This window comes from Paenibacillus lignilyticus (assembly GCF_017942085.1).
In the GTDB taxonomy this organism is placed as follows: Bacteria; Bacillota; Bacilli; order Paenibacillales; family Paenibacillaceae; genus Paenibacillus_Z; species Paenibacillus_Z lignilyticus.
In genome coordinates this window covers 229669-345011 of record NZ_JAGKSP010000006.1, presented here as the reverse complement: position 1 = coordinate 345011, position 115343 = coordinate 229669, and the positions used below count along the sequence as shown (strand labels likewise).

The window sequence follows — 115343 nt, the reverse complement described above, 5'->3', positions numbered from 1 at the left end:
ACAAACATTATTCATTTCTTCCGCTTCATTACCGGCAATGCTGCTATGTTGTTCGGTATAAAATTGCATGATGGAAATCAACAGACGGGCATACAGAGCATGCGCTATGAGCTCCCTTGATCTACAAGGTAAAATATTCCAACTTATCCGTATTCAGACCTTGGCGCAGAACAAAAAAAGAGGCTGTACTATTGAATAGTACAGCCTGTTATATTCCATTAAACCCTTTACCTATAAGGATCAAATATTGATTACTAGTACAATGATTCCAAGAATCAATAAAAGGATGGGCATCATCATTTTGTTTGCTGCATCCTTCACTTTAAGATGCGTAACTATGGCTCCTACCATCGTTACAACGATTAAGATACCACCCCAAGCTGCCAGTTCATCAAACCAAAGCCCGCAAATAAGTATTGCCGCTATGACAATTTCAACCAGACCCGTAAATACCCTAAAACCTGCCGGGTATCCATAGCGCTTAAATTCTTCCGCCATTTGCGATCCGAACTTCATAAATCCAAACAGCAGAAATCCTAAACCTAATACAATTTGAAGAATGATTGAAAACAATTTTACTCTCTCCCTCTACTCTATTTTACCCTAATATTATTTATTTTATTGTTAGGATTAATATTATCCTATCATTAGGATTTATTTTCGTCAAGGAGAATTCGAGTAACGAGCAGACGAGACAGCGAGACAACAAAAAAACCACGATGAATTGTCATCGCGGTTTAACAGATAAGGCTGTATTTTAGGGTGAAAAAAATCCGGGGCCCCATTGCTGGGGCCCCTTTCATGGGAGAGGAGAAACCGGACGAAGAGCTTATGGGGAAACGTAAGTCTTCTCCGCGGTTGTCTACGGCATCTCGCGACGCCGATATCTTAAGAATGCCCAGTTCAGGCGGATATATACATCGTTAAATCAATTTCTTCCTGTACAGCACGGATAATAAACGGTAAAAGTCATAGCTGCCGCCATTTGGCGTATCGATTAATTTAGCTTTCACCGCAGCAGTAACAGCATCTTTTGCCCATTCAGGCACGGCATCCATCTCGTTGCTGGCATCGATTTTAAGCGCCCATAATTGCAGCTCTTTTAATGCATTCGTCTGATCCAGCAGCGCGATTTTGAGTTGATCATTGTCCGACTTTAGTTTCAAGGTCAGTTTCTGCAGCTCATCGAATGCTTTCTTCTCCTCTGCAGTCATCGGTTCATCCTCCCTGTTCTTGTTGTCATATTGCGTTAAGTTGCTCCCTTTGATAATAGCCGTCAATTTATCCGCATAAGCGGGATCTGTCGCATAACCGCAGGCAAGCAGCATTCGAACCTGCTCAAACGGCGTTTTAGCCAATCGCACCCGATCGTAACGGCTGCGTGCGAACAACAAGTCCTGGTCTTTATAGAAATCATAAATGCTATCATATGCACGAAATGTCGCCGTCTCCGTAACTCGTCTACCGTCAATGACTTCCCATGTTCGTTTATCCACCACTGCGCCTTTCCAATATCCGTTGGGCACGCCGGCCCCGACTTTATAACCCGCAAGGTTATTCCAGTACGGAATATTGCCGCCTGTTTCGAGCCAGCTCTGGGCTAACCGTACGGATGGGAAAACAGGTGAGCCTTCCGCGTAAATCCGTTTTACAACCGGGAGCAGCAGTTCAAAAAAGGATTGTTTGTCCATCTAAACCCGACACCTCCCTACCGATTCGAACTCGCAACCTATTACTATTTATATGAGATTCGCATCTGCTTGGCTACCGTCAATCGTCCCAGACCCATGCGATAACCATGACGAACGCCCAGTAAGCGGCCTGCATACGATGTAGGCAACAACCGCTGGAAAGGGTGATGGTTGGTGGAATTGCAGTTAGTTCCATTACACTGGGTGTATCTTGCCTTTATCGTATTTATTCTAGGTGTGCTGATCAAAAGACGGGATACGACGCTCGTTTGTGTGGTCGGCATCTTTGCGCTTGGCCTAATCGCAACGGAAAGCTTAAGCGCTTCGGTGAGCGGCGTTTTTAACAGCTTTATCTATGCAACAAAAGAGCTGCTCGGCACGATCTTCATCATCTCGATCATCGTTGCGATGAGTCGCATCTTGATTATTACCGGCATCAATGAAGTCATGGTCCAACCGCTTACACGTTTCTTACGCACCCCGGCTCTCGCTTTCTGGGGAATCGGATTAATAATGATGGTGACCTCGTGGTTCTTCTGGCCTTCACCGGGCGTTGCCTTAATCGGAGCCGTATTGCTGCCCGTTGCCGTCCGCGTCGGACTTCCGGCGCTAGGTGCAGCGATGGCGATGAACCTATTCGGTCATGGCATTGCATTATCCGGCGATTATATCATTCAAGGCGCGCCGAAGCTGACCGCCGATGCGGCCGGATTATCCGTTACGAGTGTCATGCAGGCCAGCGTACCGCTTGTCATTGTGATGGGAGTTGTGACCACCCTTACAGCCTTCTGGCTGATGCGCCGAGATATGCGCACAGGCAAATGGAAAGACGGACTTATTGCCGCTGGTACGAATCCCGTCAATGCGATAGCTGAAGATCGTGTCAGCTTGCCGATGAAGTGGAAGAAGACGCTTGCGATCCTGATTCCACTGTTGTTTATCGTCGATGTCATCGCGATGTTCGTGCTTAATCTCCAAGGAGGCGATGCGACGGCATTAATCGGGGGCACGGCCGTGTTTATTCTCATCCTCGTCACGATGCTGGCACATCGCAACAAGGGATTGGAGCAGACGACAGCGTACCTCATCGAGGGCTTTCAGTTTGGCTTCAAAGTCTTTGGTCCCGTTATTCCGATTGCGGCATTCTTCTACTTGGGAGATTCGGCGTTTACAACCCTGTTCGGCGGCGGGCTGCCAGAAGGATCACATGGCATTGTGAATGACTTGGGGGTGGCACTGGCCAATCATGTGCCGCTTAATCAAGCCATCGGGGCGGTTACGCTGTCCGTCACCGGCGCCATTACCGGCCTCGATGGCTCCGGTTTCTCTGGGATATCGCTTGCCGGTTCGATTGCTCAGCTCTTCGCATCCGCAATCGGCTCCGGCGCGGCAACGCTCACAGCACTAGGGCAAGTAGCGGCCATCTGGGTAGGCGGAGGCACCTTGATCCCGTGGGCACTTATTCCCGCAGCGGCTATTTGCGGCGTAGATCCGTTCGAGCTTGCCCGCCGCAACTTGAAACCGGTCTTATTCGGCCTCGCAGTGACGACGATCGTCGCGATGTTCATCGTGTAAGCGTATCGTAATGTGAATGGTGTAAGCGAATAACATCGTGGTGATTTGAAGTGAATTGTAAAGCATCGCAGTGATGTTTGCTGTGTAAGCAAAAAGGCATAACCGGCTTTTGGTGAGCTGGTTATGCCTTTTTCATATGGGATAATTTCACTATATTCATAATCAAAAATATATTTATATTGACTTTATTGTATAAATTGTGATATAATAAAATATTTATTTACAAACGTATTTTCTTTCGATATGATACTCCTTACCAAACCTATTGGAGGGATATACGTGCTTATCGATAAAGGAATTGCAATGCTTGAGATCACCGCTATCGTTATGGGAAGACAGGATACCTTACACCCCACTTTCCTATGGAACGAGTCCAAGGCAGTCTTGATCGACACCTGCTACCCCGGTCAACTGCCGCTCATTGAACAAGCATTGAAGGAGCACGGATTCTCCCTTCAGCAGCTGACCGATATCATCATTACGCATCAAGATATCGATCACATCGGAAGTCTTCCATCCCTCATTCAAACTTCCCCATCTACACTCGGCGTATGGGCATCACGCATGGAACAGCCTTATATTCAAGGAGAGAGGATGCTGATCAAGATCTCTCAAGACGCCATTGACCAAGCTGTTCGCTCGCTCCCGCCTGAGGTGCCTGAAGAGAAACGTCAAGCATTTCGGCATGCCCTTGAGCATCCGCCTAAAGCGAATGTCACGCAGTTAATCGGCTATGAGGATGGTGACAGGCTGCCTTCATTCGACGATTTAATTATCCTTGACACTCCCGGTCATACCCCTGGTCACATTAGTCTGTATCATCAGCCAAGCCGCACTTTCATTGCCGGGGATGCTCTCATCCTTCATGAAGGCGTGCTGCGGATTGCTGATTCACGTTTAAACGTCGACAACGAAGCGGCGCTGCGTTCCTTGGTGCAATTATCGGCGTATCCAATTGACCAAATCATCTCCTATCACGGAGGCCAGTTCCGTGGCGATGTCCAAGCCCAGCTTCAAGCGTTGATTGGTTAAATATTTTATAGCAGCGAAACGCACAGGACTTATTTGCTCCAATTTAGCCCCAAATAAATGCTAACAAATCGTACAGGGCTTATTTGCCCCAATTTTACCCCAAATAAATGCTAACGAATCGTAGGAGCCCTAATGGATGGTTTTTAAGTGAATGGGAGTCGTTTTTCCCAAAATAAGACCTGTACGATTCGTTAGATTTCTGAAGCCCCTAAAATAGGCGGAATACGGCCTGCACGATTCGTTAGAATCGTGGAACCCGGCGTTATCGCGGGGAAACGGCTCCTAACAGCCGATAAGCCATCAAATTGTGGCTCTAGCTGGCACATTCCGCTTACAGCGTGCTGTGACGCTTGCCGTGAGCGCAGCACTATAAAAAAACGGGAGCCGGATACATGACCATCATGTACCCGATTCCCGTTGACAGGCTTCACACACGCCATAGACTTCAAATCGGTGATTCATAATTTTGAATGAACCCGGCAAATCGATCGATTGATCCATCGGACAATATTCAAACGTGAGCGTTTTCTCGCAATTGATGCAAATTAAGTGATGATGATGATGGGACAGGCAGCTCACACGGAACTTTAAGCCCCCATCCATAAAATAAAACTGCTCCAGCGCTCCCATTTCGCTCAGCAGGCGCAAATTTCGATAAACCGTATCGAAGCTCACGCTTGGATAAGCGCGCGACATATGATCGTATACGTCTTTCGGAGACAAATATCCCTCAGTCTTGGCGAAGATCTCAGCCAGCTCTCGGCGCTGCTCGGTAATGCGCCAGCCGCTCTGCGACATGATCTCAATCATTTGCTTGACCGTATCTTGCGATTTATGAGCATCCGAATGGGAATGAGTATGGGAATGAAGTTCTGACATCGATAAACGTCCTTCCAATATTCCGAAGGTTCACGCTGCCTGCAGCTGCTATTTCGGAAGTGATACCCTTAGTTTAGCATATTTCGCTCGAAATTCATCCCGTTTGCGCAATTTCCCCCATTCGGTAGAGTAACTCCATTCGCAAAAGAGCAGCCCAGGGGCTGCTCTTTGCTGCCAATCGTCAAGTTTCATACTGTACAATCTGCGATACGCTGATATCGCGCATCGGCGCGCCTTGCATCCAGGCCGCGTACCAGTCCGCCGTATGCTGGGCTGTTTGCTGCGCATCCCACCGGGGCCGCCACCCTAGGCGGGAAGCGGCCTTCGTCGTGTCGAGCAGCATCGGCGCCGCATCCGACTGCTGCCGCTGGCCCGCCGCCCCGCCGGAAGGCGCCGGCGCAGGCTGCTTGCCGCCGAGGCGAGCGCGCAGCGCTTCGGCCAGCCAGGCCGAGGTCCGCGCTTCGCATGTGCGCGGACCCAGGTTCCACGCCTCGGCGAAGTCTCCGCCGCCGCCGGGCGGGAACAGCCGCTGCGCGAGCGCGAGGCTGCCCGCGAGCGCCTCAAGCACGTGCAGCCATGGCCGGAAGCCACTCGGCCGCGGCTGCACGTCCGGCTGCGCTGCGCGCTCCCCGGCGGCGGCGCGCACGCAGTCCGGCACGAGGCGGCCGCTGGCGAAGTCGCCGCCGCCGATGAGATGGCCCGCGCGGACGGTCGCAACCGCGGGCCCGTCGGCACTTCCGGCGAAATATGCGCGCCGGAACGAGGACACGACCAGCTCCGCGCATGCTTTGCTCGCGGAGCCGGGCTCCGCTCCGCCGAGGCCATCGGCTTCGCGGTAGCCGAGCACCCAATCGCGCGGCGCGTAACAATCCGCCGCAGTCATGGCCACTACGGCGCGGATCGGGTGATCCTCGTGTACGATCCGCACCGCATCCAGCAGCGCAGCCATCCCGGCGACATTAACATCGAAGATTTCAACCGTGCTGCGCTTGCCTTGATGCTCCGACTGCCCCGCCAGATGAAACACCACCTCCGGCTTTGCATCCCTCAGCGCGGCCGTAAGCTTCTCGGAATCCCGTATATCGCCTCGCGTCCACGGTATGATGTGCTCAAGTCCGCACAGGCGGTACATCGATGGCGTAGTCGGCAATTCATCGCTGTATCCTGTAACAACCGCACCTAAACGGTGCAGCCATAAACAAAGCCACGTTCCCACAAACCCCGTATGCCCCGTCACAAACACCTGTTTACCTTGCCAAAACGAATAATCCGGCATCGCTGTCCTGTCATCCTCTCCGCTTTCCTAGGGTGAAGCCTACTCCCACAGCTATGACAACAGCTTATGCAACTTCTCCCCATTTCGTTTGCGGATAAGCATGCCCATCGAGCAAGCTCCCGCTTTCGCCTCCATCGCCCCACCAACAACAAAAAAAACCGCAGGTCCTTAAGACCCGCGGCCACCGCGAAATTTCTGAGTATGTGCTTTGGCTTCATCGGTGTTGGTCACCCGATTGCGGCTCCATTCGATAAGAATGCGGTCGATATAGCGAAAATGCAGCTTTCCCGCGAAGACGGCTTCCTTCAAAGCGAAGCGGATCAGCTCGTCCGGATAACGATCTTGGTCCACCCATGCGCTGATCGTCTCGCATTCCATCGGGGACAGCGGGCGGCCGAACTCTTGCTCGAATACAGAAAATAAATCCGATTGCTTCGGCCACTCGCCTGCGATGTCGGTACCGCCATGCGAACTGCCGATGCCAACTGCCGCAGCGCCGGAACCCGCTCCGCCAACAACATAACCGCCTGACGCTCCAAAACCCGATCCCGAAGCCCTCCCGGCTCCGGAGCCTGCTCCCGAACTAACGCCAACTCCAACGCCCGCAGTACCTCGCTGCAGCTCCCGTTCGTTTTCGAACGACAAGCGCGCCTCCTCGGCCAGCCATTCCGCGCTGCGGATGATGAAGCCGTTCCAATTGTAGCGTTCGAATTGCATGCCGCTCACCGGATCGATTTCCTCATCGATGGCGAGCAGCTCTTCCTTCATCAAGCGGCTAAGCAGCTGATGCGCTGCATTGGGCAATATACCAAGCCGCTCAGCCAGCTGCTCCGGCGTCGGGAAATCGATGCCCTCGACTTGGCGGTACGTCATCAGCTGCAGCATAAGCAGCATCTCCGTGTCCGTCAGCCCGACGCCGCGATAAGCCCGGAGCAGACCGGCCGGCACCACGACGCCGCCGCCGTTCATGGCGGCGGCCATTCCGCGTGCGTAGGCCTTCCACATTTCGGTTTTCACCGTTCGTCCTCCCTTCCCTTGCGCTTACGGATACAGACGGTACAGCAAACGAGGGAACGGAATCGTTTCACGCACATGCTCCAAGCCGCAGATCCATGCCACTGTACGCTCCAGCCCCAGTCCGAAACCGGAATGCGGCACTGTGCCGTATTTACGCAGGTCTAGGTACCATTGGTACGCTTCCGTTGACAATTCATGCTCCGCGAAACGCTCTGCAAGCAGCTCCGGATCGTCGATCCGCTGCGAGCCGCCGATAATTTCACCGTAACCTTCAGGCGCAATCATATCCGCGCAAAGGACAACCTCAGGACGGTTCGGATCCGGCTTCATATAGAACGCTTTGAACGACGCCGGATAATGCGTGATGAACACCGGACGATCGTATTTCTCCGCAATCGCCGTTTCATGAGGCGCCCCGAAATCTTCGCCCCACTGAATTTCATGCTTGTTCTCCTGCAAGAAATCAATCGCCTGATCGTACGTAATACGCGGGAACGGCGCTACGATGTTCTCCAGCTTGCTGATATCGCGGCCAATCGTCTCAAGCTCCTTGCGGCAATTCTTCACGACATTTTGCACCACGAAGGATACGAACTGCTCCTGCACGCGCAAGTTTTCCTCATGATCCACGAATGCCATCTCCGGCTCGATCATCCAGAACTCGATCAAGTGGCGGCGAGTCTTCGACTTCTCCGCACGGAATGTCGGTCCGAAGGAATACACCTTGCCAAGCGCCATCGCTGCAGCTTCCATGTACAGCTGACCGCTTTGCGTCAAGTAAGCATCCTCGTCAAAATATTTCGTTTGGAACAGATTCGTCGTGCCTTCGCAAGAAGAAGGCGTCAGAATCGGCGGATCCACGAGCGTGAAGTTACGATCGTCAAAGAACTGCTGAATCGAGCGGATAATCTCGGCACGAATAACGAGAATCGCACGCTGCTTCGGCGAACGCAGCCAGAGGTGACGACGATCCATCAAGAAGTCGACCCCATGCTCCTTCGGCGTAATCGGGTAGTCTTGCGCGATTTGGATAATTTCGATATCTTCAACGGTCAGCTCGAAGCCGGACTGGCTGCGCGGCTCCTCACGCACGATACCTTTCACATATAGGGAGCTCTCCTGCGTCAATTCTTTCGCGGAGTTCCAGATCGTTTCTTCGATTTCACTCTTTACGACAACGCCTTGCACATAACCTGTTCCGTCGCGAAGCTGTAGAAATTGGATTTTACCGCTGGAGCGTTTACCGTTTAGCCAGCAGCCAATCCATACTGATTGTCCGGCAAAATCCTTCAATTGTCCGATCGTTGTTAACCTTTTCATCGTTCATTTCCGTCCTTTCCGTCTATACGGAGATCAATAGTCAATAAAACCTCTATTCTTTCACGAGCTCATACGTATCTCGTGCAATCAACAGCTCTTCATTCGTCGGAACGACAAGCACACTGACGCGCGAGCCGTCTTTCGAAATGTAACGCACTTCCTTCGATCGCTCTTCGTTACGTTCTGCGTCGAGCTCGATACCGAGGAAAGTCAGCTGCTCGCAGACCGCTTTGCGGACGGCAACGGAATTCTCGCCTACACCGGCCGTAAATACGACGGCATCCAAGCCATTCATGCCAGCCGCATAAGCACCGATATACTTGCGAAGACGGTACGTATACATATCGAAAGCGAGCTTCGCATGTTTATCGCCGTCATCCATCGCGGTCACGATTTCGCGCATATCGCTGCTGATACCGCTAATCGCCATAAGTCCGCTATGCTTATTGAGCATAGAGTTGACTTCGTTCAGCGTCAGCTCTTCTTTGTTCATCGTAAACGGCACGATCGCCGGATCCAAATCCCCGCTCCGCGTTCCCATCATAAGCCCTTCCAGCGGCGTTAAGCCCATACTGGTGTCAAAGGACTCCCCGTTCAGAATAGCCGTGCAGCTCGCGCCGTTGCCGATATGGCAGGTCACGATCTTCAGCTCTTTCAGCGGCTTGCCAAGCTTCTGGGCGGCAAGCTTACTCACATAGTTATGCGAGGTGCCGTGGAAGCCGTAACGTCTGATTTTGTGGCGGCGGTACAGCACCATCGGGATGGGATACAGAAACGTCTCCATCGGCATCGATTGATGGAATGCCGTATCGAATACGACCGCTTGCGGCACATCCGGCAGGTTCAGCTCGACTGCCGTAATTCCCATCATCGCAGGCGGGTTGTGAAGCGGCGCCAAGTCGAACAGACGTCTGATTTCTTTCTTTACCTCAACTGTAACGAGGGTGGATTGCTTGAAGCTTTCGCCTCCGTGAACGACCCGGTGACCGACGGCTTTGATTTCATCGATCGACTTCAATACGCCGTGTTCACGGTGCGTCAGCATATTAATCATTTTGCGGACAGCTTCGTTGTGATCGAGAATTTCACTAACCCGATTCACCTCAATACCGCCTGTCGGCTCATGGGTCAGAATGGAATCATCCATGCCGATTCGCTCCACGCGGCCTTGGGCAAGAACCGATTCATCCTCCATGTTGTACAGCTGATATTTCAACGAAGAGCTGCCTGCATTCATAACGAGAACGATCATACTCGGCCTCCATCTTTATCGTAGCTGAAGAAGCCGGCTCCGCTCTTAACGCCGAGCTGCCCGCCTCGTACCATTTTCTTAAGAATGAAGGAAGGCCGGTATTTGAGCTCCCCATATTCTCGGAACATCCGCTCAAGTGCTGCAAGCACCGCATCCAGACCGAATCGGTCCGCCATTTCGAATGGCCCGTGCTGGAACGAATAGCCGATCCGCATGGCGCTGTCGATATCGTCTGCCGAGGCGACGCCTTCTTCAAGCACGTGAAGCGCCTCATTTATGAACAGGCAAATGAGCCGCGTGGTGACAAAGCCGGGCGATTCGAACACCATGACGCCCTTCTTATGTATCGTTTCCTCAACAAAATGTTTGGTTAGCTCGAAGGTTTCATCTGAGGTTCTAAGACCGCGCACGATCTCTACCAAATCCGTCTTGCTGACCGGATAGACGAAATGCATGCCGATTACGCGCTCCGGATGATGGGTCACACTTGCAAGCTCCGTTAAGCTTAGTGTTGACGTATTGCTCGCCAGAATAACCTGCGGCTCGCAAATTTGATCCAGCTGTCTGAAGATGTCCAGCTTGCTGTCCAAATCCTCCGTAATCGTTTCAATAACAAGCTCGCATTCGGCCAAATCCGAGAGCTGCGCCATGGGATGAATCCGGTTCATAACCAGCTTCTTCTCCGCTGAAGTAAGCGCCCATCGCTCCATCTGCTTGTCTAAGCTTTGTTCAATCATGCAGATCGCATGACTGAGCCGTGTTTGGTCCCGTTCTACCATGTAGACCTCAAGACCGTTAAAGGCCAGCATTTCACAAATGCCCTGCCCCATCGTACCGGCGCCAACGACGCCTGCTTTACGTACCGCTGTCAACTTTCACACCTCCATAGTTCTGTGTCTATTATACATTTTTTTAAACCAAGAAGAAACGACTCTCGGCGTCCGTTTGAGGTGCGGAACAGTCAAATAAGAAGGCGGAATGGCTCCGCCTTCTTCGTCATAATAACCGTTATTGCGCTGCGAGCAGCTGTTCTTCCGGAACCGCATTTCCAAGTAAGGAACGGAAGCGGTCACCGCTTAACGTTTCTTCAGTAGTCAGTACGCTAAGTGCGGACGTAAACACTTCACGATTACTCTCGAGCATGCGCTTCACGCGTTCCATAAGCTCATTCAAGATACGGCCGTTCACATCGGCCCACTTGTCAGGCGTCATCATCGAGCTGTCGATAATGCCAAGGTCGGTAAGACCTGATTCCACCATCGAACGAACGATGCTCATCGCTTGATCGAAATCACCTCTGGATCCGGTACTGCGTCCGCCATAGAACATCTCTTCCGCTGCAGCTCCGCCAAGCGCGATCATAATCTGACCTTCCAAGAAAGGTTTGGTATACAAGTACTTATCCTGCTGCGGATTGTGACGCACATAACCAAGCGCCTGTCCCCTAGGCAGCAGTGCTACCTGGGATACACTGCCCGGACGAATAAGCTCTGCCGCAATCGCATGGCCCAATTCGTGCAAAGCCACCCGTTCACGTTCTTCGTGCGTCGCTTCGCGATCCGTGCGCTCACCCATCATCACTTTATCAATGGCCATGGACAGATGACGTTGGTTAATCACTTCGCCTTCTTCTCGCATCGCATAGATGGCAGCTTCGTTCATGACGCTCTCCAGCTGCGCGCCGGAGAACCCAAAGGACTCCTCCGCAATTTTATCGAGGTTTACTTCCTCGCTATGAAGCGGTTTATTCTGCGCGTGAATATTGAGAATATGCGCGCGGCCTTTCTTATCCGGCAAATCAACCGCGATATGACGGTCGAATCGGCCCGGACGCAGCAGTGCGCTATCGAGCATTTCCTTGCGGTTCGTCGCGCCGATCAGCAGAATTCGCGGCGTATCCGACGTATGAATGCCGTCAAGCTCCGTTAACAGCTGGTTCAACGTTTGATCATATTCGCGCTGCTGTCCGCCGTCACGTTTTCCACCGATAACATCAATCTCATCAATGAAAATTACCGCACTTTCCTTGTTCTGTTTAGCCGCTTTCTGGCGCGCTTCCTTGAACAACTCACGAATGCGGCTTGCGCCGACACCGACGTACATTTCAACGAATTCAGAACCGGATGCGGCCACGTAGACCGAATCCGTATAATGGGCTGCCGCTTTCGCCAGAAGCGTTTTTCCTGTTCCCGGAGGACCTGTCAGCAAGATGCCCTTGAGCGGTCGAATACCGAACTTCGAAATTTGATCCACGTGAATCAGAAAATCAAGCGCTTCGACAAGCTCTTGTTTCGCCCGGTCCTGTCCGCCGATTTGATCGAACGAGAGCGGCTTTGGCGGTCTGGCTTTCCCTCTGCTTCCGCCGCCTACCGTTGCCAGATTACCGCGCGTCTTCGCCATGAACAGTAAACCGCCGACAATCACGGCAAGCAATACGAGCGGAATCGTGTTCACGCCAACGAAAAACTGCAGAAATAAGATAAAGATCGGCACGAAGCCGATCGCCATTTCTTTCCCATACTTAAACATTCGGCCACGCTCCCAACGTATTTGGCGTACGAGGCAGTACGATATGCTTCTCGGATTTGCTGTCTTTCAATGTGATATAAACATTCACATCGTCCATCTCAGATTGCGCGGTAACGCCCGCGAACTTGTTCTGGACTTGCTTCAAGGTTGCCGGAATATCCGCATAATTGCGATGCTCCATGGCTTGCGCGATATCAAAGAGCATCGAGGACCAAACCCCATCGAGCTCCTTCGACGTGTTGTCATGACGGAAATCAAGCTTCAGGTCACGTTTGCCGATCACGTCGTCGCCTTTCGTTGCAATCGTATCATAAACGTCCCGCAGACTTGCATCACGGTCCAGCTTTAAATCTATCGTAACGGAGCTGCGATCTATAATTGGCTTTCCTTCTATAACGCCCGGAGTTTCAGCAACGATTCGTTCAAGCGGTTCAATCGTCGCCACATTACGGTGTATATACCAGCCGCCAACTAACAATCCGGCGGAAATAACAGCCGTTAGAATGGCTGGAAGCAAACGTATTTTCATAGCAAAAAAGCCCCCTTCATCGAACAATTTGCGCTGCACTTTCGTCTATCACTTGCTGCTATACGAAAGTATATCACAACCTGCTGATGCAGAGAGCGTGTAATAAAAGGGAACTATGGTCGAACTTTCTGACGGTTTATCGGCTTTGTTACCTGGCAGGCAGTTTATACGTAATCAGGAAGACGCCATCGCGGAAGCGATAAAACTCGTAATAATGATTCGTAACACCGGCTTGATCACGGGAATAGAAGATTTCCCATACCGGCTGACCGCCGAACAAGCCGAGCTTCAAATGAGAGATGTTGGCGTCCGGCTTGCCAAGCAGAAACCGTTCCTTAATATCGGCTTTAGCAAGGCCTTCGTCCGCTCGCAGCGTAATGGATTCATTTTGCTTCAACCATACATATGTAGTGTCGCCGTTATGGTCCTTCCCTTTCACGATCCAGACCGGTTCATCCCATACATAATGATAAGAGCTGTCTACGCTGCTGAGACTTCCTCGATCCTTCGCTTCCGCTTCCGCAGCTTGTTCTTCACGCCAAACAGGTGATTGCACAGACCGATAATACCAATTCAGCGCAACCAAGATAAGAATAATCAAGGCGGCGCTAAGTGTTATCCATCGGCCTGCTGACATGACCGGCGGTCTTTTGCGTCGATTGGCGCGCATTAGCTCGAGAGCAGCCTTTCGAAGCAGCGCTGCGCCTCAGCGCGAATTTGCGCTTCGTCCAGGAAGACGCACTCGCCTTGCTTCACCACTTGAACACCATCAACCCATACGTGAATTACGTCACGGCCGGAACCGGAATATACCAGATGGGAGACAATTTCAGTTTGAGGATAAAAATGCGGCTGTTCGATATTCAGGGCGATGAAGTCAGCCTTCATGCCCGGTTTAAGTGCGCCAAGGCGCTCTTCTTGCCAGATTGCGCGCGCACCGTATACGGTACCGAGCTTCAGTGCTTCCCAAGCCGGAACTGCAGTTGGGTCGCCGGAGATTCCTTTGTGAATAAGTGCAGCCAAACGAATTTCATCAAACAGGTCCAAATTGTTATTGCTTGCCGCGCTGTCCGTACCCAGAGATACGGTTACGCCGGCTTTGAGCATATCCGGTACTCGGGCGATACCGCTCGCAAGTTTCAAGTTGCTTGCAGGGTTGTGCGAAACACTTACGCCACGCTCGGCAAGAAGGGCAATCTCTTCATCGTTTAGATGAACCGCATGCGCGACCAAAGCCGGGCGGGAGAAGAAACCAAGCTTGTCCAGGTGCTCAACCGGGCGGCAGCCGTAATCATTGACGTTGAACTGCACTTCCGCAGCCGTTTCCGACATATGCGTATGTAGCGGCAGATCCAGTTCATTCGCAGCCTCAACGATACGTGCGATATAATCGGGCGGGCATGTGTACGGAGCATGCGGCGAAAGCATCGTACGAATGCGGCCGTTTGCTCGTCCATTCCACTCTTGCGCGAATAGCTTCGCTTCGTCCAGCTTCGCCGTTTGCACATCCGGCGGGCAAAGTCCGATGACACCGCGCGTGAGCAGTCCACGCATACCGGATTGCTCTACAACCTCGGCTACGATATGCATCCTATCATACATGTCGACGAACGTTGTCGTTCCGGATTTCAGCATCTCGGCAACGGCAAGGGCCGTTCCCCAGCGGGCATCCTCATCCGTGTATTTGCCTTCCATTGGCCACATCTTCTGCTCGAGCCATACTTGCAGCGCTTCGTCATCGGAATACCCGCGAAGCAAGGACATCGCAGCATGTCCGTGTGTATTAATCAAACCAGGCATGAACACAAGCCCTTGACCGTCTATACGTTCGGCCCCTGCAGGTGCCGGATCCGGAGCCAGCTCATCCAGATATAGAATCGTGTCGCCTTCTACGACCATATGGCCTTTCACTACGGGACGCTCCTCGTCCATTGTGACAAACGTTCCGTTTTCAATCCACAACCGTTTCATTCTCGTCGACCCCTTCTTCATCCAAGTAATACGCTAAGCTCAGCAGCTCAGTGGTGAAATTCGCATAATGGATCCGTACATGCTCTTGAACTCTGAGAATGGTCGGCGCAAAATTCAAGATGCCATCGACACCGGCCTCCACGAATTTATCCGCCACATTTTGCGCTTCAATTGCAGGTACTGTAATGATCCCTATGCGGATGTTGCACGCAGCGACCGTTTCCTTCAGCTTATCCATCGGCAATACCGTCAACCCGTTAATGGAGGCGCCAACCATAGAAGGATGAACATCGAAGACAGCCGTAATTTTCATATTATCCTTCAAATACGTATTATAGTTGCACAGCGCTCGGCCTAAGTTACCGGCACCGACCAGCCCTACATTCAGCGGCTGGTCCAGTTTTAGAATCTGACGGATTTTCTCGATGAGATAAGTTACGTCGTAGCCGATCCCTTTTCGGCCGAAATCGCCGAAGTATGCGAGATCCTTTCTGATTTGTGCCGGATTCAAATCCAGCTTGTTGCCAAGATCTTGTGATGAAACCGTCTGGACATCCCGCATGTTCAGATCGTTCAAGACCTGCAGGTAAACCGGAAGTCTGCGAACGACCGCCTCGGATATTTTCATCGGCTTCATTTCTCCACCTCTTCTTCACTTGGACTTGGAACTGGTGCAAGCCATTCGCGTATCCGCGGAACAATCTGCTCTAAATGCATATGCTCGATCTTCGGCCCCGGCAAGGAATATAGAAAATATTTGCCGTAATACGTATCGATCACTCTTGTATCGTAGATAAGAACGATGCCGCGGTCCTTGCCGGTCCGCACAAGACGGCCAAAGCCTTGCTTAAAGCGGATTACCGCTTGCGGGATGGAAAGCTTCATAAACGGATTCTGCTTCTGCTCCTGCAGCAATTCAGACTTCGCTTCCACGAGCGGATGGTTAGGCGGCTGGAAAGGAAGTCTTACGATGGCCAGACAAGTCAGCGCATCGCCGGGAATGTCTACGCCTTCCCAGAAGCTGCTTGTTCCCAGGAGAACAGAAGCTTGCTGCTGTTGGAATCTCCGTGTAAGTTTGCTGCGATTGCTGCTGTCAATACCCTGTCCCAGAACGTGAATGCCGCTCATCGCCAGCGCTTCCTTGAGCGGATCATATACCTGCTTCAGCATCCGATAGGACGTAAACAGAACGAGCATACGGCCGTTTGTCTCGATCGCCGCCTCTGTCAGTGACTTCACCAGCATGTCATTGAACTGAGGATCTCCGGCAGCTCCTTTCAGTACAGGAAAGTTTCGCGGAATAATGACCAGCGCTTGTTCTCTGTAATTGAACGGTGACGGCAGTTGAACCGTCTTCAGTCGACCCTGCTCCTCATCTTGCGTCAGACCTAACTGCTCACATGCATATTGAAATGATTTCTGAACGGATAAGGTCGCAGATGTGAGAATGACGCTTTTCTTAATATCGAAGAAATAAGTCCGCAGCTGGCTGCTCACATCGGCAGGTACAGCATATAGCTGAATCGATTTCGCTCTGGAATTGCTGTTGGCTTCCAGCCAATATACCGTATCTGTCTTATCTGCTTTCATGAACTGGCGCAGATCATCTCGAGCCCGGGACAGATCCTTGATTGTACCGCTTAAGTCTGTCACAAGAGCGGCGATGCCGGGATCATCGATCTCTTCTTTGATCGCTGCAAAAACCTTATCGAGAGGACGGATGATTTGGCTTAAGTACCCGTTAATCGCTTCCTCTATGAGCTGTGCATCCGACCAATAATCCGGCAGCTTGCCGCTGCGGAGTCTTAGCACGAATTGCCCGGTTTCGCCGTTTGAGGCATCCCCTGAGCTCTTCGTTCCGGAAGCCCCGTTCCCCATCAGCGTGTATAACATTTCAAACAAGCGATCCCATTCATCGCGCAAGTCGCCGAATACCGGTACAACCTCATCGATTTCCTCGCGCCATTTCTGGGTTTTCTCGACATCCTCGTTCGCAAGTCTGCTCTTAAGTGCTATCAATTGACCGTTGCGCGCATCTTTGCAGAGTCTTAGGACAGGATGCTGAACGGAATAGTATGAAACTTGTGTTCCCAGGTGTTTACCTGCAACTTCTTCCAGATGATGCGCCTCATCGAGGATGAGATGCTCGTAACCCGGAAGCAATCGATGATCTGCTCGTATATCCGTGAAGAGCATGGAATGGTTCGTGATGACGACATCCGCAATGTTCGCTTCTTGCTTCGCCCGGTGATAGTAGCACCGTTTGAACCACGGACAGGCGCGATTGAGGCAGGAATCGGTGTCACTGGCGACCGTTCCCCAGAAATCCGCACCGCGATTGCCGAAATTGAGCTCTTCCTGATCCCCATGATTCGATTCACTCAGCCATACAACCATTTGCGAAGCCGTTATTCTGTCTTCCGCCGGTGAAGCGAAATCGCGCATATTTACTTTGCCTTCGAACTTGCGTAAACATAAATAATTGCCGCGTCCTTTAAAGACGGCGGCTCGGAATGGATAAGGCATGACTGCCTGCAGCAGCGGCAGATCGCGCGCCCGCAGTTGCTCCTGCAGGTTAATCGTATGCGTGCTGACGACTATCTTCTTGTTGTGCTGGACACCATAGTACAGAGCTGGGATAAGGTAACCCAGCGACTTTCCTGTGCCTGTACCCGCTTCTATGAGCAAATGACGCTCCTCTTCCAGCGCATCGATCACTTCTTGGAACATCATATTTTGCGGTTCGCGTTCTTCATAACCCGAAACCAGGGCAGCAATTTCGTTCTTGATATGCGACAGAAATTGCGGGAACGTCCAGTCTGTCACGGACGCTCCGGCTTCCTCGTCCAGGTTCTCCCTCGGATGCTGCTCTTCTGACCAATCGCCTGCCTTCATGGCAAATTGCCGGAAGTAATGATAAGCATCAGGATCGATCGACGTTTGCGTTTCTTTCAGAAATGCCATTTGGGAGACGAACCAGCCCAAGTCATCCAGATCATCGCCAAGCAAATTAGCCAGTCGCTGCAGCGTTAACAGAGGTAAACCCTTTAGCTTGTTGTGGCAATTGACGAACAGCTCCGCCGTTGCCATCGCATCGCTGTCCGCGCGGTGATGCTGATCATGCTCGATTCCGAACAATTCCGTCACCGCGCCCAGCTGATAAGTGGTTAAAGTAGGATAAAGGATTCGCAATAAATCAATCGTATCCAGCCGTCTTCCGTCGAAAGGCAAATAACCGCAGCGATCAAGCGCCGAGTTGAGGAAGCCTGCATCAAAGCCGACATTGTGCGCAACGAGAACAGCGTCGCTGAGCAGCGGTATGAGCTCCAGCAGCACTTCATCAAGATCCGGCGCATCCGCGACCATCGACTCTTCTATGCCGGTTAGCTGCGTTATAAACGGCGGAATCGCAATCGTCGGTTTGACGAACGTACTGTAAGAATGAACAACGCTTAATTGTTCATCCAGCAGCACAAGACCCACTTGTATCATTTCATCGCCGGCACTATGACCGGTCGTTTCCAAATCCAGTACGGCATAATTCATCCGGTAAGTATCCTCTCACAAAAACTAAAGCTGGCCACTCCCGAACAACAGGGATAGCTGGCCTGCATGCTGCTCGCATGACTTCATATTCGACAATGGATCGGTAAAATTCGGATCCGCTTCATGGGCCTTCTCGAAATAGACGGCCGCCTGTTCTAAATTCATGCGGACAGCTTGTATGCAGCCCAGTGCGTTTAGGCCAAGCGCCTTCCACTTCGGATGCTCGGTAACTTCTACGAGCAGCTGGAAGTGACGCTGAGCTTCATGCCATTCCTGCAAATGCATGCATGTCATACCTAGGAACAGCCGAGCACGATTATCATCCGGCGATCTTCTGACCGCATCTTGGAAATGCTTGAACGCATCTTTAAACATAAATAATTTAAAATAGCCTTGACCTTTGGACATCGCCTGCTGCATTTCAATCACGGCATCATCATCTAACGGATCTGTCTTCTCGATGGAGTCAGCCGCGCTGTGATTCCCTTTACTCCCTGCAGCAGGCTTCTGCTGCAGGGCAGGCGGTATAGGAGCTGCTGAGATGATCTTAGGGTAACCGGGTGCAGATGCAGGTGCTGGTGCTGCTGGCTTAAGCGGTGCTTGGCCGGCAGAGCTGCCTTTTGAATGTGCCAGCTGCAGATCTCGGAAATCCGCCATCTTCTCTTCAAATTGAAGCCATTCCTCAATAAACGTATCGCTGAACTGTTTAAGGGAAGACAACTGATCATCAAGCTGCTTGCGTTGTGCGCCGTTTGCGTGCGGATAATGGATAATAATTTCTTCGAGCATTTCCTGCATGGTAGCAAATACATGTTTGAACATATCGTACGCACCCACCTTCACGCCAGGATAGAAGTGAATTTGTTATGCTCATTCTTTGCCCCGGCACTGCTTTTCATACTCTGTCCCAGACGTTTCACAGCGCTGGCATCAAGTACAGCTTACGACGGTTTACAAAATAGTGGCATGCAATTCCTGCTCAAGCATCTGAACAGGCTTGTTTCCGGCATCGAGGATGACAACCTTTGGCTTGTACGTACGAGCTTCCTCGTCGGTCATCATGCCGTAACCGATAATAATGACATTATCCCCAGGCTGTACCAGCCGTGCCGCTGCGCCGTTCAAACAGATCACGCCGGAGCCACGCGGCCCTGTAATGACGTACGTTTCCAGACGGGCACCGTTATTATTATTCACGATTTGCACTTTCTCATTAGGCCAAAGATCGGCAAGGTCCATCAAGTCTTCATCAATGGTGATGCTGCCCACATAATTGAGGTTCGCTTCCGTGACGGTCGCCCGGTGAAGTTTGGATTTCATCATTGTTCTGAACATTTGTGTCACCTCCGCCGAGTTGAAATAAACGATTGTCAATCAAACGCGTGCTGCCGAATTTGACCGCAAGCGCAATAATAATGGTTTGAGATAACGCGGATATTTCGGTATTGGCATCAATTGGCGATAAGTTCGGGTAAGTAAGAAGTTCTGCATAATCAATCTCTGCCAGCGGAACGGAACGAATGGAATCCGCGATTAATTTAGACAGTTTCAAACGCGTCATTCCAGGCTGCTTGAGCCAGCTCTCAGCCGCTCGAAGCGTTTCAGACAATATAACGGCCTGCTTACGCTGATCGGCGCTTAGATACACATTACGCGAGCTCATGGCGAGGCCATCTGCTTCGCGTACCGTTTCGCAGCGTACAATCCGAACCGGCATATTGAGATCATGTACCATCTGCTCAATAACTGCAACCTGCTGGGCATCCTTCATGCCGAAATAAGCGCGGTCCGGTTGAACCAGATTTAACAGCTTGCTGACAACTGTGCCGACACCATCAAAATGTCCCGGTCGCGAGGCACCGCACAAACGTTCCGTCACTTCGCTGACCAGCACTTTGGTCAGCGGTTTGGTCGGATACATTTCTTGAACGGTTGGCGCAAACAGCAAATCGATCCCATTCGCAAGCGCAAGAGCGGAATCCCGCTCCAAGTCCCTTGGGTAGCGATCGAAATCTTCGTTAGGTCCAAATTGAAGCGGGTTAACGAATATAGTTAGAACGGTATAATTGCAATCTTCACGCGCCCGCTTCATCAGACTTGCATGACCTTCGTGCAGAAATCCCATCGTAGGAACAATTCCGATAACTCCATCCGGCTTGTTCTTTCGCTGCTGAGCCAGATGAGCTTTAAGTTCTTGAATTGTGGTACAGACGATCATGCCGTTCCCCCTCCTTTGACGACATCTGCGACAGGCTTATCCGCCTGCTTGGATGACGCTGCCGGGGCTGTTTCTCCTTTATCGGAGGCGGAGGCTGCGTTTGAGCCTGAACCTGAGCCATAGAGCTGCCTCAGCATTTCCTGCTCCATCGGGAACGCATGCGCTTCCTGCGGGAATTCTCGGGACTTCACTTCGGAGACGTAGGCTCCGATGGCGTTACGGATGGTTGTTCCGAGGTCCGCATAGGTTTTGACGAAGCGCTTTTCCCGGTATGGCGATGCATATTGCAAAATATCATGATACACAAGCACTTGACCATCACAGCCGCGTCCTGCACCGATGCCAATGGTTGGAATCGAAAGCGCCGATGAGATCGCTTCGGCCAGCGGCTCTGTTACAAGCTCAAGCACGATACAGAATGCTCCGGCCGCTTCCAGCGCCTTGGCATCTTCGATCAGCTGCTGCGCTTCGCGTTCAAGTTTGCCTTGTACGCGATATCCGCCAAGCTGATGAACGGACTGCGGTGTAAGCCCGATATGTCCCATAACGGGAATGCCTGCTCTGACGCATGCGGCAACCTCATCCGCGATATCTGCGCCGCCCTCCAGCTTAACCGCATGCGCGTACCCTTCTTGCAGCAACCGGCCCGCATTGCGGAGCGTCGTTTCTTTGCCAAGCCGATACGTCATGAATGGCAAATCGGCGACGATAAATGTATTTGTTGCACCACGAGCTACTGCTCTGGAATGATAAACCATGTCGTCTAACGTTACAGGAATTGTCGTGTCGTAACCAAGCACAACGTTACCGAGTGAATCACCGACAAGAATAACATCAATTCCGGCTTCTTCGGCAAGTTTAGCCGAAGGATAATCATAGGCGGTCAGCATGGAAATTGGCTCGCCGCTTTGCTTCATTTTCTTAAGCTTCGTAATAGTCAACGGTTGTTTCATGGCTCCGTCCTCCTTCAGGGATTGGCCCGACTCCCTCTCGTGGATCTGTAATGCTTAGTATAAGCTTTCACGATCGCGGGTCGTCCTATGTGATCAACACAAAAAAACCTTCTAGCACCCGCTACAAAGGTCCAATCCAAAAAGGAACGTCCTGTTTCAAGGCGAAACGACTGTCGCCGGCCTATTGGCGGAGAAGCGCGTTTCAATAAGAGCTTCCTTCTGTCTCGGTCCCTAACGGCTCAGAGCAGAATGCGCACTGTCTAACGATTCAACCCAATCTTATACGCAAACTGAAGCTCCACTATCCGGTGCAGTTCGCACAAGACGATACCACCCATTAATGGAGCATGCTAGTAAGGCGAGTATATCAAAAAAACGATGCCGCGTCTATGAACCCTTCGCCTATCCTTGGGGCACTTGTTCGCTCGAAAAAATCGGTACAATCGTCCCATCGCTCTTCCGTACAAGCAGAGCACCTTGCTCATTAAGTCCGACCGGCGTTGCCATGGTTTCCCCGCTCGAGAGAATCAGTCTTGTCGGTTTATTCAGCGTAACCGACAGCGCCTCCCATAACATTCGGATCGGGCCGAAGCCATCCTTCTGATAGATCGTGTAAAGCTGCTCGAACTGTTCGAAGAAACCTGCGATAATATCAGCTCGATCTAGCGGCCTTCCAAGCTCGATCTGAAGCGAAGTTGCGATATCCAGCAGCTCCTGCGGGAAGTCGTCGGCCGTTAGGTTAACGCTGATTCCTATGCCGGCAATGACGTAACGCAGCCGTTCTTCCTCAGCGGTGGACTCCAGCAGAATGCCGCTGATTTTCTTGCCGCCGATCAGCAGGTCGTTTGGCCATTTGATGCCGATATCGAGCGGCGCGGCGATAGCTCGAAGCGCTCGGCAGAGTGCCACGGCTGTCAGCAGCGTCAACTGCGGAGCAAAATGCAAAGGCATGCCCGGTCTCAAAATAAAGCTCATATAAATGCCTCTACCCGAAGGCGACACCCATTTGCGTCCCAGCCGTCCTCGACCGCTCGTTTGCTGCTCTGCAATCACAAGGGTGCCTTCTTCCGCACCTTCTTCAGCCAGCCGCTGCGCAATGTTTTGCGTGGAATCAACGGAATCGAACATGCGGATCTTCTGTATGATCGAAGTTCCTTTGCTCTGCAGCTTCATCGTGAGTTCCTGCGGAGTGAGCTTAGAAGGACGGCCGATTAAACGATAGCCTAAACGCCTTGAAGCTTCGATCTGGTAGCCTGCCGCTTCCAGCTTCTTAATATGCTTCCAAACCGCAGTTCGGCTGATTTGGAGCTCTTGACTTAGCAGTTCGCCTGACAGATATCCGGTCGATTGCTGCTCTAACAGCTCTAGTATACGATTCATGTTAACTCCTCTTGGACTTCCGATCTTGGGTTATGGAGCATTGCCGCCTCTGCTGCCCGGAGCAATGATTGTTTGTCATTCGGAATTTCTCCTGCAGCCGCCGCATGCAGCAGCTCATTTAACAGACCGCCGAGCCACGGTCCCGATGGTTGCTTCGAGATAGCAAGAAGATCCGTTCCTTTGACAGCCAGCTCACGGATCGAAGAAGCCGGTACGGCCTCCAGCCACGCGTAAAGCTTCTCCAATATAGCATTGGACATCCCTGCCTCTGCCGAAACAAGCTCAGGAATGGCTGTCCCTATTCGCAGCCACTGCTGCGCTGCTTGTTTCCCGTATTGCAAAAGAAGACGAATCCACTTCCGACGTCCGGTCTCGTCCAGTTGAAAACCAACCTGCAGCGCGGTATGAAGGCCGATTACAGCCTTCAATTGCTTGCTGCGAGCTGTGGCATAACGGAGCCTTGCGAACAGCTCATCGGCTTGTCCTTGGTCGAGCCGAAGCGCCATGCAAAGCGCAGCCCAGCGATCCTCATCGGATTCCAGTCGTGTCATTGTTTGCACCAAGGCGTTTCTGCTATTGCCGGCAGCTTGCAATGACGCCTCTTCATGCGCCAGCTTATACTGTTCCGCCGACTCTACCATGAGCTGCGGCAGCGGTTCTTTCGTATGCTTCAGCAGACCGCTGACCGCAAGATATGCGGCTGCGCGTGCAGGATCACTGCCGCCGATCATTTTGTCGAACTCAAGACCAATTCGCTCCATCGCGATATGTGCCAGCAGATGTTTGTGCCGCATAATCGCGCGCCATGTCTGCACTGCGATCCGCAGATCGAATGAAGCAGCAAAACGCACCGCGCGCACAATCCGAAGCGCATCCTCCTGCAGCCTCGCATCCGGATCTCCGACGCAGCGAAGCACGCCTTCGCGAAGATCCCGCTGTCCGCCGAATGGATCATAGATCGACCCGTCACTGCGCATCGCCATGCTGTTTATGGTGAAATCACGGCGAAGCAGATCCTCGTCCAAGCTCTTCACGAATTGCACCTGAGCAGGCCGCCTAAACTTCTCATAGGCCGATTCCGTGCGGAACGTGGTTACCTCGTAGGTTATACGCTCGTGAACAACCGTTATTGTTCCATGCTGCAGGCCGGTAGGAATCGTATGCGGGAATGCAGCAATCACCTGCTCCGGAGATGCTGCAGTGGCAATATCGACATCCTTGAGCGTCCGTCCCATAATCGTGTCGCGGACGCAGCCGCCTACAAACACGGATTCATGCCCTAAGCTTTCAAGTGTATGAAGCAAAGGGAGCGCCCTTGTCAGCGCATCACTCCACGACATCGGCACTCCCCCTCCTAAGGATTATTTTTCATCGTTTATCGTGTTTCATTAATCGCAAACCGGCACCGGAATTTCAGCTTCTATCCCGAGTACTTTGTAGTAAATACGCTCGTATTCAGCCGTAATCAAATCATTACAGAACTGACGGCGCGCCCGGTGAAGGCAAGCTTCACGGACTTTACGGTACAGCTCAGGATTGCGAAGCAATTGAATCGCATTGGCAGCCATGCTGTCTGTATCGCCAATCGGCGATAAATAGCCTGTTTCGCCATGCGTGACAAGCTCGGGAATACCTCCTGCAATCGAACCGATCGTCGGAACGCCGCAGGCCATGGCTTCCAGCGCAACAAGTCCGAAGCTTTCTTTCTCAGAAGGCAGCAGCATGACGTCCGCGATGGAGATTACCTGCGCCACATCATCTTGTTTGCCGAGGAAATGAACCCGATCCTGCAAGCCAAGCTGGCGGATTTTCATCTGTACCTTCGGCAAATCCGGTCCTTCGCCAACGAGCAGCAATCGGCTTGGCACTTCCTGTGATACTTTCGCGAAGATATCCACGACATCGCTTAGCCGCTTAACCGGTCTGAAGTTGGAGATATGCATAAGTATTTTCTCGTCTTTACTCGCAAAGTCGCTTCGCAGCGAGCTGCATTCCCGCGGGTAATAGACGCGTTTATCGACAAAGTTATAAGTAAGCTCAATGGGTTTCGTAATATCGAGCAGCTCGCGCGTTTCACAAATAAGATCATTCGATACCGCCGTCACCGCATCGCTCTTGTTTATGCCCATCCGGATCAAATCCTTGAGCGACTCATCCTGCGCAAGCACCGTAATATCCGTTCCATGCAAAGTCGTAACGGTCTTCAACTGATCTCCGACCATCTGCTTCGCCAGGAACGCACAGACGGCATGAGGAACCGCGTAATGGACATGAAGAACATCCAGCTGCTGATTTTTGACGACCTGCGCCATTTTACTGGCTAACGATAAATCATAAGGCGGATAACGGAATACGTAATAATCGTTTACTTCCACTTCATGATAGAAAATGTTTTTCTGGAATTGTCCAAGACGGAAAGGAACACTATGAGTAATAAAATGAATTTCATGCCCCTTCTCTGCAAGAAGCTTTCCAAGCTCCGTTGCAACAACGCCGGAGCCGCCTAGTGTCGGATAACAAGTAATCCCGATTTTCAAGCGTTTGGCCATGTCTTCCACCTCCTGTTGTACAACGCTAATGCCAAGGTTTTCGCCAACCTTCGAGCGGATGATCTCGTTTTCTAAATTATATGCCTGAATAAGTCGATTTCAGTATTTGTAACCACTCGCTAAAATAAAGTTACCGTATGCGGGCGCTTTATTGCAAATCCTTCCGCATAAGCCCAGCCTCTCGTCTGCCCGAGCAACATGTCCCGCGCTTCAACACGCTGAATATAGCGATCGGTAAGCGGCGTCTGTACGCGATCTTCTCCTTGCTCCGGAGGCGCAAACTGTGAGCGATAGGCTTGCAACGATTTAATCTTCGTATCCATATGCCCGCTAATATCGGTAATGAGACTGACCTCATTGCTGTCGTTTATGTAATAGAAGTATAGCTGCTCCACATGTACGGGCGACAGCGACGGCAAGTAATTGCGAAGCTTGGCATTGAACACCGCTTCTTCGATCAGTCTGCTGCAGCTGACATGATCCGGATGCCTGTCCGACCAATAAGGCGCGAAGACAAGACGCGGCCGCAATCGGCGAATTTCCGTTACGATCGCCTCGATCTGATCGGCTGCTCCGGTTAAGCCCCTGTCCGGCAGTCTCAGTGTCGAACGATAGGATAAGCCAAGCACCAAAGAAGCTTCGGCAGCTTCCTGCCGCCTTGTTTCCACGGTGCCGTTAGAAGACATCTCTGCTTCCGTCAAATCGCAAATGGCAACCTTATAGCCTTCTGAAGTATGTTTGGCAATTGTTCCGCCCATGCCGATTTCAACATCATCAGGATGGGCGCCGAATGCAAGAATATCAACGGCTTCGATCATTCCGCTTCACCCGGCTTATATTTATGAACGAGCTCACGCCACGCGAAGTCGCCGCGTTGCAGCGCTCTGACCAGCAGCTCGCCTGTAGCGACATTCGTTGCTACCGGTATTCCTTGCACATCACAAAGCCTCAGAAGGGCAATGATGTCCGGCTCGTGCGGCTGTGCCATCAAGGGATCGCGCAAGAAAATAATGAGATCCATTTCATTTTGAGCTACAAGAGCACCGATTTGCTGATCCCCGCCAAGCGGTCCGGACATGAAGCGATGAATCGACAGCTTCGTTTGCTCCATAATTCGAGTGCCAGTCGTACCTGTCGAATAGAGATTATGACCTTGAAAAACATGCTCGTACGCGATGACAAAGTTTACCATTTCATCTTTCTTTCGATCGTGCGCAATAAACGCGATGTTCATTTCCAGCCGCACTCCTCTCCTGAATATCCGCATATGATGTAATTGCGCGGTTTATTAGGTCATTTAGTCCATCAAATGCTCGAAGCCATAAATAAGTCCCGTATATGTCATCACTTTCTTGCAAGCTACGCTTACGCCCGGCATGTAACCGGCACGTTCGTAGGAATCATGACGAATTTTGAGCGTTTGCCCATGACCGCCGAATACAACCTCTTGCTGGGCAAAAACACCCGGTAAACGAACACTATGTATACGGAATCCATTATAATAGCCGCCTCGTGCGCCTTCGATAATTTCTTCTTCCTTCGGGTTACCTTGGCGCAGCTCTTGGCGTGCGGCAGAGATCAGCTCTGCCGTCTTGATGGACGTTCCTGAAGGAGCATCGAGCTTCTGATCCCCGTGGTACTCAATAATTTCAACATGAGGCATGTACTTCGCCGCTTGCGCGGCAAAACGCATCATGAGGATAGCGCCGATAGAGAAGTTTGGAGCAATCAAAGCCCCGATTCCTTTTTCCTTGCACAGCTCGTCCAATTCAGTCATTTGCTCAGGCGTTAATCCCGTCGTTCCGATAACCGGACGGACACCGTGAGCAATTGCTGTAGTAGTATTGCCATATGCAGCGCTGGGTACCGTAAAATCAACGAGTACATCTGCATTTGCAGCTGCAAGCGCGTCGTCCAGATCTGCGCTGACAGTAACGCCGCACGGCTGAAGTCCGACCAATGTACCGGCATCGATCGGACCTGCTGATGGAGATACCGCAGCCGCCAGTGTAAGCATTTCATCTTGTAGTACCATTTTCACGACCTCACGACCCATGCGGCCGCTTGCTCCCATTACTGCAACTCGAATCAATTCCGTCGACATCCTGCTTTCACCTGTTCCTTTTCCGTTTAGTACGTTGACTGTTCGATCTCAGCATTCGCCGCTTGCGATTCATATCGGCGAATAACCGGCGCGCAGCCGCATGCTCAGGCTCAAGCCTAACCGCCTCGCGGGCATAGAGAGATGCCTCGTCAAATCGGCTGACCGTCGCATAGGCCGCGCTTAGCATAAGCAGCGCCTCGATATTGAGAGGATCCAGCCTGGTTGCTTCATGCAGCAAGGCGAGCGCATCCTCGGTATGCGTTGGCGAACGAGACAACAATCCTTCAGCTTGCAGTACAAGCGCTTTGGCCTTTACTGTTTCCAGATGAAACTGATAAATCACTTGCAAAGGTTCAAGCTCTACCGCCTGTTCTGCATATTGGAGCGCCTTCTGCCATTTTCCGCTGCGGGCACAAGTGATCGAGCATTTATAGTAAGCTGCTCCATTACTCGGTTCCAGCGCAATCGCTTCTTCAAAAAACAGGATTGCCTGTTCGAAATCGCCGCTTAGGATGGCTTCGTAAGCTTTCTTAATACTGCTCTCTCCGTCCATCCGCCCATCCTCCTTGTACACAGGTGATGGTACAGCATATGTAAGGACACGACTTACGGTTCGACGTTTTTTCGTGTCCAGCGATCGGCATCTCTTGTATTGAACTTGTGCATGATACGGTCATGCGCTTCGGTAAGATCGATTCCTAATGAGTTTGCAAAGCAGATGACGATAAATAAAATGTCACCCAGCTCATTCTCGATGGAGTTGTCCGCTTCATCCTTTTTCTTAGGTTTCTCGCCGAATTGATGATTGACCTCACGCGCCAGCTCGCCTACTTCTTCCGACATTCTGGCCAGCATGGACAGCGGACTAAAGTAACCTTCCTTGAATTGGGAGATATAATTGTCGACTTCCCGCTGCAGCTCGGCCATCGATTTCTCTGACACCTTAAACACCCTCTCTTGACATGAGGTTCTTTTCATATGTTATATCAAAGCGCTTTTGAAAACAATGCTTTTGACAATCCCTGCAAAGAGACATACTATGTTAAAGCCTTCATAATTTTACGACCTTGCGGAAAGGAGAGAATTACCCTTTGAAAACCAATTATGCACAACTGCTTCGCACGCTTCCGATGGTCATGCTGGGTACAGCCATCTATGCATTCGGGCTCCATTACTTTCTCATCCCGAATCAGCTCATGGAAGGCGGCGTTACCGGGATCGCGATCCTGCTTAACTACTCGCTTGATTGGCCGCTTTCCATCTCGACGCTGGTGCTCAACATCCCGCTTTACTTTATAGGATGGAAAGTACTTGGACGCTCCCATACCGGCTATACGATATTCGGCAGCGTGTCCTTGTCTTTTTTTCTCTACTTAATGGAGAAAATGATCGAGGCAGGTTGGATTGTGCCGTTTCAAACCTCAAATGACTACATACTCGCTGCACTATATGCCGGTGTCACGCTCGGGGCAGGTCTTGGAATCGTGTTCCGCTTCGGAGGTACCACCGGCGGCGTTGACATCATTGCCCGCATTGCCTCTAAGCTGCGAGGCTGGAGCATGGGACAAGTCATTCTAACACTCGATATTATCATTATCGGCGTCTCGCTTCTCTACATATCGAAGGAGAAAGTGCTGTATACGCTCGTGGCCGTATTCATTGCATCGAAGATGATCGATTTCATCCAAGAAGGCGCTTATGCGGCAAAGGCATTCTCCATCATCACCGAATCCGGCGATGAGATTGGACTCCAAATCACCAAAGAAATGGAACGCGGCGTGACCATTTTCCCTGCGAAAGGCGCATATTCGGGCAAACAAAAACAGGTCCTCTACTGCGTCGTCGCCCGTCATGAAATCAGACAGTTGAAATCGATCGTTCGCAGTATAGACCCGCTTGCTTTTATCGTCATATCCGAAGTACATGATGTGCTTGGTGAAGGGTTTAAAGAAGAATAACGGCCCTTATTTGAACCGCTCGCGCGGAAACGGAACCCCGTTCAGCTGCTGCCTGTATTTGCGCCAGCCGGCCAGAGCCAGAATCGCCATGACGAAAGACGCAATAAACATCTCCGCGATTTGGGCGCGGCCATTGCGCAGACTGCCAATGGTCGTTCCCGGCGGAATGACTTCCGCGATTGCCGCTTCCCCGTCCGAACGCCTGAATAATTGATTTGCGGCATGATCCAGCCCGCTCAGCGCAATTTGAACCGCTTCCGGACTAGCCGTACCCCCCTCGACCCCTGCAAGCACCTGCTCCGCATACGACATCTGTTCCTTCAATAGACGCAAGCTGGCTTCATCTCGCTGCATAAGTGCGGCAACCTCGAAACGTTCCACATGTTCCTTGTAAATCCCTAACGTCACCGCGGCTGCTTCCGCACGTCCTTCGGACTGCATCTGCCAAGCTGTCCGAATCCGTTGTTCATCTTCTCGCAGTATACCTTCATATTGCAGCCACAGCGGCACATTCGGCCTGTTTAATGCATCGCTCGCAAGCTTAAGTCTGGCCGCCTGCGTATACCATAACCCACTTGCATGCTTTTGCAAGAGTGCATCCTTGGCCAGCTCCATGCTTTCGTCAAAAGCAGCCCAGCCTGCAGCCGTCCCGCTCGTACGTACAGCCTTTGCCGCCGATAGCGTTTCAAGCCGCTGCAGCAGGGTAAATACCAGCTGTCGGTTCGACCCATAGGCAGCCGTATAAATTTGATCTGACAATGTACTTAATTGTGCGATCGCATTGGACCCTTCATCGGTACCAGGCTTCAATGTCGATGCAGGCTTGGCCAAATTTCCGGCAGCATAAGTAGATAGATTGCATCCGGAAAGCAGCACGATAATCACTACACTGCATAACAGCGCGAATAACGTTGATGAACGCATGCTCCCATCCCCCCCATTATCAAGGTATGGGGGGATGTCCAAACTTAGACCTTACGAAATGAGATAAAGAGCCAAGTTAAGAGCAAGCTGACGACGGATAACCCCATCGTAAAGGACTGAATTGCCGGCAAATCATTCTCCAACACATCCGGAAGCCACGGATAGATGAAATACGTATAATCCATCGTATCATTCAGCAGCAGCCATAGCAGCGCCAGAAAAGCGGCAAAACGGCCAAACACCATAAATCGGATATAGATCAGCGCTTCCACAGCCATCGCCAAATGGGAAACAATCAGCATGTAATGCTGCCATTCAAGCGGATCGCCTTGCGCCGCACCAGCAGCGATCATCGTGACTGCCCAGATGCCGTACTTAATTGAGGTGACGACGCCAAGCGCTTCAATAATGGACCGCAGTCCTATGTAGAAAGGATTCGGCTTCGCAAGTACCGGAAAGATAAGAAACAGCAGGGATAAGGTAAAGAACAAGCTGGCTGTCGGGCTGTCCGGTACAAAAACAATCCGCCAAAACGGATGAAATTGCAGCGTGTATTCCATTTGCTTGCCATACCAAATGTAACCGTATACAGTTCCTGCTGCATTCGTTAACACCATCAGCCAGAGGAACAGCCGATTCGTCCACAAAGCGCGACTCCACAAGAATCCCGCAGACTTCAACACCAGATCACTCTCCTTCTGAACAAAGTTGCAAAAGGCAACATTAGTTTATAAAAAAACCTGATCGCAGCGTACGATCAGGTTTAGTTTGTGCTATTGTTTATTCTGCTTTTTGCTTCGCAAGCCAAGTTGTCAGTTGATCGATTTCTTCAGCTGTCAGCTTGTCTTTGAATGCAGGCATGTTGTTTTTACCGTTTGTTACGATATCAACAAGCTCTTCCTTGCTGAATTCGTCACCGATCCCATGGAAAGATGGGATTCCGGCGCTTTCGTTACCTTTCAGATCCGCACCGTGACAAGCTACGCATTGTGCTTTCTTAGTCAGTTCGACAGCCGGGTCATCTTTGTCCACGAGCGGAACTTCAACAGCTGCCGCTTCTCCGCCGCCGCCGCCGGATTCTGCGGCTTTCTCTGCAGCTTCACGCGCTTTCTCTTCACGTACGATATGCTCAGGAATCGTGTTAGTCAACTTCAGCTCGTGCTGGTAGTGATCCCACGATTGCTTCGTTAGGTAGAAGACGGAAATAAGCGACATGAACATTAGGATCGAAGTAATCGGACGTCTGTAGAAACGACGCTCTTTACCTGTATCCAGGAATGGAGCCAGCATCAGCGCGCCGAATGCGATACCCGGAACGCCTACTGTACCTAGAACGACATAGTCCTTCGATACGTATTGCAATTTAAGGAATTGATACAGGAACAGGAAGTACCAGTCCGGCATCGGAATAAAAGCTGCATTCGTAGGATCCGCCGGATAACCGAGCGGAGCTGCCTCTGAAATCGTCAGAACAAGGAATCCAACGAGTACGACAACACCAACCATCCACTCCTTAAGCAGGAAGTTCGGAATAAACGCTTCCGATTTGCCTGGATAAGCGGAATAGTCAGGTGGTGTGATCGGTCCAGTTACCGCTTTTTTACGAACCCGCGAGTCACCAACGAATACAACTTTTTCGTTTGATTTGTGGCCGTGTGCCATTCGCAAAATGCCTCCTTTCGGCTTATAGTGGTCCCGAAATACCTTGCTTCCGGATCATAAAGAAGTGTGCCGCAAGAAGCGCAAGCAGTGCGCCTGGCAAGAAGAAGACGTGGATAGCGAAGAAGCGCGTCAGCGTTTCAGCGCCTACGATCTCGCCGCCTTGCATCAGTTCTTTGATATATGTACCGATGTACGGTACGGATTCCGCGATTTGAATACCAACCTTCGTCGCGAAGTAGGCTTTGTTATCCCAAGGAAGCAGGTAGCCTGTGAATCCGAGGCCTAGCATGATGAAGAAAATCAACATCCCGACAACCCAGTTCATTTCGCGCGGCGCCTTGTATGAACCTGTAAAGAATACGCGAAGCGTATGCAGGAACATCATGACGATTACGAGTGATGCACCCCAGTGATGCATACCGCGAACGATACCGCCGAATGCCACTTTGTGCTGGAGATAGTCAACGCTCTTATAAGCATTGATAATATCCGGTACGAAGTACATCGTCAGGAACATACCCGACAAAATTTGAATTACTGTGATGAAAAACGTCAATCCGCCAAAGCAGTACACGAATGCGGAGAAATGATGAGCAGGGTTAACGTGCTCCGGAACTTCATGGTCCGCAACGTCCCTCCACATCGGCGTAATATCAAGACGTTCGTCAATCCAGTTGTATACACCTTTTAACATCTGAGCTTACGCCTCCTTATACCCGTGTATTTGCTTTAATTGGTCCAAGATATACCCAGTCATTCTCGATTTTGAGGTCATACTCATCGAGGGGCTTAGGTGCTACAATCAAGTTCTTGCCGTCCTTGGTGTAGTGGGCGTTATGACACGGACAAACATACTCATTGTTTTTCTCCGTGTTCCACGCGATCGTGCATCCCAAATGCTTACACACCGGGGAAAGCGCGAATGCTTTACCTTGATCGTCAGTTGAAATCCAAGCCGTTAATTCCGGATCGCTGACGTACCAGCCGTCAACCTGATGAATTTTAAATTTAAATTCCTGAGGTTCGTTCGTAAGCTTGTTTGCTTCGACAACTTTAATCCAGGTACCGCCGGATTTTTTCTTCAAAATCGGGTCAACCGCAAAACGTATCATCGGAAGTGACATGCCTGCAGCCATGAATGCGCCTGCGCCTCCAAGCGTATACGACAAAAATTGACGTCGTGACATTCCGCTCCGTTTCACCGGGCGATGCGAATTTTCGTGTTGTTCATGGTTACTCATCTTCTGTTCTACCCCCTTTGCTGAGCCATATCTTGTGTTCTGCCGGAGAAGGCAAAACATATGATGAACTAGGACATTACCTATAATAGCCTAGGTGATTTGGAGCGTCAAGAATATGGCGGGCAATTTGCTGTTCGGATCAAAAACGCTTCTTAGATTTGTTATCATTTTGTCACAATTGACCTTGTCTGGCATTTGTTTTTCCCCAAGAGCTGTCACCTTATGCAATCTAATGCCATAGCAGCATAAGATTGCTACGCTCTTCCGAGCCAAAGCTTCCGAACCGCGTCACTAACCTCGGCTGGGCTGGGTATTTGGCCGTTTTCGACAGGCTGGATGATCAGGTCCGAACCTGTTTCAACGCCTTCGCTTGAGACATAAAATGCGGTTACAATAATGACATGCTTAAAGCCGATTCCGCGTAAATTGTCACAAACTCCTTTAAGCTGCGTTATGAATGCCGGCGTCCATTCGCCGTATTGACAAGCCGGGTATGTAACGATCCTTCCTTTGAACGGATTCTCAATCAAGTCTAGTACATCTCGAAGCCGTTCCAGGGCAGCGGTTGCTTCATGCGGCATTTCGCCTCCCGTTAATCCGGTAACCGGCAATACTGCTGTGTCCAGATAAGGCTGCAGCTCCGCCCACTGCTCAGCGCTTAGTTCGCTGAATTTCATTCCTCTCACCATTCCTTCATCATAAGCATGCGTCAAACGTACTTAGGGTATTCTAGCATCTAACCTATCATACCTCCACAAAAAAAAGCCCGCAAGCCGCTTGTCGGAGAACTCCGAAACGCGGACTGCAGACTTGGCTTTAGGCAGCGTGAACTGCTGCTTGCTTATGCGTATAAAGATTTCAGCTCGTCGGTCAGGCGACGGAATTTATCCTTGTCGCCGGAGGCAAGCGCCTGATCAATGGCTTGATAAAGCTTATCCCTACGGAATTTGAGTACAGCTTCATCAAGTAACATTTCTGCAGCAAGCCCGAGCATCACTTCGTACGATACTTTCATTTTGTCCATAGGATACACCTCCAACACTGCGTTTAAGAGATCCTATATTCCTTTCCTTACGTAAGCCGCTCTCCATCGTCTTTTGTTGATCAAGGCCGATCGTCTTTCCTGTCTTAAGTTGTGACGATTCCCGCAGGCGAATAAGTGAAAGCGTATAGGTGGGTTCCATCTGTGTAAACCCCATCATTGAGCGAACCGGCTCTACTAAATCATATTCATCACAATGAACTCCGCTAAGGACGATGGCCCTCTTAGGGCCATGAAATGTGCTCATGCCTACCGTTTCCCGTACAAATGCCTTGTTAACGGTTCAGTACAATCGCCTCATCGTCGATGCTTTGCCCCGCCACGATTGTCCTGCCGAGCGGTGTCATCCGAATCACTTGTCCAAATTCAGCATGCTCCCCGATTCTCAGTAGGCCCAAATGCATCATCATGCTAATTAGCCGCTGTTCCAGAATCGTTTCAGGCTGATCATAATAGAAGGGTTTAATATAGGGGGTCAGCGTACTCATAATGGTCTCGGCTTTGACCCAGCGGCTTCCAAGCTTATCGATCCAGTGTACGATCGCCCGAATATTGGGAATTGGACTTTTGTAAAGTCTGAGCCAGAATTGATACAGCTTGTCCGGCGGCTCTGACGTTTTCGACACTTGTCTGTCTCTGCCTGCCGGCGTCAGCACAAGCATCGTTTCGGTCTCAGCAATCCATCCTTTATAGAAGCAATAGTCATACAGGAGCGACATTCGGCTAGGATATTCCTTGATTCTTCTCCCGTACCCGAAGCGCCATTCCCCTTTCCCCGGAAGCTGCTCCTTCACACCGAACAGCTCAAGCAGCTGCAGAACATTCCGCTTGTACATGTTTCCTTCAGACGTCAGCGAGATTTCGTTCAAGTGAATATAGGTCAGAAGCTGCGAAACATCGTCACCCATTAACATTTGTTCATCCCGGTAAGCATGCGGCTCTTCATCTGTATAAGTAACTTGGGAGACGAGCCTGCGTTCCATCGTTTCTTTAAACCTTTCCTTCAAATCAGTCGGAACCTGGAATAAATAACGATCCGCTCCGGCATATCCGTTAAACAACCAACCGTATTGCTTAAACCTCGAAATCGTATCTCTCGGCCCGGCTTCAGGCTGTTGTTTCTCTTTGGCTGCTTTGGTCTTGCTGGTCGGCTTCACCTTGGCCTTAGTACTGTCTTTAGCTTTGGAGGTACGGCTTTTCTTGGGCTCGGCCGCCGTTTCGACAATAGAAACCGCTTGGCCAATCCCGTTTCCCGTCAGCGCATCCGCTTCTGCACTGCTGAATCTGCTTTGCTGTACACGTGCAATCAGCTCCTCCAAACTGAAAGCATCTCTAGCATCAAACAAGAGAGAATTGATAAATCGAAGATCCTCCAGCTTCATCGCTCCAATTTGTGCCTCAAAGACATCCCTGCGATTCACCGTGGATAAAATAGACTGAATCAAATCATTCTTCGAGTTTCCATTGCACTCACATTGATAGGTTGTCGCAATCCGGCTCAGCTGGCCAATGTCCGCGTAGCTAAGCATGTCCGCTAAATTCATCTATCAAACCTCCGTTCCCGGCCCCGCTTGCAGGTTTACTACCATTATGGGAACATTGGCGAAATTTATAACCTCCGGAGATAAAAAAAGCCGCCGACCCAGTCATTCTTGGTCGGCGGCTGTTCTTTGCATTATACATCGATGCCCTCAGCTTTGTTGAAGCTGCTCGAGATGAAGCGTGCAGTTATGAAGCAGCGGTGTCCATGCTGCCCCTTCTCGTTCCATGATAGAGAAAGATAAATTGTGGATCGGTTTGTCCGTCAGGTCCGCGCACATCGCTTGCAGTAACTGGGCAAGCAAGCTGCCATGCGTCACGACCAGCAAGTTTCTGGCAGGTACAGCAGCTGCGGCTTCCTCCACGAAAGCCAGCGATCGTTCTCGAACAGAAGCATCGCTTTCTTGTCCGCAGTCGCATCGTTTCCAGTTCGGGCCCCATTTGGCCTGACGATCGGGCTCTGTCGTTCCTTCAATCTCTCCGTAGAACCGTTCGCGAAGTCTCGCATCGCCCGGTAACAACGGAATGCCTAATGTTTCGGCAACGATTCGAGCCGTTTCGACGGCGCGAGACAGGTTGCTGGAAACGACAGCGTCCCATTTCATCGGTTCATGCAGCAGCCGGTAAGCCAGCGCTCGGGCTTGCCTGATTCCTTCACTGTTTAGCGGGATGTCGGTTTGTCCTTGGATTTTGCCAAGTCCGTTCCAGTCTGTCTTGCCATGGCGTATGAGTCCGATCCGCAACATTAATTCCCTCTTTCAATGAGAAGTCAACATCTATGTAGACGTATTCGTTAATTTCGCGTACGAGAGAACCAATTGAGAATGAGTAATGTAATGATAATGCCGAGTAACGATAACGCCACATAGTATTGCGGTACCGTCGGCACTATATTCAGAACGATTGGATCGCTAATGCTGGCAACAGGAACATCTGCGTAGAAGTCTGCGCTGATGACGGAGCTGTCGCTCGCAGCGTTGGCTGTTTCGAGCAATCCCGTCAACTTTGCCACCTCAACCGAAGAGGAATTTCCGAGTCCCTTCAACAAATAGAAAAGTCCGGAAACGAACATCGCCATGCAGCACGCAATTATAGCCGTCACATTCCTGCGGAATGATTTAGAGAATTGATAGCTGCGATTAGAAACGGGCATATACCAGGACTGTTCCGTATATATACGGTCCATAACCCCGGTATTCAAATGATCGATCGGGCCGATTTCATCGGAATGATCGGAGAAGAACTTGATTAGTTGCTCGCTTTCTTCCCATACACGAAATTCCTCCCTGCATGTCTCGCAGGTCAGAAGATGTTCGTTGACTGACATTCGTTCGCTATCATCTTCGGACAAATCCCAATAGACGCCAAACGATTGTTGTACTTCGAGGCACTTCATCGCATTTTCATCCCCTCGTATTCCTCCAGCATTGGCGATTCGCCGAAATACGGTTCAAGCTGTACTTTGACACTGCTGCGTGCACGAAACAGGAGCGACTTTACGGAGCTTACCGTTTGACCGAGGATATTGGCAATTTCCTGATAATCCAATTGGTCATACTCTCGTAAAATAAGGGCTGATCGCTGTTTCTCCGGCAGGCTGTTAATCGCATCACGAACCATGGACATCCGCTCGCTCTGCAGCAAACGCTGCTCCGGAACGGCTTCCGGCGGCGCGATAGGGATGTATCCGACTTCGTCAAAGGATACGCTGCCTGCTTTCTGCTTGCGCAATTCGCTAAGTACCGTATTTCGTGCTATGGTATACAACCATGTAGAGAAGGAAGCATCAACTTCCCGGAATGAATGCAGACTACGATACGCCTTGTAGAACGTTTCCGAGCATAAATCCTCTGCCAGAAGTTCGAGCTTGGCACTCTTTAACATGTGGTAGATGAAGGCAAGGATTTTACGTTGGTAGCGCCGCATTAATTCGGAGTATAGCTGTATGTTACCATCTTTAATTTCGCGTATAAGCTGGGAATCCGTCATCGCGGGCGACCCTCCTTGGCCTTAGGAGTGCTCCCGGTTCGGTACTATATTGTACCGACACGAGAGTGAAAAGTTGCGCGATCATCAAAAAAATGTTTCCTCGCATTATTCATTAATTAATTCGTTAAATAAACCGAAAATCCTGCTTCTTTCGACATAATGCTTTGACCCACTTTTTTACATAATCTACACCGATTGTAACATGGCTTGCTTCACGTTAGGGTAAAGTTTTTACAAAGATCCGATTCTCTATAGTCACAGTGAGGCGAGTTTCATTATAAGGCATGCAATGAACTTGCAATCGTTCTCTCTGTATGTGACGAACGATCCGGGCTTAATGTTTCACCGAAATGGGTCTCAGGACAAAAAAAAAGACCGCCTATAAGGCGGCCCCGCAAAAATATGCGATGGATTTGGATAGGAGTGGAGAGAAACCATACTGTACCTTTATTATATGTATACGTTTTCATTCTGTCAATAAGCGTTTTCATTTGTGCGCCAACTATTTTAAAAATGAACAGAATATCCAATTAAACCCAGTTTCTGGACAGCTAGATCCAGATCCTCTTGCTTGCGGAAGCTGAGCCTTAGAATTCCAGGTACGTCTTCCCTGCTCTCGATGATTTGGATATTGCTTAAATTGATATTGCTGTTGCCCAGCTCCGTAGCGACGTGGCCAATGATGCCGGGATGGTCGGGGACATCGATGTAGCATTCATAGAAGGAATGAATCATTCCTTTGCGCCGCTCCGGCAGCTTGCTGCGAAATTGGCCGGATTGCCGGAAAGCCAGCTCAATACCCGCTCCATCTTCGTTTTGCAGCATATCAATGAAGGCGCTTGTCCCATCCTGCCACTCGCGCAGCAGCTTTAACAACACTTCCCGGTTATTCACCAGAATGTCGCGCCATACACCCGGTTCGCTGGAGCCTATCCGTGTAATATCTCGGAAGCCTCCGGCTGCCAGAACGCTGTATAACGAATTGTTTTCATTATAGCCGCGTACCAGGTTCACAAGTGCCACCGCTATAATGTGAGGGAGATGGCTGATCGCACCGACAATCTCATCATGCTCTTCAGGGGCCACATGTACAATATGGGCTTTCGTATAGGTGAGCAGATCAGTCAATTTGTCGATATCTCGCTGCGCCGTTGAGGCATCAGGCGTCAATACATAGAAAGCATTCTCGAATAAATACGAGGAAGCTGCTTCTACCCCGGAGCGCTCTGAGCCCGCCATCGGATGTCCTCCGATGAATACGGCATTCCCTAATTGAGCGTTCCGTGCCGTTGCGACAACGGATGCTTTCGTGCTGCCTACATCCGTAACGATGCAGCCCGGCTTTAAATCGAGCCCGCTTAAATCATGCACATATTGCTCCAGAGAGCCTACGGGGACACACAGAAAAATAAAATCCGCGCCTTCTGCCGCCTCGCGCAGAGACGTCGTCGCATGATCGACAACGCCTCTCTCGAGGTACTTGGCTACGGATGATTCACGAACGGAATGGCCGACGACCGTTAAACCCGGCTTGCCTTTAAAACAAAGCGCGAGCGAGCCGCCGATTAAACCGACGCCGAATATCGCAATTTTCGTCATGGTGTTAACCCAGCACCGCCGCTTCTGAGAGTACTTCTTCCAGCGCGTGAACGAATGCTTCGTTCTGCGCCTGGCTGCCTACCGTAATGCGAATATGGTTCGGGTAGTAAGACCAGCGGGCACGGGAGATGATCCCTTTGCGGAGCAGACCGTCGAATACTTGCTGAGAAGGCAGTTTCACATCTACCATCACAAAGTTGCCATGCGCTTCGAAATAGCTTAGACCCAGGCGGTCAAATTGCTCGCACATATAGACGATACCTGCTGCATTGCGCTCCTTGCAGCTATTAAGGAATTCGAGATCGGCAAGCGATGCTTTCGCAGCGGCTTGGCCGAAACGAGACGTGTTAAACGGTTCGCGAACCTGATTGATCGAGCGAATAACGTCTTCGTGACCGACGCCATAGCCGATACGAAGTGAAGCAAGTCCGTAAATTTTGGAGAACGTACGCAATACGATGACGTTCTTAAACTCCGGCAGCAGCGAAATGCCATCCGGATAACCGGCATCCGTTACATATTCGTAGTAAGCTTCGTCCAGTACTACGATAACGTTCGCAGGCACTTGACGCACGAATGCTTCGAGCTCTTCTTTACGTACGATCGTGCCCGTTGGGTTATTCGGATTACATACCCAGATAATCTTCGTTTTGTCCGTTACTTTAGCCAGCATCGCAGGCAGATCATGCGTACCGTTGTTCAGCGGCACTTCGATGATCGTCGCACCTTCAATTTCGCAGTTATGTTTATATTGCGGGAACGTTTCATCGGCCATAATCGTCTCGTCGCCCGGCGTTAAGTAAGCACGGGCAAGCATGAGAATGACTTCATCGGAACCGGCGCCAAAAATAATCTGTTTCGGCGCAACGCCGAGATATTGTGCCAAATCCTTAGTCAGTTCGACGCTTCCGCCGTCCGGATAGATGCTAATGTTGTTAAGCTCATTCTGAATCGCAGCTTTCGCATGTTCGGAGCTTCCGAACGGATTCTCATTGGATGCGAGCTTAATGACTTCTTTAAGGCCGAGCTCTCTCTTTACTTCTTCAATTGGCTTGCCTGGTTGGTACACTGGCAAATGAACGATACTTTGTTTGGGTTGCACCAATAATCACCTCGTATATGTGGCGTATAGTTTAGAATTGCTATTCCAACATTGTCTCACATGTTGTGGTCATTTAAAAGCTTTTTGCCCGATTTTCTTTCGCGCTTTTAAGCTTTTATGTACAGAAGCATTCTATAAAAAGAATACCCTTTGAGCTGCCTGAGGCAGTTCAAAGGGTATCGGATTGACGATTTAGCCTCGCAGCTCTTGAACAAATGCACGGATTTGGTCTAAGCCTTCCTGCTTCGTATCCGCCGCTTGCAGCAAAGGTACGACCTCTTCGATCTTGCGAACAATCGCGCTGCCGACGATGACGCCGTCTGCCTGTTTGCCGAAGCGCTCCACCTGTTCACGGCTGGAAATACCGAAGCCGACAGCGATCGGCGTTGTTGTGGCTTCGCGGACCGTGGCGAGAAACTCGTCAATGCCGCTGTGGAAGTCAGCGCGCACGCCGGTAACGCCAAGCGACGATACGCAATAGACGAATCCGCGGGCCTTGGAAGCAATACGCTTCACGCGGTCATTGGATGTTGGGGCTACAAGCGGAATGAGATGAATATCCGCTGCCTCAGCCATTGCGCGAACCTCAGCGTCCTCTTCAATCGGCAAATCCGGAATGATTAAGCCGCTTATTCCTTTCTCGGTGACGAGGTCAAAGAACCGTTCCAGCCCGTATTGCAGAATAGGATTGTAATAGGAGAACAGGATGAATGGAAGTTTAATGCCGGCTTGACGGGCATTCTCGGCAACCTGAATGCAGTCAACCAGCGTGACTTGGCCGTTCTTCAAGGCACGCTCGGAAGCGCGTTGAATGACAGGGCCATCCGCCAACGGGTCCGAATAAGGAACGCCAAGCTCCACCATATCAGCGCCGGCCTGCTCCAGCGCACCAATGATTTCCACTGACGTGCCCAGATCAGGATCGCCGATGGTAAGGAAAGGGATCAACGCCGTGCGGCCCTCTTCACGCAGACGCTGAAACGATGCATCTATTTCATTAATGGCCATGGTTTTCGTCGCCTCCCAAGTAGCCCATAATCGCTTGCACGTCTTTGTCTCCGCGACCTGACAAGCTGACTACGATAATTTGATCACGGCTAAGCGTCGGAGCTAGCTTCATCACTTCAGCGATGGCATGCGCAGATTCCAGCGCCGGGATGATGCCTTCTGTACGCGACAGTAGCTGAAGCCCTTCGAGCGCCTCCGCATCTGTAATCGGCACATAATTAGCACGGCCTGTGTCTTTGAGGTAGGCATGCTCCGGTCCGATGCCCGGGTAATCCAGGCCTGCCGAAATCGAGTGAGCCGGCTGTACTTGCCCATGCTCGTCCTGCAGCACGTAGCTGAGCGAGCCTTGAAATACGCCATGGCGCCCCTTCGTCATCGTTGCCGCATGTTCTTCGGTTTCCACGCCGCGACCGGCGGCTTCCACGCCGAGCAGTTTCACCCCGTCATCGCCGATGAACGGATAGAACATCCCGATTGCGTTACTCCCGCCACCGACGGCAGCTACGACATAATCAGGCAAACGTCCGACTTCTTTAAGAATTTGCTCTCTGGATTCATCCCCGATAATACGCTGGAAATCGCGAACCATCATCGGGTATGGATGAGGACCGGTAACGGAACCAAGGATATAATACGTATCATCTACATGGCTGACCCAGTAACGAAGTGTCTCATTACAAGCATCCTTAAGTGTACGTGTACCTGATGTAACGGGAACTACTTCTGCACCTAGCAGCTTCATGCGGAATACATTCAGCTCTTGGCGTTTCGTATCTTCTTCGCCCATGAACACTTTGCATTCCATACCTAGCAGCGCCGCTACCGTAGCGGAAGCAACACCATGCTGGCCTGCTCCTGTTTCGGCGATGATCTTCGTTTTTCCCATTCGCTTGGCAAGTACGCCTTGGCCGATTGTATTGTTGATTTTATGTGCACCGGTATGGTTCAAATCTTCGCGTTTCAAATAAATTTGCGCGCCGCCAAGATGATCGGACAACCGCTGTGCGTGATACAGCGAAGTAGGTCTGCCCGAATACTTGGTCAATAAGTAACGAACCTCTGCAATGAATTCCGGATCCTTCGAATAATGCTGGTATGCTTCCTCTAACTCAAGCAGCGCGTTCATGAGCGTCTCAGGCACATAACGTCCGCCGAATTTACCGAAGCGCCCGTTTACGTCCGGGACTTGGATCATACGCTTCTCACCCTTTCCACAAACAATCGAATTTTCTGAATATCCTTCAAGCCATCTGTCTCCACACCGCTCGAAACATCTACACCGCTCGGGGCATATTGACTTACCAAATCCACGACATTATCCGGATGAAGCCCGCCAGCCACATAGAGCGGTACGCCCATGTCCGAAGCAGCTTCCATATACCGATCAATGACATGCCATGCAAACGTCTGTCCGGTGCCGCCGCCGGCTGTGTCGATGAGAAACCCGTCTACCACCCCGGCATAACCTTCAAGTCTTGAAGCTCCGCCGGCGTCATCTCCTTGGCTATCCTTTACGGAAAACACCTTCCATACTTGCGCGTTCAGCGTTTCTCTCACCTGCGCGCAAAACTGAGGCGATTCATCGCCATGCAGCTGAACGACATCAAGCGGTGCAACTGCAAGTACGGACTGCAATTCCTGAAGGCTTGGATTAACGAAAACGCCGACCGTCAAAGGAGCTTTATCCTCGGGCAAGCGAAGCTTCCGAGCTTCCTCGATCAGCGTCCGTGCAAGCTCGGGAGACACTTGACGTTTGCTTGGCGCAAATATGAACCCCATTTCGTCAAAGGCCAAGCCGTTCATCGCCCGAATCGTTGCTGCATCTCGCAAACCGCATATTTTAATACGTATCGGATTGAACTTACCTCTATCGTCTTGTTTAGTCCCAGCAGCAGACATTACGCGTTCACCGGTCCCATTAGCTGCTCCACAGCTGCGCCTACATCCGGCTGACGCATGAAATGTTCGCCGATCAGCACGCCTTTCGCGCCCGCGTCCTTAACGAACGCAATATCCTCTCGCGAAGAGAGCGAGCTCTCGCTAATGACGGTAATGCCGGGAGGCACCAATCCAATCAGACGCTCAGTCGTTTTAATATCCGTTACAAAAGTGTGTAAGTTCCGATTATTTATACCCACCAGCGTTGCTTTGCCCAGCCCCAGGACGGATTCCATCTCCTCTTGATCATGGACTTCCACAAGTACGTCAAGCCCAATCGCTTTGGCCGTTTCATAGAAATCCGCAAGCTGAGAAGGACGAAGAATGGCAGCAATCAACAGTATGGCATCTGCGCCGATCAAGCGCGCTTCATAGATTTGACGGTGATCCACCGTGAAGTCTTTACGAAGCAAAGGGACATTTACAGCCCGCGAAACAGCGGTCAAATATTCGTTCTTTCCTTGAAAATAATCCTCGTCCGTCAACACTGAAATACAGTCCGTGCCTGCTTCCTCATAGATGCGGGCAAGTGCGACAGGGTCAAAATCAGGCCGGATGAGACCTTTCGAAGGCGATGCTTTCTTCACTTCCGCGATCAAACCCAGATCCCGCTTCGTCCCGGACGTTAGTCTGCGCTCGAAGCCTCGGCAAGGCGGTAATTCCGCGATTTGACGCTCTGCCTCTCGAATGGAAAAATGCTCAGCCAAATCATCTACTTCTTTTCGTTTCGATGCTACGATTTTATCAAGAAACATGGCTCAACTCTCCTGTCGTTTCAATCAACTGCCGCAGTTTCATCGCTGCTTTGCCGGAATCGATGACGGTCCGTGCCACTGCAACACCCGCCTGCAAGGAGTCCGCGCCGCCACCGACGAAGATACATGCGCCTGCGTTAGCCAGCACAATGTCCCGGTATGCGCCGAAGTCATCCCCGTTGAAGATCGAACGGATGATACGCGCATTCTCATTCGCATCGCCGCCGATGACTTCGCTCAGCGAACGTGTAGTCAAACCAAGCTCCTCCGGCGTAATGGTATACGTGCGAACGGTGCCGCCCAGCAGCTCCGAAATTTGTGTCGGTGATGAAATGCTGATTTCGTCCAGACCGTCGAAGCTACTCACAACCATTGCGCGCTTCAAGCCAAGCTCGCCTAAAACGGAAGCGATCGTCTCGGTTCTGGATTTATCATAAATCCCGAGAAGCTGACGGTCGGCGCCAGCCGGATTCGTTAACGGTCCGAGCATGTTAAATATGGTACGGATACCGATCTCGCGTCTTGGACCAGCCGCGTATTTAAGGGATGGATGATACAGCTGCGCAAACATGAAGCAGATCCCGATCTCATCCAGGCAGCGAGCTGCCTGCTCCGGTGACAATGTAATGTTGACGCCAAGCGCCTCCAGCGTATCCGCGCTGCCGGATTTGCCGGACATCGCCCGGTTGCCGTGTTTGGCAACGCGGACGCCCGCCGCTGAAGCTATGATAGCAGAAGCTGTCGAAATATTGAATTTATGAATGCCGGACCCACCCGTTCCACAGGTGTCCAGAAGTCCGTTGCGCTCGGTATGAACATGATTGGAAAACGAACGCATCGCTTCCGCGAAGCCGGTAATCTCGTCTTTGGTTTCGCCTTTCATCCGAAGCGCCGTTGAGATGGCGCCGATCTGTGCACCGGAAGCTTCACCGCTCATAATAATCTCCATTACGCCGCGTGCTTCTTCCCGCGTCAGGTTAGTCCCGCCAACCACTACATTCAGCGCCCGCTGCATCGTCATGAGTTCATTCGTAACTGCCATGCCCCCGCTCACCCTTTCGCTCCCGCATAGTAATCCATATTGATCATGCTGCTCGTGCGATCCGGTACGGCGAATATTGCTTCCGCAGCTCGAACCGCTTTGAGCATAGCCATCGCTTTATTGACGGTTTCCATATATTCATTCTCCGGTATGGAATCCCAAACAATGCCCGCCCCAGCCTGAACATAGGCCTTACCATTCTTGAAGATCAGCGTGCGGATCGTGATGCAGGTATTGAGGCTGCCGCCAAAACCGAGATAGCCGATTGCACCGGCATAGGCGCCGCGCGCTTCGTTCTCCAGCTCCGCGATGATCTCCATCGCTCTTAGCTTCGGAGCACCGGATACTGTTCCCGCCGGCATACAAGAAACGAATGCATCGAAGAAATCTTTGTCTTCGCGCAGCTTGCCGGATACGTTGGAAACGATATGCATCACGTGGGAGTAACGTTCAATTTCCATATACGAATCACAGCGGACAGTGCCGAATTCCGATACGCGTCCGATATCGTTACGTCCCAAATCGACGAGCATCAAATGCTCTGCGCGTTCTTTCTCATCCGCCAGCAATTCTTTCTCGAGCGCCAAATCCTGCTCCGGCGTTTTGCCGCGCGGACGCGTTCCCGCAATCGGACGCGTTTCCACTCGTTCGCCATCGACCTTCACGAGCGCTTCCGGTGACGTGCCTACAATAACCTCGTCATCCATTTTCAAATAGTACATATAAGGCGATGGATTCATGGTGCGCAGTACGCGGTATACATGAAGCGGATCGACCTCCGTTTCGATGTTAAAGCGCTGCGATAACACCACTTGGAAAATATCGCCGGCACGAATGTACTCTTTTGATTTCTCGACATTCGCAAGGAATTGTTCTTTCGTCAGGTTCGAGGAAACGTTACCGAGCTCGGGATCAGCCGGTATGCTTCCTGCTGCCATCAACGCGGACGGCAATGGCTGCTGCAGCCGCTCAATGGTCGCTTCCATTCGGCTAACCGTTTGCTCATAAACCGCCTGAATGTCATGGTCCGTCGCCGCGTTCGGGATATGTACGTTCCCGATCACTTGAATTTGCTGCTTGAAATGATCGAATACGATAACTTGATCGCAAAACATAAATTGCAGATCGTTCATGTTCAGATCGTCAATCCGGTGTGCCGGCAGCTTCTCATAATACTGAAGCAGGTCATACCCGAAGAATCCGATCGCCCCGCCTGTGAAAGGCGGCAATTCAGGAATGGAAGGACTGCGGAAGGAGCGCAAATGTGCTTTAAGCAGCTCAATCGGTTTCTCGCGCAGAACCTCTTCTTTGCCATTCACTTCGATTACCATCTCGCCGTTCTTGCCCCGAATGAGCATGAACGGATCGGTGCCGATGAAGGAATAACGCGCCCATTTCACTCCACCTTCTACACTCTCCAGTAAGAAGGCCCGGCGCTCCTTATAGAAATGCTGGAATATACGAATTGGCGTCTCTGTATCCGCCATTACATGTCTGACGATTGGAATCAAATTATACGTGCTCGATAAACGAATGACTCCTTGAAGCTCCTGATTCATAACCAATCTCTCCCTTGTCGGAAAATAAAAAAACTCCTGCCGCAGCAGGAGTGATCATGTCAGAAGATGGAAAATGAGCATTGATACGGCAATAGAACATAACGTGGATTGTAGACTAATAGATGCACCTATAGCCTGGATATCCTCCAAGAGGGTGCACTAAACTACGACCTGCGTCATCTCTTCACTCGTCTCAATCTTGCACTAAAAACTCAGCTCAGCTCTACTCATCTCTTCTAACTTCACTAACTACTCTGCTCAACTCGGCTCATTCTTCAAGTATGAAATCACTATACACCAGCGTAAACGGATCCGTCAATCCTTTAAAAATGAGCTTCCGATGGTTTCTCGATCTATGATTTCGATAAATCCGGACGGAGTGCCTTCGCACCGCCTAAATAAACATGTTCGATTTCCTTCTGCGACTTCTCCGTATTAACCGAAACCAGAAGGCGTATGCACATGGCCAAGCTGCCTTTGACCGGCACTTCAACGGCGCACATCAACGGAACAAGCTCCCAGCCTTGCATGACGCGAATGGCTCTGGCCGGAAATGTTGCATCCAGATCGCCGGTTACCGTAATAAATACACTTGCGATGTCTTCGGGCTCGATCGCATTAGAGGCTACGATCGTATGTAACAATTCCTCTGTCGCCCGTAATATCGGCTGCTCTTCATTCAATTCGACCGTGATCGCTCCGCGGATTCCCCGTACACTCATTCTAGATGGCCTCCTGTTTCAATTGTTCCACGATCTCCCGAATGAGAGAGGTAGATACCGATTTATTGATTTCCACGACGCCAATTGCAGTAGGCACGATAAAGACCATCGTACCCTCTTGGAACTTCTTATCGTGCATCATCGCACGCATGATTTCATCTGTCGCCAGATGCGCTGGAAGTCTCACCGGCAAGCCTACTCGCTGCAGCACATGTTTCGTCACCGTGTAGACCTCTTCAGAAGCACCCAGGCGAACCGCTAGCCTCGCAGCCCCGACCATACCGATCGCTATCGCTTCACCGTGTAAAAGCTCTCCGTAGCCGGCAACGGCCTCAAGCGCATGGCCGATGGTATGCCCAAGATTAAGAATCGCGCGAAGATCGTTTTCCCGCTCATCCTTCGAGACGACCGCCGCTTTAACGCTGCAGCCTTTGTAAAGGGCATACCCGAGCGCATCGGGATCAAGCGCCGTCAATTTATCCGCATTCTCGTCGCACCAGGTCACGAATGAAGCATCCCAGATCAATCCATGCTTCACAACTTCCGATAAACCTGCCTTTACTTCGCGCTCAGGCAACGTTTGCAGCGTTTTCAAATCATAAAGCACAAGCTCGGGTTGATGAAAAGCACCGATAATATTTTTAGCGAGGGGGTGGTTCACCGCAACCTTGCCTCCGACACTGCTGTCGTGAGCAAGAATCGTCGTCGGCACCTGTACGAATTTAATGCCGCGCATGAAAGAAGCTGCGACGAAGCCGGCGAGATCACCGACCACGCCGCCTCCCAGTGCGACAATTGCAGATTTGCGGTCAAGCCCGTGTTCCAGCGCAATCCCAATTAATCTCTCCAGCTCCGTAAGAGACTTGGAACTCTCTCCTGCCGGAACAACAGCTGTTACAACCGTAAATCCTGCAGAAGTTAACACTTCGGCCAAATGGCCTAAATGCCGCTCTGCAACATTCGCATCTGTAATAATCATAAGGGGCGACTTCTTGCTGATGCCGCGCTCGGTAAACAGGTTACCTGCTTCATCCAGCACCCCTTCCCCGATATAGATCGGGTAGGAGCGCTCGCCAAGCTCGACGGTCAGTTCACGAGGAGCGCCGCTCATTAGTAGTTCCTCAGCTGCGCCAAGTAATTGTTGTAGTTCGCCGTAATTTCTTCCATGGAGTCGCCTCCGAATTTCTCCAGAAACGCTCTTGCTACTTCCCAAGCGACTACATGCTCCATAACTACGCTTGCTGCCGGTACTGCGCAGCTGTCAGAACGTTCTACTTGCGCAGTGAACGGCTCTCTTGTGTCGATATCTACGCTTTGCAGCGGTTTATATAATGTCGGGATCGGTTTCATAACACCGCGCACGACGATTTGTTCCCCGTTCGTCATCCCGCCCTCGAATCCACCAAGACGGTTAGTTGCTCTGTAGTAGCCGCGCTCTTCCGAGTACATGATTTCATCATGCACTTGCGATCCGCGAATGGTTCCGGCTTCAAAGCCAATCCCGATTTCGCAGCCTTTGAACGCATTGATCGACATCACCGCTTGCGCGATCCGTCCGTCAAGTTTGCGGTCGTACTGCACATGGCTGCCAAGTCCGATCGGCACGCCTTCCACGATACATTCCACTATTCCACCGATCGAATCGCCTTCCGCTTTGATTTGATCGATATAAGCAGTCATTTTCTCTTCGGTTTCTTTATCAACGACACGAACCGGAGACTCTTCGGTCAAACGAACCAATTCATCGAGCGGCAACTGATTGGTCGGCGCTTCAATCTCGCCGATTCGAATAACTTGTCCGCCTACTTGAATGCCGAAAGCAGCAAGAAATTGGCGTGCCACAGCGCCAACCGCTACACGCGCTGCCGTTTCGCGGGCACTGGAGCGCTCAAGTACGTTGCGCAAATCTTTGAGATTGTATTTAAGTCCGCCATTCAAATCCGCATGGCCGGGACGCGGGCGATGAACGCGGCGTTTCTCTTCGTCACTGCCTTCAATCGGCTCGATGTTCATAACCGATGTCCAGTGTTTCCAGTCGTTGTTCTCCACAATCAAAGCTACAGGTGCTCCGGTTGTTTTACCATGACGAACACCACCGACGATGTTAGCGGTATCTTTCTCGATTTGCATGCGGCGGCCACGGCCGTGACCTTTCTGCCTACGGTGCAATTGGAAATTCAGCTCCTGAAAATCAAGCTGCAAATTGCTCGGAAGCCCCTCAATTATTGCTGTCAACTGTGGACCATGTGTCTCTCCTGCTGTCAAATAACGTAAACTCACAGTAAAGCCCTCCCTCATCCCGAACACCGCAAACGCATATTCCGGTTATGTATATCTGCCAAATATCTTTGCTCATTATAGTATAGCGTCGCCGGTTTGACAAGGAAATGAACGCTCTCAATATGAGGACTTCGCAATAAAAAAGCTGCCCTGCATGCCTTCCGAAGAAGACATGACAAGGGCAGCTTTCAGCTGCTATAAACTAACTATTCACAGATTGATTGCCGCGCAGGCGATCCGGTTCCTCATTCAAATGCGGGTCATTCATGAGACCATTCATTTGCCTGGTATCAATGCCGAGAATTTGGGCGCACTCTTGGACTGTTATGAATCCACGCTTATACGCTGCAATAACCTTACGCTTGTCCATGCTGCACCTCCATTGCCAAACTATCTATAGCTTAGTATTGGAGAAGATGGAAGACGATATACCCTTCTACGCCCGTTTGCGGTAAAAGAATGTTTCGACCGAATCGAAATCATATTGCGCCGGCGAGAAAATTTGCTCCGTGCTGCCTACGAACAGCAAACCGCCGGGCTTAAGCGCTTTCGAAAATTTATGATAGAGCAGATGTTTGGCTTCTTCCGTGAAGTAGATCATGACATTGCGGCATACGATCACATCGAAGCCGGTGTCAAAGGTGTCATGAAGCAAATTCTGCTGTTTAAAGGTAATATTTCGCTTGAGCTGATTTATTACGGCAACATTATCTTCATCATGCTTCGTAAAATATTTACTCATATAAGTGCGTGGCACCTCGCGGATCGATCGATCCTGATATATGCCTTGTGTCGCTTTCTGCAATACAATATTGTCCAAATCGGTGGCAAGAATCGAAGACTTATCTTGCGCGCCAAGCTCTGCCAAGATCATGGACAGTGTATACGGCTCTTCTCCCGTTGAACAAGCGGCGCTCCATATTTTGACGCGAGGATTAGCTTTAACGATCTCAGGTAAAAATTTCTTCTCCATGGCTTCCCAGCGGCTCGGATTACGCCAAAACTCCGACACATTGATGGTCATCCGATCGAGAAATTCGTTCATCAGCTTCTTGTCCTTCTCAAGGCCATCCCAGTAGGCCGCAAATGTATTGTAGCCGTACTTCTGCCTAAGCGTCGTCAACCGCCGCTTCATCTGCGCTTCTTTGTACTGGGAAAGATCAATAGCTGTTTTGTCTTTGATTTTCTTGATGAAAAGCGAAAAGTCCTTGTCCTCCACCATGTTTTCCCCCGATGTCGCAGACACTTGGCCGCCTGATGTTAGTTAAATCCACTGCTGAATCGTTTGGTTGTAGTCCACCACTTCATGCGGAGCGAAGAAAATCCCGATCTCACGTGCCGCGCTCTCCGGCGAATCCGAACCATGAATCAGATTGAAGTTCGTATGTACTGCATAATCGGAACGAATCGTTCCCGGCGCTGCTTCAAGTGCATTTGTCTTGCCGATCATCGCGCGAGTAAGTCCGATGACATTATCCCCTTGCCAAACCATTGCAAATACTGGACCTGACGTCACAAAGGCTACGAGCGGCGGATAAAAGGGCTTTCCGATGTGCTCTGCGTAATGACGCTCCGCCAGTTCAGGCGTGATCATCATGAATTTGGCTCCAACGAGCTTTAGCCCCTTGCGTTCAAAGCGTGACACGATTTCACCGATCAAACCGCGTTGTACGCCATCTGGCTTTACCATTAGAAAAGTTCTTTCCATCTGAATTCCCTCCCAAACGCTTTAGTAGTTTCGTTTTGCTACAAAATGCGCAATATCCGTCAAATTTTTCTTCGCCGTAATGTTTGGCAGCTCGCTTAGAGCCTCGATTGCCTTATTCATATATCTCGTCGCCATGGCATCCGCAGTGTGAATTCCGGCGCTCTTACGTATTATGTTCAACGCTTTTTTCGTTTCACCTGCTCCATTCGACTCGCGAATTTTATTTATTTCTACAAGTAAATCATCCTTTATGGATGGCTCTTGCATCGCGAGCAGTACAGGAAGCGTCATATTGCCTTGTTTAATGTCGGAACCCGGCGGTTTGCCGATTTGTTTCTCGGTGCCGAGCAAGTCAAGCAGATCATCCCGGATTTGAAAGGTCATGCCAACATTATAACCAAATCGATACAGACAATTAGCCGTCTTGCGGTCTGCACCGGACGCTATCGCACCGAGCTGACAGCTGATTGCAATTAATAGTGCCGTCTTGCGGCGGATGCGAAGCAAGTAGTTGCGAACCGATTGCTCGGTATTGAAGAAATCACGGATTTGTTCCATTTCGCCAATACACATTTGCACCATGGCTTTGGATAATATCTGATGAATTTGCGGGTTCTCAAGCTCGGTTACGATCGTAAGCGCCTTGCCATAAATATAATCGCCGGTATACATTGCAATGCGATTATCCCATTTGGATTTAACCGTAAGCTGACCGCGACGGGTCTCGGCATTGTCAATTACATCATCATGCACAAGGGAAGCCATATGAATGAGTTCAAGCGGTACCGCGATCTTCTGCAGCACATCCAGCCGGTATGTGCCAAACTTACCTGCAAGCAGCACAAACACGGGACGTATCCGCTTGCCGCCTGCTTTGAGCAGATGCGTCGATGCATCCGTGAGCAGCGTATGCTCGGTAGTAACGCTGCGCGCCAGCTGACTTTCGATCGCATCTAAATCGCTTTTCATTTTGGCGTAGATATCAAGTAGTTTCATTTGTTCACCTTGAGGGCAGATTGGTCTAAGAAAAATTGCATTTGAACCTCATGCGACAGCAAACCCAATTGATGCGCATAGTCAAAATACAACGATAAACCTGCCTGCTCGTCCGTTCCAAAGTTATAGTGCAGCTCTTTGAAATATCGTTTCCAATAGGCCTCTTCCCCGCCTAACAAAGTGCATGCTTTATCGATAAGAGGCTGCAAATCGCTGAGACTTCTTTCCTTGCTTGCCGTCAGCGCATGGAGAACGGTCGAAACCGCCTCCGGATCTGCAGCGGCAATTTCTTTGCGGACAGCCACAAGCGCGAAGGTCATGCCGTAGCCTGTCCAATTGCGCCATAGCTCGCCCAGATCGATAACGGCCATGCCTCTTTCTTTATTCGCCCACGAAGCATGAATGGCTGTATCCCCGATCAGAAGCGCGGCATCCGCTTCCTCCAGCATCGTGTCGAGATTAGGCTCCATCGTTATATATGAAGGTTCCGCTTTATAATAAAGCTTCATTAAAATTTTGAGCAAATTTACGGAGGTTGCAGACGTTGCCGTCATTGCAATCCGTCCCCGGAACACTTCATCGAGCGGTTTCTTAAGAAACAACAGAATCGAATTGACGCGCCCCCTTGCGCTAACCGATAAATCCGGCAGCAGCAAGTATTCACTGGCATTTTCCGCATATGCGTACGAGGACATCGAGGTGATGTCGATCTCACCCTGCCGAAGCGCTTTATTCAATGCGGCCGGGACACGCTTCTCAATATGGAACCGTTCCTGCGGCAATTGCTGCTCCGCATAATGAAAAATAGGCCAAACGTTCGCATAGTCAATGCGACCGACTGTAATCGGGCGATTTAACCCCATGCTGTTCATCTCCCCATCTTCTGTACAAATCATGATCCAGCGGAAGCTGATCAAGCACTTTCCCGACTAGAAAATTGATGATATCGTCAATTGTTTGCGGGCCATGATAAAAGGCCGGCATTGCCGGAATGAGCTTAACGCCAAGCCGAGCCAGCGTCAGCATGTTCTCCAAATGAATGGCATGCAGCGGCGTTTCGCGAGGCACAAGGATCAGCTTGCGTCCTTCCTTCAGCATAACATCCGCAGCACGTGTCATCAAATCATCCGAAATGCCATGTGCGATTGAGGCCAATGTCCCCATTGAGCATGGCATGATGATCATGCCTTCTACTCGGTACGATCCGCTTGCAATCGAGGCGCCGATATCCGCATTGGGATGCAGAATCAACCGTCCTGCCTCCATCGCCTCATGGAATACGGCGGTTACCGCCTGCTGACGCTTCGCAGTGTCCCAGCCAAGCTCCTCTTTCAGCACGCGCCAGCCTGCCTCGGTCACGACAAGATGTACGTTCAGCCCGCCTTCCAGAAGGCTGCTGATTAGCCTGATCCCGTAGATCGCGCCGCTGGCTCCTGTAATACCGACAACCATACTCTTGCACGTAACGTCGGAAGCTTGCTCTACCACTTGTGAAGCACCACCAAATCGAGCAACGCACTTATAAACAATACAACGCTCAGTGTTCCGTTCATGGTAAAGAAGGCAGTTTGCACACGGCTCATATCATTCGGTTTGACGAGGATATGTTCGTAGCAGAGCATGCCAACCGAGATAATGGCGCCAATCAGATAGAGCCAGCTAAGCGGGGTTAACCAATATAATGAAATGAATCCGATACTCGTCAACAGATGAAACCCGCGCGATAACTGCAATGCACCGGCCATACCGAACCGCGCGGGAATCGAATATACGCCTTCCTTGCGGTCAAACTCGAAATCTTGGCAAGCATAAATAATATCAAAGCCGGCCAGCCAGCAAGCGACCGTTGCATAGAGCACCCAAGCCGACAGCTCGAAATGTCCCGCGATTGCAACCCATCCGCCAAGCGGCGCCAGACCGATTGTCAGTCCGAGCACGACATGGCAAAGCCATGTAAAACGTTTTGTATAGGAATAGAGCACAAGCATGAATACCGCAATCGGCATCAGCTTCATACATATTGGATCCAGCTGCGAAGCAGCAATGAATAACACAATAAAGGACACCGCGATGAACAAGCCGACTTCGCCCGCACGCAGCAGACCTGCCGGGATCGCCCGTTTCGCGGTGCGCGGGTTCTTGGCATCGATAACACGGTCAATGACGCGGTTCAGCCCCATTGCCGCGCTTCTGGCACCGACCATCGCCAGAATGATCCAGCCGATCTCGCTCCATTCCGGCAGCCGATCCTCCATGATAATCGCACCGAGCAGTGCACCCATGAAAGCAAACGGCAATGCGAAAATGGTATGTTCAAACTTAATCATTTCTAAAATTATGCGAAATTTGCGAATCATCTGTTGTCCGTTCCCTTCGTCCCCATGTGTAATGCTGCGACACCGCCTGCTAACGGAAATACGCGAACATTTTGTAGGCCGATTTCACGGTATTTCGCCGCAAGCTGCTTCGAGTCCGGAAATGCTTTAAGCGATTCCGGCAGCCACTTGTACTGCTCGTACCGCTTGGCGACCATTTTTCCGATCGCGGGCATGATTTTCTCGAAGTAGAAATAATAGATCGCTTTGAACGGCTGCCAGGTGGGCTTGGACATTTCCAGACAAACCACTTGCCCGCCGGGCTTCACCACGCGCATCATTTCGCGAAGCACCTGTTCCAGATCCGGAACGTTGCGAAGGCCGAAACCGATTGTTGCATAATCGAAACGATTGTCCTCGAATGGAAGCTCCATCGCATTGCCTTGCACGAGCGAGATTTGACGATCAAGCCCTTCGCTCTTCACTTTCTTCTTCCCTACTTCAAGCATGCCTGCGCTGAAATCAAGCCCTACCACTTCACCGCTTTCACTTGCCTTCGCTAACGCAATGGTCCAGTCGCAAGTGCCGCAGCATAAATCGATCGCGGTATTGCCGGGTTTTACATCCATCTTGCGCATCGTAAATTTTCTCCACGCCTTATGTCGACGGAAGCTGATTAAATCATTCATGAGGTCATACGTTGGTGCAATGCTTTCAAATACGGCATGCACATGCTGTTCCTTGGATTTGGATTGCATGGTAGTCACCTTACCTTCTCTCGCCTTGGGCCGATGCCGCAGGTACAAGAGGACGCGTAAACGTTTCTGCGATGCCCATCAACTCGCGGACGAGCTTATCGGAATCAAGACACGAAACGACCGATTGTACATGCAGAGCAGATTGTTTCAGCTTCTCGGCCAATTGTGTGCGAATATCATATTTTGCGATCAAAGACTGCGCATAAGACGGCTCAGTGGATAGATCGGATAATTTGCGTTTCTCTTCATCGGTTCCGTTGTTCCACACATGCCAGTATGCCCAACTGCCGCAGAACCGTTCTGGCTTCTCGCTGCGAATCAGCTCATCCATTACGACCTCGCAACGTCCGAAGCCTTGAAGCAGCTCCGTCCAGGCACGCGTCAGCTTATCATCCATGCTGTCCGTGAAAGCTTGGAATAACTCTGTCTTCAGCTGTATGCAGTGGCTTAGATACTCTTCGGCCGTCAGCTTCAACTGCTTCATTCGGAGGTATAAGTTTACCTTGAGCTTATTGACCTCGGATACACCGCTGCTGATCCGGCGAATCATATCCACCTGACCGGCTTGCGACAACAGCTGATAGAATCGGCTGCTGTAGTAATCGCCCGCGAGCACCTTTAACTGACGTGATCTCATCTCGCGTTCCTGAAGGCGACCGCTGTCCGAATCGATGAGATCATGCGTATCCATCCCCATCTGTACCAAGGCAGTGACAAGCGAATAGAGCTCACTGTGGAACAGCGGCGTGCGTTGATTGGCCAAAAAAGCGAAGAGCAGCCTGATCCTCGAATCGGGAAAATCCGGCAGCTCGGTATGCATTTGAATCATATCGTATTCAAGGTACTTTTTTGCGATCTCAGGTATTTTATATGGTTTCATTTGGCCCTAGCCTCCGGACAAAACTTAGATGATTGCCGATTCAACCGAAGGCTGCCTCAACCAATCATCCGAATTAGATAAATGCCGTGGGAATTCATCTGTTAATAATCTAAATAATTATAGCACTATGTGTCGCGTTTCGCTACAACTGGGATATAGACAAACGCAGGCGCTGCCTCCAAATTTCGTCCGTAAACGGCTCTGCGGCGCTTAAGTTTGACAGTTCTGTGGACAGCCAAGTATCGCTCCGCCTGACATCGACCGCGGCCAGCAGTCTGTTAACGGGAATCTCCTCGTCATTCAACGGCTGCATGGGGGTAACGAATCGGACCAAGACACGGCTCACATTATCCGTATGTACGAACGCAAATTCCAAAAGGCGCTGCAAATCGGACATCCACTCCTCTACAGCATTCCCATAATGCTCCGCAGATAAATCGACCGACAGCACCGAACCTTTCCAATCCACCCGTTTAACGTCCAATTCCAGATGAAGTCCAAGCATGGAATCTACGATCACCCCTGCGCTCAAGCGTTTGATCGGTACGGGATGAAAGACAGAAATATCTCCTTTAGCTTGCTTCATTCTTGAATCCGTTAACGGAAGTATAGAAAGTAAAACGGTAACAGCTGCTGTTACCGCACACGCATAGAGTAGTCTCTTGTAATGCGACATCTACCATCCGCCTCTCGCGCACAGAATGTCCTGCTACTCTAGTGTACAAACTAAAAAAGCAGGCTATGCCTGCTTTTCGGTTTAATCCTCTGTATCGACGGTACCGTACTTGGTCAGTACAGTGGCTTTGCCGCGAATTTTGATCGCTGACGTATGGTCCGTAAACTGGCAGATGAGGATTTCTCCTTTGTCTAGCTTCTCGGTGTGATGAAACTTTGTATCTTGACCGCGAGTCAGTCCGATGACTTGTACGCCTTGGGCTTTCGCTTTAATGACGATATATTCCCCATTCTTGTCTTCCATGAATACTGCCTCCTATTCGATCATTCGGTCTACAATCCGTATCTGTTAAAAAACTGCCTCCCGAACATCGTGCTCAGGATAGCAGCTGTGGCATGTTATGTACGTTCTTCGATCCTACGATTCAAAGCAATCCCAAGAACCGCAAGAAAAAGTCTACTGGAATTAACTCTCCTTGTCAATAGAAACGAAAGCCGCTCTGAGAGACGAAAAACGTCCGGGTGCAGCTGGCACCCGGACGTCATCAACGGTCTGAACCGTTTCTTATTTGGAGACAAGATCTTTAAGTGATTTACCCGCTTTGAAAGACGGGATTTTGCTTGCCGGGATGTCGATCTCTTCACCCGTTTGCGGGTTGCGACCTTTACGGGCTTCGCGGCTTTTCACCTCGAAGTTACCGAAACCCACCAATTGCACTTTATCCCCGCCTTGCAGCGAGTCGGAGATGGCATCAAAAACGGCATCAACCGCTTTGGAAGCATCTTTCTTGGAAAGGTCAGTCAATTCGGCTACTTTCGCAATCAGTTCCGTTTTGTTCATTTCTTTCACCTCCCCTGACGGCAGTTCATAAGCACATCATTATCATTCTGTTTTACCGAAACCCCAGAAAATATACCTGCAGGCCTTGGTGCAAAGAAATTCCGTTATGTGCAAATCCTGCATACTGAACCATGAACAGATTTATAGTAATACAGTTGACTATAGAATTTCAAGAGGCTACACAAGTTTTTCCGAGGATTACTCTAGGTTTTTCACGCATTTGACCTCGAAATCCCCTTGAAAACGACAAAAAAGAGACACGCTGTGTTCGCGTGTCTCTTACGACTTACAAGATTATGGCAATCAGTCCGCCTGAGCCTTCGTTTATAATTCTGCCCAGTGTTTCCTGAAGTTTATAGCGCGCATTGTCCGGCATCATCGCAATTTTGCCTTGGATGCCTTCCCTTACGATGGAATGGAGCGAGCGGCCGAAGATGTCGGATTCCCAAATCTTGATCGGGTCGTTCTCGAAATCCTGCATTAAGTAGCGGACCAGTTCCTCGCTTTGTTTCTCGGTACCGATGATCGGCGCGAATTCGGACTCCACATCCACGCGAATCATATGGATGGAAGGAGCGGTCGCCTTCAAGCGGACTCCGAAACGGGAGCCTTGACGGATGAGCTCAGGCTCATCGAGCGCCATCTCCGCCAGCGTCGGCGCTGCAATGCCGTAACCGGTCGTTTTGACCATTTCAAGCGCTTCTGCAAATCGGTCATATTCCCGCTTCGCATGGGAGAACTCCTGCATCAGCTGCAGCAGATGGTCTTTGCCGCGGATTTCAACGCCGACGACTTCCATCAGGATTTGGTCATACAATTCATCCGGTGCATACAAGTCGATTTCAGCGACCCCTTGCCCCATGTTCATGCCGCTTAGTCCGGCGCGAGCGATGAATTCGTATTCCATAAACTGCGAGACGACTCGGTCCACATCGCGCAGACGGCGAATATCTTTGACCGTATCGCGAACCGAATTCTCGTAGTTGTTACGCAGCCAGTGATTATCGTTCAGTACCATAACCCAGCTAGGAAGATTAACGTTCACTTCATGTACCGGGAACTCATAGAGCACTTCACGAAGCACCGACATCACTTCTTCTTCACCCATCGTGGCTACGCTGAGCGTAATGACCGGGATGTCATACTTAGCCTGAAGCTCGCTGCGAAGCGCAAGCGCCTCGTCGCTCTTCGGACGTGTGGAGTTCACAATGAGGACGAACGGCTTACCGACCTCTTTGAGCTCATTCACAACGCGTTCTTCGGCTTCGATATACGAGCTGCGCGGAATTTCCGCAATCGTACCGTCTGTCGTCACGACGACACCGAGCGTGGAATGCTCTTGAATGACTTTGCGCGTTCCGATTTCGGCCGCTTCCTGGAATGGAATGGGCTCCTCGAACCACGGCGTGGTAATCATTCTGGGGCCATTCTCATCCTCGTAGCCTTTCGCGCCAACTACCGCATACCCAACGCAATCAACGAGTCTGACATTCACGTCGAGCCCCTCGGCCACACGAAGCTGGACAGCTTGGTTTGGCACAAATTTAGGCTCCGTTGTCATAATCGTCTTTCCTGCTGCGCTTTGCGGCAGTTCATCGATAGCTCTCACCCGATCGGCATCGTTCGTGATGTTCGGCAGCACAACCGTCTCCATGAACCGCTTGATGAAGGTTGATTTGCCTGTGCGGACTGCACCAACGACGCCGAGGTAAATATCCCCGCCGGTTCGTTCGGCAATGTCCTTGAAAATGTCCACTTTCTCCACTGAATATCCCCTCCCAATCGTATTTCGCCTGTACATGGACGTACCGTTACTGCTGCTTTCCTCCTGCTGTTCGTCGTCAGGGTTCGCCGCTACCCGCCTGCCACAGTTGCAAACAAGCGACGCAACTCGTACATGATTTTGGACTAGTAATAGCTTATTGCGTCCATGGCCCGATTATGACGACTGCAAACATGAAATCTTTCGATTTCGATGAGCTTCTCCGCTCCCGGCCTTCCAAGATTGAGATATATGAGAGAAAGACCAAAGCTATGCCTGAACGACAAAAAAACTCCTGTCGCGGGGCGGACAGGAGCTGAGGTGAAGCAAGTCGATACGGGTTATTTGAGAACAGCCTGCGGCTCTCCGTTGACTAGACGGTATACCGGGGATTTGACAGGTACAAAATCTGAAGAATCTACAAGGAGCGCGCGCAAATCCGCGTGTTCATCCGGCTTATTGGCGCTATCCAGCTTGGAAACGGCCTGCATAATATCTGTGCCGTAGTCAATATAAACATTGCCTTTCTCATCCATCATCGGGGTCAAAATGCCCCCCGTAAACATACTGTGAAGTACCGGCTCTTTTTGATCCAGCGCATCGAAATCGATCGCTTTAAAGTCCGGGTAGAGCGCTGCACCTTCAGGAAGTTTGCCGCTGTTTGCATCCGCAAACGACTTCACGGCAGCTTGTACATCGTTCATTTGTTGATAGAGAACGAGATTCATAAGCTTAATGGTAGGATCCGTATCCTCGTTAATGATGAGATAATAGTAGCTTCCGCCCTGCTCATAAGCTGTCTCCGGGATGCTTGAGACGTAATTCATTCGCTTCAATTTGTCAAAATCGACCTTGAATTTCTCGTAGATCGGCGTCGCTTCGGTGCTGTTCTGCATCGGGAGCAAGCCTGTGTCCTTCTGAAATTGATCGATAACGGTTTGTACGTTTAGTATTGCATCTTTTGGCGGCTTCTGAAATTGGCCCATTTGGTCCTTGGGATACAGACAGCCGGACAGCAAAGCAGCCATAAGTGCAAGCACCATAGCTGCAGCCGCTTTTCTCAAGCCTTTCATGACACTAACTTCCCCCTACCATAATTCATCGTCTTCCGCTTGGCGCATCATTTGTCTTCTGACTGCTGCGCGAAACGGATCTTCCGGAACCTCGACTACGGCACGGCCAAATACTCTCGCCTGACAGGCGAGCCTTGTCCCCGAGCGGTCTAGACCTGCGAGCTTATAACGCTCATTGTCATTTAGCGGAGACAGTCCTGAGGAGCTGTTCTGCGCTGTTACTTTACACATGAGACATGCAGCTTTCCCGTCACACCGTGTTCGAATGGGCACTCCGGCACGTCTGGCAGCATCCAGGACAGTTGTCCCGGCACGTACCGTTACACTGCGTCCGGAAGGGAGGAATGTAACTTGAACATTCATGGCGAATCCCTCGCTTCCCGCTTCCTTCAATATGCTTATTATCTATTCCCTAGCAGTTGCTGTACATATTGTTTCGTCTTCCCGGTAAGCCGATTTCCGGAGGCGATTACTCCGACAGCCTCCATGTGTAAAGCCGGCTCTTCGCGTATTGGTGGAACTATGAGCCGTATGCGATCCTCCCGCTCACGCAGAACATTAAACCACAGCTCATGCGCCAGCGGCACGATGCCCAGTTGATAGGCACCTATTGCGACTGTCGTTTGCAGTGAAGCAAGAACCTTCTCAACTTCAACCGCATAACGATCCTCTCCGGCAGATACAACAAACCCGCCGACTAATTCGACCTGAATACCTTCAATCAGGTAATGGCTGAGCACCGATCGATAGATCGGACTCACACTTTCATGCTGCTCATCCACAGCGTAGGGGAGCAGCGCTTTATGAAGTGCAGCCGCAGCCGCATCATCCGCATACAGATCCAGGTCCCGGGGCGGATCACTAAGCTCCAGCCCTCGCAGCAGCAGCCCTGCACTGCCGCCGATCAGCCATTTCGCTCCTGTAGGAGCGGTTTCCCTTGCAATGATCTCAAGTGCGCGGTAGAACGGCTCAGCAGCTTGCATACGCTCACGTCTTTCCATCAGAAGTACGGCCGGTTTACAGCTTTAATCGTGCCCGCATTCTTCTTGATGATTGCCTGGCAGCCGAGGCGATAGCCTTCCTCCAGCTCGCTTGGCTCAAGTCGATCCCATTCCGCATCGGTGACTTCCTCAAGAAACTCCGCGCCTTCTTCAATCTGGCAGCGGCATCTTGCGCATGTCCCCCGGGAACATGAGAAAGCCCAATCGATATCATGCTTCATGGCCATATCGAGCAGCGACATCCCCTGTAAAGGATAGACCGTCGCACTTTTAGAGCGTCCCTTCAATTCCAGCATCGTTCGTTACTCCTTTTCCACTCCATATCTGAGTTCGTCTATTCGTTATCTGTTATGAAATGGAGATCAGACCGAGAAACCCGCCGATAACCAGAAATAAAAAGGCTGTCATGGATAACAGCATCCGAAGCACGCCTTTCGTCTTAAATCTAGCCAGCGATATCAAAACCGCCGCAATTGCCATTAATCCGATACCTACGAATGAAACCCACATCTTCATCATTGGATCCATTTTGTTCTCAAACCACCTTGTGCACCAATTATTCGTTCTATTATACCACTTGTCGTGTTTGAACAGCTACTATTGCCGCGATTAACCGAATTTGGTGCAAAAAGAAAAGGACTTCAGCGAAAGCTAAAACCGGCGCTAATCTTGCAATGCCGGGCGCTTTTTGCTTAAGTCCTCACTGTTACTTCTTGAGCATCAGCTTCATCAGCATTTCCATGTTATTGATATTCATGCCGCTCTTCTTGACGGCTCCGACGATGTCATTAATCGTTTTTTCCGATACGGGCACCTTCGCCATGGCGGAGACGGATTGGATCAGCTTGCGCAGCTCTTCTTCGCTTTGCATCGTATCTGAAGTAACGCCGCTGGCTAGCTTCTTGACCGCATTCTCGGTAATCGGCTTGCCCGTCTTTTTGTTGACAGCGCTCAGAACATCTTTAGAGATATCTTTCTTTCCGCTCAAAAGTTTCCCTCCTCCAAGTTTTTACATCGTAAAAACTCGCTTCGCGAGCAACCCCGAAGGCTGCTGCTAGCATCATATGAAGGAAGGACGGGATTGGTGTAGGCTAAACAACTTCCATACTAAACGCCCGGCAGGTCTTCTGTCTCGTGCGTACGGCCTCTGCCCATGAGCGACTCGACGGCGCTGCGCGGCGATTTGTTCTGGAACAATACCGCAAACAGCTGCTCTGTGATTGGCATTTCAACGCCGTACTCATGAGCCAGCTCCCGAGCTGCACTCGTAGTACGCACGCCTTCGACCACCATGCCCATGCGGCTTAACACTTCGTCCAGAGACAGGCCCTCCGCCAGCATGGAGCCTGCACGCCAGTTACGGCTGTGCTTACTCGTACAAGTCACGACCAGATCGCCAACGCCCGCAAGTCCGGCAAACGTAAGAGGATTCGCCCCCATTGCGTTACCGAGCCGACTGATTTCGGCCAATCCGCGCGTCAGCAGCGCTGCCTTAGCGTTATCGCCGAAGCCCAATCCATCAGTAAGTCCTGCGCCGAGCGCTATGATGTTCTTGATCGCACCTGCAACCTCGACGCCGATGACATCTTTATTGGTATAAACGCGGAAGTAAGGAGTAATGAAGGCATCCTGTGCCTTCTCAGCCGCTTCCACATTAGCGGATGCAACGACGACGGTTGTCGGCAACTTGCGAACGACCTCTTCGGCATGGCTCGGACCTGACAACACGACCAGTCGATCCGCCGAAATAGGCAATTCCTCCAGAAGCACGGTGGTCATCCGTTTGTAGGTGACCGATTCAAAGCCCTTTGTCGCATGGATGCAGATCGCATCCTCGGAAATGTAAGGCGCAGCCAGCTTCGCGACATCACGCATCGCGGAGGAAGGCGCAACGAACAATACGATTTCAGCGCCTGTAACGGCCGTTCCCATCTCGGTAGTAGCCGTAATGTTAGGCGGCAATACCGCATCCTTCAAGAAACGGCTGTTCGTATGTAGCGTGTTAATTTCATCGACTTGCGTCTCGCTGCGAGCCCACAATGCAACTTCATAATTATTATCAGCTAGGACTGCCGCAAGTGCTGTACCCCAGCTGCCGCTTACGAGCACCGCCGCTTTACGTTTCGTCATGTGCTTGCCTCCTTACCCTTTTCTGGCTCCAAGCTTATTCTCTTTCCCCTGCAGCAGCTTCACAATGTTCGTACGGTGACGAACGAAGGCCAGCAAGCAGACGATCAGACTTGCCCACACATAGGTGAATGGCTTATCGCCAATATTCCAGATGAAGATTGGCATCAACACAGCAAAAATAAGCGATCCAAGTGAAACGAAGCGCGTAATGGCAATTGAAATGATCGCCACCGCACCTGCAATCAGGGCCGGAATAATAGCCAGCGTTGCCATAACGCCGACAGTCGTCGCTATGCCTTTGCCGCCCTTGAATCCAAACCACACCGGCCAGTTATGTCCGGCAATCGCCGCTAGACCGCATAGCACAGGTCCCCAGTCGCCGCCGGCCATATAAAGGCCCAGCAGCACCGCTACGACTCCTTTGGCAATATCAAGCAGAAACACAGCGATTCCCGGTCCTTTACCGAGCACGCGCAGCGTGTTGGTTGCACCGGCATTACCGCTGCCGAAATTGCGGATATCAATGCCTTTTACCCATTTGGCAATCAAAATACTAAATGAAAGCGAACCTAGCAAATAACTGATGAGTACCGCAAGTATGGTGAACACGATAATTTCGCCTCTTTCTTCAGATAAGGAAACTGGTGCCCCGATAAACAGAGACACCAGAATCGAGCAGCAGCATGTAATCTTAATCTTCGTCGGATTTCTTTCTGGTGAAAATACGTACAGGCGTACCTTCGAACTGGAAGGCTGCCCTGATTTTGTTCTCAAGGTAACGCTCGTACGAGAAGTGCATCATGTCCGGATCGTTCGCAAACAGGACAATCGTCGGCGGTTTAACCGCAACCTGCGTCACATAGTTAATCCGAAGACGTCTGCCCTTGTCGGTCGGCGGCGGATTAATCGCGATTGCATCCGATACCACATCGTTAAGCAAGTGAGTTTGAATGCGAAGCGCATGCTGCTCCGACACATGACAGACGACAGGCAGCAGCTTATGCAGCCGTTGCTTCGTCAATGCGGACAAGAAGATAACCGGTGCATACGTCATAAACAGGAAATGATCGCGGATATCCCGTTCGAAATGCTGCATCGTTTTGTCGTCTTTCTCGACAGCATCCCACTTGTTCACGACAAAGATCGAAGCTTTACCCGCTTCATGCGCGTAACCTGCAATATGTTTGTCCTGTTCAATGATCCCTTCCTCGCCATTGATCAGCACGAGCACCACGTCTGCGCGTTCAATCGCTTTAAGCGCGCGCATTACGCTGTATTTCTCAGTCGACTCGTAGACCTTGCCGCGTTTGCGCATACCCGCCGTATCGATTAACACGTACTTCTGCCCATCGCGCTCAAAAGGCGTATCGATCGCGTCACGAGTTGTGCCTGCAACGTTGCTGACAATAACGCGTTCTTCTCCAAGAAGTGCATTTACAAGTGAGGACTTGCCCACATTCGGCCGTCCAATCAACGCAACCCGAATAACGTCATCATCGTAATCATCTTCGACTATTTCGGGAAGTTTCTCGACGGCTGCATCCAGCAGATCGCCGATTCCCATTCCGTGCGAGCCCGAGATCGCAATCGGATCTCCGAAGCCCAGGTTGTAGAATTCGTAAATATCATCGCGCCGATTTAAATTATCGACTTTATTAACCGCAACCACAATGGGTTTGCGTGAACGAAGCAGCATTTGCGCAACCTCGTCGTCGGCATGGGTCAGCCCGGTTTTGGCATCTACCATGAAAATGATGACGTCAGCTTCTTCAACAGCCAGTTCCGCTTGCATGCGGACGGACTTCATGATTTCATCTTCACCGTCAATTTCGATACCGCCAGTATCCACGATACTGAAAGCACGACCATTCCATTCTCCCGTACCGTACAAACGGTCACGAGTTACACCAGGCTTGTCTTCTACAATGGCTAACCGATCGCCGATAACGCGGTTAAATATCGTAGACTTCCCCACATTAGGCCGACCTACTATGGCAATAATGGGTTTAGACACATCTTTCACTCCTCAATAATGAACCGGCTTAGCGCCGACTAATTTGGTAATACGGGGCGTGCATAACAAGTAATAGAGGGGCATACTCAAATACTCACGCCTACCATCATAGCAAAAAACAGCCGGATTGGCTAACATTTCATTCTCGGTGATGATCTACCAGTATGAAACAACCGTTCTTCAAATCGTGTACGCTCGCATCCAATATCTTTTCGAGTAGAAAAGCGGTCGATTCTCGTTTCGCAATATCTGGTTCCACGAAGATCGGAGCCCCGCCTCCCACCTGCTCATGCTGCATCGTCACGATTGCCACAATTTTAGCCATGCTGTTCTCCCTTCTCCTTGTTCACACTCGCTTCTGTCGGCATACGCACCGCTGATTCCAGAATCGGTACCTTCTCCACGATAATCTTTGCCTTCGTCGCATCCTTCTCCTGAGGAATCAGAAATATCGCCAGCCTTCCATCTCTCATATCGAGCTTCGCCATTGGAACGAGCGCAGGTTCGCCGTCATCGCGGTACACGCCCAGAATGGTTGATAAATCAAACAAGATCGCTTGTCTTTGTCCGAGATTGCTCAACGTCGCTTTCCCATTCGGGTTGTACGGCGTCAAAATAATGCCCAGGCCGCGTTCGGCAATCAGCTCCTGATTCGACGTTAGTCCCACATTCATGATGTAGATATCGCCGACGAATAAATCGGGGCCATCCACTTTGACTTCAGCAATTTCGGCTTTGGCAATATGGGATACCGCCTTGCCGGATTTCAGCGTATATACAAGCAGCAGCGACAGAAGCCCCATCCCTAAGCCAAACGGCAGACCCAGCGCCAATGAAGCGAGACTGGTCAACAGGGCAGATAAAATCACAAGGTAATTGCGGCCCTCAAAGACCATCGCTATACCTTCAATATAGGTCGAACCGCGAGGGACGAGCTCCATACTGTCTATTTTATCCAAGGTCTCCCGTTCCATCTTGCGAACATCCCGGAATTGCTGCGCAGCCAATGTCAGAAAAGTAATAGCCGTGAAATCCTTCTTGTATAGCGCCGGAACGGCAACCGCACCTAATGCAGCTGCAATGACGCCAAGCGAAATGTGAATGATTCTGCCGTGGGGATAAGTCGGGTATTGCCGATAGTCCGTCCGCAGCATTAATAATCTGGCGATTACTCCAATCGCGACGCCAAGCATAATGCCATACAGCACATGATGCGGCTGTCCTGCTTTCAGCTGTGTCCATAGTTGATCCCACATGAACTATAAGTTCCCCCCTCGTTCTTCACCTGCTCGACCTTCGACAAAACGGACGGCTTTCTGCTTCAACCAGTTCTTCGCGTTGCCGGTTACCCGCGCTGCAGTAAGTGCAATGACTAAGCCGTCCCACCACGCCGGGGAGCCGATCATCATTTGTTTCGTAATCACTAACGGGCTGATCAGCAGATCGAGCTGAGATAAGACGGCTGCAAACACGGCAATTACAAATTGACTGCGGAACCGATCTGCCAACAAGCCTGCGAACAAGCCCGCGAGCAGCGGACCATCCCATGCCGGATTCAAGGCGATGAACACCGGATCCATGCCATAAATATAGCGCACCCACATCCACATAAATCCGGTAAGCAGCGCCGAGAAGAAGACGAACAACATGCTTCCGAAATAACGGATTCTTACCAATTGAAAAATAGCCACAGCTATCGCGAGAGCGGCACTGCCCGTAAGCAGAATGCTATCCCGTATAGTGAGTTCAGCGACATGAAGCAATAAAGCACCCAAAATAAATAAACCAAGCATCCGGGACGACATCCCTTCCGCAACTTGCTCTTTCCAGCCTGTCGCGTAAAGAATGAATGCCATCGACAGCAGCCAGAACGCAATAAACCCATCATTCACAGTGCTTCACCTCTTTATGGCCTATATTATGCGCTTAGGAGAGTGAACCTAATCCAGCCGGACCTGATTAAGGCAAACGAAAAAAGCCTGTTACCATGCACAACTGTGCAGAGTAACAGGCTCTTATTACATCGTAATTACAATTATTTCAATTTGCTCAGCTTGTCGCCGAAACGTTCAGCAAGCGTGAAGCTCATGCTTTCGTTGCTTAGGCTGACGTTAGGATTGTTAAGCTCGACTTTAGGTGCGCGAGGTGCACGCTCTCCACGGTCGCTGCGCTCTCTCTTCTGATCAGGCGCTTGCTCAGGAGCTTCTTCTGTTTCTTTGATGCTGAGGGAAACGCGTTTCTCAGCTGGGTTGAAGTCAAGAATTTTCGCTTTCACTTCTTGGCCTTCTTTCACAACTTCGTTCGGAGTTGCTACGTGACGGTGTGCAAGCTGCGAAATGTGTACAAGACCTTCAACGCCCGGTGCGATTTCAACGAATACGCCAAAGCTAACGATACGGCGTACCGTACCTGTTACGATGTCGCCTACGTTGAATTGACCGTTAGTCGCTTCCCATGGACCCGGTTGAGCAGCTTTGATGCTCAGGCTGATTTTGCCAGCGGCTGGATCCACTTTAAGTACTTTAACGCGAACGGATTGACCTTCAGTAACGACATCCTTCGGATGAGCTACGTGCTGCCAGGAAAGCTCGGATACGTGAACCAAGCCATCGATGCCGCCGATATCAACGAATGCGCCGAACGGAGTCAAACGTTGAACTGTGCCGTCAAGCTCTTGGCCTACTTGCAGGTTGCCGATAACAGCTTGTTTGTTTTGCTCAAACTCAGCGTCCAGTACTTCTTTCGCGGACAGGATTACTTTGTTGTTCTCGCGATCGATTTCTTTCACTTTAACGCGAAGCGTGCGACCTTTGTAATCGCTGAAATCTTCAACGAAATGACGCTCTACCATGGAAGCAGGGATGAAACCGCGAACGCCAACGTCAGCAACCAAGCCGCCTTTAACGACGTCTGCAACCGTAATTTCGAATACTTCGCCGGAATCGAAGCGAGCTTGAAGACCATCCCATGCTTTCTCGCCGTCAATCACTTTCTTGGAGAGAACAAGCTTTTCTTTCTCATCGTCAATGCTGACGACTTTCAATTGTACTTCTTGGCCGACTTGAACTGCGTTTTGCGCATTTTCAAGTTGAACCGATGAAAGCTCACGAAGGGGAATAACGCCGTCATATTTATATCCAAGGCTTACGAACACTTGGTTATCTTCAATTTTGACGATCGTACCATTCACAGTGTCCCCTTTTTTCAAGGACACGAAATTGTCCATCGCATCTTGACTTACTTCCGCTGCTGCGGTTTCTTGTACTTTTGTTTCTTCTGACATTTAAAATTACCTCCTCAGATCATACCCCAACTTTATTTAAACGTGCAGCCTCAGAATGAAACACTCTCGCAGGCCCACCGTCTAAAACATGTAAAAAAAACAATAATAATTACCCTTGCTTCGCCATCATACGAATATTCGCCATTATGGTATCTGTTACTCGCTCGAGCACATCGGAAGATGAATCCTGAATAAAGGCCGTCATATCAATGGGCTTGCCATACTTAATGCGCATCTTACGGAATAATCGGTACTTTCCGATAATGGCGACCGGAATGACTACGGCTCCGCTTCGAAGCGCAATCATGGCAGCACCCTTCTTGCCTGCGCTGTTATCGCCTGCATTGCGGGTACCCTCCGGAAAAATCCCCATCACATTGCCTTCTTTCAGCAAGTTGATGGCATTGCGAATAGCATCCTTGCTGACGCCTCCCCGCTTCACGGGGAATGCACCAAGCGTCCGAATAAACGGCCCGAGCAATGGTACCTCGAACAATTCCGCTTTGGCCATGTAATGAACTTTACGGTTCACCTTCGTGCCTACCGTTGTAGGATCAAGCAAGCTGATATGATTACAGCAAAGCACGACAGGTCCTGCGGACGGAATGTTCTCTAAACCGGTTGCTTCGAACCGGAATAGTACGGCATAGATGATTCGCAGCAAGCTTCGGCAAATGTTATATACCATAGTTTACTTCGCCTCCGCCGTTTTGGTTCGGCATAAGTCTAGAATATGTGCGACGACTTGGTCAATCGTCAGTTCTGTGCTGTCGAGAACCTCTGCATCCTTTGCACGAACAAGCGGAGAGAACTCTCTGCTTTCGTCGCTTCGGTCGCGATCCGCAATTTCTTGCTCCAATTGCTCAAGCGGCACAAGCTCACCTTCAGATAGCTCCTGGTATCGGCGCAGCGCGCGAACTTGAACGCTCGCGACTAGAAACACCTTTACTTCAGCCCCGGGCAGTACATGCGTACCGATATCGCGGCCATCCATAACGACACCTTTCGCTTCGGCCAGTTTCCGCTGCATCTCGACAAGACGCAACCGAACGGCTTCATGTGAAGCGATTTCCGAAACCTTAAGCGTTACTTCTCTTGAACGTATGTCGGTTGTGATGTTCTCACCGCCGAGCCGCACAATCTGACCATCGGCTCCCGGTTCCAGTGTAATGTCCACTGTCTTCACGAGTTCCGCCAGCCTGTCCGCATCGCTTGGCAAAACTCCCGCACGGTTCGCAGCGAGTGCGACCGCCCGATACATCGCTCCTGTATCAATGTATATGTACCCTAGCTGTTCAGCGACTCTTCGAGCGACGGTGCTTTTGCCGGCTCCTGCAGGGCCGTCGATTGCTACGTTAATGCGGCCGCCGTTGTTTCCCCCATCCATGTCCAAGCGGTGTAAACCCTCCTTGAAAGTCGTAAGCGGCTGCTATGTTGCTCTTATCGCCATTAAAAAAGCAGGCTCTGCCTGCGATAGTGAGAATTATACCACAGCAGCCCATGAAGTGCAAAGAACGAAAGACCTACTAGAAGGGGGTTCCTTCCAGTCGATCGACGCCTGTTACCCATAGCCGAACTGCCGGAATTTGCAGTGCAAGCTGACTGATTACGACTGCGGCAATCAGCAGAAAAAAAATAATAATCAGCACGCGCGTAACCTCATCCGAAACGGACAAGTAGTCTTTCTGCGATTTCTTTACCATGGAGGCACCCCCTATTCCGATATGGCTTGGATAAGGGTAGTTTTTCCACGTTGTCATTCCTTATGCACCAATCGTTGGAACAAGGTTAATTGCTTGACTATCTTTTGCGGAAATCCAGCTGACGTTCAAAGCAATAGCGGATGATACGCTGGCGTTCGCTGTCGAGAATGCTCGAAAATTTCGCCATCACTTGATTGCGTCCCGACTCAAGCGACTTTACGCGGACAATCTCCGCTTTGAAATGGGAATGATCGACCGAGCCGTTGCGATAAGCAAGCAGCAGCCAGCACTCCAAGTTCGTCCCCTGCTTCATCGGCCATTTGCCATCGACAAGGAATGAAATCCCGCCGCCGCCGACATCGTCGGTCATCCCGATAAATCTAATATTAGCTGACAGCTGAATGGCAATTTCCAGTTCAGCGGCAACGCGCAGAAAATTACGGCGCTGCACTTTCGTTATCGATTCCGGTTCAGGCTTGCGAATCCGGATCAATTTCACGCCGTCTTCTTTGAAACCCAGTACATGAGTATTGAAATAGTTCTTCACGCCGTCTTCGGAAATGAAATGCGCGGAGAGCTCGTCCCCGAGAAACAGCCTTTTATATTTTCCCGTGCCTTCAACAAGCGGAATATCAATAAGCAATTCATCGTTATCACTGTCCGCGATTCTGGATTTATACTCGATTGCGGCCTCTTCTTCATCGGACGAAGCTACATGCAAAAATAGAAACTGATTAACTTTTGGCAGCATACTAGCTTCCCCTCCCCTAATAGTTCGATTATACCACAGCATGTCGAAATTTGAGGAGAGGTGGGATAACAGGAAAAGACGTGCACGGGGTGCACGTCTTCCCTTATTTATTCGGGTAATTGCTCGATCGATTCCTCAATGCCGCTGTCCGCATTTATATAAATCTTATAAACACCGCCATTGATTTTGCCTACGAACTCGTAACAGAGCACTTCATCGCCCATGTCATTATCGATGATGGCCATCTGTTCCTTCTGCACCTTGAAGTCCGGGTTAAGCGCGGCTCTGGCATCAGCGCTCATCAGCTTCGGCTTAGGCAGTTTCCGTTTGTGATGCTCGTACACAAAGTCGGATGCTTGCAGGGCAACCGCATCCCCGTTATCAAGCGCGATCTTAACGGTCAGTTTATCCGGGTAAATCAATACTCCGTTCTGATTGGTTACGAATGTAAAGACAGCCATCGAATCAGAGCGGTCATACGTAATGGCTTTCATCTTCGGATAGCCGTGGCGGGACAAGAATTCATCTGCCTTCTTCCTCGCGTCGCCAATGCTGACGATCGGCTTCCCGATATCGCGCGGATTCTCAAACCAGATCAATTGAGCGCCTTTCTGCGAATAATCCAGCTCGATTGGATTGTCGGCTTTATTCCCTTTATAGGTGGCCGAATAAGACGAGTACTCCGTTCCTTTCCCGTTCTCCACCACCTTGATGTCATTAGGATTGTCCAGCTTCAGGAACTTGGCTGCCAGCTTCTTGATGTCTTCCGGTGTGGCCAGTTTGCCCCCCAGCATCTTAATCGAACGTTTCTGATACATACTAGCCACCGAAGGACCCCAGTTGATTTCCGGGTATTCGGCGACCTTCTTGTCTACGGTTTTGAAGCCGTCGATAATCGTATTGTCAAGCGTCGACTTCTCGGATGCGAGCGCAACCTCAACATCCATCCAGCGCAAATTGTTCGCGATGACTTTATCCTGCACGCCGAAGAGCGACTTTGAAATATATTCCGAATCGGAATATAACGTTTTTAACGTTTTATATTCATCCGGGCTGAGCGGCTGCTTCGTTAAGTCACGAACAGAAGTTTTGTACGAGAAATTCGCGATTTTCGACAAAAACTCTTCCGTCTTGTTGAATGGGAGCAGCGTCAGCGGCAGCTGGTTAATTTCGTTCTGCGCTTCGCTGGTCAGCCGCCATACGTTGACGAGCCCCTTGCGATGGAAGCCCTGCGACGTGCTATTCACGGCAAGCGTGTTTCCGAGCTCGCGATGGAGCTGCTCTACATGGTAGGTCAGATCGTGGAAGGCACGCTGATACTGATTCTCTGCCTTAATCAGGATCGAGTTTTTCTCTTGATGCTCTTGATAGCCCCAATAGATAGAGCCGATAAAAAACAGTGTCATCACCGGAAACAGCACTGCGCTCAAACGACGGTACATATAGCAAAAGCTCCTTTCGTATGCAAAACCTGGTGTTAGTTTGGTTTGCGGAAAGGAGCTTTATGCATGTTATTGGTATGATTTTGCTTACATGGCTGTTCCTACAATGCGATCTCTTCGACGTCAAAATCGTTGATATTGTTGCATAGGCACTGTTTGAACCCGGTATCGATCTTGTCTTTTTCCCTGCGTCCGCGCAGGACAAATTTCTCACCGCATAAATTGCAGCGAATGGTTACCTTTACACGAGCCGAAATCATCGTATCCTCCTGAGTAAGATGCAGCTTTTTTCCTATTATAGACGGAAATGCTAAAGCTTAATCTCCTCCTCATGACCCAGCATGCGAAACGGCGATCGGGCATTGGCGCGATTCATCTTCCGCACGCCTTTAATCCACAAATAACCCATCAGCGGGACGATAAACCAAACCCAGTAGGTACTGCCGGAGCCCATAATATAGTCATACACGCCATGCTCCGCGAGCGGAACCGCAGCAGCCAGCAGGAGAAAATTGCGTTTCTTCTTCGCTTCATTGGCAAATTTGGCTTTGCCCACATAGTAGCCCATCGTTACGCCAAACAGGGCATGACCGGAAACCGGCAGCAATGCGCGAATGAGCAGGGAACCGACTGATGCAGGCTGGAAAACAGCGTAGAGCACATTCTCCACCGTTGCAAAGCCAAGCGAAATGGCCACTGCGTAAACGATCCCATCGTAAGGCTCGTCGAACTCGGTATGGTTGAAAATAATATGATACAAGACAAACCATTTCAGAAGCTCTTCGACGCCTGCGGATACCGTAAACGAGAACAATATCGGACCGTCCCCAAGCCATAGCAGCAAGCCGCGCTGGATGACCATGATCGGCAGGACGATTAATACACCGAGCAGGAATACACGGACAACCATGTGAATCGGTTCCGCGTCATAGCGGTCCTTCAAATAGAAGTAAGTCAGCAGCGAGATGCCCGGAGCAACCGCCGCTGTCAGTATGGAAAAGAGCAGCATCGATGAAGTCACCTTCCGAGAGACGAGCTTTCCCTGCAGGTTACAGGCAAAGCTCGTTTGATCGGCAATCGGCTACACCCACCCCCTCAGGCGGACGGCCTCTGCCATTTTGCGGACGCCCACCATGTAAGCAGCGAGCCTCATATCCACTTTCTTAAGCTTATGCAGTTCATATACACTATTAAAGCCGCGGACCATCATATCGCGCAGCTTAGAATCAACTTCGGCTTCAGACCAATAATAGCCCTGATTGTTCTGTACCCATTCGAAGTAAGACACAATAACGCCGCCGGCGCTTGCCAGTACATCAGGCACGAGCAGAATGCCGCGATCCGTTATCATCTTTGTCGCTTCGAGCGTAGTTGGACCGTTAGCGGCCTCTACAATGATTTTAGCACGAATTTGGTTCGCGTTGCTTGCCGTTATTTGGTTCTCGATTGCGGCAGGCACCAGAACATCGCAATCGATTGCGAGCAACTCCTCGTTGCTGATCGTATCTTTGAACAAATTCGTGACCGTACCGAACGAATCGCGGCGGTCCATTAAATCTTCGATGTCGAGTCCTTGATCATTATACAACGCAGCGTGGACATCGGAAATACCCACAACCTTCGCTCCGGCTTCAAACATGAATTTAGCCAGATAGCTTCCTGCATTACCAAAGCCTTGGATAACGACGCGAGCTCCTTTAAGCGCGATCCCTTTCTTTGCCATCGCTTCGTCAATCATGATCGCCACACCTCTGGCTGTGGCACTCTCACGGCCAAGCGATCCTCCAAGAACAAGCGGTTTTCCGGTAATAAAGCCGGGCGAATCAAATTCGCGAATACGGCTGTATTCGTCCATCATCCAGGCCATAATTTGCGAATTGGTCATCACATCCGGCGCAGGAATATCTTTCGTCGGTCCGACAATTTGACTGATCGACCGGACATATCCGCGGCTAAGACGCTCCAGTTCGCGGAATGACATTTTTCTCGGATCGCAAATAATACCGCCTTTGCCGCCGCCATAAGGCAAATCGGCGATGCCGCATTTAATGCTCATCCAAATGGATAGCGCCTTCACTTCGATTTCGTTTACATCCGGATGAAAGCGGACTCCGCCCTTCGTCGGCCCTACCGCATCGTTATGCTGTGCCCTGTAGCCGACGAACACCTTTGTTTTGCCATCATCCATCCGAACCGGTATGCGAACCGTCAGAAGCCTCATGGGCTCCTTCAATAAGGCAATCATATCATCACCGTAACCAAGCTTCCTCAGCGCATCTTCAATCACGGTTTGCGTCGAAGTCAGTACATTGCTGTTCTCCATTCCATTCAAAGGAATGTTCACCACCTTTTCCTTTGTAATATGAGCGGTAACCGAATCGGCTATGCGGTGAACTTACGTTCGCGCGCACGGGCTGAAACAAACAAAAAGCACCAGACCTACGGAATATGCCGTAAGCTGATGCTTCTCTAAGATGGTACGCTTTAGAAATGAGTGCAAATTTCATTGACGGCTTTGGCTGGGACGATTACTTTGCCGTATTCCTCGAGAATGGCGGTCGTAATGGAAGTCGCCTCTCCGTACTCAGCCAGCAGCGCAATAATGGCGTGGTAGCGCGGAAGCTCAATGCCGACTGGCTCAAAGGCCAGCATATATTTGCCGTTGTAGGCATAAAGACGTCCATCCTCAATCAGTTCAGCGCTCTTAAGCTGCTTACAAACTGAAATGACATCCTCGATGTCTCGGAACGCGTATAGCACAATGTCACTTTGCTCGAGCGTTACTTCCATCTCGTAAACGTCTTCCTCATTGTCGTCCTCTTGAATATGATCCTCTGACTTCCCGTTCACTTTGCCTCGTGTCACGATGACGACCATACCTTGGGCAGGAAGTGCAAACACTTCGACGGCGAGCGGTCCGCTGGCGTCAAAGCCGAGCTCGCTGTATGCTTGGTCCATCATTTCACTGAACAGCTCGTGCACCTTTGGAATTTCGCGCCACATGTCTTCCTTCTGGATCCCCCGTTCCAGCAAGTCGTCGAACGTCAGGAATATTCGTATTTTGTCTTGATTGAGCCGTTCGATTTTCATGATAGGATCCTCCTTCTCGAGTAGTATCTGCTTCGTATTCTCGGAGCAAAAACCGTCTTCGAAAGCACATTGAACGCGGATAGTATCTGTTATACATAGCGTATGAAGCAGCAGTTATTTGGGTGATTAAAATGTGTTTATGTTGCTATGTTAGCATGTCTGTGGGTGGAATGCACTACAGACGCAAAAAAAAAGAATCGTCCCGCCGCCAATTGGTAATACGCAATTGAACGGCAAAACGATTCTTTTTGTCCGTATAGAATTTATAACAATTTGACTACAAATTTCTAAACGGCTTAAGCGAAGAAACTCCCGGCACCTTATGTGGATGGTGACAACCGCTTCTTCTTCTATCGCCTTTAGTGAGGTTTCGCTTCTGCTTTTATTTGATCAACCTGCTCTTTGACGCCGGGGTCGCTGTTGAGCAGCAGCTCAATCTGTCCCCAAGCGTTGCCGGACCCTTTTGCGGAAGCGTCTGAATGCTTTGGGGCTGCATGCTGCACCATGTCTCCGCAAAATTTGCGACTGATGACTGCGCCCATCGCCCTCTTCGTCATTCCGTTAACGGCAGTGCCTGCAGCGCTGCTCGCCCAGGCAAACATGCCGGGCCTCTTCTTCGCTATATAAGCCGCCGCTGCCATACCGGCAAGTCCTCCAATCAGAAAACCGGACAATTTCATTGGCAATCCTCCTATGCTGAATGCTGCTTACGACTCGCGATTAGTTTGCCTAGGGCGAGCTGAGGTCATCCCTGCACAAATTAAGGAAGTAGTAAAGTTCGGTTCAATTTCGAAATATGATACAATAAGTGCATTGTTTTTTGGCGAAATCAACTCGAAGGCCATAGGAGGACGACAGCATGCCGATTCGTAAATCTCACCTCATCTCCATCGTCATTATGATGGCCCTGCTGGTTACATCCGGATGCAGCAGCAACGGAAACCGGTCCGGCAGCACGAATTCAACTCCAGCGGGCAATGCAGCGAACAATGGATCATCGACAGTGAAGGAGCCTGCGCCGGACGCGGCAAACAGTGCCACCGATTCATCAACAGGGAACGGAACAACGACCGACGGACAAAACGATCCGGACAAAAACAATCAGCCTGCGGACGACAAGGGAACGAATGCAACGACAACCCCTTCGGAGAACACAACGGCACCTGAGCCGGATTCTAATGCCACTACAGATCCTCAACCGGTCAAGAAGCTTTATAAAATGAATAAGGTTTACAGCTTCGTCCCGATCGATAAAGCGACTACGAGCAACAAGGTGGTGCTGCTGACCTTCGATGACGGCCCAAAGGAAGACAAAATGGTCAGCGCCCTGCTCGACACGCTCGATAAGCATAAAGCGAAAGCGATCTTCTTCGTGAACGGCTATCGGGTGAAGAAACACCCGGAATTGCTCAAAAAAATAGCCGATCGGGGGCAAACGATCGGCAATCATTCTTGGGATCATATCGATTTGAAGAAAGAATCGCAAGCTTCGGTGAAGAAACAGATCGAGGATGTGCAGCAAATCGTGAAGGAGGTCGTCGGCACCGAGCCGCAGTTCTTCCGCCCTCCCTTTGGCAACGGCAATGATTATGTAAAAGGCCTTGTTCGCGATCATGGCATGCTCTATATGACTTGGTCAAACGGTTCGCTCGACTGGGATAGCAGCACGAAGGATAAACCGGACAAAGTCATCGCCAACGTGCTCGAGCAGCTTCACCCAGGCGTGAATATCTTGATGCATGAGCTGCCTTGGACAACGGAAGCACTCGATACGCTGCTCACTAAGCTTGAGAGCAAAGGCTACGGCTTCATCGATCCCGCGACTATTGACTTAGGGCTGGAGGAACAGACGCAGACCGCAAAGTAATACGGTGATATTGAGCAGGCGCCAGCAACCGAATCGGCAATCGGGAAGTGCCGAATCCGCAGCTGACAAACAACCGGGGTCCTCTGCTGGCTCCGGTTATTTGTTGTGCGGTGAAATCGAACCAGCCGCGCCAGTAACCGGAATCCTCGGATCCGCGCAAAACGGGTCCGAAGTATGGCAGTGCAATCTGACCGCCGTGAGTATGGCCGGAGAGGACCAAATCCACTTCCTCCCTCTGCTGCGCACTCATACGGTCGATAAGGATCGGATCATGTGCCAGAACGATCGTAAACAGGTGCTGGCTGCCATCGGCCGCTGCCGGCTCGCTTAAGGCCACATCCAGTCGATCGCGCTCCAAGCGCGGATCATCCACGCCAGCCAGCCGAATGCGGCTGCCGTCTCTTTGCTCCAACACGACTGCTTCATTGATTAGCAGGCGTACCCGCTCCTCGGTCAGCATGACCTCAAGCGGCCTCATATCCTCGTCGTAATCATGATTGCCGTAAACCATATAGACCGGCGCAATCCGCGACAATTGCTTGATATTGCTTCGAGACCTGGCCAGCGGCACTCTCCGCTCCCTCAGATCACCGCCAATCAGCACCAAATCCGCTCCACCGCTGGCTGCAAGACCCTCAATCACTTCATCCGAAATACGTCTTCTATGAATATCTGTGATAAGGAGCAAGGTCGTTCCGTCAAATGACAAGGGCAGCCGGTCCAATGTCACCGTCTGTTGATCCAATTTATATTGATACGATGTCCTGACTAATACAGCGACAAACAGCGCCATGGCTGCCGCCGCCGCCAAAAACCAAATGGTCATGGAAACGAAGCACCGCCCTCTCCCAGGATCTAGCCGCCAATCCGACTAATCAAACTGCTTGCCCCAAAGAAGTAGTCCTACTAATAAGAGCACGAATAGAAAAATAAGGATTTTGTAAAACAAGCCAGCCATCTGCTGTTTATTGGAAGGATGTGTTTTCCTTCTGGAAGGAAACGGTACCTCGCTGCCTGCAGCTACCTCGGAAGCAGCCTGTTCGGCCTGTTTCTTCGCGGCAATCGCGGAAGACGATTTCCTGCTGCCAAATTTCTGAACTCTGCTCATTCTTCCCTCCGGAAACGGATTACGAAGCCCATAATCATATCGATTAGAAAGTGTGCTAATATAGGCGCCCATAGAGTGTCGGTTTGGATATAGATCCAGCCTAACGCATAGCTGATGGCAAATACAAGCCCTGTCGGAATCCAATGCTTCAAATACCGGACATGAATGGTTGCGAAAATGATGCTTGTCCAATAGGGTCCGAATTGATGCTGAATAGCACCGCGGAACAGCGTTTCCTCACAAATCGAAACGATTAGGGACAACACCACCACATGCCAAATCGCACGGTGTTTAAAAATGCGATCATTGACACCGCCGTCATCATTGGCTTCATCCGGTACAAATCGGGCCGAAAGGAAATCAAGCGCGATGACCGCGGCTGCCAATCCGGCGCCGAAATAGAGAAATTTAAGCCCTTCCGGCAAAACAAATAATAAAAATGGATTTCGATGCTGAAATAATAGCCAAATGAAACCGATAACTAAGGTAATCGCTTGCGTGGCATACAAATTTATGAGAAGCATCCGGTCATCAATCTGATCGATGCTCACCGGTTTGATCTTCAATCTGCGAATGTCGAATTTTTTCATATCCAGCTCCCTGCTACACTATGAAAGGTTCATATTTCCTTTTCAAAGGTTTTCCCCTATACTAGTAGGACGATCTAATCAAGTCCCAGAATTCGACAAACAATCAAGTGAAAGCCTTATATTTGCTAGCATTTTGGCGAAATATCGGATGAAGGAGATTATCATGGAGAAACGACTGACTCGTACTGAAATGCTCTTTAGCTTAGGCTTCCTATTCATGCTCGTTTTCGCCGTGGCAGCCTTTTTCTATGGCGTGAAGATAGGCTCTGACAAGACCGAAGCAAAACTAATTGAGAATGCCAAACATCTCAGCAGCAGCAAGAACCCAAGTGTTGGCGCCTATCAACAACAGGATCTGGTTTCATTCTATCATACTGTATTTCTGCCTTATCGTGAATTTCAATCCAATTGGTTCGAAACGATCCATAAACTTTCCTCTCAGCAGCTGACAGACATCAGCTCCGCTCTGAAAGAACTTTCGAACATAGCGGAGCAGAAATACGACGAAGCCGAACATGCATCGGTATCGAAGAGCTCACCGCTTCTCGAATCGGCCCAGCTCCAGCTGCTCAAGAGCTTGCGTATGTTCAGCGAAGCCGCCCAGCGCGGTGCCGGATCAGCGAAAGATATGAACAATGCCGAGCTACTGAAAGCTTTAATGAAGGACGCCTATTACACGCAAGGTGTGAAATTCGCGATGGCAGGTCAGCAAAGCTACTACACTGCTATGCTGAAATGGAGTGCGTCGGTCAACCCGAATATTCCGGATCATTACGATACCACCTCCGTGCTGAGCATCCAACAATGGAAGCCGCTGCCGTTGACCATAAAGAATAAGCTGATGGCGGACATGTTGGATGCCCGCAAAACATTGGCTCCGTTCTATCCGCAGGATCTCGCATCCCGCGTCGATCAATTTATCGTTTCCGGACAAGCAAGCAGCATGAAGATGAAAACGGTCGACTCCATCGTCGATCTGCTTATCAGCACGGAAGCTGTACGATCAGGCGATTTCAGCGATAGTAAAGCCGAACTTTATGCGAAGGAGCTGCTACCGCAGCTGCCGTTCTTCTTTCCGGTGAGTGAATAAGGACTTAGTCGTATTGAAAGCCATCCAATGAGGATACCGCAGCCATGCCGCCAATAACATTGGTGAGGTTGCCGTATCCTCTTTCACTTAGATAGCGGCAGACAGCCGCACTTCTTACGCCGTGCGCGCAAATGACATAAACGGTCCTATCCTTATTTATAGCGTCCGAGTCTTCCCGGAAGGTCGACAGCGGCATCAGCGTACTGTTATCTAAATGATAATAATTCCATTCGTCGATTTCTCTGACATCGATGATTTGATCGGGCGAGAGCTTCCCCTCGCGCACAAGCGCCATAAACGGCTCTGGTTCGATATTGCTCCATTGTTCCACAAGAATGCCCCCTTTTTACGGTCGATCATAACGAAAATTTCACATTTGGGCAAGTTTTAATGATTGCAATTTGAGTTCTACTTGCATTAAAATAGTAAACATTAATGTAGCCTGGTTCTGTTGGTCCATCCGGTACAACAATAGCTTTGACGTGTGATCGTGTGACAGACCCTCGCCTAAGCTGCTGCGCTGTGCGGCATCTTACGAGGGTCTTTCACTTCTACTATACATCCATCATACAAACGCTCAGGAGGCAACCACCATGTTTAAAGTATTGGTCTCAGATCCAATCAGCGATCTAGGCATTCAGAAACTTATGGATGCAGAGGATGTCGTTGTCGACAAGAAGCCTGGATTAAGCGAGGACGAGCTCGTAGCCATTATCGGCGAATACGACGCCCTTCTCGTACGCAGTCAGACTCGCGTTACACCGCGCATTATGGATGCGGGTAAATCTCTTAAGGTTATCGGTCGCGCCGGCGTCGGAGTGGACAACATCGACTTGGAAGCAGCTACACAACGCGGAATTATCGTTATTAATGCACCAGACGGCAACACCATCACAACTTGCGAGCACACTTTTGCCATGATGATGTCTGTTGCTCGTTTCATTCCACAAGCCTACCTCAAGACTGTAGGCGGCGAGTGGGATCGCAAGTCGTTCCTCGGCGTCGAACTACGCGGCAAAGTGCTGGGCGTACTCGGTATGGGCCGTATCGGCAGCGAAGTGGCGAAGCGCGCCAAAGCGTTTGACATGGAAATTTGGGGCTATGACCCCTTCCTCACGGAAGAGCGCGCGGAGAAGCTGGGCGTTCGTCTCTCCAGCGTAGACGATATCGTACGCAATGCGGACTTTATGACGGTTCATACGCCGCTTACACCGGAAACGCGTCACATGATTTCTCGTGCGCAATTCGAAGTCATGAAGAAAGGCATGCGCATCGTGAACTGTGCACGCGGCGGTATCATCGATGAGCACGCGCTGGTTGAAGCGATCGATCAAGGCATCGTAGCAGGCGCGGCATTCGACGTATTCGAGGTAGAACCGCCGGCAGCCGATCATCCTTTCCTGAAGCATCCGAAAATCATCGTAACCCCGCATCTTGGTGCATCTACCGTAGAAGCACAAGAAAACGTGGCCATTGATGTATCCGAGCAAGTATTAAACATCCTGCGCGACAAGCCGTTTATGAATGCAGTCAACATGCCTCCGATTCCGGCGAACGTGCTGAACAAGCTTCAACCGTACTTCGGTCTTGGCGAGAAGCTGGGCAGCTTTATCGCTCAATTAACGGAAGGTGCGGTAGAAGAAATCACAGTCAGCTATGCAGGCGAGCTGGCCGAGGTTGATACACAGCCGCTGACGCGTTATGTTGTACGCGGTGTGCTTTCTCACCACCTGGGTTCGGATCAAGTCAATGTCGTAAATTCCATGCATCTTGCTAAAGAACGCCATGTGAACATCGTGGTGCAGAAATCCCACGAAGCGCGTGACTTCACGAACTCCATTACCGTTACACTTCGCTCCAAAACCGCAACTCGCCTGGTAACAGGTACAATGTTGACCGGTTATGGTCCGCGCATTGTACAAATCGATCGTTTCCCTGTTGATGTTGCGCCGGAAGGCAACATCATCTTGATCTCGCATAACGACAAACCGGGTATCATCGGTAATGTCGGCATGCTGCTAGGAAACAACAACGTGAACATCGCAACGATGCAGGTTGGTCGTGAGCTTGTTGGCGGTTCGGCAATCATGGTATTGACCGTAGACAAAGGCGTGTCGAAAGACGTAATCGCTGAGCTGGTCAAGCTGCCTGATCTGAACAAAGCGAAAGAAATTAATCTCTATTAATAGAAGAAGAAGCTCCGACTCTTTTCGAGGGTCGGAGCTTTTTTGTGCACTCATCCGTCATGAAAATGTTTCACGACCAACAAGATTTCTCTACTTCCTTCAACAAGAACCGACTTTCCGGCGGTTAGCTGATGCCGACAAGCTGCATTTTCACATAAGTCGAATCATACCAATGTGCACGAAGCTCAATGCGATGACCGCTTCGACCTGCAGACCAATGAAACGGTACGGAGAAATATTCGTAACGATTGGTTTGCTTCCAGTCATTGCGCTGCAGAACCCGCTCCGCGAGCACCGTGCCGGAATCGTCCGCATCGACAACCTCAAGCCTCACTACGTCATTTGTGCCGCTGTTGCTATCCACCATCATTTTCCAAGTAGCGATATTATCTCCCACAGGAGTCGAGGTCGTATACGGACCGTATTGCATATAATCCGGTCCGTCTAAGCTGGTTGAAGCCGACCAGCCGTCACCATCGCTCCGTCCAATGACATGACTGATTCCGGAATCCGACATCCCCCATTTCAAATCAAAACCACCGTCATTCTCATTGGCAATCAGCGCTCTGCTTGTAGGATTCGTCCGATAATAGATGAAGTTCTCGCCATCTACGGATAAGAAGCTCGGTCCGTCATTGCCAAACGTATTTTCCGTTTGGGGTAAAATGTTATTTTGACTAAACTTGCTCCAGTGAAGCAGATCCGTCGAGCTTGCAACGCCTGATGACCATTTGGCCGTGTTGTAAGGCGGATCCTCGCTGCCTTCATAGGTCATGTAATAGGTGTTTCCTACTTTGACGATATCACGATGACCTGCTGTTCCCGCCTCCCATGTACCGGGTACGGTGTCGATGACCGGATTCCCGGAGTACTTGGTCAGCGAAGTCAGGCTCGTGCCCGTTGCAACGCCAATGCGGCAATCGGAACCGTCATAGCCATGATAAAATAAATACCATGTGCTGCCTTCTTTAAAGAGCGACGGAGTGCCGATATTGACACTTTCCCAGCCCGTAGTGTTGTGTGTCAATATTTGACCTTGTTTCGTGAAGTTAACACCGTTCGTCGAGGTTGCCAAGCCAATTTGTCCGGCTGATCCTGTACCCGTTCCTTCATAGACGAGGTAGAAGGTGCCGCTGTCGTACCATACTCCCGGAAACGTAGCAAACGAGTCATCCCATTGCCCGGGTGCTCCTGCCGTTAAGACGAAGCCGTTATCGGTAAAATGGACACCGTCGGTTGATTTCGCTAAGCCCACGCCGCCTTTACCGAACGCATCCCATTTGATGTAATACGCCCATATTTCGCCATTCACTTTGAGGGTAGATATGAAATGCATCGAAAACGAGGTGCCGATGAACGGATTGATTTTATCCAGCTTTATAAAAGCTTGATTATCCATCAAATGCGACATGTTGGATGCGATATTCGAGGTCGTCACGTTCCCGGCGGAAACCGCAGCTGGCCCGATATCCGTCGCGGCGGAATTATAATCAGAGCTATTCACGAATACGACGCTCTTCGTGGTCCCGCTTCCGTTTGTTACTTTAAGGTTGTCGTACTGAGCCGAATACGATTGGGAAGGGCTGTCGTTCTCTCCGACGATATCCCATTTGGAGGAAGTTTTACCGATCATGGAAGCAGGGACCGCCAGCTTGCGGTGGTACCATTTGTTGGTGGCATAGGCGGAGATATTGGCATTCGGATGCCCGCTGATATTGTTCTGGTCCTTCCAGACGGATGTTCCGGTATCCCGGAAGTAAGACCCGTCAGCGTTAATAATTTCGATACCTCCTGCGCCATCGATACTACTCGAAATCATCACATCGTATTCGATATAATCACCGGAAACGAATGTATACGCTTTGTTCGAAATACGTTTGTAGATATACTTGTTAGCCGTGCCGCTGGCATCATTCGTCACGCCGAGCGAAGCGACGTCGCCGCCTGCCCATGGGTTAGCGCCTGCTGTTGCCGTTGCCGCAAACATGCCTGTCATGAGGATCGCCGCTAAGAAGAGCAGGACCCCTTTCTTCGTCTGGTTGACTTTCATAAACAACCTCCTTTGAAGTCGAGATGAATGCAAGCTCAGTTTAAATTAGTACAATTTGACCAGTCAATATAGCCTTATATAGCAACCAAGCTCTTTCTTGCAACTTTTTTTCGCAAAGTAAACATGACAAAGAAGCTGCCCCCTCATGGGGAGCAGCTTCTTCTGTATAGCTATTCAACGGGCAGTAGAATGGTAAACGTCGTACCGGCACCCATCACACTATCCGCTTTAATTTGACCACGATGCGATTCGATAATGTTCTTCACGATGGCAAGCCCGAGACCTGTTCCGCCTGTTCCGCGTGTACGAGCTTTATCTGCCTTGTAGAATCGTTCGAAGATAAACGGAAGGTCACCTTGCGGGATCCCCTCTCCCTCATCTGTTACTTTAATTTCTACAAAGGCCTTCTGTTCGACGATCAAATTGCGCGCGCTGAGCGTGATCGACGCCTGCTTCGCCGTATGGCGAATCGCATTGTCGAGCAGGTTCGTCAGCACCTGCTCCATCCGATCCTCGTCCGCCTGCGCGATGACGAGCGGCTCTGTAGGGAGCTCGATATGCAGGTGGATGTCCTGCTCCTTCGCACGTACTAAGAACTTGCGGTGGACTCGCTTCAGCAGGCCGGTCAAATCCGTCTCAACGAGCTTCATCTCAATATGACCGGCTTCCATTCTGGCCAGATCGAGCAAATCCTTCACGAGGCGCCCCATTCGCAGCGACTCCTCGTAAATCACCTGTGCAAGCTCCTTACGCTCTTCCGGTGATGCCGCAATATCATCGATCAATGCTTCGCTGTAGCCTTGCAGCATCGATAACGGCGTCCGAATCTCGTGTGAGACGTTCGCAACGAAGTCGCGGCGAAGCTTCTCCAGCTTCGTCTCCTCCGTTACATCCCGCATCACCGCAACCGCGCCGCGCACGGTATGATTCGATTTGAGCGGTGCCATGACAACTGACCATACTCCGCTTTGCACATGCACCTTATCGGATAAATCCCGGCCTTCGCGAAGTACTTTGCGGTAAAGATCAAACATTGGCTCAGGCACTTGCGTATGGGAGCCGATATAATCCTCGGTCCACTCCAGCTCATTCCACTTGTCGATCAGCTTCTGTCCATGCGGATTGGCCAGAATGATCTGACCTTCCGCATCGAAGGTAACGACGGCATCCGCCATACTGCGGTGTACGCTCGCTAAGTGATCCTTCTCATGATTCAAGTCATGAATCAATGTATCCAGCTCAGAAGCCATATTATTGAACGTGTTGGCCAGATCACCGATCTCATCCGTCGAGCGAATCGGTACTCGCGTACGGTACTCCCCTTGGGAGATCAGATCGGCCGCTTTCTTGAGCTGAAGCAGCGGCTGCGTGATTTTGGTCGAAAGGAAAAATGCAAAAAACGTGGATAACAGAAACCCGATAATCGCGGTATAGACAAACAGCACTTTGACTCGATGAGAGTTATCGAAGGCGATGTCGATATACTGCAGCAGAAACATGCCGAGAATCAGCAGGACGAGCGCTACGAGCGCGATGATGGTAATCCACAGCTTGCCGACAACACTGCGCCAGATCATCACTTACTTCGGCACCTCAAGCTTATAGCCTACGCCCCAAACCGTCGTGATCATCATCGCAGCTTCCGGAGACACTTTATTCAGCTTCTCGCGAAGTCGTTTAACATGGGTATCCACGGTACGAAGATCTCCGAAAAATTCATAGTTCCAGACGTCTTTCAACAGTTCCTCACGGGAAAATACTTTATCGGGCGATATCGCCAAGTAGTGGAGCAGCTCATATTCCTTCGGTGTCAAGCTGACCTCTTGTCCGCCAGCCATCACGCGATGCGCGTCATGCTCGATAATGAGATGCGGGAAAACGATATTATTGCTCGTCAATGCTTCCTTCGTCAAGAAAGCGGTAGCGGACGAACGGCGCAAGATGGCTTTCACACGATAAATGACTTCGCGAGGGCTGAACGGTTTCACGACATAGTCATCGGCCCCTACTTCAAACCCTTGCACGCGGTTCATTTCCTCGCCTTTAGCCGTCAACATGATGACAGGAGTGGCCTTTACTTGGCGAAGTCTGGAACAGACCTCAATCCCGTCAATACCGGGCAGCATAACATCCAGCAGAATCAGATCAAACTCGCCGGCTGTCGCAAGGCGCAATGCGGTTTCGCCGTCCTCGGCCTCCTCGATGAGATAGCCTTCCTTTTCCAGGTACATTTTGAGCAGCCTGCGAATCCGTTCTTCGTCATCGACTACAAGAATGCGTTGAAGTTCTTCAGACATGTCCGTTGTCTCCTTTCAAATCTGTGCTAATCATCATTAAACGCCTGCGTAAGAGTGCAAGCCGACGAGGACCAAGTTAACCCCGATCAGCGTAAACATGACGACGACAAAGCCGATAACCGCAAGCCATGCCGACTTGGAACCATGCCATCCGCGCGATAGACGCAAGTGCAGGTAGGCCGTGTAGTACAGCCACGTAATAAGGGCCCACACTTCTTTCGGATCCCAGCCCCAGAAACGCGACCAGGCAATGTAAGCCCAGATCATCGCGAATATGAGCGCGCCTAACATGAAGATCGGATACCCGATCGCAATGGCGCGATAACTGATTTCATCGATATCATCCTCGTCGATACCATCCATAAGCGGATGAATCGCAGCCCCAATTCGCTTACGCAGCACCAGGCGGAGAAGACCGTACAGAATCGCTCCGTTGATGATCGACCACGTAATGGTGTTCAGCTTGCGTGCCGCGTTGACACCTTTCATCCAAGACGGTGTTTCCATCAGCGGTTTCTTCACGCCAAGGAATGGTTCAACCAACACGTCTTGGCTGTTGAAAGGCTTGAAGATGGGCGGAAGGGAATATTCAACCGTTTCCGTTGTCGTGCTCTCGATTCCTTTATCGTCGATCACGACATTCTCTTGCTTGAACGTCGCTTCGTAGCCTGCACCGCGGAACGAGAAGACCGAACCGATGAAGGCAATGATCACAACGATGACAAAGAGCGTAAATTCGACCCAGCGCTGTTCGCGTCTAGCTTGCGGACTTGTTTTCTTGAAGTCAACCGTACGAAGCAGATACATAAGTCCTGCAGCAAAACCGACCGCGAAGAAGGCTTCGCCTGTTGCCGCTGTCGTCACATGCACTTTAAGCCAGATCGATTGCAGAGCCGGAATTAGCGGCTGCACTTCTTGAGGGAATACCGCGGCGTAAGCGACGATAATAACCGTTAGCGGCAAGGTAAACAAACCAAGCAGCGGTTTGCGGTAAATAGCGTTGACGACGATAAAAGCAAACATGATCGCCATGGCCAGAAACGTCATAAACTCATACATGTTGCTGGTCGGAATGTGACCTCCGCCGATCCAGCGTGTAATAAAGAATGTGACATGTGAAGCAAATCCGAGGATCGATACCCCGTAAGCGATGCGTCCCCAGCGGCGAACATGCTCTTCCGGACTGCGGTTGCTCCATTTGCGACCCAATGCCGAAACGCCATAAAACATAAATCCGAAGCAATACAAGAAAAATGCGACTATAAATGCGTCGCTGCTAAAATCAAGCAAACTCACGACTTGTTCCTCCCGTTATCGAGCGACTTCGGCTCTACGACGACGCCTAAACCGCGTAATGCGGAAGCGACCTCGGCACGCATGCCGTAATTGTTCTTGTTCGTATGTGCGCCTAACGTGACGCGGCCGCCGTCTATGCGAAGCCAAATTCTGCGGTGATGCCAATAAGAGCCGAGCAGCAGTCCGAACATCGAAATGCCTGCCCCCACCCAAATATAAGGCATCGCCCGGTCCGAGCGGATATTGAGCGAGGTCATTACGCCTGCGAACTCAACGCCTTCCATAGTAGGCACCTTCAGCTCAAACCGTTTAGCCAGATCCCCATTGATGAGATCCTGACTGAATCTCGCTTTATCGGTCTGTTTCGGGAAGTACATATACGGCACGCCATCCGCGGCCAAATCCGGGCCTTTCATGACGAACACAAATGCCGGCGCGTTCGGTTCCTTGGATTTCGTCGTCGGCTTGCCTTCCGAATTCAGCGCAAAATCCATGTACGTCTGGCGGAGCTCAAGTGTATACGGTCCAAGCTTGTAGGTTAATTCCGGATTCCGCATGACAAGATCGAATGGTCCATAGGTTTGGCCAGTCTTGTGGTCGATAAGTACCGGATGAACGGCCTTTAGCTTCGGTGTATCGTCAAAGCCGAATTGATATGCCTTGATGCCTTTGTAGGAAAGAGGATCGTTCACGATAATATTGTGCCGTTTCACTTCCTTCAATTGCGGCTGCTTGGAAGGATCGTCGCAATCCGCCTCGCATTCGTAAAGCACGGCTTTCGTCTCATAGAGTTTGGCCCGAGCCGTTCCTTTCAGCGATTCCGGAAGCTCTGCGTCCGTATAATAGTTGATCGTAAACTTCTCATTCTTCACGTAATAGTTCGTTTCGGGGATTTGAACCGTATCCCCTTCCGTCACCGTTACATAATTGTCCATTGCCCAGCCGGGAAGCGTGCGCAGCAGTACCGCGAGCAAGAACACGATCAAGCCGATATGATTAATATAAGGCCCCCAGCGACTGAACCGGTATTTCTCTGCCAGAAGTGCATCGCCTTCTTGATGGACCTTATAATGCTTTCGCTTTAGCTCCTTAGCCATAGCTGCGGTCCAATTCTCTGCCGAGCCTTCGATATCACTCGCATACACGGTCTTCTGTCTGGTCAAGAAGGTATTGTGCTTGCGAATTTGCTGCTTGTTCAGTGCCCGATAGAGCGGCAGCACGCGGTCAAGACTGCAAATAACGAGCGAGGTTCCGATCATCACGAGCAGTCCGATAAACCACCACGACTCATACGTATTGGAGAAGCCGAGCTTATAATACCATTTGCCGATCCAGCCGTAACGCTCTTCGTAATACGTCGTAGGATCAAATGAGATGAAGGCATTCTCTTGTGTGAAAATCGTGCCGATCATAGCCGCAATCAGCGTAATCACGATCAGCCGAACAGCAATCTTTACCGAAGAGAAAAAGTTCCAAACGCGGTCAATCGGTGACGGGTTCGTCTTCTGCGAGCGGCGGGCAATGCCGTCGTATCGCATCTCGAGCGGCGCATCGCTCTCTGCTTCTTCGCCGTCCAGCGGGTTGCCGCAATGCTCGCAAAGCACGGTTCCGACCGGATTCTGGTGACCGCATTCGCATTTCGTATTTTCAAAAGTCAACATGCAAAAAACCTCCTTCGACTAGGACTGAAGCAATTTCTCGATACGCTTGTCCATGTCCGCTTCCGCCATCGGTCCGACAAAGATGTCTTGAATCGTTCCATCCGGCTTCACAAAGAAGGTAGTGGGATACGACTTCAAACCGTACTTTCGCTGTACGTCGTTGTTCTCGTTAAGCAGAATGGAATAGTTGACATCAAACTGCTTCACAAAATTTGAAACGGTCAGTTTGTCCTCGCCAAGATTAATCCCGACAACTTCAAACGGCTTGTCTTTATGCTTTGCGTATTGGGCTACCAAATCCGGCGTCTCCGTTACGCAGCCCGGGCAGTATGTACCCCAGAAATTAATGACAAGTGCCTTGCCTTTGTAGTCCGCGAGCCGGTGCGTCTGGCCGTCCATGCCGAGCAGGGCAAAATCCGGCGGCTCTGAGCCTTTCCGCGGCAGCCCGTCGTGAGAACTAAACAGTGCATTGCCGATCGCGTAGCCCCCAAGGAGCAGTACGCCCAGGAAAATAACCAGTTGAATGAGTCTGCGGTTCGATTTCATAAATGTTCGTTAGTCACCGCCCGTTCTTATGCTGCAATTTACATGAATTCGAATACTATCATTATAACGAAAATTCGACGGCAATTGAGGTTGCCGTCGCTCGTTATTTTTGAATTTTATGTGTCTTGACAGCCGCTGCGCGCAGCTCTTGGACCTCTTTAGGCGTTAAATGGCGGAACTTTCCACGAGCCAGTCCGTGTAGTCCCAATTCACCGAATCGTACTCGGCGAAGCAGCAGCACCGGATGATTAATGGCATCGAACATCCGACGAACCTGTCTGTTCCGCCCCTCGTAGATCGTGATCGTAATCGTCGCCTGGTTCTTCTCCGTATTCACATCGTGATACTCTACCTCTGCAGGTGCTGTCATTCCGTCCTCAAGCAGAATGCCCTGCTGCAACCGCTCAAGCGCCGTGCCGTGAGGCACCCCTTTTACAGTGGCCCAGTAAGTCTTCGGTACGTGATGGCTGGGATGCGTCAATAAGTTCGCAAACTCGCCGTCATTCGTAAGCAGCAGCAAACCTTCCGTATCATAATCAAGCCGGCCTACAGGATAAACGCGCTCTGTAATTCCCGGCAGATAGTCCGCCACAATCTTACGTCCCTGAGGGTCACTCGCACTTGTAATGACGCCTTTGGGCTTATGAAGCATCAAGTATAGCTTGTTTTCACTCTGGATTCTGCGGCCCTTCACCGTAATGATATCAACGGCCGGGTCTGCTTTGACCCCCAGCGTGGTCACTGTCTCCTCATTGACCTGTACTTGACCGGACAAAATGAGCTCCTCGCATTTGCGGCGTGATGCGACGCCTGCCTGCGCTAAAATCTTCTGTAAACGTTCCAATGATTTCACCTCACCCACCATCATACCCTAAATGACAGGTGGAAAGAAAGTACGCAGCAAATAAGCCCGCGAGAGCGATGCACCATTCGTGCAGCACTCTTGCGGGCCAACTCATCGCAATTTATCCAAACACCAATAAACAAATGATAATAGCAGCGAAAAAACCGACGAAATCTGAAAACAATCCTACTTTAAGCGCGTACTTACTGCGCCTGATTCCTACCGCTCCAAAATATACCGTGAGTACGTACAACGTTGTATCCGTACTCCCTTGAATCGTAGATGAAATCCGGCCAATCATGGAATCAGGTCCATACGTCTTAATAAGCTCCGTCGTGAAAGCCAGCGACCCGGCTCCCGTAAGCGGCCGCAGCAGCCCCAGCGGCAATACCTCGCTTGGAATCCCCAAGCCATCGAACAAGGGTCGTATGAGCGAAGCCATCATATCCATCGCACCGGATGCTCGGAACATACTGATCGCTACCATCATGCCGACCAAATGCGGAATAATGTTAATGGCGGTACCGAAACCGTCCTTAGCGCCTTCAATAAACGTTTCATAGACGGGCACGCGTTTAAATGCGGCATAAAGCGGAATAAACACGATCATGAACGGGATGATCCATGCCGAGATGGCCGTTATCCATTCATACAACGGCCTCACCCTTTCCTTGGCCGTCTGCCGTCAGCGACTCCATACTTCGAGGAGCTGCCGTTCCATCGCGACTTGTAAATCGCGGCGGCTTGTTGCGATATCGTTTGCGGTACCAGCGATCGGCTGCAATCGCAGCCGCTGTTGCAACCAAGGTCGCTGCTAACGTCGTCCCGACAATCTCCGCGGGATGCGCCGAGCTGTAGGTCATGCGAATGGCAATCAACGTTGTAGGGACAAGCGTAATGCTTGAAGTATTGAGCGCAAGCAACGTACACATCGCCGCTGAAGCGGTCTCTTTGTCCGGATTGAGCTTCTGCAGCTCCTGCATCGCTTTGATCCCCATCGGTGTTGCCGCATTGCCAAGCCCAAGTATGTTTGCGCTCATGTTGCTCATTATGTAACCGAGGGCCGGGTGACCCTTCGGCACGTCTGGGAATAGAAAACGGACAACCGGCTGCAGCAAGGCAGCGATTTTGCGGAGCAGGCCGGCGTCCTCGCCAATCCGCATAAGCCCCAACCAGAACACCATCACGCTGATGAGCCCGAAGCTGACTGTGACGCCGCTCTTCGCCCCCTCAAAAGCGGCCTCGGTCAAGGCTTCCATTCGACCATTCACGATAGCTGCAACGAAGCTGACCGCAATAAAGAAAAGCCAAATGAAATTTACCATCCCCCGGCCTCCTTCCCTCCAAACAAAGTTGACAGCGTGACCGTCAATGCCCGGCGGAAGGAAGCTGACGATAAACCGCCATAAGCAGACTCTGATTGATCACCGATCACCCAAGCCGGTTTCTCCGGCAATGTAATACGCTGACTCTGCGGATCAAATACAGGCGTCGACCCGATCCTCTCCTCGCCGATAAACCACTCCAGCTTCCCGCGCTCACCAAGCTTGTACGCAGTAGAGTTTGCATCGATAAGCGTCAGCTTCGAGCGCAGCTGCTGCTGCTCGCCTTCTGCAAACGGATAGAGCAGCGTCCGTCCAACGGCAAGCGGATACCCGTTTATCGACTGACCTTTGTGCGTCACTTCGGTTAAGCGGAAATTGGCGAATCCGAAGTCGAGCAGCTTTCGGTGATCCTGCCAATCATTGCCGTCGTTTAAAGTCACGGCAACAAGCTGTTGGCCATTCCGAGTAGCCGAGCTGACTAGCGTGCGAAGCGACTTCTTCGTATAGCCCGTTTTGACGCCGTCTGCTCCTTCGTACATCGTGAGCATTTTATTTTTATTTCGCCATAGGTAGTCCCAACTATCGTTCGGATTAGGAGCCTTCTTCTCTTTCGTTTTCACGATTTCTTTAAACACCGGGTTCTTCAAGGCGTAAGCAGTCAGCTTGGCCAGATCGTTCGCGGAAGAATAATGTCCCTCGGCGTCCAGGCCGCTGGGGTTCATGAACTGCGAATTAGAGAGGCCGAGCATCTGCGCCTTCTCGTTCATCATATGGACGAAACCTTCCTCCGTGCCGCCGACATGCTCCGCAATCGCGGTTGCCGCATCATTGCCGGAGCGGAGCATCAAGCCGTAAAGCATATTTTGCAAGCTCATTTCCTCGCCGCGTTGCAAATAGATGGAGGACCCTTCTTTGCCTGCTGCTCGAATACTCGTTTTCACTTTGTCCGTGAGCTTACCGTGCTCAATGGCTACGATCGCCGTCATGATTTTCGTTAAGCTGGCAATTAGCATGGGCTTGTCCCCGTTATAACTGTAGAGAATGCGGCCTGACTCCACATCGATAAGCGCTGCGCCTTTCGCATGGGTCGAAACGCTCCCCTTCGGAGCAGCGGCAGCTGTCGTGAATCCCGACAGGAAGAGGAAAACCGCGGTTGCCAGCACGATCAATTTGTACCGTTTTCGGGTGAATCTCGACCTCATACACTTCCTCCTTCGAAACTGGCGGGCAAGAACATGGTCTTGTACCAGTATATGAACAGGTCCATGAGATATACTACCAAGCCCGTCCTGAAAAAAAAGAAACCGCCCCGCAGGGACGGTTCCATATGCGATTAGTGGCCATCCATACTTTCGATGAGGACTGATTCCAGCCCGCTGTCACTGCTCGTCGAGCTTTTCTTGAACATGCTCTGGATTTTCTCGAACACTTGCGGCGCGGAATCAATGACCCGTTCCATCAAATGAGTCTGATTATCCAGCGGTACAATACGCACCCCCTGCGTGCCTACGACCAGGAAAGCGATTGGCGTTATGGATACCCCGCCCCCGCTGCCGCCTCCAAATGGCAATTGAACGGCTGCGTTATGGGCTTCCCCGTGCTTATGCTCGTCGAACCGGATATCACTGCCTCCCGCGACAAAGCCGAAGCCCACTTTCGAAATCGGCATGATGACGCTGCCGTCGGGGGTTTGGACCGGATCACCGACAATCGTATTTACATCGACCATTTCTTTGATATTTTCCATTGCTGTCTGCATTAAGCCTTGAATCGGATGGTCTGTCATCTCAAAAAAGTCCTCCTTGGTTCAAAGTCGGTAGCTGCACCTTGCCGTTCATATCGTTCCCCCGCTTAAGGAGCATTATGTAATCAGCCGCGAAGCAGAATACGCTGTAAGCCGAGAAAGCCGCCCGGCAGACCATGCGCTTTCTTAATCCGAACGAATAACCGCAGAATGGCAAATATCGCATAACCGAACGGCACCTTAGCCGTGAATTTACCTTCTGTTGAGAAATGCGGCTTTTGGTACACCGGTTCAACGACAAGGCTTGGATCCGCAGTCAATCGAACGAGCTGTGACAGCACGCCTATTGAAGTTGTTTTCACCGACCAGACCATGCCGGTCAGCATGGCAGTCCACATCGCGTCACCGGTGCCAACCGCTGTTCGCCAATACCATTCCGTCAGTCTTACATGTCCCAGCGTGATTCGAACCCAGCCGAGCATATCGTCTGTATGCTTGAGGAGCAAATGGGCTTTATCGATGGATTTCATGATCGAATTCGCATCCACGCTGCTCATTTTGGCATTCAGATCAATCCCGCCTGCATTCTCCGCCAACATTTCCTGTTTCAATTCGATGCTCATCCCTTTGAACTTCACAATCGGCAGCTGCCAATGATAATGAATCAAACCGAATAATGCTCGAATGCGCAACTCCGCATCATCATCGTTGCCAATCCGTTTCATATGGCCGCGAATTACAACGGGAGACGATAGCGCAATGATCAAGAGCAAAAAAAAGAGACCTGTCCCGATCATCCATCCGAGCGGGTAGCCTAACATGGCGTTTCCCCCGTTTCCCTTAATTGGTCGGATATAGTATGACCTAGCGGACAAATCTCATTCTTGTTTCTAACTTTCCTCTATTGGAGTAGGCATTTCTTCGAGCGTCATTTGACGTCCTTCCAGCCTCTCGAAGAGAGCTTGCGTCTGCTCGTCCAAGGAATCGTCGACGACTGCCGATGGTTCCGGCAACGCATCAAGACCCGCGAGCCCAAAGTAATCGAGGAACGACTTCGTCGTTCCATACAGAATCGGTCTGCCGATTTGCTCGGCGCGGCCGATCTCTTCGATTAAATCTTTGTTTACAAGCGATGCAATCGCCCGATCGCTCTTCACGCCGCGAATTTCCTCGATATCTACGCGCGTTATCGGCTGTCTGTACGCAACGATGGATAACGTCTCAAGCGCCGCCTGCGACAAGCTTGAACGCGTCGGCGAGTGGGCCATTCGCTCGAAGTACGCTGCATGTGCAGGGTTGGTTGTCAGCCGGTATGCACCGGCAACGAAGGAAACCTGAATGCCGCGCTTCTTGCTCTTTAAATCCTTCGTTAGGTCTTTCACAATGTCTGCCGTCACAGCTGCATCCATCTCCAGAATTTCGGATAGCTGCTTTGCCGTCAGCCCTTCATCCCCGGCCATGAACAGCAGACCCTCAATAATCGACTTCAGTTTCGAGAAATCCACCTTCGACTGCTTCTCCTCTCCAATGCACGACGATATCCTCAAACAGGCTGTGCTGATAACAACGAATATGCTTCATCTTCATCAGCTCAAGCAGCGCCAGGAAGGTAACGACTACCTCGTGCCGGCTCATATCGTCGCGGATCAGCTTGGAGAAGCGGACCGTTTCGAATTCGCGGAGCACCTCGATAATATCGCGTATACGGTCTTTGACCGAAATTTCGTCACGCTGAATGGTCGCAATGACATTACGTCTAGATGCTTTGCGGAGCGCCTTCTGAAAAGCTGCGATAAGATCGCCGACGTTCAGTCCTTTGACCGGGTTCTCCGGAACGGCCTTCATGAAAGGCGTCAAATCCTCCGGCTCCTTCGTATAGACCAGACTCCGCTCGAATTCCTGTTCGCGGAGCTGCTCGGCGATTTGCTTATACTTCCGGTACTCCACCAGCTTCGCGATGAGTTCGTCGCGAGGATCAAGCCCGTCATCCGGCCATTCGTCGTCGTAGTCGTCGTGATCGATGACCGGCGGCTTCGGCAGCAGCTGTTTGCTTTTGATGGAAAGCAGTGTGGCCGCCATGACGAGAAATTCGCTCGTGACCTCCAGCTCCAGCTCTTGCATCGCATTCAAGTAGTCCATATATTGATCCGTTATTTCGCTGATGGACACCTCGTGAATGTCGATTTCTGCTTTATCGATGAGATGAAGCAGAAGATCGAGCGGTCCTTCGAACGATTCCAGCTTATACGTCACCGCCATGGTGAAAGCCAACTCCTACACTATTCTCTTCTTAGACGCTCTTAGCCTTGCAGCACTTTCGTCAGGTTAGCCATTTCGATGGCCGTAACCGCGGCTTCCCAGCCTTTATTGCCGGCTTTCGTTCCTGCGCGCTCAATCGCTTGCTCGATCGAATCAACCGTCAATACGCCGAAGATCGTAGGAATCCCTGTTTTCAGTGCGATAGCGGAAACGCCTTTCGCAGCTTCGTTGCACACGTAATCGAAGTGAGGCGTTGACCCCCGAATAACTGCACCAAGGGTGATGACGGCGTCGTATTTGCCGCTTTCAGCCATCTTTTGCGCGATCAATGGGATTTCAAATGCGCCCGGTACCCACGCTACATCCACTTCGCTGTCAGCAGCGCCGTGACGTTTGAATGCATCCAGCGCTCCTCCAAGCAGCTTGCTGGAAATAAACTCATTGAAACGACCTACTACTACTCCATATCGTAAACCCTCAGAAATTAAATGTCCTTCAAAAACTTGCGGCATTGATTAGTCATCCTCTCGGTTTTCCTTGTTAGCAAGGTTAGTTTAGTTTGGTTTGGTTTGATTTATTGAGGCAAATCATCAAATTTCAGCAGATGGCCGAGCTTTGACTTTTTGGTGTGCAAGTAGCTGTTGTTGTCCTCGTTCGCGTCCATCTGAATCGGAACGCGTTCGACCACTTCGATACCGTAACCTTCCAAACCGCGGATCTTCCGCGGATTGTTCGTCAGAAGTCGCATCTTGCGGATGCCGAGATCTTTCAGAATTTGAGCGCCGATACCATATTCGCGCAAATCCGGCGCAAAGCCCAATTTAATATTCGCGTCGACCGTATCCAATCCCTGCTCCTGCAGCTGGTAAGCTTTCAATTTGTTGATCAAGCCGATACCGCGGCCTTCCTGGCGCATATAGAGCAGCACGCCGTTGCCGGCTTCATTAATTTGACGAAGCGCCGCTTCAAGCTGTGGACCGCAGTCGCAGCGATGGGAATGAAAGACGTCTCCGGTCAAACATTCGGAGTGGACACGTACCAGCGTAGGCTGGGCCGGATCGATTTCGCCTTTAACGAGGGCAACATGTTCCTTGTTATCGACTTCGTTGGTGTAGGCGACTGCGCGGAACACGCCGTAATCGGTCGGCATCTTCACATCGACGACTCGCTCAACCAGCTTTTCTTTCTCATTGCGGTAGTGGATCAACGACTGAATGGAAATCAGCTTCAAATTATGTTTCGCTTTGAATTCGATGAGATCCGGCAGACGAGCCATCGAGCCGTCTTCTTTAATAATTTCACAGATGACCGCTGCCGGCTTAGAACCGCACATGCGAGCCAAGTCGATCGCCGCCTCCGTATGGCCGGCCCGGCGCAGGACGCCGCCTTTCTTGCCGATGAGCGGGAAAATATGACCCGGACGTCTGAAATCGTCCGCTTTCGCGCCGGAATCGTCCATCAGTGCTTGAATGGTTTGCGAACGCTCGTAAGCGGAAATACCTGTTGTCGTGGAAACATGGTCAACCGAAACCGTGAAGGCCGTTCCGTGATAGTCCGTATTTCGCTGCACCATCGGCGGGAGATCCAGCTCCTCGGCGCGTTCAGCCGTAATCGGTACACATACGAGTCCGCGGCCTTCCGTGATCATGAAGTTGATGATCTCGGGCGTTGCTTTGCTGGCAAGCGCAATTAGATCGCCCTCGTTCTCCCGGTCTTCGTCATCCGTAACGATAATCGCTTTGCCTAATATCAAATCATAAATGGCTTCCTCGATTGTATCAAATGCTGGAGTACTCATCTTTTCTCACTCTCCTCTGTAAGGCTGTCTGTCTCTATTTACATAAAACCGTTCTCTGCCAGAAAAGCGGCCGTTATGCTGCTCTTCGGTTCCGCGGCTCTATTGTCCCTTTGATCATCAACTTGGCTGCCCCCTTTAAAATGGAGCAGGTGATCCACATACTTGCCTAACACGTCGCATTCCACGTTAATGACGCTACCTGCTTGCTTCATTTGCAGCGCGGTCTCGCGAAGCGTATGCGGAATGATGGAGACCGAGAAGCTGTTGGAGCTGGCATTCACTACCGTTAAGCTGATGCCATCAAGCGTAATGGAGCCTTGTGGAACGACATAGCGCATAAGTCCGGAATTATGCGGCCTGATTGTAAATACAACCGCGTTCACATTATTCTCTCGACTGAGCACTTCGCCTGTCCCGTCAATATGACCTTGTACAATATGACCGCCGAACCGACCGCCTGCCTGCATGGCCCGCTCCAGATTCACGCGTTCGCCAGGGCGTATATCCTTCAGGTTCGTGTGCCGGAACGTCTGTGGCATGACATCTGCCGTGAAGACGGTGGAGCTTAGCTCCGTCACCGTCAGACATACGCCATTGACGGAAATACTGTCGCCGATGGCGGCATCCTTCAGAATATGGGGCGCTTCGATCGTCAGGACCATCGCTTCACCTTGTTTATGCGTCTTCTTCAGCGTGCCGATTTCTTCAATAAGTCCGGTAAACAACGTTCTCTCCCCCTCTCCCTCTTGTTAGCTCGCTTGAGCCTACTACTCCGCGCTACCTTCATTGAGGTTGCGCAGATAGCCGCTAATCAGCACATCGTCACCTACGCGTTCCACGGCCATCTCCTCCAAGCGGATAGCTTCGGACATCTTGTCGAAGCCTTCGAATTGGAAGACGGCGGGCGCTGCGGATCCGCCAATCAGCTTCGGTGCAATAAAGAGAAGCAGCTTATCGATCAATCCGAGCTCCAGCATCGCCCCGTTCAGCTTTCCGCCGCCTTCGAGCAGGATAGAGCCGATCTCCAGCTCGCCGAGCTTGCGCATGGCGAGCTTCAGATCTACTCGGCTCCCGCCGCCGCAGCGGATGACTTCAACGCCGGCTTCAGCCAGTGCAGCTTCTTTGATCGGATCCGCGCCTTCCGTCGTAAGGACGATGACGCGCGAGGAACGGTCTTGAACCGCTCTTGCTCCGACCGGCAGCCGAAGTGTGGAATCCACAATGATGCGGACAGGATGTACGGCAGGCACGGTCAGCCGAGTCGTAAGCTCAGGGTCATCCGCCAGCGCTGTATCGACGCCGACCATGATACCCATGTGCCGATGACGCAGCGTGTGTGTCAGCTCTCTGGCTTTAGCACCGCTGACGTATCTGCTGTCGCCGGTCTTGGCTGCCAGCTTCCCGTCTAGGGTCATCGCTGATTTCATCGTGACGAATGGAAGCCGGGTAACGATGTATTTATTAAACATTTCGTTCATGCGCGTTGATTCTTCGCCGAGAATACCGACCTCGACCTCAATGCCCGCCTGCTGCAGCTTCGCGATGCCGCGACCTGCAACCTGCGGATTCGGATCCGTGCAGGCTACGACAACTCTTGCAGCCTTAGCGGCAATTAATCGGTCGCAGCATGGCGGTGTTCTGCCATGATGGCTGCACGGCTCCAGCGTGACGTATACGGTCGCGCCTTCCGCTTGATCTCCTGCCATGCCCAGTGCGTGCACTTCCGCATGGCCTTCGCCTCGCCGTAGATGTGCGCCAAGACCAACGATGCGTCCATCCTTGACCACCACACACCCGACAACCGGATTGATATCCGTCTGTCCTTGTGCTTTTGACGCCATATCCAATGCGAGCCGCATATACATTTCGTCGTTCAATACTGCGATTGACATAACAAAAATCACCCCTTGGCAGTCGGCCAACGGGGTGATGGGTTGAAAAAACCATAAAGGGACGTATTCGAAGACACATTCAAACAAACTCAGCAACATTGTGAAAAAAAGAACAAGGTTGGCGAGAAATGAAAAAATGGAATTCGCGTACTGTCTCCTTCTCCCATCCAGACTATACTGTCGGTCCCGGATTTACACCAGGTCCACCGTTTCACATGCCCCATGCCACTCGGCGTCTGGAACAATGTGACCCGGGTCACGGACTGACAAAGTTATCGGCTGCCATTCGATTATCGAGCAGCACAGCCCTTTGATCACCGCCGGTTGGGAATTTCACCCGACCCCGAAGGAAAAACGCAAATACTTTGTAGAAATGTTACCACTTCACCATGGAAAATGCAACTTGTTTCCGCTAGATGCTTCATACGAGAGCCGGCAGTTCCCATTTACTTCCTTATCGTTTCCGGAAGAATGCCCGCCTCCCCCTACTAAAACAAAAAAAAGAGGCTGTCCCAGTCATCGACGGATGACAAACGGACAGCCCTTCATTTCTTACACTTCTACGATTTCAACCTTGCTCATTTTGTCGCGGCCTTTGAAAGCATCGACATGCTCCATGCCTTTGGACACTTTACCGAAAACGGTATGTCCGCCGTCAAGGTGCGGCTGTGGCTGGTAAGCGATATAGAACTGGCTGCCGCCGGTGTTACGGCCGGCATGCGCCATTGCGAGCGATCCGCGCTCGTGTTTGTTCGGATTGATTTCGCAATCGATTTGGTAGCCGGGACCGCCCGTGCCTGTCCCGTTCGGGCATCCGCCTTGAGCGACGAAGCCGGGAATGACGCGGTGGAATGTCAAACCGTTGTAGAAACCTTCGTTAGTCAGCTTCTCAAAGTTCGCTACTGTTCTCGGCGCATCCTTCTCGAACAGGTCAATATGAACCTCTGCACCGTTTTCCATCGTGATCTTTGCTTGTTTAGCCATTGTGTTGCTGCCTCCTCAAAACCCTATTATTTAGCTGCCGACGTTTGCTGCATACGCGCAGGAATGACGTCATTGCCGATAATATCGTCAAGCGATTCCCGTTTGACAGCTACGTCAGCTGCACCGTCTTTTACAAAGACGACTGCTGGGCGGCGAATCCGATTGTAGTTACTCGCCATAGCATAATTGTACGCGCCTGTGCAGAATACAGCAAGTAAATCGCCGCTATTCGCTTTAGGAAGCTCCAAATCGATGATCAATTTGTCGCCGCTCTCGCAGCATTTGCCCGCAACCGTAACGGTTTCTTCAAGCGGATCGTTGGCACGATTCGCAAGCACCGCTTCGTATCTGGACTCATACAACGCCGGACGCGGGTTGTCGGTCATTCCGCCGTCAACGGAAATGTACTTACGAACGCCCGGGATATCTTTGCTTGTCCCAACGGTGTACAGCGTCGTACCTGCATCGCCAACCATACTGCGGCCGGGCTCAACCCAGATCTCAGGAAGCGGATAGCCGGCTGCCGAGAAGTTGGATTTAATGGAATCCGTAATGGCTTTCACGTATTGCGAAACCGGAAGCGGAGTATCCCCTTCTACATAGCGGATACCGAAGCCGCCGCCAAGGTTGATTACGCGGAACGAGATGCTCAGCTCATCGCGTACTTTCACAGCGAAGCCGGCCACTTTATCAACCGCCATCGTAAAACCTTCAACCTCGAAAATTTGCGAGCCGATGTGGGAATGAACGCCAAGCAGCTCCAGGTTAGGCTGCGCGTCCGCTTCTTGAATGGCTTTGTAAGCTGTGCCGTTACCAAGGTCGAAGCCGAATTTGGAATCGGTTTGGCCTGTGGTGATATATTCATGCGTATGTGCTTCTACACCTGGCGTGATACGGAGCAATACGTTCACTTTCTTGCCTTTGTCGCCCGCCAGAGCGTTAAGCAGGTACAATTCATTGAAGTTATCGACTACGAAGCAGCCAATGTTCGCATCAAGCGCCATGTTGATTTCTTCCGGCGTTTTGTTGTTGCCGTGGAAATGGATGCGCGCGGCAGGGAAGCCTGCTTTAATCGCTGTGTACAGCTCGCCGTCGGAAACGACGTCCAGCGACAGCCCTTCTTGTTCGGCGATCGTGCACATTGCCATTACGCTGAAAGCTTTGCTTGCGTAAGCTACTTGGAATTTAAGGCCGGAAGCGCGGAAAGATTCCACATACTCGCGAGCTCTTTGACGAACGAGCGCCTCGTCGACAATATATAGAGGTGTTCCGAATTGTGCGGCCAGATCAGCCGTATCGCAGCCGCCGATTTCCAGGTGGCCTTGTGCATTGATTTTGCTAGTACCGTGTAAGTACATATAGTTCTCCTCCGTTTTCTCCCATGAAATTCCCAATGATTATGTTTGCACCATTTAACATCAGTATAGCGTATTCGGTCAATGGCCGAAATGGATAAATCCACATTTCATTTGCATTTTTTGCAAAAGCGCTCAGCGATGCTTGTTATTAGGCATGCGATCCCGCTGCTGCGGCTTCAGCAAATTCGGCCTTGTTCGGTTCGACAACACCGGTACACGGATGATTATACTCCATAATCCTCGCGCATCGAAAGGGATAAGCGGCCACATATAGGGTCTGTTAAAGGAGCGGCTCATGACCAGCATGACGAATACGACTGTCGTCGCGACCATAAAGCCGGGCACTCTGAATATCGCCACGGCGACGATGAGGAGCAGCCTGATTATTCTGTTGGCAAGGCCCAGCTCATAGCTTGGCGTCGCGAACATCCCGATCGCGGCAATCGCCATATACAGCACGACTTCGTTGACGAATAGTCCCGTCTTCACGGCAATATCGCCGATCAAGATGGCGGCGATCAATGACATCGCCGTAGCCAGCGGCGTCGGCGTATGAATGGATGCCATCCGCATCAAATCGACCCCGACCTCAGCAAGCAGAAATTGCGCGACCATCGGCAGTTTTCCCGGCTTCTGCGCACCGATGAAATCAAGCGCCGGCGGCTTCAGCTCCGGCTTGAGCGTGAACAAGAACCATAACGGAAGCAGGAACAAAGAGGCTGCGATCCCGAAGAAACGGACCCAGCGCAAATAAGTGCCGATGAACGGCGTTTGCCGATTCTCTTCCGCATGCTGAACCAGATCAAAGAACGTCGTCGGCAAAATCATCACGCTCGGCGTTGTATCCACGAACAATGCGACATGCCCCTCCATCAAATGGACGGCAACCGTATCCGGGCGCTCCGAATAACGAACGAGGGGGAACGGGTTCCAGCCCCGTTTCACCGTAGCCTCTTCCAGCTGTTTATCAGCAAGCGGCAAACCGTCGATCTTGATGTTTTTGATTTTATCCTTGATGGCATCGAGCATTTCTTTATCGACGATATCATCGATGTACGCAATGCAAACATCCGTCTGTGTCCGTTCACCGACACGCATGATCTCATAACGCAGCTTCTTATCCCGCAAACGGCGGCGGACAAGCGTCACATTGACGAGCATCGTCTCGACGAACCCATCCCGTGAGCCGCGAACGACCCGCTCTAAGGAAGGCTCCTCGGGATTCCGCGACGGGAAAGCTTTGGCGTCAATCAGCAGCACGGTTGATTGACCTTCGATGTACATCGCCGTTCCCCCGGCCATCACGTTCGTCAGCATCAGCTCCCAATCCTGCTCCTGCGCCACCTGTACCGCCGACACATAGAGATCGAAGAAATCGTGCATGACATCCGTCGAGAGATCCTCTGATTCCAAATAGGTCAATCGTTTAATAATTTCCGTCAGCACCGTGTCCTTCGCAAAGCCGTTGAGGAAGAAGAAGGCGGTTCGTTTGTTGCCGAAGGTCATCTCACGGACAACAATGTCGAAGCTCGTCTTAAAGCCGATATCTTCTTCCAGCTTATGGAGAAAATCCTCCATCTTCAGAGGGATCGGCACTTTCGGCTTCTCCGCCTGAGACTGCGGCCGTTTACGATGGCTGATAATCGGCTGCTCCTCTTCAGCAAACGGAGGTTCCGAGAAGTGTATGCCTCCATCCACTTCTTCTGCTTGCCGATTAGCCTCTGCACCGGAGTCAGCGCTTGCCTCTTCTCCCTCTTCATGCTCTTTCAATTTCCCTTCACTGTCATACCAAAAAACATGAACAGGTTTCTTAAAGCCTGTTTGCTCTTCATTGTCGCCGCTATCGCGTCCACTCATATCGAACCCTTCCTTCCCTTCCAATCGGTATTACGATGCATCATCCATCCATTGAAAAACGAGCCAATCAAACAAGGATCCGGTTACTTTGCCAAGCAGCATGGCCATGACCAGGCTAACCATGTATCGGCTCAGTCTCATCCGTTTGGCCAGGATCGGGATCACATTCATCACCTCTGTCAGTGCGGCACCGAGCATCCCGACAAATATGCCGTCAAAACTGCCGATAACGGCCAATGTCCCAGACCTCGGCAGCATCATGCGCCAATCCAGGAAATCGGCAAGCGACCAGAATACGGCGCCGCAAACGACGGCCGTTTCGAACCAAATGGACTTCCGGTACGCATAAGCCAGCTGAGCAAGCCTTGGGATCACGTCCAGCACAATCAACAGAGCAACAAGTGCACTGCCTACCCCAAGTCCCCCTGCAAAACCCAGTATGGCGACGAACAGATTCGCTGCTGCACTAGCCATCGTCAATCCCCGTTCCCGGCTGCTTTAGCGCAGAGCTGGAGCCAGCCTCGCCGGATTCGCTTTTCTTGCGCATTTCGTCGGCGATGACGTAAGCATTGACATTCTCCTCATACATATAAAGCTCAACTTCGAGCGGGTTGGGCTCTTCATTGAATCGTTTGCGGAACAGGTGATTGAAGAACACCATCATCCCTACGCCGATTCCGAAGGAGTAGGGAACCTGAAACCACAGCGGATGCTCCGATTTCGTACCTGTCACCATCTCGGTGATGCGCGAATGGACTTCCTTCATACTGACGTCAGTATGGAAATTCATAATCGCCAGGCCGGAACCGAAAAACAGCAGCAGCCAAGTGACGATGAGAATGGCATAACGCGGTTTTCTCGGCGCATCGGCGACGATGACAAGCACCTGCGGATCTCCAAACGAATCGACCAGCGTGCCGGGTTCCGCTTCTCGGATCAGCTTGACGATTTGGAGCAAATCAATGACGACGCGATTGCCGTCCTTTCTTGAATGGCGGTGAAGCACCAGCGATGCAAGCCTTCGTTCCAGCTCGGCATCGCTTGAGAATAAGCGGGCGGCATGACCCAGCGTCACGTGCTCACCCGGTCGTATGCCAATCCGCTTGCGAAGGCGCAGATATAAGTTGGGCTGCATGTCAGCGTTCATGCCGGCACCCCCTTTCCAGTCAGGATTTCCTTGTTAGTATGATTAAAGGAGGGGCAGGATAATCGGAGCAAACACAGCAAAAAAAGCCAAATGGCCCCTTCGGGCAATTTGGCTTTGATCAGCAGCGTTCATTGCGCAATTTGATTGCGGATCAGCTGCAATATTTTTTTCTCCAGCCGGGATACCTGAACCTGCGAGATACCGAGCCTCGCGGCGACCTCCGACTGCGTTTGGTCGCGATAATACCTGAGAAATACAATGAGCCGCTCCCGCTCCGATAAGCCGCCGATCGCTTCGTTCAGCGCCAGCTTGTCGAACCAACGCTCTTGCGAATCATCAGCGATTTGATCCATCAGCGTGATCGGATCACCGTCATTCTCAAACACCGTCTCGTGAATGGACGTTGGCGGCTTATTCGCCTCCTGCGCGAAGACGACATCCTCCGGCGTGATTCCAAGCCGTTCCGCCACTTCTTTAATCGTGGGAAGACGACCCAGCACCTTAGACAGCTCATCCTTGGTCTTGCGCACCTTATTAGCCGTCTCTTTCAACGAGCGGCTAACTTTTAGCGTGCCGTCATCCCGAAGGAAGCGCTGAATTTCGCCGATAATCATCGGCACCGCATAGGTGGAAAATTTCACCTCATAGGAGAGATCGAACTTATCGACCGATTTGAGCAAGCCGATGCAGCCGATCTGGAACAAATCTTCCGGTTCATAGCCACGCCCCATAAACCGCTGAACTACGGACCATACGAGCCGGATGTTGCATTGCACGAGCGTATCGCGCGCGAGCGTGTCTCCCGATTGACTAAGCGCAATAAGCCGCTTGACCTCGGAGTCATCCAAATAAGGCTGCGCCGTTGTTTTCATATCGACATCCATGCGGTCCAACCCCTATGCGCCTAATTAAAAAGCGCTTTTTTCGATTCAATGCGCTTTGTCATCGCGATCGACGTTCCGTTACCCGGCTCGCTGTATACATCGAAGCCATCCATGAAGTTCTCCATAATGGTAAAGCCCATACCTGAGCGTTCCATTTCCGGTTTGGAGGTATAAAGAGGCTGGCGCGCAAGGTCCAAATCCTCAATGCCTCTGCCCTTGTCTTGGACGGTTAGCTTCACGATATCCCCGTCAATGAAGCCTTCGATCGTAACGACGCCGTTTGGATCGCTGTCGTAGCCGTGAATAATCGCATTGGTCACCGCTTCGGAGATAGCCGTCTTCAGATCATTCAGTTCCTCCATTGTCGGGTCCAGCTGAGATACGAAAGCCGCAACCGCAACACGCGCGAACGCTTCATTCTCCGAACGTGCGGAGAAAGACAGTGTCATCTCATTTCTTCCGTTCATGAAACGACCTCCAAACTTGTGAGCGCGAGCCGCTCGTTCTCGTGAATCGGCAATATTTTGAACAATCCCGACAGTTCGAACAGCCGGTAGACGCTCTGATTCACGTCACAAACGACCATTTTGCCGCCTCTGGCCTTGAGCTGCTTATACCGGCCGAGAATAACGCCAAGCCCCGAGCTGTCCATGAACTGCAAATCCTTCAGGCTGAGAATGATATGGGCGCTGTTGCCATGCAGAATCGCTTCTTCCATCTTGAACCGGACAACGTCCGCGGTATGGTGATCAAGCTCGCCCCGCAGTCTAACGATCAGTACATTTCGATAATGCTCCAATTCAATCTGAAGACTCATACTGTTGTTCACTCCTAACGATTATTGCCCTGCTATTGCGGAGCACAAGTTATCCACCTGCCAAGGGAAGACACCAGTCGATGGATAAGTTAGTGTTGAACAAGCAATTCTACGCCTCAGCTTTCATTTCCTGCCCCCCGACAAAACTAGAAGCAGAGCGCTAGAAGCAGACAAATACCGCGCCGGAACACTGTCTGTAAACGACAAATTTATTTAAATAAGCTGCCGCAAGACCGTTTGAACAACGTCCACCAGCCGGCACGCTCCACCGTAGCAGGCGAATCCACCGCAAACTCGGTCAGCACTTGATCGCCTTGGAATACGATCAGCTTCCCGATAGGTTCATTGATGGTAACAGGCGCCTTGAGCGGGTTAAGCTGCAATTGATAACGAATGTCCTTCACCGAACTGCCTTTCTTCAGCAGCACGCTGTAAGAATGCTTCGCCGTAAGTTTCAGTTCAGGCAATACGCCTTTCTCGACAGGCACAACCCCCATCGCGTCGCCCTTCTGGAAGATCGTATGGTTCATGTATTGTGCGAAGGAGTAATCAAACATCTGCGAAACTTCGGCATTGCGCGTTTTCGTATTCGGCTCTCCCATAACGACGGCGATTACCCGAAGATTGTCACGACGGGCAGTAGCCGTCAGGCAAAATTTCGCTTCGCTTGTAAAACCGGTTTTGAGGCCGTCGGCTCCCGTATAGAAACGGACAAGCTTATTGGTGTTTACCAGCCAGAACGGCTTCTCGCTGGATTTACGCAGGTAGTCCTGGTACAGCCCGGTATATTTCGTAATCTCGCTATGCTTCAACAGCTCTCTCGACATCACTGCAATATCATGTGCTGACGAATAATGATCCGTGGCCGGAAGCCCGTTGCAATTGTTAAAATGGGTGTTCTTAAGGCCAAGCTCGGCAGCGCGCTTATTCATCATGTCGACGAAAGCGGCTTCCGTTCCGGCGATTTTCTCTGCCATAGCTACAGAAGCATCATTCCCTGATGCAAGCGCTATGCCCTTCAGCATCTCGTCAACGCTCATTTGCTCGCCCGGCTCCAGGAAAATTTGCGAGCCTCCCATAGACGCGGCGTAGTCACTCGTGGAAACTTTGTCTGTCAGCTTAATCCGGCCTTCATCCAGCGATTCCATGATAAGCAGCATCGTCATGACCTTCGTAATGCTGGCAGGCGGCAAGGCGGCGTGGCTGTTCTTCTCATAAATAATCGTTCCGCTGTCTGCGTCCATAAGAATCGCGGAGCGGGCTGACGGAGCCAAATCCGCCGCGCCGGCAGGTGCGGCATTCGGCGCTGTTCCTTCTTTCGCTAAGGCTGCGGCAGGTGCCGTTAGAACGAATATCGCCGTTAAACTCATGGCGAGCAATTTCTTCCATTTGCTAATCATAGGTTGTTCTCCTCCTGAATGATGCCCGCGGCATAGCTATGGCCGCAAATCGGCTAAAATCTCATTCCTAGTGTGGACGAGTGAACAGCAAAATATTCCATTTTTTAGATGGAATATCAAAACTATCGCACAAAAGAAAGCGGCCGCTCGGGAAGAAACCCGAACAGCCGCTTTGTTTTGTACTGTATAAGATGAAACTTAGGCTTACTTATCGTTAATTAAAACCGATGTACGCCTTGCTCTGTCACCACTGACAGTAGAAGCGGCGACGGTGCTACCGGTTCGCTGCTGAAGGTGTATGCTTCCTGCACGCGTTTGACGACCTCACGAACAGAAGCGTTGTCCTCCCGCACGTGCAGCAATGCCAACGAATCGCCTTTCTTCACGTTGTCGCCGACTTTGAGCTGCATGACCACGCCGACCGCGTAATCGATGACGGATTCCTTCGTTGCACGACCTGCCCCAAGCAGCATGGCCGCAAGTCCCAGCTCTTCCGCTTGAATGGCCTTCACATAACCATCCTGCTCAGCGGGAACTTCAATCACAAGCGGCGCTTGCGGCAGCAGGGACGGATCCTCAGCCACCTGAGGATTGCCGCCTTGTGCGGCTACGAATACTTTGAACTTCTCGAGCGCTGCCCCGGAAGCCAGACGATCGCGAAGCATCGCCTCCGCTTCCTCCAGATTGCTCGCCTGTCCGCCAAGCACAACCATATGCGAGCTGAGCGCCAAACATAGTGCTGTCAAATCCTCGGGCCCTTTGCCGTGCAGCGTATCAATCGCTTCTTGTACTTCAAGCGCATTTCCGATGGCATAACCAAGCGGCTGGTCCATATCGCTGATCAGCGCTGCCGTTTTTCTGCCGACCTCGGTTCCGATCGCTACCATCGCTTTAGCCAGTTCCTCGGAATCCTCCAGCGTCTTCATGAAGGCGCCGCTGCCTGTTTTCACATCGAGCACGATCGCGTCCGCGCCGGCTGCAATCTTCTTGCTCATAACCGAGCTCGCAATAAGGGGGATCGACTCGACGGTTGCCGTTACATCGCGCAGCGCATAGAGCTTCTTGTCGGCAGGCGTCATATTACCGCTTTGACCGACAATCGCAAGACCGATATCGTTCATCTGCCCAATGAATTCCGCGCTCGTCAGCTCCGTGCGGAACCCTGCCATCGCTTCCATTTTGTCGATCGTGCCGCCCGTATGGCCAAGTCCGCGACCCGACATCTTCGCTACCGGAACACCACAGGATGCGACAAGGGGTCCGATAATCAGACTTGTTTTATCGCCGACACCGCCGGTGCTGTGTTTGTCGACTTTAATGCCGCGAATCGCAGACAAATCGACTTGATCGCCCGATTCTGCCATGGCCATCGTCAAATTCGCCGTTTCTTCCGCGTTCATACCGCGAAAAAAAACAGCCATAGCCCAGGCCGAAAGCTGATAATCCGGGATGTCGCCTTGGCTATAGCCTTTTATAAGAAATGACAGCTCGTCCTTAGAGAGCACACCGCCATTTCGTTTCTTTTGAATAATATCGACTGCTCGCAAGCGGATGAGCCTCCTTATGTATTAACCATGTTCGCAATTAGCATCGGTTCATCTTTGGGCACTCGAGGATTTGCTTTTCTCTGCCTGCACTTTGACGATCAACTGGTCAAGCGTCTGGCTAAGCTGGATCACGTCGCGGTGAAGAAAGGTTTCCTTCCGCATCGCAGCCGCCACCAATTGTCCTCGCAGTCTTTCCAGTCGAAGATAACTTTGATTGTCCATGGAATGCAATCCCCGCTTTATAGTGTACTATCTGTCACGGACATTATACGACGACAAGCGGACAAAGAATGTCATAATCAGTCGAGGCCTTTATTACATTTTTGTTACAGCCTACATCAGCGGAATAATGCCGTTGACTAGGCCGAGGAACCTGGATTTTACACGTTCCGTCGTTTCCATGACTTCATCGTGCGACAGCGGTTGATCCAAAATACCTGAAGCCATGTTGCTGATACAAGAGATGCCAAGCACTTCTATGCCGGAATGGCTTGCCGCAATAACCTCGGAAACCGTCGACATGCCGACAGCATCCGCTCCCAATATACGCATCATGCGAATTTCCGCAGGCGTCTCGTAGGATGGTCCAAGCACCGCGATGTACACGCCTTCTTGAAGCGTGAAGCCTTGCTCCAGCGCCACATCTCTGGCCAGCTCGCGCAAACGTTTGCTGTAAGGCTGCGACATGTCCGGGAAACGAACGCCAAGCTCCTTGTCATTAGGTCCAACCAGCGGGTTGTGGCCTTGGAAGTTAATGTGATCGCTGATCAGCATGAGATCACCCGGATTGTAGTTCGTGTTAACGCCGCCTGCCGCATTCGTAACCACCAGCTTCGCAGCGCCGATCGCTTTCATGACGCGCACCGGGAAAGCCGTCAGATCAGGGCCATAGCCTTCATACAAGTGGAACCGTCCGCGCATCAGAACAACCGGGCGACCGGAAAGCTTGCCGATCATCAGCTCGCCTGCATGACCTTCCACGGTCGAGATCGGAAAATGCGGGATTTCATGATAGGGAATGACGACAGCCTCTTCGATGTAATCGCCAAGTATGCCAAGTCCGGAACCCATGATAAGGCCGACTTCCGGTTTGATGGAAATTTTCGAATTAATGTACGCTGCCGCCTCTTGAATATGGGATGATTTGAGTGTGTTCACGTTGATGAACCTCCTGTAATTGTTGTCGACTTGCAGTACTACCTTAACGGGTATGGATGATCGTTCAGTTCAACTCATGCAAAAATGATACTCCGTTGTCCGGGCGCTTCACGCCGAAGTTATCCGCAACGGTGGCTGCGACGTCTGCGAAGGTGGAGCGAATGCCAAGCGATCCGGGCGTCTTCAAAGCCGGCCCGTATACCAGCAGCGGTACATACTCTCTCGTATGGTCGGTACCGGAATAAGTCGGATCATTGCCATGATCGGCTGTTACGATGAGCAAATCCCGCTCCCCAAGCCGTTTGGTCAGCTCCGGTACGCTGCGGTCAAACGCTTCGAGCGCCCCGGCGTATCCTTGCGGGTCACGGCGATGGCCATAGAGCGAATCGAAATCGACCAGGTTCGTAAAGAGCATTCCTTTGAACGGTTTATCCAAAGCAGCGATGGTCTTCAGCACCCCATCCTCGTTGCTCTTCGTATGAAGCGCCTCCGTAATGCCTTCGCTGACGAAGATATCATCGATTTTGCCAACGGCAATGACGTCGAAACCGCCGTCCTTCAGCGCATTCAGCACGGTCGGCGACGGCGGCTTCACCGCGTAATCATGCCGGTTTGCCGTCCGTTTAAAGGAACCCGGCTTGCCCACGAAAGGCCTTGCGATGACGCGACCGACGGCATACCGCTCGTCCAGCGTAAGCTCGCGTGCGATTTCGCAGGCGCGATACAGCTCCTCCAGTGGGATCATGTCTTCGTTCGCCGCAATTTGGAAGACGCTGTCCGCACTCGTGTAGACAATCCATTTACCTGAATTTAGCTGCTCTTCGCCCAGCTCGTCCATGATGTCGGTGCCGCTGGCCGATTTATTGCCAAGCACGCCGCGGCCTGTCCGAGCTTCGAATTCGCTGAGCAGCTCATCAGGGAACCCGTCCGGGAACGTCCGGAAGGGCACCGTTACCTTTAAGCCCGCGATTTCCCAGTGGCCGGTCATCGTATCTTTGCCTACGGAAACTTCAGCCATTTTGCCATAGTAAGCTAATGCGTCTGCATCCGACTTCCAGCTGCCGAGTGGAGCGATGCGATCCAGGCCCCAGCTGCGAAGATGCGGCATATGCAGCTCCGGCACCTCTTGCAAAATATGGCCCAGCGTATGAGAACCTACATCGCCAAAAGCCGGTGCATCGGGAAGTTCGCCGATTCCGACGCTGTCGAGCACGATTACTGTAATACGGTCAAACTTCATAGCCTGATCACTCCGAATTCGTTTGTTTACTTCTGGCCCGCGGATGGGCCAGGTTGTACACCTCTTTAATGCGCGGCTTAGTCACCTGCACATACACCTGGGTTGTGGAAATATCGGCATGGCCGAGCATTTCTTGCACGGCACGTAAATCTGCGCCGTTCTCCAGCAGATGAGCGGCGAAGGAGTGCCGGAGCGTGTGCGGCGTCATTTCACCTTCGATGCCCGCTTCTGCGGCGTATTTCTTTAAGATTTTCCAGAAGCCTTGCCGAGTCATTCTGGCCCCTTGCTGATTGAGAAACAAAGCCGTTTCGTCGTTCTTGCGCAGCTTCACGCGCACCTGTTCCAGATAGACGGTCAGCGCCTCAGTCGCAACGTGGCCAAGAGGAATGATTCGCTCTTTGGTTGCGGAGCCGATACAACGAATGAAGCCCATCGGCAAGTTAATATGCTCATCATCTAAAGAGATAAGTTCAGATACACGGATCCCCGTTGCATAGAGAACCTCCAGCATGGCAAGATCGCGTTTACCGGCATTCGTTTCCGGATCCGGTGCGGCGAGCAGCCTCTCCACATCCGAGATCGTGACGATTTTGGGCAGACGCTTCTCTTGCTTGGGCATCTCCAAATGGATCGACGGGTCGCTCTGCATATGCCGCTGCATAATTAAATAGTGAAAAAAAGCACGTATCGAGACCATATGTCTGGAAACAGTCGCAACCGCCCGTCCCTGCTGCTTCAGCTGAAGCATGTAGAGAGAGAGGTGGTGTTTCTGGATGCCCTCCACAGACGAGATGCCCTGACTCTCCGCATAATCCAGAAATAAGGACAAATCCCGCTCATAGGACGACAATGTATTGGCAGACAGCCTCCGGCCTTCCTGTAAATACTGTATAAATGTTCGCAGATGCACTCTCATGGGTCGTTCCTTTCCCGGATAAACAGCTTCAGCAGGTATTCCTGCTATATTCCACAAAGCTGCTAAATCTCCTGCCAAAGGAAGCCAAATCACCTGCATCCTATTCGCCATACCAGTAAAATAACCGAAGTTTGTCATAAATGCTGCTTGCATCCACCTGAAACGGTTCTTCGTTGAATACCTTCAAAGCTTGGCCCTGCGGTACTCGGTATGGATCCTGCGGGGTTATCCAAACGGCGATAAACCTGCAGCCGCCATACATCGTAATTGTAAGGAAACAGAGCAGCAGCACAAATAATATCCGTCTCAGCCACCTGCGAACCGACACCACCATCGCGAATTCCCCTTTTCCCAAAAGCGAAGAATGGGCAGCCTTTCCCGATTACAGACGGGCAAATGGTTGTCCTTTACAACACCTTATGAGCAGGGACGATGAATCATGCCTAGGCACCGGGCTAGCTTAGTTTATCGAAAGGCACGCTTTCAAGCAATTGACTCATACTGATGTACGGCATGTTTACAGCTTCAGCGACCTGCGGATGAGTAACGCGGCCTTTGTACGTGTTTACACCTTTACGAAGCGGCTCGTTCGCACGCACTGCTTCCTCCAGCCCCTTGCCGGCAAGCTCCAGCGCATAAGGCATTGTAACGTTCGTCAGCGCAAGCGTAGAGGTCCGCGGAACGGCTCCGGGCATATTCGCAACCGCATAATGGAGAACCCCGTGTTTCTCATAGACGGGATCCTTATGCGTCGTTACACGGTCGATCGTCGCAATCGTTCCCCCTTGGTCAACGGCAACGTCCACGATGACGGCACCTTTCTTCATCGTCTTGACCATTTCTTCGGTGACCAAATGCGGCGCTCTGGCACCCGGAATC

128 protein-coding genes and 1 riboswitch (1 of these 129 running past the window's edge) are annotated in these 115343 nt (G+C 51.0%); of the genes, 6 read left to right on the top strand and 122 right to left on the bottom strand.

The annotated features are described in order from the left end of the window. Positions 1-240: 240 nt before the first annotated feature. Together I8J30_RS17555 and I8J30_RS17550 are read right to left on the bottom strand one after the other, a co-directional pair. Positions 241-573: a DoxX family protein gene (locus tag I8J30_RS17555; protein WP_240548133.1), complete on the bottom strand. Its 333-nt coding sequence runs from the start codon at positions 571-573 to the stop codon at positions 241-243. A 350-nt stretch (positions 574-923) separates the two neighbouring features. After that, the gene (locus tag I8J30_RS17550; RefSeq protein ID WP_210659918.1) at positions 924-1691 is read right to left on the bottom strand and encodes a glycoside hydrolase family 73 protein; all 768 of its coding nucleotides are present in this window, start codon (positions 1689-1691) and stop codon (positions 924-926) included. Between the two features lie 174 nt (positions 1692-1865). Between I8J30_RS17550 and I8J30_RS17545 the strand changes: the two genes are divergently transcribed. Both I8J30_RS17545 and I8J30_RS17540 read left to right on the top strand, forming a co-directional pair. Then, complete coding sequence (locus tag I8J30_RS17545) at positions 1866-3266, top strand: hypothetical protein (RefSeq protein WP_210659916.1); 1401 nt, start codon at positions 1866-1868, stop codon at positions 3264-3266. Positions 3267-3545: 279 nt separating this feature from the next. After that, positions 3546-4298 carry an MBL fold metallo-hydrolase gene (locus I8J30_RS17540; protein WP_338044883.1) on the top strand — a complete coding sequence of 251 codons (753 nt, stop codon included), beginning with the start codon at positions 3546-3548 and terminating at the stop codon, positions 4296-4298. 399 nt (positions 4299-4697) lie between these two features. Here I8J30_RS17540 and I8J30_RS17535 read toward each other — a convergent pair whose 3' ends face one another. The 24 genes from I8J30_RS17535 to I8J30_RS17420 form a co-directional block, all read right to left on the bottom strand. Beyond that, complete coding sequence (locus I8J30_RS17535) at positions 4698-5177, bottom strand: Fur family transcriptional regulator (protein WP_210659914.1); 480 nt, start codon at positions 5175-5177, stop codon at positions 4698-4700. Positions 5178-5358: 181 nt separating this feature from the next. Further along, positions 5359-6453: a CDP-glucose 4,6-dehydratase gene (gene rfbG, locus I8J30_RS17530; protein WP_210659904.1), complete on the bottom strand. Its 1095-nt coding sequence runs from the start codon at positions 6451-6453 to the stop codon at positions 5359-5361. Between the two features lie 168 nt (positions 6454-6621). Then, the gene (locus tag I8J30_RS17525) at positions 6622-7470 is read right to left on the bottom strand and encodes a DnaD domain protein (protein ID WP_210659902.1); all 849 of its coding nucleotides are present in this window, start codon (positions 7468-7470) and stop codon (positions 6622-6624) included. A 24-nt stretch (positions 7471-7494) separates the two neighbouring features. Continuing rightward, on the bottom strand, positions 7495-8790 hold the full coding sequence (gene asnS / locus I8J30_RS17520) for an asparagine--tRNA ligase (RefSeq protein WP_210659900.1): 1296 nt from the start codon (positions 8788-8790) through the stop codon (positions 7495-7497). Between the two features lie 52 nt (positions 8791-8842). Next, entirely contained in the window at positions 8843-10042 is a 1200-nt protein-coding gene (locus tag I8J30_RS17515; RefSeq protein WP_210659898.1) for an acetate/propionate family kinase, read from the bottom strand. Next, positions 10039-10914 carry a 3-hydroxyacyl-CoA dehydrogenase family protein gene (locus I8J30_RS17510; protein ID WP_276316143.1) on the bottom strand — a complete coding sequence of 292 codons (876 nt, stop codon included), beginning with the start codon at positions 10912-10914 and terminating at the stop codon, positions 10039-10041. Before I8J30_RS17510 ends, I8J30_RS17515 begins: the two co-directional genes overlap by 4 nt. A gap of 136 nt (positions 10915-11050) precedes the next feature. After that, positions 11051-12571 carry an AAA family ATPase gene (locus tag I8J30_RS17505; protein ID WP_210659889.1) on the bottom strand — a complete coding sequence of 507 codons (1521 nt, stop codon included), beginning with the start codon at positions 12569-12571 and terminating at the stop codon, positions 11051-11053. Beyond that, a complete protein-coding gene (locus tag I8J30_RS17500; protein ID WP_210659887.1) occupies positions 12564-13100 on the bottom strand; it encodes a hypothetical protein in 537 nt (178 codons plus the stop codon). The genes I8J30_RS17505 and I8J30_RS17500 overlap by 8 nt, the downstream gene beginning before the upstream one ends. A 148-nt stretch (positions 13101-13248) precedes the next feature. Further along, a complete protein-coding gene (locus I8J30_RS17495) occupies positions 13249-13770 on the bottom strand; it encodes a cell wall elongation regulator TseB-like domain-containing protein (protein ID WP_210659884.1) in 522 nt (173 codons plus the stop codon). Beyond that, positions 13770-15071 carry an amidohydrolase gene (locus I8J30_RS17490; RefSeq protein ID WP_210659882.1) on the bottom strand — a complete coding sequence of 434 codons (1302 nt, stop codon included), beginning with the start codon at positions 15069-15071 and terminating at the stop codon, positions 13770-13772. Before I8J30_RS17490 ends, I8J30_RS17495 begins: the two co-directional genes overlap by 1 nt. After that, positions 15052-15708, bottom strand: a complete 657-nt coding sequence (locus I8J30_RS17485) for a redox-sensing transcriptional repressor Rex (RefSeq protein ID WP_091218913.1) — start codon at positions 15706-15708, stop codon at positions 15052-15054. The genes I8J30_RS17490 and I8J30_RS17485 overlap by 20 nt, the downstream gene beginning before the upstream one ends. Next, complete coding sequence (gene dinG / locus I8J30_RS17480) at positions 15705-18617, bottom strand: ATP-dependent DNA helicase DinG (RefSeq protein ID WP_210659873.1); 2913 nt, start codon at positions 18615-18617, stop codon at positions 15705-15707. Before dinG ends, I8J30_RS17485 begins: the two co-directional genes overlap by 4 nt. Positions 18618-18641: 24 nt before the next feature. Then, complete coding sequence (locus I8J30_RS17475) at positions 18642-19439, bottom strand: hypothetical protein (RefSeq protein WP_210659871.1); 798 nt, start codon at positions 19437-19439, stop codon at positions 18642-18644. 129 nt (positions 19440-19568) lie between these two features. Next, positions 19569-19952: an aspartate 1-decarboxylase gene (panD, locus tag I8J30_RS17470; RefSeq protein ID WP_210659870.1), complete on the bottom strand. Its 384-nt coding sequence runs from the start codon at positions 19950-19952 to the stop codon at positions 19569-19571. Next, on the bottom strand, positions 19867-20835 hold the full coding sequence (gene panC, locus I8J30_RS17465; RefSeq protein WP_210659868.1) for a pantoate--beta-alanine ligase: 969 nt from the start codon (positions 20833-20835) through the stop codon (positions 19867-19869). The genes panD and panC overlap by 86 nt, the downstream gene beginning before the upstream one ends. Beyond that, a complete protein-coding gene (panB, locus tag I8J30_RS17460; protein ID WP_210659864.1) occupies positions 20832-21788 on the bottom strand; it encodes a 3-methyl-2-oxobutanoate hydroxymethyltransferase in 957 nt (318 codons plus the stop codon). Before panB ends, panC begins: the two co-directional genes overlap by 4 nt. A 402-nt stretch (positions 21789-22190) precedes the next feature. Then, positions 22191-23168, bottom strand: coding sequence for a biotin--[acetyl-CoA-carboxylase] ligase (locus I8J30_RS17455; RefSeq protein WP_210659862.1), 978 nt, complete (start codon positions 23166-23168; stop codon positions 22191-22193). Continuing rightward, entirely contained in the window at positions 23165-24508 is a 1344-nt protein-coding gene (locus I8J30_RS17450; protein ID WP_210659861.1) for a CCA tRNA nucleotidyltransferase, read from the bottom strand. Before I8J30_RS17450 ends, I8J30_RS17455 begins: the two co-directional genes overlap by 4 nt. Before the next feature lie 48 nt (positions 24509-24556). After that, on the bottom strand, positions 24557-25717 hold the full coding sequence (bshA, locus tag I8J30_RS17445) for an N-acetyl-alpha-D-glucosaminyl L-malate synthase BshA (protein ID WP_210659859.1): 1161 nt from the start codon (positions 25715-25717) through the stop codon (positions 24557-24559). A 119-nt stretch (positions 25718-25836) separates the two neighbouring features. Continuing rightward, positions 25837-26535, bottom strand: coding sequence for a bacillithiol biosynthesis deacetylase BshB1 (gene bshB1, locus I8J30_RS17440; protein ID WP_210659857.1), 699 nt, complete (start codon positions 26533-26535; stop codon positions 25837-25839). Continuing rightward, positions 26532-26951 (bottom strand): methylglyoxal synthase, encoded by a 420-nt coding sequence (locus I8J30_RS17435; RefSeq protein WP_090976676.1) that lies wholly within the window; start codon positions 26949-26951, stop codon positions 26532-26534. Before I8J30_RS17435 ends, bshB1 begins: the two co-directional genes overlap by 4 nt. A 63-nt stretch (positions 26952-27014) precedes the next feature. After that, on the bottom strand, positions 27015-27821 hold the full coding sequence (gene dapB, locus I8J30_RS17430) for a 4-hydroxy-tetrahydrodipicolinate reductase (protein ID WP_210659847.1): 807 nt from the start codon (positions 27819-27821) through the stop codon (positions 27015-27017). A gap of 7 nt (positions 27822-27828) precedes the next feature. After that, positions 27829-28374 carry a tetratricopeptide repeat protein gene (locus tag I8J30_RS17425; RefSeq protein WP_210659837.1) on the bottom strand — a complete coding sequence of 182 codons (546 nt, stop codon included), beginning with the start codon at positions 28372-28374 and terminating at the stop codon, positions 27829-27831. A 53-nt stretch (positions 28375-28427) separates the two neighbouring features. Further along, entirely contained in the window at positions 28428-28799 is a 372-nt protein-coding gene (locus tag I8J30_RS17420; RefSeq protein ID WP_210659829.1) for a nucleotide pyrophosphohydrolase, read from the bottom strand. A 152-nt stretch (positions 28800-28951) separates the two neighbouring features. On the opposite strand from I8J30_RS17420, the gene I8J30_RS17415 reads away from it, so the two are divergent. Beyond that, positions 28952-29779: a YitT family protein gene (locus tag I8J30_RS17415; protein WP_210660100.1), complete on the top strand. Its 828-nt coding sequence runs from the start codon at positions 28952-28954 to the stop codon at positions 29777-29779. Between the two features lie 6 nt (positions 29780-29785). Here the strand turns inward: I8J30_RS17415 and I8J30_RS17410 are convergent, their stop codons facing one another. From I8J30_RS17410 to I8J30_RS17125, 58 genes are all read right to left on the bottom strand, one after another. Continuing rightward, positions 29786-30703, bottom strand: coding sequence for a sporulation protein YpjB (locus tag I8J30_RS17410; protein ID WP_210659826.1), 918 nt, complete (start codon positions 30701-30703; stop codon positions 29786-29788). 44 nt (positions 30704-30747) lie between these two features. Continuing rightward, positions 30748-31320 carry a DUF1405 domain-containing protein gene (locus tag I8J30_RS17405; RefSeq protein WP_210660099.1) on the bottom strand — a complete coding sequence of 191 codons (573 nt, stop codon included), beginning with the start codon at positions 31318-31320 and terminating at the stop codon, positions 30748-30750. Between the two features lie 163 nt (positions 31321-31483). After that, complete coding sequence (locus tag I8J30_RS17400; RefSeq protein WP_091218954.1) at positions 31484-32365, bottom strand: menaquinol-cytochrome c reductase cytochrome b/c subunit; 882 nt, start codon at positions 32363-32365, stop codon at positions 31484-31486. 22 nt (positions 32366-32387) lie between these two features. After that, the gene (gene qcrB, locus I8J30_RS17395; RefSeq protein ID WP_090976689.1) at positions 32388-33059 is read right to left on the bottom strand and encodes a menaquinol-cytochrome c reductase cytochrome b subunit; all 672 of its coding nucleotides are present in this window, start codon (positions 33057-33059) and stop codon (positions 32388-32390) included. Positions 33060-33075: 16 nt separating this feature from the next. Further along, the gene (locus I8J30_RS17390; RefSeq protein WP_091218957.1) at positions 33076-33606 is read right to left on the bottom strand and encodes a Rieske (2Fe-2S) protein; all 531 of its coding nucleotides are present in this window, start codon (positions 33604-33606) and stop codon (positions 33076-33078) included. Between the two features lie 254 nt (positions 33607-33860). Next, positions 33861-34283 carry a DUF2487 family protein gene (locus I8J30_RS17385; RefSeq protein ID WP_210659825.1) on the bottom strand — a complete coding sequence of 141 codons (423 nt, stop codon included), beginning with the start codon at positions 34281-34283 and terminating at the stop codon, positions 33861-33863. Positions 34284-34447: 164 nt separating this feature from the next. Next, on the bottom strand, positions 34448-34630 hold the full coding sequence (locus I8J30_RS17380) for an IDEAL domain-containing protein (protein WP_090976696.1): 183 nt from the start codon (positions 34628-34630) through the stop codon (positions 34448-34450). Positions 34631-34923: 293 nt separating this feature from the next. Then, complete coding sequence (locus tag I8J30_RS17375; RefSeq protein ID WP_210659823.1) at positions 34924-36192, bottom strand: hypothetical protein; 1269 nt, start codon at positions 36190-36192, stop codon at positions 34924-34926. Positions 36193-36339: 147 nt separating this feature from the next. Further along, the gene (locus I8J30_RS17370; protein ID WP_210660097.1) at positions 36340-36930 is read right to left on the bottom strand and encodes a histidine phosphatase family protein; all 591 of its coding nucleotides are present in this window, start codon (positions 36928-36930) and stop codon (positions 36340-36342) included. 50 nt (positions 36931-36980) lie between these two features. Beyond that, positions 36981-37583, bottom strand: coding sequence for an anti-sigma factor family protein (locus tag I8J30_RS17365; RefSeq protein WP_091218965.1), 603 nt, complete (start codon positions 37581-37583; stop codon positions 36981-36983). After that, positions 37580-38176 carry an RNA polymerase sigma factor gene (locus I8J30_RS17360; RefSeq protein WP_090976703.1) on the bottom strand — a complete coding sequence of 199 codons (597 nt, stop codon included), beginning with the start codon at positions 38174-38176 and terminating at the stop codon, positions 37580-37582. The genes I8J30_RS17365 and I8J30_RS17360 overlap by 4 nt, the downstream gene beginning before the upstream one ends. A 507-nt stretch (positions 38177-38683) precedes the next feature. Next, the gene (locus tag I8J30_RS17355) at positions 38684-39775 is read right to left on the bottom strand and encodes a prephenate dehydrogenase (RefSeq protein ID WP_210659821.1); all 1092 of its coding nucleotides are present in this window, start codon (positions 39773-39775) and stop codon (positions 38684-38686) included. A 4-nt stretch (positions 39776-39779) separates the two neighbouring features. After that, positions 39780-40877, bottom strand: a complete 1098-nt coding sequence (hisC, locus tag I8J30_RS17350; protein WP_210659819.1) for a histidinol-phosphate transaminase — start codon at positions 40875-40877, stop codon at positions 39780-39782. A gap of 192 nt (positions 40878-41069) precedes the next feature. Continuing rightward, entirely contained in the window at positions 41070-41879 is an 810-nt protein-coding gene (gene trpA, locus I8J30_RS17345) for a tryptophan synthase subunit alpha (protein WP_210660095.1), read from the bottom strand. After that, on the bottom strand, positions 41875-43080 hold the full coding sequence (trpB, locus tag I8J30_RS17340) for a tryptophan synthase subunit beta (RefSeq protein WP_210659817.1): 1206 nt from the start codon (positions 43078-43080) through the stop codon (positions 41875-41877). The genes trpA and trpB overlap by 5 nt, the downstream gene beginning before the upstream one ends. Continuing rightward, positions 43077-43784 carry a phosphoribosylanthranilate isomerase gene (locus I8J30_RS17335; protein ID WP_210659815.1) on the bottom strand — a complete coding sequence of 236 codons (708 nt, stop codon included), beginning with the start codon at positions 43782-43784 and terminating at the stop codon, positions 43077-43079. The genes trpB and I8J30_RS17335 overlap by 4 nt, the downstream gene beginning before the upstream one ends. Next, positions 43784-44578 carry an indole-3-glycerol phosphate synthase TrpC gene (trpC, locus tag I8J30_RS17330; RefSeq protein WP_210659813.1) on the bottom strand — a complete coding sequence of 265 codons (795 nt, stop codon included), beginning with the start codon at positions 44576-44578 and terminating at the stop codon, positions 43784-43786. Before trpC ends, I8J30_RS17335 begins: the two co-directional genes overlap by 1 nt. Beyond that, positions 44568-45620, bottom strand: a complete 1053-nt coding sequence (gene trpD / locus I8J30_RS17325; protein ID WP_210659811.1) for an anthranilate phosphoribosyltransferase — start codon at positions 45618-45620, stop codon at positions 44568-44570. The genes trpC and trpD overlap by 11 nt, the downstream gene beginning before the upstream one ends. Positions 45621-45628: 8 nt before the next feature. After that, entirely contained in the window at positions 45629-47179 is a 1551-nt protein-coding gene (trpE, locus tag I8J30_RS17320; RefSeq protein ID WP_210659809.1) for an anthranilate synthase component I, read from the bottom strand. Between the two features lie 353 nt (positions 47180-47532). Further along, on the bottom strand, positions 47533-47901 hold the full coding sequence (gene aroH, locus I8J30_RS17315; protein WP_091218988.1) for a chorismate mutase: 369 nt from the start codon (positions 47899-47901) through the stop codon (positions 47533-47535). Position 47902: 1 nt separating this feature from the next. Continuing rightward, on the bottom strand, positions 47903-49012 hold the full coding sequence (gene aroB / locus I8J30_RS17310) for a 3-dehydroquinate synthase (protein ID WP_210659807.1): 1110 nt from the start codon (positions 49010-49012) through the stop codon (positions 47903-47905). Continuing rightward, positions 49012-50181, bottom strand: a complete 1170-nt coding sequence (gene aroC / locus I8J30_RS17305) for a chorismate synthase (RefSeq protein ID WP_338044882.1) — start codon at positions 50179-50181, stop codon at positions 49012-49014. The genes aroB and aroC overlap by 1 nt, the downstream gene beginning before the upstream one ends. Positions 50182-50383: 202 nt before the next feature. Next, on the bottom strand, positions 50384-50551 hold the full coding sequence (locus tag I8J30_RS17300; RefSeq protein WP_210659805.1) for a hypothetical protein: 168 nt from the start codon (positions 50549-50551) through the stop codon (positions 50384-50386). 66 nt (positions 50552-50617) lie between these two features. After that, on the bottom strand, positions 50618-51400 hold the full coding sequence (locus I8J30_RS17295) for a CheR family methyltransferase (protein ID WP_338044886.1): 783 nt from the start codon (positions 51398-51400) through the stop codon (positions 50618-50620). A 45-nt stretch (positions 51401-51445) separates the two neighbouring features. Beyond that, entirely contained in the window at positions 51446-51889 is a 444-nt protein-coding gene (ndk, locus tag I8J30_RS17290; RefSeq protein ID WP_091218995.1) for a nucleoside-diphosphate kinase, read from the bottom strand. A gap of 21 nt (positions 51890-51910) precedes the next feature. Beyond that, positions 51911-52885: a heptaprenyl diphosphate synthase component II gene (gene hepT / locus I8J30_RS17285; RefSeq protein ID WP_210659801.1), complete on the bottom strand. Its 975-nt coding sequence runs from the start codon at positions 52883-52885 to the stop codon at positions 51911-51913. Next, on the bottom strand, positions 52882-53748 hold the full coding sequence (locus I8J30_RS17280) for a menaquinone biosynthetic enzyme MqnA/MqnD family protein (RefSeq protein WP_210659799.1): 867 nt from the start codon (positions 53746-53748) through the stop codon (positions 52882-52884). Before I8J30_RS17280 ends, hepT begins: the two co-directional genes overlap by 4 nt. Then, complete coding sequence (locus tag I8J30_RS17275) at positions 53711-54337, bottom strand: UbiX family flavin prenyltransferase (RefSeq protein ID WP_210660084.1); 627 nt, start codon at positions 54335-54337, stop codon at positions 53711-53713. Before I8J30_RS17275 ends, I8J30_RS17280 begins: the two co-directional genes overlap by 38 nt. Positions 54338-54366: 29 nt before the next feature. After that, positions 54367-55242 carry a UbiA-like polyprenyltransferase gene (locus I8J30_RS17270; RefSeq protein ID WP_210659797.1) on the bottom strand — a complete coding sequence of 292 codons (876 nt, stop codon included), beginning with the start codon at positions 55240-55242 and terminating at the stop codon, positions 54367-54369. Further along, positions 55239-55958, bottom strand: coding sequence for a demethylmenaquinone methyltransferase (locus I8J30_RS17265; protein WP_091219005.1), 720 nt, complete (start codon positions 55956-55958; stop codon positions 55239-55241). Before I8J30_RS17265 ends, I8J30_RS17270 begins: the two co-directional genes overlap by 4 nt. Before the next feature lie 10 nt (positions 55959-55968). Beyond that, complete coding sequence (locus I8J30_RS17260; RefSeq protein ID WP_210659795.1) at positions 55969-56838, bottom strand: heptaprenyl diphosphate synthase component 1; 870 nt, start codon at positions 56836-56838, stop codon at positions 55969-55971. Positions 56839-56980: 142 nt separating this feature from the next. Next, positions 56981-57514, bottom strand: a complete 534-nt coding sequence (locus I8J30_RS17255) for a hypothetical protein (RefSeq protein WP_210659786.1) — start codon at positions 57512-57514, stop codon at positions 56981-56983. Between the two features lie 81 nt (positions 57515-57595). Continuing rightward, positions 57596-57817, bottom strand: coding sequence for a trp RNA-binding attenuation protein MtrB (mtrB, locus tag I8J30_RS17250; RefSeq protein ID WP_091219013.1), 222 nt, complete (start codon positions 57815-57817; stop codon positions 57596-57598). A gap of 261 nt (positions 57818-58078) precedes the next feature. Beyond that, a complete protein-coding gene (locus tag I8J30_RS17245) occupies positions 58079-58354 on the bottom strand; it encodes an HU family DNA-binding protein (RefSeq protein WP_090976740.1) in 276 nt (91 codons plus the stop codon). Between the two features lie 286 nt (positions 58355-58640). Then, positions 58641-60119, bottom strand: coding sequence for a stage IV sporulation protein A (gene spoIVA / locus I8J30_RS17240; RefSeq protein WP_091219015.1), 1479 nt, complete (start codon positions 60117-60119; stop codon positions 58641-58643). A gap of 338 nt (positions 60120-60457) precedes the next feature. Then, positions 60458-61189 carry a hypothetical protein gene (locus I8J30_RS17235; RefSeq protein ID WP_210659784.1) on the bottom strand — a complete coding sequence of 244 codons (732 nt, stop codon included), beginning with the start codon at positions 61187-61189 and terminating at the stop codon, positions 60458-60460. 15 nt (positions 61190-61204) lie between these two features. Then, positions 61205-61552 carry a 2Fe-2S iron-sulfur cluster-binding protein gene (locus I8J30_RS17230; protein WP_091219021.1) on the bottom strand — a complete coding sequence of 116 codons (348 nt, stop codon included), beginning with the start codon at positions 61550-61552 and terminating at the stop codon, positions 61205-61207. 38 nt (positions 61553-61590) lie between these two features. Beyond that, a complete protein-coding gene (locus I8J30_RS17225; protein ID WP_210659782.1) occupies positions 61591-62190 on the bottom strand; it encodes a hypothetical protein in 600 nt (199 codons plus the stop codon). Further along, positions 62190-62486, bottom strand: a complete 297-nt coding sequence (locus I8J30_RS17220) for a 2Fe-2S iron-sulfur cluster-binding protein (RefSeq protein ID WP_210659780.1) — start codon at positions 62484-62486, stop codon at positions 62190-62192. Before I8J30_RS17220 ends, I8J30_RS17225 begins: the two co-directional genes overlap by 1 nt. A gap of 52 nt (positions 62487-62538) precedes the next feature. Continuing rightward, entirely contained in the window at positions 62539-62718 is a 180-nt protein-coding gene (locus I8J30_RS17215; RefSeq protein ID WP_091219030.1) for a DUF2768 family protein, read from the bottom strand. 178 nt (positions 62719-62896) lie between these two features. Further along, the gene (locus tag I8J30_RS17210; protein ID WP_091219033.1) at positions 62897-63178 is read right to left on the bottom strand and encodes a stage VI sporulation protein F; all 282 of its coding nucleotides are present in this window, start codon (positions 63176-63178) and stop codon (positions 62897-62899) included. Positions 63179-63297: 119 nt separating this feature from the next. After that, complete coding sequence (locus I8J30_RS17205; RefSeq protein WP_210659778.1) at positions 63298-64320, bottom strand: NAD(P)H-dependent glycerol-3-phosphate dehydrogenase; 1023 nt, start codon at positions 64318-64320, stop codon at positions 63298-63300. Positions 64321-64332: 12 nt separating this feature from the next. After that, positions 64333-64932: a glycerol-3-phosphate 1-O-acyltransferase PlsY gene (gene plsY / locus I8J30_RS17200; protein WP_210660075.1), complete on the bottom strand. Its 600-nt coding sequence runs from the start codon at positions 64930-64932 to the stop codon at positions 64333-64335. 79 nt (positions 64933-65011) lie between these two features. Beyond that, entirely contained in the window at positions 65012-66334 is a 1323-nt protein-coding gene (der, locus tag I8J30_RS17195) for a ribosome biogenesis GTPase Der (RefSeq protein WP_091219037.1), read from the bottom strand. Between the two features lie 139 nt (positions 66335-66473). Continuing rightward, positions 66474-66659: a capping complex subunit for YIEGIA gene (locus tag I8J30_RS17190; RefSeq protein WP_091219041.1), complete on the bottom strand. Its 186-nt coding sequence runs from the start codon at positions 66657-66659 to the stop codon at positions 66474-66476. Further along, positions 66652-67590 (bottom strand): YIEGIA family protein, encoded by a 939-nt coding sequence (locus I8J30_RS17185; protein ID WP_210659776.1) that lies wholly within the window; start codon positions 67588-67590, stop codon positions 66652-66654. The genes I8J30_RS17190 and I8J30_RS17185 overlap by 8 nt, the downstream gene beginning before the upstream one ends. A 3-nt stretch (positions 67591-67593) precedes the next feature. Further along, entirely contained in the window at positions 67594-68226 is a 633-nt protein-coding gene (locus I8J30_RS17180; RefSeq protein WP_210659774.1) for a YphA family membrane protein, read from the bottom strand. Between the two features lie 143 nt (positions 68227-68369). Beyond that, positions 68370-69617, bottom strand: coding sequence for a 30S ribosomal protein S1 (gene rpsA / locus I8J30_RS17175; protein ID WP_210659772.1), 1248 nt, complete (start codon positions 69615-69617; stop codon positions 68370-68372). A gap of 109 nt (positions 69618-69726) precedes the next feature. Beyond that, positions 69727-70305 carry a lysophospholipid acyltransferase family protein gene (locus I8J30_RS17170; protein WP_210659763.1) on the bottom strand — a complete coding sequence of 193 codons (579 nt, stop codon included), beginning with the start codon at positions 70303-70305 and terminating at the stop codon, positions 69727-69729. A 3-nt stretch (positions 70306-70308) separates the two neighbouring features. After that, positions 70309-71004: a (d)CMP kinase gene (cmk, locus tag I8J30_RS17165; RefSeq protein WP_210660073.1), complete on the bottom strand. Its 696-nt coding sequence runs from the start codon at positions 71002-71004 to the stop codon at positions 70309-70311. Positions 71005-71143: 139 nt separating this feature from the next. After that, on the bottom strand, positions 71144-71320 hold the full coding sequence (locus I8J30_RS17160) for a hypothetical protein (protein ID WP_210659761.1): 177 nt from the start codon (positions 71318-71320) through the stop codon (positions 71144-71146). A 97-nt stretch (positions 71321-71417) separates the two neighbouring features. Then, positions 71418-72071 carry a flagellar brake protein gene (locus I8J30_RS17155; RefSeq protein ID WP_210659759.1) on the bottom strand — a complete coding sequence of 218 codons (654 nt, stop codon included), beginning with the start codon at positions 72069-72071 and terminating at the stop codon, positions 71418-71420. A 107-nt stretch (positions 72072-72178) separates the two neighbouring features. Further along, positions 72179-73513 carry a germination protein YpeB gene (ypeB, locus tag I8J30_RS17150; RefSeq protein ID WP_210659756.1) on the bottom strand — a complete coding sequence of 445 codons (1335 nt, stop codon included), beginning with the start codon at positions 73511-73513 and terminating at the stop codon, positions 72179-72181. A 101-nt stretch (positions 73514-73614) separates the two neighbouring features. After that, positions 73615-73773, bottom strand: a complete 159-nt coding sequence (locus I8J30_RS17145) for a hypothetical protein (protein ID WP_177245831.1) — start codon at positions 73771-73773, stop codon at positions 73615-73617. A gap of 50 nt (positions 73774-73823) precedes the next feature. Continuing rightward, positions 73824-74522 (bottom strand): glutamic-type intramembrane protease PrsW, encoded by a 699-nt coding sequence (gene prsW, locus I8J30_RS17140; protein ID WP_091219060.1) that lies wholly within the window; start codon positions 74520-74522, stop codon positions 73824-73826. Positions 74523-74594: 72 nt separating this feature from the next. Beyond that, the gene (locus I8J30_RS17135; protein WP_210660065.1) at positions 74595-75836 is read right to left on the bottom strand and encodes a Glu/Leu/Phe/Val family dehydrogenase; all 1242 of its coding nucleotides are present in this window, start codon (positions 75834-75836) and stop codon (positions 74595-74597) included. Positions 75837-75997: 161 nt separating this feature from the next. Beyond that, on the bottom strand, positions 75998-76603 hold the full coding sequence (locus I8J30_RS17130; RefSeq protein WP_091219062.1) for a genetic competence negative regulator: 606 nt from the start codon (positions 76601-76603) through the stop codon (positions 75998-76000). Between the two features lie 359 nt (positions 76604-76962). Next, positions 76963-77283 (bottom strand): hypothetical protein, encoded by a 321-nt coding sequence (locus I8J30_RS17125; RefSeq protein WP_210659755.1) that lies wholly within the window; start codon positions 77281-77283, stop codon positions 76963-76965. 179 nt (positions 77284-77462) lie between these two features. On the opposite strand from I8J30_RS17125, the gene I8J30_RS17120 reads away from it, so the two are divergent. After that, positions 77463-78470 (top strand): polysaccharide deacetylase family protein, encoded by a 1008-nt coding sequence (locus tag I8J30_RS17120; RefSeq protein WP_210659752.1) that lies wholly within the window; start codon positions 77463-77465, stop codon positions 78468-78470. Here the strand turns inward: I8J30_RS17120 and I8J30_RS17115 are convergent. Genes I8J30_RS17115 through I8J30_RS17105 form a run of 3 tightly spaced genes read right to left on the bottom strand, consistent with a single transcriptional unit; the run spans position 78427 to position 80168 of the window. Next, positions 78427-79296 carry a metallophosphoesterase gene (locus I8J30_RS17115; protein ID WP_210659750.1) on the bottom strand — a complete coding sequence of 290 codons (870 nt, stop codon included), beginning with the start codon at positions 79294-79296 and terminating at the stop codon, positions 78427-78429. The genes I8J30_RS17120 and I8J30_RS17115 overlap by 44 nt on opposite strands. Before the next feature lie 45 nt (positions 79297-79341). Then, on the bottom strand, positions 79342-79578 hold the full coding sequence (locus tag I8J30_RS17110) for a hypothetical protein (protein ID WP_210659748.1): 237 nt from the start codon (positions 79576-79578) through the stop codon (positions 79342-79344). After that, positions 79575-80168, bottom strand: coding sequence for a CPBP family intramembrane glutamic endopeptidase (locus I8J30_RS17105; RefSeq protein WP_091219073.1), 594 nt, complete (start codon positions 80166-80168; stop codon positions 79575-79577). The genes I8J30_RS17110 and I8J30_RS17105 overlap by 4 nt, the downstream gene beginning before the upstream one ends. 163 nt (positions 80169-80331) lie before the next feature. Here I8J30_RS17105 and I8J30_RS17100 point away from each other — a divergent pair, with 163 nt between their 5' ends. Then, positions 80332-81258 carry a hypothetical protein gene (locus I8J30_RS17100; protein WP_210659746.1) on the top strand — a complete coding sequence of 309 codons (927 nt, stop codon included), beginning with the start codon at positions 80332-80334 and terminating at the stop codon, positions 81256-81258. A gap of 4 nt (positions 81259-81262) precedes the next feature. Here I8J30_RS17100 and I8J30_RS17095 read toward each other — a convergent pair whose 3' ends face one another. Continuing rightward, a complete protein-coding gene (locus I8J30_RS17095) occupies positions 81263-81589 on the bottom strand; it encodes a rhodanese-like domain-containing protein (RefSeq protein ID WP_338044881.1) in 327 nt (108 codons plus the stop codon). Positions 81590-81851: 262 nt separating this feature from the next. Here I8J30_RS17095 and serA point away from each other — a divergent pair, with 262 nt between their 5' ends. Beyond that, complete coding sequence (serA, locus tag I8J30_RS17090) at positions 81852-83444, top strand: phosphoglycerate dehydrogenase (RefSeq protein ID WP_091219078.1); 1593 nt, start codon at positions 81852-81854, stop codon at positions 83442-83444. Positions 83445-83568: 124 nt separating this feature from the next. Here the strand turns inward: serA and I8J30_RS17085 are convergent, their stop codons facing one another. The 34 genes from I8J30_RS17085 to ald form a co-directional block, all read right to left on the bottom strand. Beyond that, complete coding sequence (locus tag I8J30_RS17085; RefSeq protein ID WP_210659744.1) at positions 83569-85494, bottom strand: glycoside hydrolase family 130 protein; 1926 nt, start codon at positions 85492-85494, stop codon at positions 83569-83571. 170 nt (positions 85495-85664) lie between these two features. Next, positions 85665-87074 (bottom strand): ATP-binding protein, encoded by a 1410-nt coding sequence (locus tag I8J30_RS17080; RefSeq protein WP_210659741.1) that lies wholly within the window; start codon positions 87072-87074, stop codon positions 85665-85667. Further along, positions 87075-87791 carry a response regulator transcription factor gene (locus tag I8J30_RS17075; RefSeq protein ID WP_210659739.1) on the bottom strand — a complete coding sequence of 239 codons (717 nt, stop codon included), beginning with the start codon at positions 87789-87791 and terminating at the stop codon, positions 87075-87077. Positions 87792-87827: 36 nt separating this feature from the next. After that, positions 87828-89087, bottom strand: coding sequence for a cytochrome c biogenesis protein CcsA (gene ccsA, locus I8J30_RS17070; protein WP_338044880.1), 1260 nt, complete (start codon positions 89085-89087; stop codon positions 87828-87830). Continuing rightward, positions 89084-90748, bottom strand: a complete 1665-nt coding sequence (resB, locus tag I8J30_RS17065) for a cytochrome c biogenesis protein ResB (protein ID WP_210659737.1) — start codon at positions 90746-90748, stop codon at positions 89084-89086. Before resB ends, ccsA begins: the two co-directional genes overlap by 4 nt. Positions 90749-90766: 18 nt before the next feature. After that, the gene (locus I8J30_RS17060; RefSeq protein WP_091219093.1) at positions 90767-91294 is read right to left on the bottom strand and encodes a redoxin domain-containing protein; all 528 of its coding nucleotides are present in this window, start codon (positions 91292-91294) and stop codon (positions 90767-90769) included. Positions 91295-91397: 103 nt separating this feature from the next. Beyond that, positions 91398-92138 (bottom strand): pseudouridine synthase, encoded by a 741-nt coding sequence (locus I8J30_RS17055; protein WP_210659735.1) that lies wholly within the window; start codon positions 92136-92138, stop codon positions 91398-91400. Positions 92139-92259: 121 nt separating this feature from the next. Further along, positions 92260-92748, bottom strand: a complete 489-nt coding sequence (locus tag I8J30_RS17050) for a spore maturation protein (protein WP_177245887.1) — start codon at positions 92746-92748, stop codon at positions 92260-92262. Between the two features lie 37 nt (positions 92749-92785). Beyond that, positions 92786-93463: a nucleoside recognition domain-containing protein gene (locus I8J30_RS17045; protein ID WP_210659733.1), complete on the bottom strand. Its 678-nt coding sequence runs from the start codon at positions 93461-93463 to the stop codon at positions 92786-92788. Further along, on the bottom strand, positions 93457-94665 hold the full coding sequence (locus I8J30_RS17040; protein ID WP_210659731.1) for a D-alanyl-D-alanine carboxypeptidase family protein: 1209 nt from the start codon (positions 94663-94665) through the stop codon (positions 93457-93459). The genes I8J30_RS17045 and I8J30_RS17040 overlap by 7 nt, the downstream gene beginning before the upstream one ends. Before the next feature lie 131 nt (positions 94666-94796). Next, complete coding sequence (ytfJ, locus tag I8J30_RS17035; RefSeq protein WP_091219104.1) at positions 94797-95249, bottom strand: GerW family sporulation protein; 453 nt, start codon at positions 95247-95249, stop codon at positions 94797-94799. 83 nt (positions 95250-95332) lie between these two features. Continuing rightward, a complete protein-coding gene (locus I8J30_RS17030; RefSeq protein WP_210659729.1) occupies positions 95333-96028 on the bottom strand; it encodes a DUF2953 domain-containing protein in 696 nt (231 codons plus the stop codon). A 69-nt stretch (positions 96029-96097) separates the two neighbouring features. Next, on the bottom strand, positions 96098-96712 hold the full coding sequence (scpB, locus tag I8J30_RS17025) for an SMC-Scp complex subunit ScpB (RefSeq protein WP_210659727.1): 615 nt from the start codon (positions 96710-96712) through the stop codon (positions 96098-96100). After that, positions 96681-97466 carry a segregation and condensation protein A gene (locus I8J30_RS17020; RefSeq protein WP_210659725.1) on the bottom strand — a complete coding sequence of 262 codons (786 nt, stop codon included), beginning with the start codon at positions 97464-97466 and terminating at the stop codon, positions 96681-96683. Before I8J30_RS17020 ends, scpB begins: the two co-directional genes overlap by 32 nt. Positions 97467-97507: 41 nt before the next feature. Beyond that, positions 97508-97978, bottom strand: a complete 471-nt coding sequence (gene ribH, locus I8J30_RS17015; RefSeq protein ID WP_091219114.1) for a 6,7-dimethyl-8-ribityllumazine synthase — start codon at positions 97976-97978, stop codon at positions 97508-97510. A gap of 62 nt (positions 97979-98040) precedes the next feature. Continuing rightward, a complete protein-coding gene (locus tag I8J30_RS17010; protein ID WP_210659723.1) occupies positions 98041-99264 on the bottom strand; it encodes a bifunctional 3,4-dihydroxy-2-butanone-4-phosphate synthase/GTP cyclohydrolase II in 1224 nt (407 codons plus the stop codon). 38 nt (positions 99265-99302) lie between these two features. Further along, positions 99303-99989 carry a riboflavin synthase gene (gene ribE / locus I8J30_RS17005; RefSeq protein ID WP_210659721.1) on the bottom strand — a complete coding sequence of 229 codons (687 nt, stop codon included), beginning with the start codon at positions 99987-99989 and terminating at the stop codon, positions 99303-99305. A gap of 42 nt (positions 99990-100031) precedes the next feature. After that, positions 100032-101156 carry a bifunctional diaminohydroxyphosphoribosylaminopyrimidine deaminase/5-amino-6-(5-phosphoribosylamino)uracil reductase RibD gene (gene ribD / locus I8J30_RS17000; protein WP_210659719.1) on the bottom strand — a complete coding sequence of 375 codons (1125 nt, stop codon included), beginning with the start codon at positions 101154-101156 and terminating at the stop codon, positions 100032-100034. 151 nt (positions 101157-101307) lie between these two features. Then, positions 101308-101511: riboswitch (FMN riboswitch) on the bottom strand. A 197-nt stretch (positions 101512-101708) separates the two neighbouring features. Beyond that, entirely contained in the window at positions 101709-102140 is a 432-nt protein-coding gene (locus I8J30_RS16995) for a peptidylprolyl isomerase (RefSeq protein WP_210659717.1), read from the bottom strand. A 26-nt stretch (positions 102141-102166) separates the two neighbouring features. Beyond that, entirely contained in the window at positions 102167-103498 is a 1332-nt protein-coding gene (lysA, locus tag I8J30_RS16990; RefSeq protein ID WP_210659715.1) for a diaminopimelate decarboxylase, read from the bottom strand. A 132-nt stretch (positions 103499-103630) separates the two neighbouring features. Further along, positions 103631-105355, bottom strand: coding sequence for a spore germination protein (locus I8J30_RS16985; protein WP_210659713.1), 1725 nt, complete (start codon positions 105353-105355; stop codon positions 103631-103633). A gap of 30 nt (positions 105356-105385) precedes the next feature. Next, positions 105386-105829, bottom strand: a complete 444-nt coding sequence (locus tag I8J30_RS16980; protein ID WP_210659711.1) for a stage V sporulation protein AB — start codon at positions 105827-105829, stop codon at positions 105386-105388. After that, complete coding sequence (locus I8J30_RS16975; protein WP_210659709.1) at positions 105822-106502, bottom strand: stage V sporulation protein AA; 681 nt, start codon at positions 106500-106502, stop codon at positions 105822-105824. The genes I8J30_RS16980 and I8J30_RS16975 overlap by 8 nt, the downstream gene beginning before the upstream one ends. Before the next feature lie 128 nt (positions 106503-106630). Continuing rightward, on the bottom strand, positions 106631-107386 hold the full coding sequence (sigF, locus tag I8J30_RS16970; RefSeq protein ID WP_091219142.1) for an RNA polymerase sporulation sigma factor SigF: 756 nt from the start codon (positions 107384-107386) through the stop codon (positions 106631-106633). Positions 107387-107406: 20 nt separating this feature from the next. Continuing rightward, positions 107407-107853 (bottom strand): anti-sigma F factor, encoded by a 447-nt coding sequence (spoIIAB, locus tag I8J30_RS16965; RefSeq protein WP_091219145.1) that lies wholly within the window; start codon positions 107851-107853, stop codon positions 107407-107409. Then, positions 107850-108203: an anti-sigma F factor antagonist gene (gene spoIIAA / locus I8J30_RS16960; RefSeq protein ID WP_090976827.1), complete on the bottom strand. Its 354-nt coding sequence runs from the start codon at positions 108201-108203 to the stop codon at positions 107850-107852. Before spoIIAA ends, spoIIAB begins: the two co-directional genes overlap by 4 nt. 209 nt (positions 108204-108412) lie before the next feature. Then, the gene (locus I8J30_RS16955; RefSeq protein WP_210659707.1) at positions 108413-109603 is read right to left on the bottom strand and encodes a D-alanyl-D-alanine carboxypeptidase family protein; all 1191 of its coding nucleotides are present in this window, start codon (positions 109601-109603) and stop codon (positions 108413-108415) included. Positions 109604-109821: 218 nt separating this feature from the next. Continuing rightward, a complete protein-coding gene (locus I8J30_RS16950) occupies positions 109822-111150 on the bottom strand; it encodes a pyrimidine-nucleoside phosphorylase (protein WP_210659706.1) in 1329 nt (442 codons plus the stop codon). A 48-nt stretch (positions 111151-111198) separates the two neighbouring features. Beyond that, entirely contained in the window at positions 111199-111372 is a 174-nt protein-coding gene (locus I8J30_RS16945; protein WP_210659690.1) for an aspartyl-phosphate phosphatase Spo0E family protein, read from the bottom strand. A 111-nt stretch (positions 111373-111483) separates the two neighbouring features. Next, complete coding sequence (locus I8J30_RS16940; RefSeq protein ID WP_338044879.1) at positions 111484-112308, bottom strand: purine-nucleoside phosphorylase; 825 nt, start codon at positions 112306-112308, stop codon at positions 111484-111486. Between the two features lie 64 nt (positions 112309-112372). Beyond that, positions 112373-113548, bottom strand: coding sequence for a phosphopentomutase (locus I8J30_RS16935; RefSeq protein WP_210659688.1), 1176 nt, complete (start codon positions 113546-113548; stop codon positions 112373-112375). 7 nt (positions 113549-113555) lie between these two features. Then, on the bottom strand, positions 113556-114464 hold the full coding sequence (xerD, locus tag I8J30_RS16930; protein WP_210659686.1) for a site-specific tyrosine recombinase XerD: 909 nt from the start codon (positions 114462-114464) through the stop codon (positions 113556-113558). A 100-nt stretch (positions 114465-114564) separates the two neighbouring features. Further along, on the bottom strand, positions 114565-114798 hold the full coding sequence (locus I8J30_RS16925; RefSeq protein WP_210659684.1) for a DUF4227 family protein: 234 nt from the start codon (positions 114796-114798) through the stop codon (positions 114565-114567). A 121-nt stretch (positions 114799-114919) separates the two neighbouring features. After that, a protein-coding gene (gene ald / locus I8J30_RS16920) for an alanine dehydrogenase (RefSeq protein WP_091220509.1) crosses the window boundary here: on the bottom strand, positions 114920-115343 show its 3' portion. The gene runs 719 nt beyond the window's last position; 424 of the gene's 1143 nt are visible here — the last part of the coding sequence; its start codon lies beyond the right edge, outside the window; the stop codon is at positions 114920-114922.

Excerpts from the sequence above, each read along its gene's own strand:
- I8J30_RS17550 (WP_210659918.1), bottom strand. The coding sequence starts at position 1,691 with ATGGACAAACAATCCTTTTTTGAACTGCTGCTCCCGGTTGTAAAACGG.
- I8J30_RS17535 (WP_210659914.1), bottom strand. The coding sequence starts at position 5,177 with ATGTCAGAACTTCATTCCCATACTCATTCCCATTCGGATGCTCATAAA.
- rfbG (WP_210659904.1), bottom strand. The coding sequence starts at position 6,453 with ATGCCGGATTATTCGTTTTGGCAAGGTAAACAGGTGTTTGTGACGGGG.
- asnS (WP_210659900.1), bottom strand. The coding sequence starts at position 8,790 with ATGAAAAGGTTAACAACGATCGGACAATTGAAGGATTTTGCCGGACAA.
- I8J30_RS17515 (WP_210659898.1), bottom strand. The coding sequence starts at position 10,042 with ATGATCGTTCTCGTTATGAATGCAGGCAGCTCTTCGTTGAAATATCAG.
- I8J30_RS17505 (WP_210659889.1), bottom strand. The coding sequence starts at position 12,571 with ATGTTTAAGTATGGGAAAGAAATGGCGATCGGCTTCGTGCCGATCTTT.
- I8J30_RS17500 (WP_210659887.1), bottom strand. The coding sequence starts at position 13,100 with ATGAAAATACGTTTGCTTCCAGCCATTCTAACGGCTGTTATTTCCGCC.
- I8J30_RS17495 (WP_210659884.1), bottom strand. The coding sequence starts at position 13,770 with ATGCGCGCCAATCGACGCAAAAGACCGCCGGTCATGTCAGCAGGCCGA.
- I8J30_RS17490 (WP_210659882.1), bottom strand. The coding sequence starts at position 15,071 with ATGAAACGGTTGTGGATTGAAAACGGAACGTTTGTCACAATGGACGAG.
- I8J30_RS17485 (WP_091218913.1), bottom strand. The coding sequence starts at position 15,708 with ATGAAGCCGATGAAAATATCCGAGGCGGTCGTTCGCAGACTTCCGGTT.
- dinG (WP_210659873.1), bottom strand. The coding sequence starts at position 18,617 with ATGAATTATGCCGTACTGGATTTGGAAACGACCGGTCATAGTGCCGGC.
- I8J30_RS17475 (WP_210659871.1), bottom strand. The coding sequence starts at position 19,439 with ATGTTCAAACATGTATTTGCTACCATGCAGGAAATGCTCGAAGAAATT.
- panD (WP_210659870.1), bottom strand. The coding sequence starts at position 19,952 with ATGTTCAGAACAATGATGAAATCCAAACTTCACCGGGCGACCGTCACG.
- panC (WP_210659868.1), bottom strand. The coding sequence starts at position 20,835 with ATGATCGTCTGTACCACAATTCAAGAACTTAAAGCTCATCTGGCTCAG.
- panB (WP_210659864.1), bottom strand. The coding sequence starts at position 21,788 with ATGAAACAACCGTTGACTATTACGAAGCTTAAGAAAATGAAGCAAAGC.
- I8J30_RS17455 (WP_210659862.1), bottom strand. The coding sequence starts at position 23,168 with ATGAATCGTATACTAGAGCTGTTAGAGCAGCAATCGACCGGATATCTG.
- I8J30_RS17450 (WP_210659861.1), bottom strand. The coding sequence starts at position 24,508 with ATGTCGTGGAGTGATGCGCTGACAAGGGCGCTCCCTTTGCTTCATACA.
- bshA (WP_210659859.1), bottom strand. The coding sequence starts at position 25,717 with ATGGCCAAACGCTTGAAAATCGGGATTACTTGTTATCCGACACTAGGC.
- bshB1 (WP_210659857.1), bottom strand. The coding sequence starts at position 26,535 with ATGATCGAAGCCGTTGATATTCTTGCATTCGGCGCCCATCCTGATGAT.
- I8J30_RS17435 (WP_090976676.1), bottom strand. The coding sequence starts at position 26,951 with ATGAACATCGCGTTTATTGCGCACGATCGAAAGAAAGATGAAATGGTA.
- dapB (WP_210659847.1), bottom strand. The coding sequence starts at position 27,821 with ATGTCGACGGAATTGATTCGAGTTGCAGTAATGGGAGCAAGCGGCCGC.
- I8J30_RS17425 (WP_210659837.1), bottom strand. The coding sequence starts at position 28,374 with ATGGACGGAGAGAGCAGTATTAAGAAAGCTTACGAAGCCATCCTAAGC.
- I8J30_RS17420 (WP_210659829.1), bottom strand. The coding sequence starts at position 28,799 with ATGAAAAGAACCTCATGTCAAGAGAGGGTGTTTAAGGTGTCAGAGAAA.
- I8J30_RS17415 (WP_210660100.1), top strand. The coding sequence starts at position 28,952 with ATGGTCATGCTGGGTACAGCCATCTATGCATTCGGGCTCCATTACTTT.
- I8J30_RS17410 (WP_210659826.1), bottom strand. The coding sequence starts at position 30,703 with ATGCGTTCATCAACGTTATTCGCGCTGTTATGCAGTGTAGTGATTATC.
- I8J30_RS17405 (WP_210660099.1), bottom strand. The coding sequence starts at position 31,320 with ATGGTGTTAACGAATGCAGCAGGAACTGTATACGGTTACATTTGGTAT.
- I8J30_RS17400 (WP_091218954.1), bottom strand. The coding sequence starts at position 32,365 with ATGGCACACGGCCACAAATCAAACGAAAAAGTTGTATTCGTTGGTGAC.
- qcrB (WP_090976689.1), bottom strand. The coding sequence starts at position 33,059 with ATGTTAAAAGGTGTATACAACTGGATTGACGAACGTCTTGATATTACG.
- I8J30_RS17390 (WP_091218957.1), bottom strand. The coding sequence starts at position 33,606 with ATGAGTAACCATGAACAACACGAAAATTCGCATCGCCCGGTGAAACGG.
- I8J30_RS17385 (WP_210659825.1), bottom strand. The coding sequence starts at position 34,283 with ATGAAATTCAGCGAACTAAGCGCTGAGCAGTGGGCGGAGCTGCAGCCT.
- I8J30_RS17380 (WP_090976696.1), bottom strand. The coding sequence starts at position 34,630 with ATGGACAAAATGAAAGTATCGTACGAAGTGATGCTCGGGCTTGCTGCA.
- I8J30_RS17375 (WP_210659823.1), bottom strand. The coding sequence starts at position 36,192 with ATGAATTTAGCGGACATGCTTAGCTACGCGGACATTGGCCAGCTGAGC.
- I8J30_RS17365 (WP_091218965.1), bottom strand. The coding sequence starts at position 37,583 with ATGAAGTGCCTCGAAGTACAACAATCGTTTGGCGTCTATTGGGATTTG.
- I8J30_RS17360 (WP_090976703.1), bottom strand. The coding sequence starts at position 38,176 with ATGACGGATTCCCAGCTTATACGCGAAATTAAAGATGGTAACATACAG.
- I8J30_RS17355 (WP_210659821.1), bottom strand. The coding sequence starts at position 39,775 with ATGACGAAAATTGCGATATTCGGCGTCGGTTTAATCGGCGGCTCGCTC.
- trpB (WP_210659817.1), bottom strand. The coding sequence starts at position 43,080 with ATGATCCAAGTCCCGGACGTAAACGGGCGCTTCGGTAAATTCGGCGGA.
- I8J30_RS17335 (WP_210659815.1), bottom strand. The coding sequence starts at position 43,784 with ATGTCTGCTGCTGGGACTAAACAAGACGATAGAGGTAAGTTCAATCCG.
- trpC (WP_210659813.1), bottom strand. The coding sequence starts at position 44,578 with ATGTTTCTTGATAAAATCGTAGCATCGAAACGAAAAGAAGTAGATGAT.
- trpD (WP_210659811.1), bottom strand. The coding sequence starts at position 45,620 with ATGGCAGTTACGAATGAACTCATGACGATGCAGCGGGCGCTGAATGTA.
- trpE (WP_210659809.1), bottom strand. The coding sequence starts at position 47,179 with ATGAATCAGGAGCTTCAAGGAGTCATTCGTTTATCGAGCACGTATAAT.
- aroH (WP_091218988.1), bottom strand. The coding sequence starts at position 47,901 with ATGAGTGTACGGGGAATCCGCGGAGCGATCACGGTCGAATTGAATGAA.
- aroB (WP_210659807.1), bottom strand. The coding sequence starts at position 49,012 with ATGAGCGGCGCTCCTCGTGAACTGACCGTCGAGCTTGGCGAGCGCTCC.
- I8J30_RS17300 (WP_210659805.1), bottom strand. The coding sequence starts at position 50,551 with ATGGACAAGCGTAAGGTTATTGCAGCGTATAAGCGTGGATTCATAACA.
- ndk (WP_091218995.1), bottom strand. The coding sequence starts at position 51,889 with ATGGAAAGAACTTTTCTAATGGTAAAGCCAGATGGCGTACAACGCGGT.
- hepT (WP_210659801.1), bottom strand. The coding sequence starts at position 52,885 with ATGAAACTACTTGATATCTACGCCAAAATGAAAAGCGATTTAGATGCG.
- I8J30_RS17280 (WP_210659799.1), bottom strand. The coding sequence starts at position 53,748 with ATGGGGTTAAATCGCCCGATTACAGTCGGTCGCATTGACTATGCGAAC.
- I8J30_RS17275 (WP_210660084.1), bottom strand. The coding sequence starts at position 54,337 with ATGGTTGTCGGTATTACAGGAGCCAGCGGCGCGATCTACGGGATCAGG.
- I8J30_RS17270 (WP_210659797.1), bottom strand. The coding sequence starts at position 55,242 with ATGATTCGCAAATTTCGCATAATTTTAGAAATGATTAAGTTTGAACAT.
- I8J30_RS17265 (WP_091219005.1), bottom strand. The coding sequence starts at position 55,958 with ATGCAATCCAAATCCAAGGAACAGCATGTGCATGCCGTATTTGAAAGC.
- I8J30_RS17260 (WP_210659795.1), bottom strand. The coding sequence starts at position 56,838 with ATGAAACCATATAAAATACCTGAGATCGCAAAAAAGTACCTTGAATAC.
- I8J30_RS17255 (WP_210659786.1), bottom strand. The coding sequence starts at position 57,514 with ATGTCGCATTACAAGAGACTACTCTATGCGTGTGCGGTAACAGCAGCT.
- mtrB (WP_091219013.1), bottom strand. The coding sequence starts at position 57,817 with ATGGAAGACAAGAATGGGGAATATATCGTCATTAAAGCGAAAGCCCAA.
- I8J30_RS17245 (WP_090976740.1), bottom strand. The coding sequence starts at position 58,354 with ATGAACAAAACGGAACTGATTGCGAAAGTAGCCGAATTGACTGACCTT.
- I8J30_RS17235 (WP_210659784.1), bottom strand. The coding sequence starts at position 61,189 with ATGAAAGGCTTGAGAAAAGCGGCTGCAGCTATGGTGCTTGCACTTATG.
- I8J30_RS17230 (WP_091219021.1), bottom strand. The coding sequence starts at position 61,552 with ATGAATGTTCAAGTTACATTCCTCCCTTCCGGACGCAGTGTAACGGTA.
- I8J30_RS17225 (WP_210659782.1), bottom strand. The coding sequence starts at position 62,190 with ATGGAAAGACGTGAGCGTATGCAAGCTGCTGAGCCGTTCTACCGCGCA.
- I8J30_RS17220 (WP_210659780.1), bottom strand. The coding sequence starts at position 62,486 with ATGCTGGAATTGAAGGGACGCTCTAAAAGTGCGACGGTCTATCCTTTA.
- I8J30_RS17215 (WP_091219030.1), bottom strand. The coding sequence starts at position 62,718 with ATGGATCCAATGATGAAGATGTGGGTTTCATTCGTAGGTATCGGATTA.
- I8J30_RS17205 (WP_210659778.1), bottom strand. The coding sequence starts at position 64,320 with ATGACGAAACGTAAAGCGGCGGTGCTCGTAAGCGGCAGCTGGGGTACA.
- I8J30_RS17190 (WP_091219041.1), bottom strand. The coding sequence starts at position 66,659 with ATGGCTAAAATTGTGGCAATCGTGACGATGCAGCATGAGCAGGTGGGA.
- I8J30_RS17185 (WP_210659776.1), bottom strand. The coding sequence starts at position 67,590 with ATGTGGGATCAACTATGGACACAGCTGAAAGCAGGACAGCCGCATCAT.
- rpsA (WP_210659772.1), bottom strand. The coding sequence starts at position 69,617 with ATGTCAGAAGAAACAAAAGTACAAGAAACCGCAGCAGCGGAAGTAAGT.
- I8J30_RS17170 (WP_210659763.1), bottom strand. The coding sequence starts at position 70,305 with ATGGTATATAACATTTGCCGAAGCTTGCTGCGAATCATCTATGCCGTA.
- cmk (WP_210660073.1), bottom strand. The coding sequence starts at position 71,004 with ATGGATGGGGGAAACAACGGCGGCCGCATTAACGTAGCAATCGACGGC.
- I8J30_RS17160 (WP_210659761.1), bottom strand. The coding sequence starts at position 71,320 with ATGGTAAAGAAATCGCAGAAAGACTACTTGTCCGTTTCGGATGAGGTT.
- I8J30_RS17155 (WP_210659759.1), bottom strand. The coding sequence starts at position 72,071 with ATGCTGCCAAAAGTTAATCAGTTTCTATTTTTGCATGTAGCTTCGTCC.
- ypeB (WP_210659756.1), bottom strand. The coding sequence starts at position 73,513 with ATGTACCGTCGTTTGAGCGCAGTGCTGTTTCCGGTGATGACACTGTTT.
- I8J30_RS17145 (WP_177245831.1), bottom strand. The coding sequence starts at position 73,773 with ATGATTTCGGCTCGTGTAAAGGTAACCATTCGCTGCAATTTATGCGGT.
- prsW (WP_091219060.1), bottom strand. The coding sequence starts at position 74,522 with ATGCTGCTCTTTTCCATACTGACAGCGGCGGTTGCTCCGGGCATCTCG.
- I8J30_RS17135 (WP_210660065.1), bottom strand. The coding sequence starts at position 75,836 with ATGGAGAACAGCAATGTACTGACTTCGACGCAAACCGTGATTGAAGAT.
- I8J30_RS17130 (WP_091219062.1), bottom strand. The coding sequence starts at position 76,603 with ATGAAAATCGAACGGCTCAATCAAGACAAAATACGAATATTCCTGACG.
- I8J30_RS17125 (WP_210659755.1), bottom strand. The coding sequence starts at position 77,283 with ATGAAATTGTCCGGTTTTCTGATTGGAGGACTTGCCGGTATGGCAGCG.
- I8J30_RS17120 (WP_210659752.1), top strand. The coding sequence starts at position 77,463 with ATGCCGATTCGTAAATCTCACCTCATCTCCATCGTCATTATGATGGCC.
- I8J30_RS17115 (WP_210659750.1), bottom strand. The coding sequence starts at position 79,296 with ATGACCATTTGGTTTTTGGCGGCGGCGGCAGCCATGGCGCTGTTTGTC.
- I8J30_RS17110 (WP_210659748.1), bottom strand. The coding sequence starts at position 79,578 with ATGAGCAGAGTTCAGAAATTTGGCAGCAGGAAATCGTCTTCCGCGATT.
- I8J30_RS17105 (WP_091219073.1), bottom strand. The coding sequence starts at position 80,168 with ATGAAAAAATTCGACATTCGCAGATTGAAGATCAAACCGGTGAGCATC.
- I8J30_RS17100 (WP_210659746.1), top strand. The coding sequence starts at position 80,332 with ATGGAGAAACGACTGACTCGTACTGAAATGCTCTTTAGCTTAGGCTTC.
- serA (WP_091219078.1), top strand. The coding sequence starts at position 81,852 with ATGTTTAAAGTATTGGTCTCAGATCCAATCAGCGATCTAGGCATTCAG.
- I8J30_RS17085 (WP_210659744.1), bottom strand. The coding sequence starts at position 85,494 with ATGAAAGTCAACCAGACGAAGAAAGGGGTCCTGCTCTTCTTAGCGGCG.
- I8J30_RS17075 (WP_210659739.1), bottom strand. The coding sequence starts at position 87,791 with ATGTCTGAAGAACTTCAACGCATTCTTGTAGTCGATGACGAAGAACGG.
- resB (WP_210659737.1), bottom strand. The coding sequence starts at position 90,748 with ATGTTGACTTTTGAAAATACGAAATGCGAATGCGGTCACCAGAATCCG.
- I8J30_RS17060 (WP_091219093.1), bottom strand. The coding sequence starts at position 91,294 with ATGAAATCGAACCGCAGACTCATTCAACTGGTTATTTTCCTGGGCGTA.
- I8J30_RS17050 (WP_177245887.1), bottom strand. The coding sequence starts at position 92,748 with ATGATCGTGTTTATTCCGCTTTATGCCGCATTTAAACGCGTGCCCGTC.
- I8J30_RS17045 (WP_210659733.1), bottom strand. The coding sequence starts at position 93,463 with ATGGTAAATTTCATTTGGCTTTTCTTTATTGCGGTCAGCTTCGTTGCA.
- I8J30_RS17040 (WP_210659731.1), bottom strand. The coding sequence starts at position 94,665 with ATGAGGTCGAGATTCACCCGAAAACGGTACAAATTGATCGTGCTGGCA.
- ytfJ (WP_091219104.1), bottom strand. The coding sequence starts at position 95,249 with ATGACAGACCATCCGATTCAAGGCTTAATGCAGACAGCAATGGAAAAT.
- I8J30_RS17030 (WP_210659729.1), bottom strand. The coding sequence starts at position 96,028 with ATGTTAGGCTACCCGCTCGGATGGATGATCGGGACAGGTCTCTTTTTT.
- I8J30_RS17020 (WP_210659725.1), bottom strand. The coding sequence starts at position 97,466 with ATGGCGGTGACGTATAAGCTGGAATCGTTCGAAGGACCGCTCGATCTT.
- ribH (WP_091219114.1), bottom strand. The coding sequence starts at position 97,978 with ATGCCGCAAGTTTTTGAAGGACATTTAATTTCTGAGGGTTTACGATAT.
- I8J30_RS17010 (WP_210659723.1), bottom strand. The coding sequence starts at position 99,264 with ATGAGTACTCCAGCATTTGATACAATCGAGGAAGCCATTTATGATTTG.
- ribD (WP_210659719.1), bottom strand. The coding sequence starts at position 101,156 with ATGTCAATCGCAGTATTGAACGACGAAATGTATATGCGGCTCGCATTG.
- I8J30_RS16995 (WP_210659717.1), bottom strand. The coding sequence starts at position 102,140 with ATGGCTAAACAAGCAAAGATCACGATGGAAAACGGTGCAGAGGTTCAT.
- lysA (WP_210659715.1), bottom strand. The coding sequence starts at position 103,498 with ATGTACTTACACGGTACTAGCAAAATCAATGCACAAGGCCACCTGGAA.
- I8J30_RS16985 (WP_210659713.1), bottom strand. The coding sequence starts at position 105,355 with ATGAGTGGACGCGATAGCGGCGACAATGAAGAGCAAACAGGCTTTAAG.
- I8J30_RS16980 (WP_210659711.1), bottom strand. The coding sequence starts at position 105,829 with ATGGCTAGTGCAGCAGCGAATCTGTTCGTCGCCATACTGGGTTTTGCA.
- I8J30_RS16975 (WP_210659709.1), bottom strand. The coding sequence starts at position 106,502 with ATGAACGCTGACATGCAGCCCAACTTATATCTGCGCCTTCGCAAGCGG.
- sigF (WP_091219142.1), bottom strand. The coding sequence starts at position 107,386 with ATGGATGTCGATATGAAAACAACGGCGCAGCCTTATTTGGATGACTCC.
- spoIIAB (WP_091219145.1), bottom strand. The coding sequence starts at position 107,853 with ATGAACGGAAGAAATGAGATGACACTGTCTTTCTCCGCACGTTCGGAG.
- spoIIAA (WP_090976827.1), bottom strand. The coding sequence starts at position 108,203 with ATGAGTCTTCAGATTGAATTGGAGCATTATCGAAATGTACTGATCGTT.
- I8J30_RS16955 (WP_210659707.1), bottom strand. The coding sequence starts at position 109,603 with ATGATTAGCAAATGGAAGAAATTGCTCGCCATGAGTTTAACGGCGATA.
- I8J30_RS16945 (WP_210659690.1), bottom strand. The coding sequence starts at position 111,372 with ATGGACAATCAAAGTTATCTTCGACTGGAAAGACTGCGAGGACAATTG.
- I8J30_RS16935 (WP_210659688.1), bottom strand. The coding sequence starts at position 113,548 with ATGAAGTTTGACCGTATTACAGTAATCGTGCTCGACAGCGTCGGAATC.
- xerD (WP_210659686.1), bottom strand. The coding sequence starts at position 114,464 with ATGAGAGTGCATCTGCGAACATTTATACAGTATTTACAGGAAGGCCGG.
- I8J30_RS16925 (WP_210659684.1), bottom strand. The coding sequence starts at position 114,798 with ATGGTGGTGTCGGTTCGCAGGTGGCTGAGACGGATATTATTTGTGCTG.